The sequence below is a fragment of the Pseudotabrizicola sp. genome (assembly GCF_030684215.1).
Classification (GTDB): domain Bacteria; phylum Pseudomonadota; class Alphaproteobacteria; order Rhodobacterales; family Rhodobacteraceae; genus Pseudotabrizicola.
The window spans coordinates 1-111,110 of the sequence record NZ_JAUXOV010000036.1 but is presented as its reverse complement, the minus strand read 5'-3'; the positions used below and the strand labels follow the sequence as shown (position 1 = coordinate 111,110).

The following is a 111,110-nucleotide window of genomic DNA, read 5'->3' as shown; positions in this document are numbered from 1 at the left end:
CCCAGTGGCCGGGCGCGAAAACATCTGGCCAAAAACCGGGTTCGACAGCGTGCCCAGATGATGCCGCACCCGCGCATCATCGGCGACATCACCTTCACGCTCGGCCTGCTGCAAGGCGGCCAGATAGTCCGGCGTGTGCCACTGCGCCAAAGCGCCCAGTTTTGCGCGCGGGCTGGTGCGATAGCGCGCAGAGGGCAGCCAACCCAAAGCCCGGCACATATCCATCACCGTTGACACGCGCGGCACCCGCAACGGATGCGACGGGCCATAGGATGACCCGCGATAAATCTCTGACCCGATGAACAGAGGCAAGATCAGCGCAACAACGGCTCGATCCGCTTGGTGATCGCGCCTGCGGTCGGCTTGACTGCCGAGCCCCATGTGCCCAACACTTCACCTTGCGCGCCGATCAGCACCTTGTTGAAGTTCCACCCGGGGGTAAAGCCATGCTCGGCAGCCATCCATTTGTAAAACGGATGCGCCTGCTCACCGCGGACATGGGTGATGTCTGTCATCGGCAAGGTCAGGTCAAAATTCACCGCGCAGTATTCCTTGACGGCCTGCGCGTCTGCCAGCTCTTGGTTGAAATCGTCAGAAGGCACCGCAAGCACCAAAAGGCCCCGCGCGCCGTATCGCTCATGCAGCGCCTGTAAATCGTCAAATTGCCCGGCAAAACCGCAGAGTGAGGCCGTGTTGACCACCAGCACCGGTTTGCCGCGCCAATCGGCAAGATCGACAATCCCGCCATCAATCGACGCAAACGAAAATGCCCCTGCACCTGGCAGAGTCGCCGCCTGACCCGTGAAAGCCAAAAGACCAATGCCGATTCCGGCCAGAACCATCCGACGACGCATTCTAAAACCTCCCAGGTTCTGTCAGGCAAGATAGGCCGATGCGGCAAAAGGTCAAAGCCTGACACAAGTGGAGTCGCTCAGCTCGCGCATTTCGTCGCTGCCGGGGGTGACAAATTGTCAACTAAGACCCAATATATAGAGATAACCAAAAGATATGCCCTATTGAAGCCAGCTTTCTGGCTGTAGCTTTAAGGAGTATCCAGCGCAAGACTGTGACAGATCACGGGCAGAAGAAGAAAACAACGACTTGAAACAAACAACGCCTGACCAATTTTCCATCCCCCTGCCAGAAGGGGTTTCCAGCCAGAATGCTGCGCTGTGCTGGCGCATGCACCGTCACCGCGTGCAGGTGCTGTTGATCACCAGCCGTGACACCGGGCGCTGGATCGTGCCGAAAGGTTGGCCAATCAGCGGCAAAACACCGTTCGAGACCGCCGCGATAGAGGCGTGGGAAGAAGCGGGCGTGCAAGGTGCGGTCGATGCCTCGGCCCCGCTCGGGTTTTACAGCTATGACAAGCTGCGCACACCCAAAGATCCGATCCCTTGCCACGTCAGCGTCTTTGCCCTGCGCGTGGCCAGCCTTGCTGACAAGTTTCCCGAACGCAAACAGCGCAGGCGCAAATGGTTTGATGCCCAGAAAGCCGCGCTCAAAGTGATGGAACCCGAATTGCGCAGGCTTCTGGCGCAGCTTGCAGTCGCCGGCCCAAAGCTCGTCTGTACAGCCGAGCGCAAAAAGCGCGCTTGAATTCGCCTGTGCGATGGTTAGCTGTGGGTATGGGCACAGTCCTTCCGTATTGGGCAAAACATGATCCGCTATAGCCTGAAATGTGCGCAAGCGCATGAATTTGAAAGCTGGTTTCAATCCGCGACGGCTTTTGACGCGTTGCGCGCAGCCGGCCATGTGACCTGCGCAATTTGCGGATCTAAAGATGTTGAAAAATTGCTGATGGCCCCCGCTGTGCGTCCCGCCCGCGCCGCTGCCACAGCGCCTGCCGCCCTGTCTCAACCTGAAACCGATGTCGAACAAGCCATTGCCGCCCTTCGCGCTCAGGTCGAGGCCAATTCGGAATATGTCGGCCTGAACTTCGCCGCCGAAGCACGCAAGATGCACGACGGAGTAACCCCTGAACGCGCCATTTACGGCGAGGCAAAGCCGGAGGAGGCGAAAAAGCTGATCGAAGACGGCGTGCCAGTCGCCCCCCTGCCGTTCTTGCCCAAGCGCAAGGCCAACTGAACAAGGTCACTGGCCTGCACCGCTTACAGGTGCCTCCGGCGGGAGTATTTCAGCAAGCAGCAATCCGGCACAGCGCCTGAGATTGCTGCTTTCCAAATACTCATCTTATTTCCCGAACTTACCCTTCAGCGCATCGGCAAACGGATTGGCGCTGGCGCTTTGGGGGCTGGCTTGCATCGGCTGCGGCTTGCCGCGTGGTGCGGGTTTCTCTGCTCGGTCCACCGCGCGCTCGCGGGCAGTTTCGCGCGCGTCGCTGCTGTCTTTGCGCATGGTAAGGGCAATGCGCTTGCGGGGGGCATCGACCTCAACCACGCGGACCTGCACCACATCGCCGGCCTTCACCACTTCATGCGGGTCTTTGACAAAGCGGTCGGCAAGCTGGCTGACATGCACCAACCCATCCTGATGGACGCCCACATCGACAAAGGCACCGAAGGCTGCCACGTTGGTCACGGTGCCTTCCAGCATCATACCGGGTTTCAGGTCGCGGATCTCGTTCACGCCTTCGGTAAAAGTTGCGGTGCGGAAGCTGGGGCGCGGGTCGCGGCCGGGCTTTTCCAACTCGGACAGGATATCTTTCACCGTGGGCAGGCCAAAGCGGTCATCGATAAAGGCACGCGGATCCAGTTTTTGCAACGCCGCCGCGTCTCCCATCAGACTGCGGATATCGCGACCACAGGCGGCAGTGATGCGGCGGGCCACGTCGTAAGCCTCGGGGTGGACTGATGACGCATCCAGCGGTTCTTTGCCGCCCGCGATGCGCAGGAACCCGGCCGCCTGCTCAAACGCCTTTGGCCCCAGCCGCGCGACTTTCAACAACTCGCGCCTTGTGTTGAACGGGCCATTGGCGTCGCGGTGCGCGACAATCGCCTCGGCCAGCCCCGGCCCTACGCCCGACACGCGGGCCAGCAGGGGCGCAGAGGCAGTGTTCAGGTCAACCCCCACCGCGTTCACCGCATCTTCCACCACCGCCTCAAGGCTGCGGCTCAGGCGGTGCTGGTCGACGTCGTGCTGATACTGGCCAACGCCGATGCTTTTGGGCTCGATCTTGACCAGTTCGGCAAGAGGATCTTGCAGGCGGCGCGCGATGCTGACCGCGCCGCGCAAGCTGACGTCCAGATCGGGAAACTCTTTCGACGCCAGCTCCGACGCGGAATAGACCGACGCGCCCGCCTCGGACACGATCACCTTGACTGGCTTTTCCGCGCCCGGAAGCACGGCCAGCAGGTCGGCCACCATCTTTTCCGTCTCGCGGCTGGCGGTGCCGTTGCCAATCGCGATCAGCTGGACCTTATGTTTGCCGATCAGCTGCGCGATGGCCATTTGTGCGCCGCGCAGATCGTTCTTGGGCTGGAACGGATAGACGGTATCCGTCGCCAGAACCTTGCCCGTCGCATCGACCACGGCCACCTTGACCCCGGTTCGGATGCCAGGATCAAGACCCATGGTGGCCTTGCCGCCCGCCGGGGCCGCCAGCAACAAATCCTTGAGATTGCGGGCGAACACGTTGATCGCCTCGGCTTCGGCGCGGTCGCGGATGTCGCCCATCAGATCCAGCGTCAGCGAGGTCTTCAGCTTGATCCGCCACGCCCAGCTTGCCGCGTCACGCAGCCATGCGTCGCCGGGCCCCTTGCTGCCCGCAGACAGGGCCGCACCACAGGCCATTTCGGCCGGGCTCTGACCGCGCGGGGCGTCTGGGTCGATGTCGAGATCAATGGTCAGAAAACCTTCATTCCGGCCGCGCAGCATGGCCAGAACGCGGTGGCTGGGGGCGGTCGCCCAAGCCTCGTTATGGGCGAAATAATCTGAGAATTTCGCGCCTTCGGTCTCTTTGCCCGGCACAGCTTTGGCGGACAGGCGGGCGACCTTTTTCATATGCTCACGCAACCGACCCAAAAGGGTGGCATTTTCAGACAACCCTTCGGCCACGATATCACGCGCGCCTTCAAGTGCGGCTTTGGTATCCGGCACCGCTTCGGTCACAAAGCCCGCCGCCACGGCGACAGGATCGGCAGAGCGGTCAGCCAGAATCGCATCGACCAGCGGTTGCAGGCCGTTTTCGCGCGCGATCATCGCCTTGGTCCGGCGTTTGGGTTTGTAGGGCAGGTAGATGTCTTCCAACTCGGCCTTGGTCACCGCCTTGGCAATCGACTGGGCCAACGGATCGGTCATTTTGCCCTGCTCGGTGATCGAGCCAAAAATCGCCGCGCGCCGCCCCTCCATCTCGCGCAGGTAAACCAGACGTTCGGCCAGCAGACGCAGCTGCGAATCGTCGAGCCCCCCCGTCACCTCTTTGCGGTAGCGCGCGATGAAGGGCACGGTCGCGCCCTCATCCAGTAGCGCCACGGCGGCGGTCACTTGCGGGGTCTGCGCATTGATCTCGGTGGCGATGGTTTGCGCAATGCGGCGGGTGGTGTCTGGCGTCATGGTCTTGTGGTCCCCTCTCGGTCGGAGGGCGACCATAGCCAAGCCCGTCGGCAAGGGGAAGGGTCTGGCCGGGGCCACACCATTCCCAAGCGTCCCGCAAGGGGATCTTGGCTCAGGCGTTTAAGGGGAAAAGATGGATTCGTCGCGTTTTGTGGGGTGCATAGGCAGCGTTATTCAAGCATTTTCAAATTTTTGGATGATTTTACATCGCGATACAGACTGGCAGAACATTGTCGCTGGCAAAGTCTGTCAGCCATGCAACCGCTATAACATAGCCACCCGCGCGCGCCATCGTGTTCCATGGCACAGGGGGGCACTATCGCTATAATTTCCTGTTGACTATGTAATCAAAAAAGCGAGTTCCTGCAAAAGCTGTCAGCAAAACCTTATGGTCACGCTCAAAGATATCTTCAGGTATCCCCTCAAGCATTCTCAAAACAGATGCTTCACTGATCTTGCTTTTTGCACGTTCAATATCTGCCGAAACCCCACATTTTAGCTCAAACTCCTGAAGGGAATTGTGTTAGGCTGTGATTGAAGTTTCATCGAAAACGCGATCCAAAAAGCTGCTCTCAGCAATGCTGTTTTCAGATTTAGCTAAATAACCACCCTTCCTGTTGGTCTTGAAGCTGACTGCGCTGGTATCGTCATTTGCGTGAACCTTGAAAATTCTATAGCTGAACTCTATTTCAGATCTACTGTATCTGTGGAATATCTACCCAAGGCCCTTGTCTTGAAGCTTTGGCATCAACGAGGCAGGTGTGATTTGATGGACAGCATAACCGGTCGGTGTCTTCCTGTGATTTGCGACCGGATCCCGACCTAGGTGCGTTCGCGGGCTTTCTATATTGGCTATCGTGGGCGCATGCGCGCCAAATCCAATATATTCAGAATCGTATCTCACTAAGCTTTTGACATGAGGATTTATGCCAATTTTTCCACTCAATGCCAAAGGTCGTGCAAAAATACTTTCACCTAGAATGTTGATCCACTGGAAAGAGATGCAATCGCAAGTGGCAATATCTTTCATGAAGGTCTGTATCGTACTGGGGAATGGATCCGCCACCCAGAATTCATCAACATCTACAAACATGCAATATTTGGAGCTGGACTCTTTCCGTGCATATTCAAAGAGGTGCGCATAGCAGCCGGATTGCTTGAATGCACTTATGACAGCATTCACATCGATGACAAAGACATTTGGAAAAATGCCGGCTATCTTTTCGATTATTTTTTGAGTGTCATCACTGCAATTGTTCAGGCCAACAAATATACGTTTGAAGCCTAGATATGTATAGTGATGAATAAAATCAGAAATATATGGCGCCTCGTCAGATGCAATACAGATGATGTCTACGTCACTGTCGACCCGATGACGCTGATCACTTGGCTCTTTTTGCAATATAGAAAAATCTCGCAGTCGTCTTGCATAATCTGTCGATTTCATAGGGAATAGAGATACATATCTTTCAAGCTCAGAAAAGTATTCATCATACATCCTCTGACTGAGCAGAAGATTAAGGTGCATTTCTGCCCTTTCAACGCCAGCAGCGGTACGGGCAAGAAGCTCCTGCGCCGCCCCATAGTTGCCACATATCAATAGAATATCAAAGTAAGGCCGATAGAACTGAACAAAATCAGAATGCCTCTCCGCCAATGTTTCACCGCAGGCAACCGCATCCTTTATTCGATCCAAGTGACGATAGGTCTGCAGAGCCGCCAACAGTATCCACTTATCGCTTGGAAATCTGATCAACCCCTCCTCAATGACAGAGACAGCATCGTCAAACTTCTTCAATGAATTGAAATCTTGGGTCAAACGTGCGTAGCTATCAAAGTAATCTGGGTGAACATCCCTAAGCCTGGACGAAAGCACAACCGCAGCGTTCAAGTCTCCGAGCGCGCGACAATTGTTGTGGGCTTGTAGCAAAATCGCCTTGCTGTCGGGGAAACGCTTAATACCATCTTCCAATATTTTTTGCGCGGCCCTGAAATCCTTGGAAATCTTAAAAACTTCCAGACTTTCCAAAACCTTGGATTCGGTGTCAAGTTCCATGGGGCGGTATCCTGCAAATATATTCTCGGCGCAAAATTATACAGATGCCCAACGACCTTCAAGTGTATTATCAGTGGATTTATGAACTGCATTCCGCAAAAAGACATGCCTCCAGGGTCATATGTGTTCTCTGTTCTGCCCAAGCAAAAACAAATAGATCACTGTCACGGCGCGAACGTCAGCGCTAGTGCCGACCCATTCCCGGTCAGGCACCAGAGGCGTTTCTTCCGCCAATATATCTGGAAGAAGCCTGTCCGTCCGACACCGCCCATCACCGAAGACGGACCGCGAGCCCAAAAGAAAAGGCCCCGAAGGGCCAAACTCTGCAACGATATCGAAAGTTTAGATGGTACCAGCTCCCCGGCTCGAACGGGGGACCCCTAGATCCACAATCTAGTGCTCTAACCAACTGAGCTAAGCCGGCACTTGGGGGCGATTTAACGCTCCTTGACTTGGATTGCAAGCAGGCTTTGGCGCAAATCTTGTCACTCGGGCCAGTATCCTGCCGGGGCAGACCGTTCGGTGATAGCGGGTGCGCTTGCAGAAAGTGGCAAAGGACGCTAGGCCGTGAAAAAGACAGCAAGGGGGCCGGAATGGGCATCGACAAGGAAAGCGAGATCGCTGCGAACCTGCAGATCGGGCCGACCTCGGCCGGCATGGTGCGCATCTATATCGAGGCGGATGGTGGTGTAGAATTGCCGTTGGATTTCGAGCCGGAAGAAGCGGAAGAAATCGCCGAAGAACTGCGCGCCGCAGCCGAAGCCGTGCGCGCCATGGGCTCGGTCAAGCCTAAGCCCAAGCGGAAATAATGCCCGCAGGATCGCGCAGCGCCTGCAGGCGCAGCGCGGCGTGGCGGGCAAAGCCCTGCACCACCGCTTTGCGCCGGGCAGGTGCCAGTGGCGTATCGGTGCCCATCCGCATGATTTCTGCGCCGTAGGCATCGGCAAGGATCAGGCCGGTTTCGTCGGGCAAAAGCCCGGTCGGGAAATCGGCATCCACCGCCCAGAAAAAGCGGTCGCACCAATGCAGATAGTTTTGCCACTTCCGGTCGGCCTGATAATCGGCCCGGCAGGATTTGCACTCCACAATCCAGACCTGCCCCTTTGGGCCAAGCGCCATCAGATCGACGCGCAAGCCAGGGGCTGGCACCAGTTCTTCGACCGTAACAAAGCCCATATCGCGCAGGCCGCGCGCAACCCCGCGGGCAAGGCGCTGGCCGGGCATCTGCGGCGATGGGTCTGTGATCCTGTCCATGGCGCCAAATATGAACGAAAGATGAACACCTGACAAGCCTTGCGGGCGAGCTCTTGCGCGCTTATCTATGTGAGTGGCGGGTGCTGCTCTTCGCGTGCTGGGGCTTTTTTCCAGTGGCCGATAAGCAAACGAATGGATGCTGGCTCTGGCAAGATCCTGGTCTTGCTACCTGGTGCCCACCTGAGACCTCTGGCTCTCGGGAAACCATGCCACCCACGGCTGCTGCGGGCCCGCCACCCAAATTTTCGGACGGCAAACATGAAAAAAGGGGCGGATTTCTCCGCCCCTTTCTATTTTGTGTGTGAGCGCTTGATTTAGAAGCCGAACACCAGCGACACACCCAACTTGTTGTCGGTGCGGATCGCGCGGTTGTCGTTATACTCGGTCAGATAGCTGACACGGGTTGACAGGGTGTCGGTCATCTTGACGTTCAGGCCAAGGTCGTTGTTCGCCCGCAGAGCCGTTTTCGACTTCAGAATGTCGGTGTCATTCGTCACGAAGACGTTGTCGTTGATCTTGTAGAAGAATCGCGACGCAGCCAGATAGCCGGTTTCCGTGGTCGAATTGCGCGCGCCATCCTGTAGATAGCTGACGCCGACACCGGCCTGCACACGCCACGTCATGTCTGGCGTGTTTACGATGCGGTAGCCCGGACCAAAGCCAAGGAAGGCATCGCGACGGTTTTCATCGACCGTGCTGGCCAGACCATCGGATTCCAGACGGGCCAGGACAAAGCCATAAAAATTCTGGTCGAAGTAATAGTTCGCGTCATAGACGGCCAGAATGTCTTCTTTGGTCGCAGCGTTGTTCGCTTCGGAAAAGTCGAGCGCTGCGCCTAAGGTCTGAACCAGATTGCCCTGCGCATACCGAAGACGCACCCCAGCAGAGATGTCTTGCGACTCGTTGTTGCCGGTCTTGCCCGAATAGCCCAGCGAAGCCGAGCCGCTCAGACCGGGGCGGAACTCTGGGTTGCCGAAACGCGCTGCATCTTCAGCACGAGCCATATCTTCCGCTACATTTTCGTTGATGTCGTCGATCCGATCATTGACCGATTCAACGCCCGTAATCGCAACCTGCGCCACAGCGGCAGGTGCAAAAGCGACTTGGGCGGCGGCAATAGCCAGCACGCCGGCACCCAAGGTGCGGAGTTTGACTGTCATCATAATATCCTTTCACACACACCGGCCTCTCTCGTGCCGGTCGCGTATGAAACGCGGCAAATATGATCAAAGTTCCGGTGGCTCACAGATCTGTGACGACGCGTGAAGTGACGCCGGGGAAATCAATCAATTGAATCTATGAAACAATATGTCTGACGACACTTTTGCAGAAATGCCTAGCGCCGTGAATCTGGACGGTTGTCAGAGCGGATGCGCGATGTCGCAGCCACCCGCACAGGCACCAAAGGCAGCCGGGCGCGGGTGCCACCCGAGGGCGTGTCATCGGTGTCAGCCATCCGCATCACGGCGATGGCGAATTGCACTCCGGCAAACACGACCCCGTTGAACATGACAAGCATCAGGGCGGCGACCCACCCCATGGGCGCGCCCAGAATAAGTCGTTGCAGCCCTGCGACATCCAGCCAGACCAAAGCCGCCACAAAGACCGCGGAAATGGCAAAACCAATGGCGACGTTGACGATATAAAGGCGGATGAGTTTGGGCATTTGGGCGCTCCTATCCAAGGTACGCAATGTAGCGCAGCTGAGACAAAGCAAAAGGCCCATATTGCCGCAGGGGTTGGCGCGCGCAGCGATTGTCAGTTCATCGGGCGGACAAATTCCATACTGCCGCCCTTTGGCCCGGTCAGCAGCAGTGTCACCGGCCCCGTCACTTCGGCACGGGTCATCTGGCCAAGCGCCGCAAACATCGCCGACTCAGCCGCAAGGTCAGGGCAGGCCATCCGGGTTGCGCCAATCGCACCAAGGCGAAAATCGGGCAGGGTTCCACCATACTCGGCAAAAAAGCGGTTGCACGGCCCCTGCCCTGCGATCTTTCCTGCCGTACTCAGGTCAAGATTTCCGCGCGCAAGAAAGGGCTGGCCGTCGATCGACACCAGCTTCCATTCGATGGCAAGGTATTCAGGTGGCACACCATATGCCACCGCGGGTAGACAGGCGGCAAGTCCAAGGGCGGCGGTAAGCGCGAAGGTAAGGCGGGTCATGATCAGGGTCCTGTGGTTTGAAGGCACTGACACCATAACGCATCAGAACCCTTCGGGCTTGGCCTCATGCGCCATATGATCCAGCACTGCGTTGACAAATTTGGATTCTTTTCCTTCGGGAAAGAACGCCTTTGCCACATCGACAAATTCGGTGATCGCCACTTTGGGCGGGGTCGGCATCTGGGTCAACTCGGCCCCGGCCGCCCGGAACAGAGCGCGCAGCACCGGGTCGATCCGGTCAATCGGCCATTTGGCGACCAAAGCGCGGTCGGTCATCTGGTCGATCAGCGCCTGAAAGTTCACAGCATGGTCCACGAGTGTGCGGAAATGGGTCACGTCGCCTTCGGCAAATTCACCCTCGTCATAGGTAGCGCCAAAGCGGTGCACCTCAAACTCGCGGCAGATCGCCTTGATGGTCTGGCCGGACACCTCCATCTGGAACAGGGCCTGAACAGCATACAGCCGCGCGGCAGAGCGCATCTGCTTTTTCTCGGCGTTGCTGGGTTTGGCGCCTGATTTGGCGGCCGGTGTGTTGTCAGTCATGCGCGGAACCCGATCCCTTTCGTCTGGCCCGCCCATTTGCGCGAAAGTGCGATCAGGTGCAAGGCCGCCGCGGCAGCCCCGCCACCTTTATTCTGCCCCGCAGGGTCGGCGCGCACTTCGGCCTGAACGCGGTTTTCAACTGTCAGAATGCCATTGCCGATACAGGCCCCTTGCAGCCCCATCAGGCTGATGGCGCGGCTGGAATCATTGCACACTGTATCGTAATGCGTGGTTTCCCCCCGGATCACACAGCCAAGTGCTACATACCCATCAAACTTGGCCTGACGTTCGGCCATGGCGATGGCGGTCGGCACCTCCAGCGCACCGGGCACTTCGACCAGGTCCACCTCGGCCCCACAGGCGGCTGCGACCGCGCGCGCGCCCGCAACCATGTTATCAGCGATGTCTTTGTAATACGGGGCCACCACGATCAGCAGTTTCACGGGGTGGTCAAAGACCGGCAGTGGCAGGGTGTAATGGGATTCTGCGGTGGCCATGGTTTACTCCGTGATCTTGCGGGTGCCGGTGATCGACAGGCCATAGGCATCAAGCCCGACAATCTTGGGCTGCGGCGAATTGGTCAGCAGGGTCAGCTCATTCACCCCAAGCGACACAAGGATCTGTGCGCCGATACCGTATTGCTTCAGCGTCTGCGGTGACGCCTCGGAATCCGAGATTAGCTTTCGGTCCAGCTCACGCAGCAGCACCAGCACACCGCGCCCCTCGGCTGCAATCAGCTTCATCGCTTCGGCGAATTCCGCCGTGCGCCCTGCCCCGCCAAGGCCGACCACATCCAACAGCGGATCAAGTGTGTGCATCCGGGTCAGCACCGGGCCGGGTGTGGTGATGTCGCCCTTTATCAGCACCACATGTTCCGCACCTTCGGTCACATCGGTATAAATCCGCATGGTCCAGTCGCCGCCGAACTCTGCGGTGACGTTGCGCTCTTCGCTTAGCTTAACCAAATTGTCGTTGCGGCGGCGATAGGCGATCAGATCGGAAATCGTGCCAATCTTAAGCCCATGCTTTTGCGCAAACACGATCAGGTCGGGCAAACGCGCCATCGACCCGTCATCATTCATCACCTCACAAATCACGCCCGACGGGTTCAGCCCCGCCAGACGCGACACATCGACCGCCGCCTCGGTATGGCCGGCGCGCACCAGAACGCCACCGTCACGCGCGCGCAGCGGAAAGACGTGGCCGGGGGTGGCGATATCCTGCGGGCCTTTGGTCTGGTCGATCGCAACGGAAACCGTGCGCGCCCGGTCAGCTGCCGAAATTCCGGTGGAAATCCCGTCGCGCGCCTCAATCGACAGGGTGAAGGCCGAGGCAAGGCGTGACGAGTTCTTCGGGCTCATGGGTTGCAGGCCCAGTTGGTCCACCCGTTCAGCGGTCAGCGCAAGGCAGATCAGGCCCCGGCCAAACGTCGCCATGAAGTTCACAGCCTGCGGGGTGCACATCTGCGCCGGGATCACCAGATCGCCTTCGTTTTCGCGGTCCTCATGGTCCACCAGAATGAACATGCGACCGTTGCGGGCATCGTCGATGATGTCTTCAACAGAGGAGATGGCGTTGGAATATTCGGTCATGGGCTGCGTTCCTGAACGGGCTTTGGACGTGCTTTGGACGGGTCTACTCTGCCATGCCAGCAAAAGCCAGAGCCGGGCCGTGCAGAGCCACAGTGCAAAATGTCACGCGGGCGCGAAGTAGCGCTCGGCAGGCAGATATCCGGCAAGACGGCCAGCCGCGCACCACTCGGCCTCCAGCCCGTGATCGCCGATCAGCAAAACGGTGTCGGGCGGCGTGCGGCCCAGCACTTCGCGCAAGCAGCTGCGTGTGTCGGGAAAGCTGGCCAAAGCACGCGGCGCGCTGTGACACCTGGCCAGCATGGGTGCGGCGCTGGCAAGGGCTGCCGCCTGCAAAGGCTGGACGGCAAGGCCGATCAGCCCGACTTTGGCGATGCCCGTCAGCTTAACCGCCCGATCCCCCGGAAGCATCTGCCCCGCACGCAACACGCGCAAGGCGTTGGAGGAAAACAGGAACGCCACCAGATCATGCCCAGTGCTGGCGCGGATACCGGCATAGGTCTTGTAGTCCAACCCCAGTTCAGCCGCGCGGCGCACCCGCAGGCGCACCACCTCCAGCGGCAGGGTCGGCACCAGCCGCGCACGCGCTGCACGCCAGCAATGGGTGCGCCACGAAAGCCCTGTCAGCTCTGGTCCACCATTGTGGCCGATGCCGGCGCTCACTCCCATTCGCGCAGCCGAGCGACGTAGCGCGCCATGGTATCCACCTCCAGGTTCACCTTGTCCCCCACTTTCACATCGCCCCATGTGGTGGCTTTTTGGGTGTGCGGAATGAAGTTGATGCCGAAATCTGTGCCATCCACTTCGTTCACGGTCAAAGATGTGCCATTCAGCGCCACCGACCCTTTGGGAGCGATAAATTTTGCCAGATCACGCGGCGCGCGAAAGGTTACGCGCAGGCTGTCGCCCTCGGGGGTGACCCCGACCACCTCGGCCACGCCATCGACATGACCGGACACGATATGGCCGCCCAACTCGTCCCCCACTTTCAGCGCGCGCTCCAGATTAACCCGCGCACCGGGGGTCCAGCTGGTAAGGTTGGTCTTGCTGACAGTTTCGGCGGAGATTTGCACATCATACCAATTGCGCGGCAGGGTGCCGGTGGCAATCACGGTCAGACACACCCCGTCGGACGCAATCGACGCGCCAATGTCGATCCCGGCCACATCATAGCGAGTGCCGATCCTTGCGCGCAGATCGCCCTGCTGGTCCAGCTCCAGCACCTCACCAATATCGCTGACGATCCCTGTGAACATGGCCAATCTCCTTTTGATGCAATGCCTAGCCCGAGGTTTGCCGTGACGCAAGGTCGAGGCAAAATTGGGCGCATTTTGTCTAAAATTGGCCGTGCTTTGACCACAGCCAATTGCTAAAGATTAACGCTATGGGGCCAATGTGCCGCTGTGTAAATTTGACGGGTGCGATGCGTACAACTGGTGACAACCGCAGATTTTTGTTTCTGCAAGGGCCACACGGCCCCTTTTTCCAACGTCTGGGCAAGATGCTTCGGGCGGCGGGGGCGCAGGTCTGGCGTGTCGGGTTCAACCGGGGGGATCGGGCGTTCTGGCCGTCGGGTGACAGTTTCATCCCGTTCCACGACCCGCCAGAGCTGTGGCCCGACCGGATCATGGCGCTTCTGGCTGAACTGTCGATCACCGATCTGGTGCTTTACGGCGACACCCGCCCGATACATGCACAGGCCATTCTGGCCGCCCGCGCCGCTGGCGTGATGGTGCATGTGTTTGAAGAAGGCTATCTTCGCCCGCATTGGGTCACCTATGAACGCGGTGGCGCCAATGGCCACTCGCGCCTGATGCAGATGAGCGTGGCCGATATGCAGGCCGCCCTTGCCAAGGCCGAAATGGACCAGCCCGAAGCAGCAGCGCGCTGGGGTGACATGCGCCAGCATATCTTTTGGGGCGCGCTGTATCATTGGTTTGTAATGACCGGGTTTTGGGATTTCCGCAACTTTCGCCCCCATCGCAAACAGACCGTTTGGCAAGAGTTTATGCTGTATTGCCAACGTCTGCTTTTGCTGCCGTTCCACCGCTGGGAACGGATGATCGCGCAATACCGCATCCGGCACGGCGGCTTCCCTTATCATCTGGTGCTGCTGCAACTGGAACATGACGCCAGTTTTCAGATGCATTCGCCGTTCAAGACCATGGCAGAGTTTCTGGCCGTGGTTGTTGAGGGCTTTGCCAAGGGCGCTGCCTCGCACCATCATCTGGTGTTCAAGGCGCATCCGCTTGAAGATGGCCGCGCCCCGCTGAAAGCCGAAATCCGGCGCCTGTCCCAACTGCATGGGGTACAGGGGCGGGTGCATTTCGTGCGAGGCGGCAAACTGGCACAGCTTTTGAACCACGCCCGCAGCGCGGTGACGGTCAACTCCACCGCCGGACAGCAGGTGCTTTGGCGCGGGATGCCCCTGAAAACCTTTGGCTCTGCAGTCTATTCCAAGCCGGAATTTGTGTCCCATCAGCCGATTGCGCGGTTCTTTGCCCGCCCAAACCGCCCCGATGGCCGCGCCTATCGCGATTTCCGGCACTATTTGCTGGAAACCAGCCAGATCACCGGCGGCTTCTACAGTTCGCGTGGGCGGCAAGAGGTGCTACGACAGGTGGTAGATATGATGCTGTCACCCGAAGACCCCTATGACGCGCTGATATCGGGAAGCGCGGCGCCACGGCAACAGTTGCGGCTGGTGAACTGACCGCGAAACCCCGGACTGGCATTTTCTCAATTCATTCTGTACCCTTGCAGGCAAAACTTGAGGCAAATCCAGTTAAAGGAGCCCGAGCAGTGAAAATGCTTGTATCGAAGGGGGCGAAGGCCCTTTGTCTTGTTGCGTTGGTCGCATCAACTGCGGCGTGTGGCCTGCCCCGATCCGGTCCGAACAAAGCCGAGATATTCAAGGGTTCGGTGATGAAGGACGGCGACGCCTTTATCGTCACCGTTAACCAGCGCGTGACCCGCGCTACGGCTGTGATGCCCGCCTTCGGGTTTTCCTCCGGTTTCCTGAATGCGGGCGTGGTGGGGTCGGATACGATCAACGCCGGCGACACTCTGGGACTGACCATATTTGAAAACGTCCGCGATGACCCGCTTCTGGGCAATACCGGCCAACGCGTCAGTGCGTTGGAGGAAGTACAGGTCGATGGTCAAGGCTATATCTTTGTGCCCTATGCCGGGCGGATAAAAGCCGCAGGGCAAACGCCCGAGGGGCTGCGCCAGGCGATCACCCGCAAGCTGGACACGCAGACACCTGATCCGCAGGTCACTGTGGCACGGCTGGCAGGTGACGGATCGACCGTTTCGGTTCAGGGCACTGTCGGGGCGAATGGTGTTTACCCAATCGAACGCCCGACCAGGAAACTCTCTGCCATGATCGCGCGGGCGGGTGGTGTTTCGATTGAACCCGCCGTCGCGGTCATTCGCGTCACCCGTGGCGGCCACACCGGCAAGGTCTGGTTGCAGGATCTGTATTCCACCCCATCGCTTGATATCGCATTGCGCCCCGGCGACAAGATCGTAGTCGAGCGTGACACACGGGCCTTTGTGGCGCTTGGCGCGACAGGCACTCAAAACCGGGTGCCGTTCGAGACGCAGACGCTCTCCGCGATTGAAGCGATTGCGATTGTCGGCGGTCTGAACACCAACCTTGCCGATCCAACCGGCGTTTTTGTGTTCCGCAACGAACCAGAGGCCATCGCAAACGCCGTTCTGGGCCGCAAGGATCTGCGCGGCGCACAGCGGATGGTCTATGTGCTGGATCTGACCCAGCCCACCGGCATGTTTGAGGCCCGCGATTTCATCGTGCGCGATGGCGACACGGTCTACGTGACCGAAGCGCCGTTCGTGCAGTGGCAAAAAACCTTGTCCGCGATCACCGGCACCGCCGGGGCAGCCACGTCGCTGGCGGATGTGGGCTCGGGCGGCTGAGGCCAGCTTGGCGCCGCAACCAGATGACAGACCGAAAGCCGCCGGGAAAATTCCCCGGCGGCTTTGCTATTACACCGCAGGCTTTCTGCGCGACCGGCATCTTCGGCGCATCCTGACACTGAGCGGTCACGAACTGGCGCTTGGCAAGCCGGGGCCCGATGACGGCGTGGTGGTCTGGGGGCGCAGCCCATATGCCCACCGGGGCGAGGCGGTTGCCGCCAGGCGTGATGTGCCGCTGATCCGGGTTGAGGATGCATTTTTACGCTCGGTACGGCCCGGCAGATTGGGTGGCGGCGGGCTGGGGCTGATGATTGACCCGGTCGGCGTGCATTTCGATTCCTCTGCGCCTTCGAGGCTGGAACAGATTCTGGCCAATGAACACTTGGATGATTCGAACATTTTGATGCGGGCACGTGACGGAATTGAGCGGATAAGATCGCTCAACTTGTCAAAATACAATATGCACGATGCATCCTTGGCCTTGCCGGATCCGGGCTATGTGCTGGTGGTTGATCAGACCCGAGGTGATGCATCGATCCGCTTTGGCGGGGCGCGTGCGCAATCATTTTCCCAAATGCTGGGCGAAGCGATGGACGCCCATCCACAGGCGCGCATCGTGTTGAAGGTGCATCCCGAAACCGCCCTTGGCTTGCGAGCAGGGCATTTTTCGGCTGCGGATGTGTCAGACCGCGTGACGCTTCTGGCCGATCCGGTCTCGCCCCGTGCACTGCTCGATGGGGCGATTGCGGTCTACACCGTGTCGTCACAACTGGGGTTCGAGGCGATTCTGGCTGGCCATCGACCGCATGTCTACGGCCAGCCGTTTTATGCCGGCTGGGGGCTGAGCCATGATGCCACCCCCCTGCCCCGGCGCGGTCGCAACCTGACCCGCGTGCAACTGTTTGCCGCCGCGATGATCCTTGCGCCGGTCTGGTATGACCCGTGCCGGGACCGGCTGTGCAGCTTTGAAGAAGCTGTAGATCAGCTGGAAGCCGAGGTGCGCGCCTTTCGCGAAGACCGTTTTGGCCATATCGCCGTCGGCATGCGGTTGTGGAAACGCGGGCGGTTGCAGGCGGTGTTCGGGGTTGAAAAGCCCTTGATTTTCCGCAACGCGCCGAGAGAGGCGAAGGGCCGGGGCATTTTGGTCTGGGCCGGAAAGGAAACCGACGGGATGGCTCTGCCGGGCGTGCCGTTGCGCCGGGTCGAGGATGGCTTTTTGCGCTCTCGCGGATTGGGCGCCGATCTGGTGCCGCCGCTGTCTTTGGTGACCGATGATCTGGGCATCTACTATGACCCCAGTCGCGAAAGCCGGTTAGAGCGCCTGATCCTGTCCCCGCCGCCCCCCGGCGGGATCGCCCGTGCAACGCGGTTGCGCGAACGGCTGGTGGCCCTGGGGCTGACGAAATACAACCTGTCCGGCGCGCGGCCAGACCTGCCGCGCGGCCACCGCATTCTGGTACCGGGACAGGTCGAGGATGACGCGTCGATCCTGAAAGGTGGTGGCGAGGTGCGGACAAACCTTGCGCTGTTGCAGGCCGCGCGCGCGGCGCATCCGGGCGCCATGGTGATTTACAAACCCCACCCGGATGTTGAAGCAGGCCTACGCGCCGGTGCGCTTTCTACAAGCGATCTGAACGGGTTGGCCGATGTTGTGGCCAGTCAGGCCGAAGCGGTTGCGCTGATTGATGCCTGTGATGAGGTCTGGACGATGACCAGTCTTCTGGGGTTCGAGGCGCTTTTGCGTGGCAAGCCTGTCACCTGTCTGGGCGCGCCGTTTTATGCGGGCTGGGGTCTGACGCACGATCTGGGCCCGGTGCCCACCCGCCGGATGCGGGGCCTTGATGGCGGGCTGCTGCCTCGCCCGACGCTGGATCATCTGGTGCATGCAGCCCTGATCGCCTATCCACGCTACTATGACCCCGCAAGCCGCCGACCCTGCCCAGTTGAGGTTGCCGTGGACCGGCTGGCGACAGGTGTCTTGCCGCATCCGGGATTGGGCAACCGATTTCTGGCCAAGCTGCAGGGGCGGTTTGCCACCTATGCACGGTTCTGGCGGCGTTAATAAATATAGCGGATCTGATCGGTCCAGAACCGTTCCAGCCGCTTGAGCGAATGGTTCATCTGCTCCATCCCGGCGGCATCGATCACGGATTTTTTCAGCAGCACATCGGCATGGCGCGCGAACAGCTCAGTCAACACCGAACGCACCCGCCGCCCCTTTTCCGTCAGCCGCACCCGCACCGACCGGCGGTCGAGTTCCGACCGTTGGTGGTGCATGTAGCCCAGATCGACCAGTTTTTTCAGATTATAGCTGACATTGCTGCCCTGGTAGTACCCGCGGCTTTTCAATTCGCCCGCCGTTACCTCATTGTCGCCAATGTTGAACAGCAACAGGGCCTGAACCGAATTGATCTCAAGAATTGCCAGCCGCTCGAATTCATCCTTGATAACATCGAGCAACAGGCGGTGCAGCCGTTCGAGCAGTGCAAGGCCATCAAGATAGCCAACCGTCAGAACCTTGTGTGAGCCGTCCAGAACGGGGGCTTGATGCGTCATGTGTGATCTCCGCCTTCCAAGAAACACCGGCAGAATCAGCACAAACAGCAAACATTCCGTAAACTATCGCCGGTTTTTGCTCAAACCTTACGCAATCTGTCGCGGGCAAAGGTGGTGATCTTTGCCAACAGGGGTGCAATCAGGGGCGCGGGCTGGGCTTGTTCGAAGATAAAGGACATCAAATCCTGATCATTTTCGGCCAACAAAACCTCATATTCTTCAAGTTCCGCCGCCGACAGCCCGTCCAGATGGGCGTCGGCCCACGGCCCAAGCACCAGATCCATTTCCTTGGTCCCACGCCGCCATGACCGCATTTTCATGCGTTTCAGTCGGGCCTCGGGCGTTTCAATCACAATCGTTGGTGTCGGCGTCATTCTGCATCAACCTCTTCGCGCCGCATCAGATGGTGCAGCCGTGTTTCCATCTGCCCCAGATCCTGCGCCAAAGCCAGTATTTGCGCCCGCATCCGCGCAAGATCTGACAGCGCCTCAATCGTTGCTGCGTCATGGGTGCCGGGGGCCGAGGGCGCGTCAAGACCGTCCCCTTCGCCCGTCAGCAGCCAGCGGATCGATACGTTCAGCATGCCCGCCAGCATCTGCAAACGGTTGGAGCGCGGCTCAGACGCATCATCTTCCCATGCCTGAACCGTGGTCAGCCGGACGCCAAGCCGTTTGGCCAGATCGTGCTGGCTTAACCCTGCCGCTTCGCGCGCGCCGGCCAGCCGGTCACCGAATGTGGCTACTTCCGCCGAGAACCACGTGTTTGCTGTGTCATTTTCCGCCATCTTGCCTCTCCTATAGGTCGATATCGCTTGATCGGGTCAAGGGGCATCCATAAGACCAAAAGCCGGAAATGACAAATCAGGAGCCTGCAATGCCCTTCCTTTCCGACACGCTGGCGCGCGTCAAACCTTCGCCCACCATCGCTGTCACCACCAAGGCCGCACAGTTGAAAGCCGAGGGCAAGGATGTGATCGGCCTTGGCGCGGGCGAGCCGGATTTCGACACGCCGCAGAACATCAAGGACGCGGCCAAGCGCGCGATTGATGCAGGGCGGACCAAATATACCGCCGTTGATGGCATTCCAGAGCTGAAGGCCGCGATCTGCGCCAAGTTCCTGCGTGAAAACGGGCTGACGTACACGCCTGCGCAGGTGACGGTGGGCACAGGCGGCAAGCAGACGTTGTATAACGCCTTGATGGCGACCTGTAATCCGGGCGATGAGGTGATCATTCCCGCGCCATATTGGGTCAGCTACCCCGATATGGTGCTGCTGGCGGGTGGAACCCCGGTGCCTGTGGTGGCGGGGATCGAGACCAACTTCAAGCTGACGCCCGCCCAATTGGAAGCGGCGATCACGCCGAAAACCAAGTGGTTCATCTTCAACAGCCCGTCTAACCCGACAGGTGCGGGCTATACCCGTGCCGAACTCAGGGCGCTGTGCGATGTGCTGCTGCGCCATCCACATGTCTGGATCATGTCGGATGACATGTATGAGCATCTTGTGTTCGGCGATTTTGAATTCTGCACCCCCGCCGCAGTAGAACCCAAACTGTATGACCGCACGCTGACCTGTAACGGCGTGTCGAAATCCTATGCGATGACCGGATGGCGCATTGGCTATGCCGCTGGCCCTGTGGCGCTGATCAAGGCGATGGGGACAATCCAGTCGCAATCCACCTCAAATCCCTGCTCGGTGTCGCAATATGCGGCGCTGGAGGCACTGACCGGGCCGCAGGATTTTCTGGCCGAGAATCGCCGCGTGTTTGAACGCCGCCGCGATCTGGTTGTGTCGATGCTGAACGCGGCCAAAGGCGTCACCTGCCCCACGCCCGAAGGCGCATTCTACGTCTACCCTGACATCTCCGAATGCATCGGCAAGGTTACATCAGGCGGTACTGTCATCAGCAATGACGAGGTGTTCGCGACCGCCCTGCTGGAAGAAACCGGGGTTGCCGTGGTGTTTGGTGCGGCCTTTGGTCTATCGCCGAACTTCCGTGTCAGCTACGCTACTGCAGACGAGACGCTGCGCGAGGCGTGCGGGCGTATCCAAGCCTTTTGCGCTGCACTGACCTGAGGGGTTTTCATGTCGGGCGATTTGCCGGAGTATTATTTCCGCATCCGTGAAAACGGAGCGGCTGTGTTTAAAGTTGATACGGAAAATCGTCAGCGACGGATCGAGATGGAAGAAATCGCCATCGCCAATGTCAGGAACGGCAACATAAGGCCGCATGGTGACCGCAAGCTGACGGCGGAAGAAACCGCCGTCATCACCGATTGGATCGCCCGTCGCAGTGCGATTCTGACGGCGCGCGATGTCGATGATATTCATCGGGCCGTCGATCACCTGAACCTTGTGACACAATGGGCGCAATCCAAGGCAAGTGATGCGCAGCTGGAAGACGTGACCGATGCGCTCCTTTTGGCGATGCATGATCTGCGGTCGGTTCTGGTGCGCAAAAAAGCCGAACGGCTGATGAGCGCCGAGCCAACTGACGACTAGCGGTTACGTCCCGCAAAAGGTGACGTAATCGCCAAAGCCGCTGGGGGCTGGCAGAGAGAAAGCCTCGCGCCCCGGCCTGTCGGTGAACGGGTCGGTGATCTGTGCCAAAAGCGCGGTAAAGGGCGCAAGATCGCCCTGTTCCGCAGCTTGCAGCGCCTGTTCAACCAGATGATTGCGCGGGATAATCAGCGGATTGACGGCGCGCAGGTGGTCAGCCGCATCCTCTCGCAGACGGGCACGCCACAAGGGCAGCCAAAGATCCAGCCGCACAGGGTCGGCAAACAGCGCGCGCAGTGGTGTGACATCGCCCGACGCCGCCTCGGCCAAGCGGCGGAAGGCCAAAGTCCAATCTGCCCCCTGCCCCTCCATTGCGGCCAGAAAGCCCGTGGCCAGATCGGCGTCCCCGTCTTGCGCGCCGTGCAGCGCCAGCTTCTCGCGCATCACCGCCAGCCATTCGGCGTGATACAGGTCTTCCACCCCCGACAAGCGGTCATTCAGCACCTCAACCGCCCGATCTGCATCCTCCATCAGGGGCAGCAGGCTTTCGGCCAGTTTGGCCATGTTCCAACCCAGAATCAGCGGCTGGTTGGCGTAGGAATAGCGCCCCTGATGGTCGATCGAGGAAAAAACCGTACCGGGCGCATAGGCTTCCATAAAGGCGCAGGGGCCATAGTCGATGGTTTCCCCCGACAGCGCCACATTATCGGTGTTCAGCACCCCATGCACAAAGCCAAGGCCCATCCACGCCGCCACCAGCCGCGCCTGACGAGCGATCACCCGGTCGAAAAACGCCAGAACCCGGCCCTCTTGCGCAACCAGATCGGGGTCGTGGCGGGCAATTGCATAGTCGACCACCCGCGCCAGCGTTCCATGGTCGCCGCGCGCGGACCAGAATTGCAGCGTGCCGACCCGCAGATGGCTGCTTGCCACCCGCGCCACAACTGCGCCAGGCAAACGGCCCGCCTCACGCCGGACATCCTCGCCCGTCAGAGCCACGGCAAGACTGCGCGTGGTGGGCACGCCAAGGGCCGCCATCGCCTCAGAGATCAGGTATTCGCGCAGCATTGGCCCAAGCGCTGCCTTGCCGTCGCCTCCGCGCGAAAACGGGGTCCGGCCAGAGCCTTTGAGTTGCAGATCAAAGCGCCGACCGTCAGGTGTAAGATGCTCGCCAATCAGATGTGCCCGCCCGTCGCCAAGCTGCGCCGAGAAGCCGCCAAACTGGTGCCCGGCATAGGCCAAGGCCACGGGGGCCGCCCCCGGCGGCACTTCCCCCCCGGCAAACCAGCCAGGATTCTGTGCCAGCACCGATGACTCCAACCCCAGATTCGCCGCCAAATCGACATTCAGCACCAGAATCTGCGGCGCGGGTGAATAATCAGGGGCTTGCTCTACATAGGTGCGCGGCAAATCCCGCTGCCAGGAGTTGTCAAAGTTGAACCCGCTTTCATGGGCGCCAGTATCGGGCGATGTATCAGGCATATTCCCTCAGACCTTGCGCGCCGAAAGCGCGGCGCTGACTCAACCCATATGGGGCGGGGCCGCGCCTGCACAAGCGCTTAGGGCAGAACATCGATCGTGCTGACCTGCCAGACCGAGCGGGAATAGCTGACCTCGTTCTTGTAGGCGGGGTTCACATCATAGGGATAAACCATCCACAACGGCCCCTTGTCACGCGGCGACAATTCCCGCCCATCCATGTGCATCGCCAGCAGCGGGCCACCTGTGACAGCCTCAGACATCGGGATATCAACAGCGTAATCGTTGAGGGCGGTCAGACGCAGAATGCTGCCATCCGCGCCCAGATGTTCCATCAATTGCGCCAGTTCGACACCTTGAAATTCGCTGGTGCCTTCGGTCCAGATCGTGCCGGTGTGAAAGGTGACCATGCCGATGGATTCGATCATCGCTTTGTCCAGTCTGGCCTCGGCGTTCCCATTGGTTCGCGCAAGGTCGCCCCGCACAGTCAGAATCACCGCTCCGGTCGGGTCAGACAGCACGCCTGCAAGCGGGTCGGCAGATGCCACAGCACTCAGGCCCCAAAACAGACCAAAGCCCCATGCCATTCCCTTTAAGCCGCCATGACTTGCGTTATGCATTGCTCACCCCCACCATGCCCCACACACTGAACATAAGCGTGGAATATCCGATCATTGAAAAATGATCTTCTATCCTTACGCATAGGGCATAGCCCCAGAGTCGGAAAAACCTACCCAGAATGCAGCAATCACACAATTGCAGTGGAAAAACCGGGAATCAACCACGCGTGTCAAAAACACTGGCAGGCTTTGACGCCCCGAAAGAAAGCTGGTTGGACAAGAATGGCAAGTCAGGAAGAATGGCAGGCTGTGCCTGCACCTTTTCAATTTGCGATGCCTGAGGCTGTGCATTTGAAAAGTGGTCGGGGCGGAGGGATTCGAACTCTCGACCTACGGTACCCAAAACCGTCGCGCTACCAGGCTGCGCTACGCCCCGACTGAAAGGGGTATTAGCGAAAGCCGATCGGGAAGAAAAGGCCTATTCGGCACAAGACCATGCAGGATCGACAATTGCCGGATGCCGCAGCTCTGCTCCCGGTGAAATCCCCAGTCGGGCAGCAAGGCCGCCGTTGATTTCAAGCACAAATTTGACACCTTCGCCGCCATCAATGGTGGTCAGATCCTGCGGTTTTGCATTGGCATGCACCTTTTTCACCCGGCCAGACGGATCGGCGAAGATCATGTCGAGGGGAATCAGGGTATTCTTCATCCAGAACGTCGCGCGGCGCGGGCTTTCATAGATGAACAACATACCCACAGATCGTGGCATGCTTTCGCGGAACATCAAACCGCGGCTGCGCGTCGCGTCCGTATCAGCCACATCAACAGAAAACCGCGCTTGCCCGCCAGGCCAGCGCAGTTCTACCTGATCGGCGCGACATTCGGCCAAGGCCGTTCCCGTTGAAAAGATCAACGCCAGTGCCAGTGTCGCAACTGCGCCAGTCAGCATTCGCCGCGTGATGCTGCTTCCCATGATGCCACCTGAACCGCCATGCGTCCGCGCTTGCCTTCGATGATCCGCAAGCAAACCGCTTCGCCTGCTTGTAGATCGGCAAAGCCAGACATGCGCAACACTTCGACGTGAATAAACACATCGTCATTGCGTCCATAGACATTCGCAAAGCCAAAGCCCTTGGCCTTGTCGAACCATTTGACACGGGCTGGTTCCAGCACAAGGGCTGCAACCTGTTCAGCGGTCATAACGCTGCCTTCCTCCGGCAGAGGCACAACTCCCCCCACCGGCGCCTGCACCGTCACAACCTCAACAGCTTGCACACCGCGCGGGCTTTGTTGCACGCGCACGGTTATTGTCGCCCCATCGGCAACGGAGTTCTGGCCATAATTCCGTAATACATTCGCATGCAGCAGAATATCGGTTTCAGCTTCATCGGATACGATAAAGCCAAAGCCCTTGGCCGGATCAAACCACTTCACATGGCCATGCACAATACGCGTGGCCGTATCATCTTCAGTCATAGTAGAGCCGTTCCCCAGATTGACCCCTAGCGTCACTTTGACGCTATTCCCGATCAAGCTTCAAGTATCTACTCGAGACAACTGGTCAAAACTTTTGGCCGCGCGAAGCACGGCTTAGGGATTTAAACGCTGGATTCCCCAAGAGTCCAACAGAGTTTTGCGTGTCCAGCGAAACCGATCATGCAGCCTGAAGTCCCCATCTGCCCAAAGCTCTATCTCAACCGGATGCAAACGGAAACCTCCCCAAAAGGATGGTCTAGGCGGATTTATGCCTTTGGTCACCGCCAGCTTTGCCACCTCGGCCATCAGGTATTCGCGGCTGGACAATGGCTGCGACTGCTGGCTGGCCCAAGCGCCCAAGCGGGATTTCAGACTGCGGCTCGCATAGTATTCATCTGCCTTCGGCCCCTCCTCACGCTCGGTCACACCACGCACCCGAATCTGGCGGCGCAAAGATTTCCAATGCATCACAAAGGCCGCAGTGCCAGACGCCTCGATCTCTTGCGCCTTTTTTGACCCGTAATTGGTGTAGAACACAAAGGCGCCGTCTTCGATTTCTTTCAACAGCACCATGCGCACATTTGGCAGGCCCTCTGCGTCTACCGTGGCCAAAGCAATGGCATTGGGATCATTCGGCTCCGTTGCCTCGGCCTCGGCCAGCCATTGCCGCGCGATGGCAAACGGGTCATCGCCCGCAAAAATTCCGCCCCTGTCCATAGTATCCGCCCCTATCTTGCTTGACACGCCGCCGCAGCCATTGGCTTGAACGGGCAAAGCCTTTCGCCTACACGTCTATCTCAAAGCGAGAAATGTGCGAGGGACAATAGATGTCAACAGGGCTTATGGCGGGCAAGCGCGGGCTGATCATGGGGCTTGCCAATGACAAGTCCATTGCATGGGGCATCGCTAAGACCCTTGCTGACCACGGGGCAGAGCTTGCGTTCTCTTATCAAGGCGAGGCGCTGAAAAAACGGGTCGAGCCGCTGGCCACATCCTTGGGCAAGCCGCGCCTGTATGAATGCGATGTCGCCAGCGAAGACAGCATGGATGCGCTGTTCAGCTGGCTGGAAGCAGAATGGGGCACCATTGATTTTGTGGTTCATGCCATCGGCTTTTCCGACAAGAACGAGCTGCGCGGCCGCTATGTGGAAACCTCGCGCGCCAACTTTCTGATGTCTATGGATATTTCGGTGTATTCCTTCACCGCCATCTGCGCCCGCTCCGCGAAACTGATGCCAAACGGCGGCAGTTTGCTGACCCTGACCTATTACGGTGCCGAAAAGGTCATGCCGCATTACAACGTGATGGGCCTGTGCAAAGCTGCCCTTGAGGCCTCGGTGAAATACATCGCCGAAGACCTTGGCAAAGACGGCATCCGCGTGAATGCCATCTCGGCAGGGCCGATCAAGACGCTCGCAGCCAGCGGTATCGGTGATTTCCGCTACATCATGAAATGGAACGAGCTGAACTCGCCCCTGCGCCGCAATGTCACACAAGAAGAGGTGGGCAAGGCCGCACTTTACCTGATCTCGGACCTTGGCTCGGGCACCACAGGCGAAAACCTGCATGTCGATGCGGGCTATCATGTGGTGGGTATGAAGGCAGTGGATGCGCCCGATATTGATGTGGTCACCGGTCGTAAGGAATAAGAGGCAAGCACAATGACACTGGCGGCGTTTGTTGCAGTTGCTGCGCTTTTGACCATGGGCGCGGTCAGCCCCGGCCCTGCTGTGTTGATGTCGGCACGCACCGGGGTCACCGAGGGGTTGCGCACCGGGTTTTTCCTCGCCATGGGCATCGGGCTTGGCGCGGTGATCTGGGCGGCGCTGGCGCTGTCGGGCCTGGCCGCATTGTTCAAGATCGCGCCTGCGTTGTTGTGGGCGTTCAAGATCGTCGGCGGACTGTACCTGATCTGGATGGCGGTGCAGATGTGGCGCCATGCGGCCGAGCCCTTGCCCGACACAACTGGCCAACCGCCGCGCTCTGCGCTGTCGGCGTTTCGGCTGGGAGTGGTCACGCAATTGTCGAACCCCAAACCAGCCGTGGTGCTGTCTGCCATCTTTATCGGCACGGTGCCGCCGGGCACCCCGCTTTGGGTGCTGGTCAGCCTGCTTGGATTTTTGTTCACGGTCGAAACGCTGTGGAACACCATCGTCGCCCGCGTCTTTTCGCTTCCTGCCACCCGCCGCGCCTATGTCGGGGCCAAATCCGCAATGGACCGCAGCTTTGGCGGTCTTCTCGCCCTGCTCGGCGCCAAGATCGCCGCCACCTGAAGGAGCCTGCCATGAACGACCGCCTGCCGCATGAAAAAGGCTTTCACGTCAGCTGGGACCAGATCCACCGCGACGCCCGCGCTCTGGCCTGGCGGCTGGATGGCAAGGGGCCGGACAACGGCGCCTGGAAGGCGGTGGTCGGCATCACGCGCGGTGGCCTTGTCCCCGCGATGATCGTCAGCCGCGAACTGGACATCCGCGTGGTCGATACCATCAGCGTCAAATCCTACAGTCACCAGTCCCAGACAGAAGCGCGGGTCATCAAGGCACCGCAGCCTGATCTTATGGGCGATGGCACCGGTATTCTGATCGTCGATGATCTGGTCGACAGCGGCAAGACACTGGAACTGGTGCGCAACCTGTATCCACAGGCCCATTTTGCCACCGTCTACGCCAAGCCTTCAGGCCGCCCGCAGGTCGATACCTATATTACCGAGGTCAGCCAGGACACCTGGATCTTCTTTCCATGGGATATGGCGCTGCAATATGTGCAACCCTATCGCGGCACCGACTGAAGCACCAAGCGAAGGGGCATCCTGCCCCCTCCTTCGCCCTGGGGCGATTCACACCCCTGAGAGTATTTTTACCAAGATGAAATGGTTTCCGACTGCATCTTGGAACAAGTACTCTCCGGGGGGGCGGGGGTGAAAAACCCCCGCTCTGTCCTCTCGAGCAAACTTTGTCCTTTCAGGAAAGTGCCCACGATGACCCTGCCGCTCAACCCCGCAATGGCCGCAACTGACGCTCCGCCGGTGATGGAAGCGCGGCGCTGGTTGCAAGGTGTCGTTTTTCCGGCGGATCGACCCTTGATCAATGTCAGTCAGGCCGCCCCGGTAGAACCGCCGCCGCTGGCACTGCGGCAAGCGATTGCCGATGCGGCACTGGGAGATGATGCGGCGCATCTTTACGGGCCGGTTCTGGGGCTGCCAGATTTGCGCGCAGAAATCGCGGCACAATGGTCTGTAGCCTATGGGGGCCAGATTGGCGCGCTTGAGGTGGCCATCACCCAAGGCTGCAATCAGGCGTTCACTGCCGTCATGTCCACCCTTGCCGGTGCGGGGGATGAGGTGATCTTGCCGACCCCATGGTATTTCAACCATAAAATGTGGTTCGATATGCAGGCCGTGTGCACCGTGGCGTTGGACACCGGACCGACGCTGATCCCGGATGCCGAGGCAGCCCGCGCGCTGATCACCTCAAGAACCCGCGCTATCGTTTTGGTTTCGCCGAATAATCCGGGCGGCGTGGAATATCCTGCGGCCACGCTTTCCGCCTTTCGCGATTTGTGTCGCAGCCACGGCCTCGCCCTGATTGTCGATGAAACCTACCGCGATTTTGACAGCCGCCACTCGGTCGAGATGGGCGGGCGGCCGCATGATCTGTTCATCGATCCGGACTGGTCAGATACTCTGGTCCACTTGTACAGCTTTTCCAAAGCCTACCGCCTGACCGGGCACCGGGTGGGGGCGATTGTGGCCAGCGCGCAGCGTCTGGCCGAGGTGGAGAAATTCCTCGACACCGTGGCGATCTGCCCCGGCCAGTTGGGGCAGATCGCAGCGCTTTGGGGGATGCGCAACTTACGCCAATGGGTTGCAGGTGAGCGGGACGAGATCCTAAGCCGCCGCCGCGCCATGGTAGACGGCTTTGCCCAGCTAGAAGGGTGGCAGCTTTTGGGGTGCGGCGCCTATTTCGCCTATGTCGAGCATCCGTTTGACCTGCCCTCAGATCAGTTGTGCAAACGGCTGGTCAGCGAGGCGTCGCTTCTGATGCTGCCCGGCACGATGTTTCAGCCTGCGGGGTCGCAGGCAGGCAAGCGCCAGATCCGCATTGCCTTTGCCAATGTCGATACGGCGGGTATTGCCGAGCTGTTCCGTCGCTTGAAAGCCTTTCATGCCTGACACCTTGCCGCCTCTTGTTCCCCTGTGCCTTAGCGCATAGACAGTCTCAACGCAGGTTCCAAAGGGGCGGATTATGGCCAAAGACAGCGACGATACCCCGCGCAAAAAGGGCAAGGGCAGCCAGATTGTTGTCTGGGCACTGATGGCCATGCTTGTGGTCGGTCTGGGCGGTTTTGGCGTCACCAATTTCGGCGGCGGTCTGACCAGTATCGGCCGGGTGGGTGATCGCGAGATCGACACCAACACCTATGCCCGCGCCCTGCAACAGGAACTGGCGGCGCTTCGGGCGCAGTTTGGCCAGAACATCACCTTGTCACAGGCGCAAAGCCTTGGGATTGACCGGCAGGTTCTGCAATCCTTGGTCGCGCAAACCGCATTGGACAACGAAGCCGTGCGGGTTCGGCTGTCTGTCGGCGACGCCGTGGTGGCACAGCGTATCACCGAAAGCCCTGCGTTTCAGGGCACAGCGGGGCGCTTTGACCGTGACACTTACCGCTTTACGCTGGATCGCAACAACCTGACCGAAAGCGCCTATGAAGCAACTTTGCGCGCCGATGTGGCGCGGCAATTGCTGACCGGGGCGGTTGCTGGCGGCTTTGTGGCCCCAGCACCCCTGACCGACACGCTTTACAACTGGGTGGGCGAGAGGCGCGGCTTTTCAATGCTGCGTCTGACCCAAGACGATCTGACCGCTCCGATTCCGGCGCCTGATGATGCGGCGGTTTTGGCGTTCTATGAGGCCAATATCGCCAGCTTTACCGCGCCCGAAGCCAAACGCATCCGCTTTGCTGCGTTGCTGCCCGATGCGATTGCAGCCGACCAGCCCGTGGATGAAGACGCGCTGCGTCGGATGTACGACGCCCGCCTTGCCGAATTCGTGCAACCAGAGCGGAGGTTGGTTGAGCGGCTGATCTATCCCTCGACCGAGGCCGCATCCGACGCCCGCGCGCGGGTAGATGCGGGCGAGGCATTTGAGACGCTGGTGGCCGAACGTGGGCTGGATCTGGACGATATTGATCTGGGCGACGTGGCCCGCGAAGATCTTGGCAGCGCCGCCGAGGCTGTGTTTGCGCTGGACGCCCCCGGTGTGGTCGGACCGTTTGACACCGATCTTGGCCCGGCACTGTTTCGCATGAATGCCATTCTGGCGGCGCAGGAAGTCAGCTTTGACGAGGCTCGCACAGACCTTGCCATCGAGATGCAGACAGATGCCGCCCGGCGCTTGATCGCAGGCCAAGTGGATGCGATTGATGACATGCTGGCCGGTGGATCCACACTGGACGAAGTGGCGCAAGACCAGGGCATGGTGATCGAGACTGTTGATTATGTGGCCTCGGTTGCCGCCCCGGAAGGGATCGCCGGGTATCCGGCGTTTCGCGCGGCCGCAGATGCTTTGTCCGAGGGCGACTTCCCCGAAGCGGTTTTGCTGGCCGATGGCGGCGTGATTGCGATGGAATACGTTGAACTGGTGCCAGCGGCGCCGATCCCGTTTGAAGACGCGCGCGACGATGTGTTGGCAGCCTTTGTCGCTGACGCTACCACCAAAGCCTTGGGCGACCGCGCCATCGAGGTGAAGTCGGCAGTAGAGGGCGGAGCCTCGCTTGGGGCGTTCGGGATCGTGCAACGCACTGCCAACATCGCCCGCGAAGGTTTTGTCGAGGACGCGCCATCCAGCTTGCTGACGGCTGTGTTCGCAATGGCCCCCGGTGATCTGCAGGTGATTGAAGGGCCGGGCTTTGTCGGCGTTGTGCGTCTGGATGAGGTGCGCCCCGCTGCTCAGGAGGGCGACGATGTGGCCGCGCTCAAAAGCTCCATTGCGGCGCAGGTCGAGCAGGCTTTGGCACAAGACGCGCTGCAACTGTTTTCCAACGCGCTGACCGACGAGGCCGGGATCTTCCTTGATCAGAACGCCATCAACGCCGTTCACGCGCAATTCAACTGACCAGACCGAAGGCCCTGACCGATGATGCTTTCCCCCAGTTTTGAAGAGTTTGAACGCAACTGGAACGCGGGAAAGAATCAGCTGGTCTGGGCCCGGTTGGCCGCCGATCTGGATACGCCCGTCAGCCTGATGCTGAAGCTGGGCGAAGCGCGGCCCGAGACATTTATGCTGGAGTCGGTGACGGGCGGCGAAGTGCGCGGGCGTTACTCCATTGTGGGCATGAAGCCCGATTTGATCTGGCGCTGCAATGGCACCGGATCGCAGATCAACCGCGAGGCCCGCTTCGATGCAGGTGCGTTCCACCCGCTTGAGGGCCACCCGCTGCAAACCCTGCGCGCGCTGATTGCGGAATGCGCCATTGAGATGCCAGACGGTCTGCCTGCGGTATCGGCGGGGCTTTTTGGCTATCTGGGCTATGACATGATCCGGCTGGTGGAAAACCTGCCAAACGTGAACCCCGATCCACTGCAATTGCCCGATGCTATCCTGATGCGCCCCACGGTGATTGCCGTGCTGGACGGGGTGAAAGGTGAGGTGACACTGGTTTCGCCCGCTTGGGTTCAGGGCGGGTTGTCGGCGCGGGCAGCCTATGCCCAAGCCGCCGAGAGGGTAATGGACGCCTTGCGCGATCTGGACCGCGCGCCCCCCGCGCAGCGCGATCTGGGCGAGGTATCCCCGGTGGGTGAGGCGGTGTCAAACTTCACGCATGACGGATATAAGCAGGCGGTTGAACGCGCCAAGGATTACATTCGCGCGGGTGATATCTTTCAGGTCGTGCCAAGCCAACGCTGGGCGCAACGGTTTGAGCTGCCGCCCTTTGCGCTGTATCGGTCCTTGCGGCGCACCAACCCGTCGCCGTTCCTGTTCTTTTTCAACTTCGGCGGCTTTCAGGTCATCGGAGCCAGCCCGGAAATCCTTGTCCGTCTGCGTGATGGTGAGGTGACGATCCGCCCCATCGCCGGCACCCGCAAGCGCGGCGAGACACCCGAGGAAGACCGCGCGCTTGAACTGGACCTGCTGGCCGACAAGAAAGAACTGGCGGAACATCTGATGCTGCTGGATCTGGGCCGCAATGATGTGGGGCGCGTGGCCAAGGTCGGCACCGTGCATCCAACCGAGAAATTCACCATCGAGCGCTATTCCCACGTCATGCACATCGTCAGCAACGTGGTGGGCCAGATCAAGGATGGCGAAGACGCGTTGTCGGCGCTACTGGCGGGCCTGCCAGCGGGCACTGTATCGGGCGCGCCCAAGGTGCGGGCAATGGAAATAATCGACGAGCTGGAGCCGGAAAAGCGTGGAGTCTACGGTGGCGGGGTCGGATATTTCGCCGCCAATGGCGAGATGGATTTCTGCATCGCGCTGCGCACCGCCGTTCTGAAAGACGAAACCCTCTACATTCAAGCCGGGGGGGGCGTGGTCTATGACAGCGACCCGGAATCCGAATTTCAGGAAACTGTCAACAAATCCCGTGCCTTGCGCCGTGCCGCTGAAGATGCTGGGCTGTTTGCCGGGCGTGGAAACCGCTGATGCGGTGTTACCTGTGTCCAGACACGCGCCCATCACAAGGCTTTGAGGCATCGTAACAGGGTTTGCATTGCGTTTCACGACGCTTACTTGATGATACGTAACAGCCTGCTGGCGACCCGGCGCATCATTGCGCCATGGGCCTGCCGTCCTAATCATGAGGAGTTCGGGAGTGCAGTCCAAAGCCATCACCTATTCCAACCAACCGGCCAGTGCCGCGCGGGGGCGTGCCACGCTTCTTGCCATTGGTCTTGGCCTTGCCATGGCGCTGGGTCACGCGCAGGGCGCGTTCGCGCGCGCGCCTGACAGCTTTGCCGATCTGGCACAGCAAATCAGCCCGTCAGTTGTGAACATCACCACGTCTGCCGTGGTATCCGGCCCTGCTTCTGGTGGGCCGATCGTGCCAGAGGGCAGCCCGTTTGAAGATTTCTTCCGCGATTTCATGGACCGCAACAATCGCGGCGGTGAAGGTGCACCCCGCCGGTCCGAGGCGCTTGGCTCAGGCTTCGTGATCTCGGAAGATGGCTTTATCGTTACCAATAACCACGTCATTGAGAACGCCGACGAGATCGAGATCGAGTTCTTTTCCGGCAAGCGGTTGAAGGCCAAACTGGTCGGCACCGATCCGAAAACCGATATCGCGCTGCTGAAAGTGGAAAGCGATGTGCCACTGCCGTTCGTGGCCTTTGGCAACTCTGACGTCAGCCGGGTTGGGGATTGGGTCGTGGCCATGGGCAACCCGTTGGGTCAGGGCTTTTCGGTCAGCGCGGGCATCATTTCGGCCCGCAACCGGGCGCTGTCGGGCACCTATGACGATTACATTCAGACCGATGCCGCGATCAACCGGGGCAACTCGGGCGGGCCTTTGTTCAACATGGACGGTCAGGTGATCGGTGTGAACACCGCGATTCTGTCGCCCAATGGCGGGTCTATCGGGATCGGTTTCTCGATGGCGTCGAATGTGGTGACCAAGGTTGTCGATCAGCTGAAAGAGTTCGGCGAAACCCGCCGTGGCTGGCTTGGCGTGCGGATTCAAGACGTCACCCCCGATGTTGCCGAAGCCATGGGCCTGACCGAAGCCTCGGGGGCGCTGGTGACGGATGTGCCAGACGGGCCGGCCAAGGATTCGGGCATCATTGCGGGCGATGTCATTACCCAGTTTGATGGCAAGCCCGTGCGTGACACCCGCGATCTGACGCGCCGAGTCGCCGACAGCCCCGTGGGTCAGGCCGTTCCTGTAATCGTGCAGCGCGACGGTCGTTCTGAGACGCTGCAAGTGACACTGGGCCGCCGCGAGGAAGCAGAAGCCGCCGAAGTGCGCCCTGCCGCCGACGAAAAACCGGCAGATCCGGTCGAGGCAGAGATTCTGGGCATGACGCTGGCCCCGGTCACCGATGAGATGAAGCAGTCGCTGAACCTGCCCAATGATGCCGAAGGGCTGGTCGTGGGCAAGGTGGACGTGGCATCCGAGGCCTATGCCAAGGGTCTGCGCGATGGCGATATCATCACCGAGGCCGGACAGCAAAAAGTGGTGCGTCTGAAGGACCTGGAAGACCGCATCACCGAGGCACGCGATGCGGGCCGCAAGTCCATTCTACTTCTGGTGCGTCGTGCCGGAGACCCGCGCTTTGTGGCGCTGGCCATCGACTGACGCGCATCGGATCAAGACCCAGAAAGAACAGCGCGCGGCAGGATCCCTGCCGCGCGTTTTGCATATATGGTTAGAAGAACGTCGCAGCGCCACCGATTTCGCGCAACAGACGCGCACGAAAGCTGAACATCCATTCCGCCCGTTCCTCGGCCATCGCCCGCCCTGTCGGGGTCTGCATGGTTTCAGCTATGCGGAACAGCTTCACCTCCAGATGATCCAGCGCATAGGCACGGTCGTTCAGGGGCCTGTGTTGTGCCAAAGGGTCGTCCTGATCAAACAGTGCTCCACCCATGGCCCCGGCCACCGCAAACATCCGCGCAAGGCCGATGGCCCCCAAAGCCTCTAGCCTGTCGGCGTCTTGCAGCACGCGCGCTTCATCGCTGCGCGGGGCAATGGCGGCAGAAAAGCTGTGCGCCTCAATCGCGTGGGTGACGATAGCGATGCGTGGCGCAGGCCAGCCTTGAGTGGTCAGCCAATCGGCAGCAGCACGGGCAGACAGGCTCGAAGCGTCGGCGCGGTTGGGCGCATCTTTGGGCAGGTTGACCGCATCGTGAAAAATCACCGCCATCTGCAGCGCATCCGCGTCCAGCCCCGGCACATCGGCCATGATTTGCTGGCAATTGGCCCAAACCCGGTCGATATGGCCCAGATCATGCGCCGGGTCTTGCGCGCCTGCCCACAGCCGGACCAGTTCTGCCCGCGCGTTCTTAACCAGATGTGTCATCTTTTGCCCAGATCCGTGGTGACAAGCCCAAGCTCACGCGCAGAGGTCAGCGCCAGCCGGTCGCTTTCCAGCCCGCGATCAGCCTGAAACCGGCGTAGGGCGGCACGGGTGGCTGTATCCATCTCGCCGGTCAGCGGCAGCAGATACAGCCCTCGCGCTTTGAGCGCGCGTTGCAGGCTGGCGATGAAATCCACCGTCATCTCTGCCGGACAAGGGCTGCGGAACCAGATTTCCTCACGCTCCTGCACGATTTTTTGCCGCGTCTCTGACCGGAAGACGGCGGGCAAGATCGTCTGCCCCTGTGGGTCTTTGCGGGCATCAGATATCATGACCTGTTCGGTCACCGTCTCGATCACCATTGGGGTCACATCGGAGGCCCAGCACGCGCCTTCGGGGCCGGGTGGTGGGCCGGGTTTCGTCAGACGGACCAGATCCATCGACAAATCGGCGCGACCGGGCGCTTCGGGAACACCCGCCTGCTGGCAGGCGGCAAGCCAGAGGGCTGCTCCGAACAGGGCCAAGGGCGCACTGCGCATCATCGGGTTGATCTATCCTGCCTGCGCCGGTTGACCCGGCTTTCAACGCTAGGGCTATCACATATGGCCCGTGCGGCCTAGCGCCCCGGCCAGATCGTTCCGGTTGCGTTGCACCCCGGCCACCCCTGCCCCAGATGCGGCATCTGCACCCGATGAGACCCGGAATTCCCGCCCCCGCCCCTCTGGCAAAGATCGCGATTGTGGCCTATGTCAAACGAAATGCGCGGATTTGCGAAAAAGGGACAAAGACAGACGATGGCCAAGATCAAATATGTGGAATTCGGCGGCAAGGAACATATCGTGGATGTGGCCAACGGCCTGACCGTGATGGAAGGCGCACGCGACAATGGCATTCCGGGAATCGAGGCCGATTGCGGCGGTGCCTGCGCTTGTTCAACCTGCCATGTCTATGTCTCCCCGGAATGGGTCGAAAAGCTGCCAAAGAAAGACAGCATGGAAGAAGACATGCTGGATTTTGCCTATCAGCCAGACCCGGCCCGGTCGCGCCTGACCTGCCAGATCAAGGTTTCTGACGCGCTGGACGGTCTTGTTGTCCATATGCCCGAAAAGCAGATCTGATGCGCTGCGCTCTTGCGCTGATGGTCGGGCTTTGCAGCCCCGCCGCAGCGCAAGACATTGTGGCGGCACGTCTGGTGGAGCCTACCGACCGGTATGCCCACGCCGTTCTGGGCGATGCATTGGAATGGGCGGGACTGGAGCTTACACTTTCGGATCGCCGTAAACTGCGCTTCACCCTGCCCGACAGCCTTGTCTTTGAAGATGTGACGGCACGGCTGGGGGACTTTGACGGCGACGGTCGGCCCGAGGTCATGGTGGTTGAAACATCGCTGACCCGAGGCGCATCCCTTGCCATCTATGATGCAGCAGGCAGGCGCGCGGCGACGGCCTATGTCGGGCAGACCAATCGCTGGCTGGCACCGGCTGGCTGGGGGGATTTCAACGGCGATGGCCGGATCGAGATCGCCTATGTGGACCGCCCGCATCTGGCACGAGAATTGGTCTTCGTGCGACTAGATGGCGACAACCTTACAGAAATTGCCCGCGCGCCCGGTTTTACCAATCACCGCATTGGCGAAAGCTGGATTTCAGGCGGCGTGCGCCGATGCAATGGGCGGGATGCGCTTATCGTCGCATCCTCCGACTGGTCGCGCGCTTTGGCGGTGAAACTTGAGGGGCAACGCATTGTTGCTCAGGATCTTGGTCCATGGCACGGGGCTGGGCCTGATCTTGCGACCTGCCCCTAAAACCCGATCCAGCGCGCCAGTGCGATAAGTGTCGCGCCGCAGGCAATCGACACAAACCCAACCAAACGCCGGGTTTCCAGCGACAGTCTGGCCATCATCGCCAGCACCTGTTCCACACGCGAAGGGGCCAGTGCAAGCACCAGCCCCTCAGCAATTGCCACCAGCCCGAGGGCCAGGATAACCCAGATCACGGTGCCGTCGCGCCAGCAGGTGCAACCGCAACCGGGCGGTCTGCCGGGGCAATATCACTGCGCAGATAGGTGAAGAACTCACTGTCTGGCTGCATCACGATCGATGAATTCCCCGACTGCAACGACCGCTCGTAAGAGGTGAGCGAGCGCGTGAAGGCAAAGAATTCAGGGTCGCGGCCAAAGGCTTCGGCGTAAATGGCGTTGCGTTCGGCGTCAGCTTCACCGCGAGCCACTTCGGCCATACGGCTTGCATCAGACGTCAGTTCCACCACGGTCCGGTCTGCGGTTGCCCGCACACGTTGCGCTGCTTCGCCACCACGGGCGATTTCATCCGCGGCCTCGCGTTCACGTTCTGCCCGCATCCGGGCAAAGGTGGCAGCAAGGTTTTGCTCTGGCAGGTCGGTGCGGGTCAGACGCACGTCGATCACTTCGATCCCCAAAGCGCCGGATTCGGTCCGTGCCCGGTCGCGGATCTGGTTCATCAGCGACGTCCGGTCCTCAGACAGCACACGGTTGGACGGCACCGAGCCCAACACCTCACGGATGGCGGCGTTCAGGATACGGTCCAACCGGGTCTGTGCGGCATCAACGCCGCCCACACCAACTGCTTCACGGAAATCAACCAGATTGGTGATCCGCCAGCGGGCGAAGGCATCGACCACAAGACGGCGGTCATCCAGCGGGGTCACTTCCATCGGTTGGGTCGGCAGGCCCAGAATACGGCCATCATATTTGACGACCTCTTGGATCAGCGGGATCTTGAAGCCCAGACCGGGGGTTTCCTTGACCTGCTTAACCTGACCAAATTGCAGCACAAGCGCCTTTTCGCGCTCGTCCACGATGAAGATAGACGACAGCACGGCGGCACCAAGAACGGCCACGATTGGCAGAATAAGTTGCGCTTTCATCAGTTGTTACCTCCGGTCGTTGCTGCAGCCGCAGGTGCGGAAGCTGGCGTTTGCCGACCCAGTTCGTTCAGCGGCAGGAAAGGCACGACGCCCTGACCACCGCCATTGCCGCCCTGAACACCGTCAAGGATGACCTTGTTCATGCTGCCCAGCACACGTTCCATGGTTTCCAGATACATCCGTTTGCGCGTGACTTCGGGCGCTTTGACGTATTCTTCGTAGACCGACAGGAAGCGGCTCGCCTCACCCGAGGCGTCGTTGACAACTTGCGCGCGGTAGGCTTCGGCCGCTTCGACGATACGGGCGGCTTCACCACGCGCGCCAGCCGTCACACGGTTGGCATAGGCGTCGGCTTCTTTTTCCAACCGGTCGCGTTCCTGTTGGGCGGCTTGCACCGCACGGAAAGCGTCTATCACTTCACGCGGAGGGTCGGCTTTTTCGAAGTTGACCCGGATCACGTTCAGACCGGCGTTATAGGTATCAAGCGTGCCCTGAACCGCAGCCCGCAGATCGGCTGCAATGGCGCCCCGGTCCCGGTTGAGGATGGGGGAGAGTTCCGACCGCGCGATGATATCGCGCATCGCCGATTCCGATACCGCGCGCATCGTGTCCGCCGGATCGGCAAGGTTGAACAGGTAAGCTGCCGGATCGTTGATGTTCCAGACGACCTGAAACCCGATATCCACAATGTTCTGGTCGCGGGTCAGCATCAGACTGGCGTCTTCGCCGGTGCGCCCAACACCGATATCGGTTGTACGTTCGTTGGTCACCTGAATGATTTCAGCCGTGACCAGCGGCCAAGGCGCAAAGTTGAGACCGGGGCTGCCGATGGTCGAGAACTCACCGAGGAACAATTCGACCGAACGTTCTTCCGGGCGCACGGTGTAGAACGACATGAAGGACCACAGCACAGCGGCCGCCAGAGCGCCCAGCGCGATGCCTTGCTTGGTCACCCGTGGGCCAACGGGCCCACGCGGACCGCCGCCACCGCCGCCATTCGAGCCGCCTTTGCCACGCCCACCCATCAGGACACGCAGCTGTTCCTGACCTTTTTTTACGATCTCGTCGATCTCGGGGATTTGCGGACCCGAGTTTTCCGGCCTGCGGCCGCCAGACTTGCGTTCGTCTTCTCGTCCATTGCCACGATCATCGCCGCCCGATCCGCCACCGCCCCCCCAGGGACCTCCACTTGCCATTCGCTGAAACCCTTCTCTTATCCTGTGTCTTTAACTGGTCATTCTGACGCGAAAATCAAGCAAATCCGGTCACGCCTTGCGTGTCGGTGTCCGCATCGTGACCAGTTCCTCTGCCATTGTCGGATGAACTGCAACCGTACGGTCGAAATCCTCTTTGGTGGCCCCCATTTTGACGGCAATTGCCGCAAGCTGGATCATTTCGCCAGCGTCAGGTGCGACGATGTGACATCCCAGCACCTTGCGCGAAGCCTGACTGACGATCAGTTTCATCAGCACGCGCGCGTCTTCGCCGGCAAATGCACTGCGCATCGGGCGAAAACTGGTGCAGTAAACCTCGATCGGTTCCTGCTCGCGGGCCGCTTCTTCGGTCAGACCCACGGTGCCAAGCTCTGGCTGGGTGAACACGGCGCTGGCGATCAGGTCATGGTCAACCGCTGTCGGCTCGCCCTCAAACACGGTGCGCACAAAGGCCATGCCTTCGCGGATTGCCACCGGGGTCAGGTTCACACGGTTGGTCACATCGCCGATGGCATAGATCGACGGCACAGCGGTCTGGCTGTAATTGTCCACGGTGATTTCACCACGGCGCCCAAGTTTGACGCCCAGATCTTCAAGCTTCATTCCATCGGTATTCGGGCTGCGCCCTGTAGCAAACAGCACCGAGTCAAAACTCTGTTCGGTGCCATTGGTCGCTTTGACCCAGACCGGGCAGCCCCGCTTGCCAGAGTGCGGCAACAGATCCAGCGACGAATCGACCCCCGCTCCCATGTTGGTGCCGTCATCCGCCATGGCTGCTGCTTCGGCCATCTCGACAATGTTGGTGCCCAGGTGCAGGTCGATCCCCTGCGCCTTCATTGCTTCGGCAATCAAGCCGCGTGCTTCGTCATCAAAGCCGCGCAGGATCTGCGCGCCGCGATAGAATTGCGTGACCTTGACCCCAAGCCCAGCAAGGATGCAGGCCATCTCGCAGGCGATAAACCCGCCACCGACGATCAGGATGGATTTGGGCAGGCTGTCCAGCTCGAAGATGTCATCCGACACAAGACCAAGATGGGCATTGGGCAGATCGGGACGCTCTGGCCGGCCACCGGTGGCCACAAGTATATGCTTGGCGGTGACGGTTTGCCCGGTGGACAGCGCCACCGTATGCGCATCGGTCAAATGCGCGCGGGCATCGTGAATAACAACACCAGAGCCATCCAGCAAACGGCGATACACGCCTTCAAGCCGGTCCAACTCTGCGTGCAGCTTGTCGCGAAAGATCGACCAGTCAAACGACCCGTCGGGAATGTCCCAGCCGTAGGCGCGTGCCTGCGTGGGCATTTCGCGAAAGCCGGAAGCAAACACCATCAGCTTTTTGGGCACGCAGCCCCTGATAACACATGTGCCGCCCAAACGGCTGTCTTCTGCCAGGGCAACCTTTGCCCCGGTGGCCGCTGCCATCCGTGCCGCACGAACCCCGCCAGAGCCGCCGCCGATGACAAACAGATCTACGTCAAACGCCATCATTCCATATCCGCAAAGATGTTGGAGGTTGGCATGAATTCGACCCGTTCGTCTTCAACCTCGCCCGAATTGATGTTGCGCACCGTCACACGCCCGTCAGCATGGCCGATCACCACGATGTCACAGATGTCAATGAACAGGCCATTTTCAACCACACCCGGTATCTGGTTTAGCACCAGCGCCAACTGGCGCGGGTTGCCGATGCGCTTGAGGTGAAGATCAAGGATGTAATTCGACTCGTCCGTGACCAGCGGCGCACCACCGTTCATCCGCAGGCTGACATCGCGGTTCAGCACATCAAGGCTGACCAGAGTTTCCTCGACCAGCGCCTTGGTGGTCTGCCAGCCAAAGGGGATCACCTCAATCGGCAGCGGAAAGGCACCAAGCTGGGTCACATCCTTGGCGGCATCGGCAATCACGATCATCTGGTCAGACGCAGTTGCCACGATCTTTTCCTGAAGCAAAGCCGCGCCGCCGCCCTTGATCAGATTCAGCTGACCGTCGAATTCATCGGCCCCGTCAATGGTCATATCCAGCCACTTCGCCTCATCCAATGTGGTGAGCGGGATGCCCAGCTGCGCCGCCAGTTGCGCAGTGCGGCTGGAGGTCGGCACGCCAACCACGCGCAGCCCCTCTTCGCGGATACGCTCGGCCAGACAGCGCACCATCCAGGCAGCAGTTGACCCGGTGCCAAGGCCCAGCTTCATCCCGTCCTCGACAAAGTCGGTGGCACGCTTGGCGGCTAGAAACTTGGCCTTGTCGATGGGCGAAAGTTCGGCAGGCATGGATCGATTCCCCGGCAGTGGAAAAATGCTATGTCGGGGTTATAGGCAAAGCTGCCCCTGCGCGCGAGGGTCAATCGCCCGATCGGGGCGGCCAGATAAGGGAAACGCCCTTCGCAATCGCCCCATTGCATGGCGCTTTTGTGGGACATACCACGCCCCGACCCGCAATACTGCGGACCAGAACGGAGGCCACGATATGTATGTCCTGCACTATGCGCCCGACAATGCGTCGATGATCATCCGGCTGGTGCTGGAGGGGGCTGACCTGCCATACCGCACAGCATTGGTCGACCGCAGCACACGCCAGCAAGACAGCGCGGCCTATCGCGCGCTGAACCCGATGGGCCTGATCCCGACCTTGCAAACGCAGCACGGAGCCATGTCTGAAACCGCCGCGATTCTGTTGTGGCTGGGTGACCAGCATGGTCTGACCCCTGCCCCCCACACAAGCGAACGGCCCGTGATGCTGCAATGGCTGACCTTTACCGCGAACACTGCCCATGCCGATCTGCGCCAGATGTTCTACCCGGACCGCTATGTTCCTGCGTCGGCCAAAGGCGCGCATCACCGCCTTATGGCGGCACGAATGCTGGACCATTTTGACCACCTAAACCGCGAGGCGGAAGCGCATCCGGCGCTGTTTGGCATAAAGGGTATCCTTGCCCCCTATGTCTGCGCCCTGATGCGCTGGTCGGTGCTTTATCCACGAGGGCAAACAGGCTGGTTTACCCTTGGCGATTTTCCCGCCCTGCATGGCATCGCAAGCGCACTTGAAGCCGCGCCACAAAGCGCTCGGGTCGCATTGGCCGAAGGTCTGGGGCGGCACCCGTTTACCGCCCCCGCGTATCCCGTTCCGCCAGAAGGCTCTGCCATATAAGAGCCATGCCGCAGAAACCCGCAGCATGTCGCTTTCATCTGGCGACGCCCGAGGAATCCGGCGCATGGTAGGGCAAATGTTAAAGGAAGCGCCGCATGTTCTTGTCCGTGTTTGATATGTTCAAGGTGGGGATCGGCCCGTCTTCAAGCCATACCATGGGGCCTATGGTGGCCGCAGCGCGGTTTCTGGACACGCTGCGCGGATCTCCGTTTCAAGCCCATGGGCTGCGAGCATCGCTGCACGGGTCGCTGGCCTTCACCGGGGTCGGCCATGCCACAGACCGCGCGACGATCCTTGGCCTCGCAGGGTTTGCGCCCGACACTTATGATGCCGCCAAAGCGGACGAAGCCCTGGACGCGATCCGCCAGTCGCATCAGATCTCAGCGCCGGGTCTGCCCGCGCTGCACTTTGACCCCGAACGCGACCTGAGTTTTGACTACGGTCAGGCCCTGCCCGGCCATGCAAATGGCATGATCCTGCGCGCCACCGATGCGCAGGGCGATGTGATCTTGCAAGAGACCTACTATTCCATCGGTGGCGGGTTTGTTCTGACCGAATCCGAGCTTCAGGCCAGCGCCGCCGACAAAAAGAAATTGCGTGCCGATGTGCCCTATCCGTTTGAGACAGCGGCAGAAATGCTGGCAATGGCGCGCGACAGCGGGCTGTCCATCGCGGCAATGAAGCGCGCCAACGAGTTGCGCTTTCGCAGCGCCGCCGAACTGGATCGCGGCATCATGCGGCTGTGGGAAGTGATGAGCGACTGCATCGACCGTGGCATGTCGGGCAGCGGTATCTTGCCGGGCGGGCTGAAGGTGCGCCGCCGGGCCAAGGGCATCCATGATCAGTTGCTGGCCGAGCGTGGGCTGAACATGCAGGCCCCGCATACGATCAATGACTGGATGAGCCTTTATGCCATGGCCGTGAACGAAGAGAACGCCGCCGGGGGGCAGGTTGTGACTGCACCCACCAACGGGGCTGCGGGCGTGGTGCCTGCGGTCATCCGCTATTGGCTGGACCATGTGCCGGGCGCCGCACCCTCACGGATCGGGGAATTTCTGCTCACCGCATCCGCCATCGGCGGTCTATGCAAGCATAATGCAAGCATTTCTGGCGCTGAATGCGGCTGTCAGGCCGAAGTGGGCAGCGCCGCCGCCATGGCCGCTGCGGGCTTGTGCGCAGTGTTGGGCGGGATACCGGAACAGGTGGAAAACGCCGCAGAGATTGCACTGGAGCATCACCTTGGCATGACCTGCGATCCAGTCAAAGGGCTGGTGCAGGTGCCGTGCATCGAACGCAACGGGCTGGGTGCGATCAAGGCGGTGTCAGCGGCAAGCCTGTCGATGCGGGGCGACGGGCAGCATCTGGTCAGCCTTGACGCCTGCATCGAGACGATGCGTCAGACCGGGCGCGACATGCACGAGAAATACAAGGAAACCTCGCTGGGCGGGCTGGCGGTGAATGTGCCCAACTGCTGACACCTATACGGGTGGCAGGGGGAGGATGCGCTCCGCGCGGGAGTATTTAGAAAGCAGCAATTCAAAGCGCGCCCAGCGGGTTTGCTGCTTTCCAAATACTCAGGCAACTGCGCCGCCGGGTGCTGCCGGAGTATGAAGCAGCCCGCCTTTCCGTACGCGGTCATAAAGCGCAAATTCTGTCGCATGGGCGGAACTGAGCCGTGCAGACAGGGCGTCTGGCAGGATCAGTGTCTGCGCATCGGCGATAGGTGAGGCATTGCGGTGGGGCAGCTCAAGACTGCTGCCAAGACGGGCAGACAGAAACGCCAGCAGCCGGTCAAGGTCAGCATAATCAAAGATGTAGTTGACCGGCGTCCCGCCGTTCAGAAACCCCAGAAACCGGTCTTGCCGCCCGATACGGGCAAAGGGCGGTGGGTCATCCGCTAGCCGCGCCTCGACAAATTCGGCAAAGCTCAGCCCGTGGGTGGAGTTTTCATGCCCGCGCAGGGCATCACGCTGGCGATAGCGATACCAACTTCCCAGATGGTCCATCGGCGCGCGCATCACGGAAAAGGTCTCGACCGGCCCGCCAAGATTTCGGCGGATCCGCGCGGCCCATTTGCGGTGGTAGATCTGAGCGTTGATATGTTTATGGCCAGTGTCTGATGGCGTTGCCTGTGCAAACGGCGCCAGCACCGCGCGCAAGGATTGCGTGGCCGTTTTCGGATTGGCCAGAAACACCAGCCGCGCCTTTTCAAGAACCAGCACCCCTGCCCCCGTGTGTTTGTCTTTGCTGACGAAAGGCTAATGTCTTTTCTGAGCAAGCGGCAAGATGGCGGTGCAAAATCCGCGAGGCTTGTGTCGCTTTTGCGATGGACGGGGTGGAAAACCCACGTTAGCCCAATGGGATGACCCGCCAACCCGACCGTATTCTCCCCGGCGTCGTGCTGATGCTTGCGTTCTGCGTGCTTGCGCCGCTGCTGGATGTGTCGGCCAAGCTTGCCTCGGCCACGATCCCCGTCGGGCAGATCGTGACCGCGCGCTTTGTGGTGCAAGGCGCGCTGATGCTGCCGGTGATCCTGATCATGGGGATCACCTTGCGCCTGAGCCCAAGGGCGTTGGGGCTGATCTGTCTGCGGGCGGTGTTTCTGATCCTGTCCACATTCAGCTTTGTGGCGGCCATTTCGGTCATGCCGGTCGCTGATGCGCTTGCCATCGCCTTTGTCGAGCCGTTCATTCTGTTGCTGCTTGGCCGCCTTTTGTTCAACGACGAGGTCGGGCCGCGCCGGATCATTGCATCCGGGGTGGGCTTTGCGGGTGCGCTGCTAGTGATCCAGCCATCGCTTGCGGCTTTTGGATATGTCGCGCTCTGGCCGTTGGGGACTGCGTTCTTCTTTGCGTTTTACATGCTGTCCACCCGACAAGTGGCAGGGTTCATGCATCCGGTAGCCATGCAGTTTCACACCTCATGGACCGGGCTTTTGATGTGTCTGCCGGTCATGTTGCTGGCCGAGGGCACCGGATGGCGGCATTTTGATCCTGTCATGCCGCAAGGCCATGCTTGGGTATGGTTGTTTGGCGTGGGGTTCTGGGCCGCGCTTAGCCATATGTGCATGACCTATGCGCTGAAATTTGCGCCATCGGCCACGCTGGCCCCGCTTCACTATCTGGAGATCGTGGCCGCGGTAGCGCTTGGCTACTGGATCTTTGGCGATTTCCCCAATGCACTGACATGGGCTGGGATTGCCGTGATCACCGCGTCCGGTCTCTATATCATCTACCGCGAGCGGTTGTCGGCGCGGGCAGCACCCGCCAGCGCGGCCAAAGCCTGATCCAGCCGTGCGCGCGGCAAGATACACAGCATACCCGGCCCCGACAGATCAAGGCTGACCGGCCCGACACTGACCCGGTTTGAGGTGCCGACCCGCGTGTCGGGCGAAAACGCCAGACCGTCAATCGGCCAGTCCAGCCCGGTGCTGCGGCCCGTGACCGAGGCCAGCGGATAAAGACTGAACCTGTCGCCCGGCCGCAAGTTCAGCTGCACCTGGCGCGGCAGATGGAACACCACATCCTGCGGCCCCAACAAAACGCAAGGGCGGGCCTGGCGAACAAGTGTCGTCAGTACCGCAAGCCCGTGGTCCACCCGCGCGCCGATAAAGCCCAGCGCGATGATAAAGGGGCAATCGATAGACCGCAGCGCCTTGTCAAAATCGGTGGTGTCCTGTTCGGGGATGTGGTGCAGCCGGTCCGCGCCCAGCGCCACACGTGCCGCGTCAGAGATTGAGTCCATATCCCCGATCACAGCCTGCGGGTGAACGCCATGCGCCAGACAGCGGTCTGCCCCACCATCCGCCGCCACAACCACGGGCGCCCTTTGCTGCGAAATCCGAAACAATGCGGGGGAAACCGGGGCCCCTCCCACAAGCGTGATCCCGCCTGAGGATTGCACAATGACCTGATTCATGCGGATACTGTCTTTCGAATTGAGGCAAATCACCGGGGGGTGTGCCACAAACAATCCTTTAAATCACCCTGATCTGTCCACGGATTCGAACAGGTGATGGGTGAGAAACATGTATCGAGTTTTGCAGAAAGCGAGCATCCGATGAACGGTGCGAGTAAAATCCTTACGGTCTCTTACGGAACCTTCTCCTGCACGTTGGAGGGGTTTGAAGACCCATTCAACACAATGAAGGCCATTGCGGAGTATTTTCGCGATCTGGCGGCCGAGGATCGGTATTTCGGTGCCGAACCGCCGCAGCCGGATGCGGCGATGCTGCACAAGATAGCCGAGCGCGAGATTCAGCGCAGGGTTGAGGCCAAAGTTCAGGAAAATGGCGTGATTCTGCGCGCCGAAGAACAAGGGGCGATTGCAGCGCCAATTGTGGCGGCCCCCGCCGCAATGCCCGCTGCTGCCGAACCCCAGCCCGTTGTCGAAATGCCCGCCCGTGTCGCCGCGGCACCGGCAAGACCGGCGCCAACAGTGGCACAACCCGCCCCGGACACTGCCGCTTTGGCTGAAGCCGGCGCGGAATCGGTTGCCGAAAAGCTGTCACGCCTGCGTAAAGCCGCCGCTGAAAGTCAGGCAATGGCGGCAACGGCCACTGTTGTGACAACAGTGGCCCCCCTGATGGCGGCAAGCGCCCCCCTTGTGGCTGCGCAAGACGACTTTACCGAAGACCAACACGCAGACGCCGTGCCAGACAGCGTGCAGGCGTCTGAATTGGCAAGTGCCGCGGAAGATGACGCTGACCTGTCTGTGGATATGGCTGCGTTTGATGACCTGTTGCCCGAAGATCTGGCCCCCACCGCTGACGAGATTGTCGCCGGGGATCTGACACCCGAAGCGCAGGCCAGCGCAGATAACCTGTCTGATAATGAGATCGACGCCGAGGATCTGGCCGATCTTGAAGCAATAGACGCAGCGCCGCGCTTTGATGAACCTGAGGCGGATACACCTGACGCCCCAGACCTGACCGCCGCGGCCGAGGAAACTGACGCCGAAGACGAAGCGGTAGAGGTCTTTGAAGAACTGCAGGTTTCAGACACATCATCAGGCGTTGAGGATAGCGACGACTTCGACGACGAAGACGATATGCTGCTGGCAAGTCTGGCCGCAGACCAAACGGCTCCGGCGGCTGAGGTTGAAGTTGAGGCGCTTCCCGCCACAGCAGCGGCGGATGACGCATTGCTCGCCAGCCTCGCATCTTTGGTCGATCCAGAGGAAGATGAGGAAACGGCAGCCCCGGTTGTCACGCAGGCCGCCGAGATTGAGTCCGCGCCAACAGAACTGGAAGCCACAGCGCCAGAGATGGTCGCGGATGACAGTGACGAAGACGACATTGAAGCTGCGCCTGAACCCATCGATGCCGCGTTTCCTACACCGCAGGACGACATCGAATTCGAGGCAGAGACAGAGACACAAGACGACCTGCCAGAATCACAGGCAGATGTCGAAGACACACCGGATACGGCGCAAGCCGATGCCGAACCCGAAGACGTCTTTGCAACAGATCAGGACGACACGACAGACGAAGTGGCCCCAGTGGCACCTGTCCGCCCCGTGCGTCCGGTCCGCACCTTGCGGCCGACCGCCCTTGATCGGCCCTCGGTTCCCGCCGCACTTGTCGAAGAACTCACCTCAGATGTGATGCCTGCCGATGACGACCCGGCGCCACAGGCACCGATCTCTGTTGAAAAGCTTCAGCGTGCCCGTGCCCGTGTCATCAAGATCCGTCGCAACGATATGCAGGCTGTTTCAGACAACGCAGCCCCGGCAACCCTGTCGCAAGAAGCCGAAGCCGCCCTTGCAGCTGAATTGGCAGCCGTGGAACAAGATGGCCCGGCGAAGCCTGAACCGGTGGTTGCACCAGCTGCCCCGGAACAGCCCGCCGCTTCTGTGCCAGAACGTCGCCACACGCAGCCAACCGAAGATATTGCCGTGAATCGGTTGATGGCAGAAGCCAGCAACCAGATGGAGGTGCCCGATACAAAGCGCCGCCAGTCGGCCATTGCCCATCTGAAGGCCGCCGTTGCAGCGACGATCGCAGAACGCCGCGCGACCGGCAGCACCTTGGCTGGCAATGACAACCAGCGTATGGGCGCTTATCGCGATGATCTTGCAAAGGTGGTGCGTCCCTCGGCTGTAACGGCCCCGGCATCGGTCGAACGGCCTGCGCCGTTGGTTCTGGTATCCGAACAGCGCATTGACCGCCCTACAAAACCGACTGCCATGCCCCCCGTCGCTGCTCCCGTGCAGCCGGTCCGCCCGACGCGCCCCATGACATCGGCGGCGCTTGCGGTTGAGCCCGATCTGGACGAGGCGGATGATCTGGACGACGATGCTGGCGGCAATCTCTTTGAAGCCGACAGCGGATTTCCCGATTTTGCCGAACGGCTGGGCGCAAGTGAGCTGCCCGACCTGCTGGAAGCCGCAGCGGCCTATATTGCCTGCGTTGAAGGCCGCGACAGCTTTACCCGCCCACAGTTGATGCGCCACATCGGTGCAGCCGCAGAAGGTCTGTCGCGCGAAGACGGTTTGCGCAGCTTTGGAATCCTGCTACGGGATGGCGTGATAGAGCGGAGCCGTCGCGGACAATTCGCAATTAGCGAAGCCTCGCCACTGCTGGCAGAGGCCCGCAAAATCGCGGGCTGAGCGCCGCAAAACGGAATAGTGGGCCGAGGCTGCCATCAAGGCCCCAAAAGACAGGCGGAATGCAGTGCTGCATTCCGCCTGTTTTCATTGTTGCCTCTCTGAAGCTTCTGGCTTTGGCGTCCCCGCCTCTGGGTCCGGCTGGCCCACCCCCAGAAAAATCGGGCGCAATGGCAAGATCCACGCAATCCCAAGCCCGACATAAATCGCCAGTTCGAACAGTATCGACGGACGGTCGATCCAGTTCACCAGACTGACCGCCACCACGACATAAGCAGGCAATCCTATCAGCAAAACCAGCAACGACAGTCGCCGCCGCGCCTTGTAGCTTAACGCCATGGCATCCTCATCCGGTTTAGGGCCTCCCTATGGGTCAGGGGTGCCAGTCAGTCCGCAAACGGGTCGGTCACCAGAATGGTGTCGTCCCGTTCAGGAGAGGTGGAAAGTAGGGCGACCGGGCATTGGATCAATTCCTCGATCCGTCGCACATATTTGATCGCAGCACCCGGCAGTTGCGCCCAAGACCGCGCGCCGGCGGTCGACTCTGACCAGCCTTCCATTTCCTCATAGATCGGGGTGCAGCGGGCCTGTTGATCGGCAGCCGTTGGCAGATAGTCCAGACGGGTGCCGTCTAGGTCATACCCAATGCAGATTTTCAGCGTCTTGAACCCGTCCAGCACGTCCAGTTTGGTCAGTGCAATGCCCGACACACCGCTGGTGGCACAGGTCTGGCGGACCAAAACCGCATCAAACCAGCCGCAGCGCCGCTTGCGCCCGGTGACGGTGCCAAACTCATGGCCACGCTCGCCCAGACGCTCGCCATCGGCGTCAAACAGTTCCGCCGGGAACGGTCCTTCGCCCACGCGTGTGGTATAGGCCTTGACGATGCCAAGCACAAAATCAATCGCGGTCGGGCCAAGACCCACCCCGGTGGCCGCCTGCCCCGCAATCACGTTGGACGAAGTAACAAAGGGATAGGTGCCAAAGTCGATGTCCAGCAGCGCGCCTTGCGCACCCTCGAACAAGATGCGCTTTCCAGCCCGTCGCGACTCGTTCATCACCTTCCAGACGGGCGAGGCATAAGGCAGCACCTGCGGCGCGATCTCATGCAGCAGCGCCAGAAGTGCTGCGCGGTCCACCGGGTCCATCCCTAGACCCCGGCGCAACGCATCGTGATGCGCAAGCAGACGGTCCACCCGCAATTCCAGCGTGGCGGCATCGGCCAGATCAGCCACCCGAATGGCGCGCCGCCCCACCTTGTCTTCATAGGCCGGGCCAATGCCGCGCCCGGTGGTGCCGATCTTGGCAACACCGACACTGCCTTCGCGTGCCCGGTCCAACTCGCCATGCAGCGGCAGGATCAGCGGTGCATTTTCGGCCACCAGCAGGTTTTCGGGCGAAATATCCACGCCCTGATCGCGCAGCTTGGCGATCTCCATCACCAGATGCCAGGGGTCCAGCACAACGCCATTGCCGATCACAGACAGCTTGCCGCCGCGCACGATTCCGCTCGGCAGCAGCGACAGCTTGTATACCTTGCCGTCAATGACCAGCGTATGGCCCGCGTTGTGCCCGCCCTGAAAGCGCGCGACGATGTCGGCGCGTTCGGACAGCCAGTCCACAATCTTGCCTTTGCCCTCGTCGCCCCATTGGGCGCCCACGACAACCACGTTGGCCATGCTGATCTCCTTGGCTCTAAAACCGTCTGTGCTATAGACGTAAGGCCCGCTCAGGGAAACAGGGAAATGGTCTGTCATCACCGTCTGTGCTGTTTCGCGCCTCACCCCCAGCGCACGTCTGGCATTGCTGCTTTCCAAATTCTCCCGCCGGAGGCGTTCCACAGTTGCACACCTGCGCGCCGTGAAGGGGTTGCGCGTCGCCCCCCATCAGCCTAGATAGGCGCGTCAGCTTCGGGAACGCCCATGGAAAACGTCATCCTTGCCATCCACCTTATCCTCGCCCTCCTTCTGGTCGGCGTGGTTCTCTTGCAAAGGTCCGAAGGCGGCGGCCTTGGCATGGGCGGCGGCGGTGGCGGCGGGGCAATGTCGGGCCGCGCGGCTGCGACTGCACTTGGCAAGGTAACTTGGGTCCTAGCGATCCTGTTCATCTGCACCTCGATCACGCTGACCATTCTGGCGGCGCAAAAAGCGGGCTCGGGTTCGGTGATTGACCAGATCGGCGCACCGTCGCCGTCGCCATCAACACCCGTAACGCCATCGGGGAACGATCTGTTGCCACCTGCGCCCACCAATGCGCCGTTGGCACCACCACGGGCTGAAAACTGATACTATCCCTTGTCGCGGCCCCGCCCTGCAAAACAGCATCTAGCGGTGCTGTTGCAAAGGACTGTTGCCTAGGGTAAGGCTTTGGTCCCGTGGTACTGCGATTCCCACCCATCGAATCGCGTTTGTTACACGGGGGCCTTCACATGGCGCGCTATATCTTTATCACAGGCGGCGTTGTGTCATCGCTGGGCAAGGGGCTTGCCTCTGCCGCACTCGGGGCGTTGTTGCAGGCACGCGGCTACACGGTGCGCCTACGCAAGCTGGACCCCTATCTGAACGTTGATCCCGGCACGATGTCGCCCTTTGAACATGGCGAGGTGTTTGTGACCGACGATGGCGCGGAAACCGATCTTGACCTTGGCCACTATGAGCGGTTCACCGGGGTATCGGCGCGGCAGACCGACTCTATCTCATCAGGCCGGATCTATTCGAACGTGCTTGAGAAAGAACGGCGCGGCGATTATCTGGGCAAGACCATTCAGGTGATTCCGCACGTCACCAACGAAATCAAGGACTTCCTGCGCATCGGCGCTGATGAGGTGGATTTCATGCTGTGCGAAATCGGCGGCACGGTGGGCGATATTGAAGGCTTGCCATTCTTTGAAGCCATCCGTCAGTTCATCCACGAGCGGCCGCGCGGCCAGTCGATTCTGATGCACCTGACGCTGTTGCCTTATCTGGCGGCCAGCGGTGAGCTGAAAACCAAACCCACCCAGCACTCGGTCAAGGAGCTGCAATCCATCGGCCTTGCGCCTGATGTGCTGGTCTGCCGGTCTGAGCATCCGATCCCGGAAAAAGAGCGTGAAAAGATCGCCCTTTTCTGCAATGTGCGCAAAGATCATGTGATCCCGGCCTATGATCTGAAAACCATCTATGAGGCGCCGCTGGCCTATCACCGCGCGGGCCTTGATCAGGCGGTGCTGGATGCGTTCGGCATCTCGCCCGCGCCAAAGCCGAACCTGACCCGCTGGGAAGACGTGATGGACCGGATGACCAATGCCGAAGGCACGGTCCGGGTGGCGATCGTGGGCAAATACACCCAGTTGGAAGACGCCTATAAGTCAATTGCCGAGGCGCTGACCCATGGTGGCATGGCCAACCGCACGCGGGTCAAGGCGGAATGGATCGACGCAGAGATCTTCGAGAACGAAGACCCCGCCGCCTATTTGCAGAACTTCCACGCCATTCTGGTGCCCGGCGGCTTTGGCGAGCGCGGGACCGAAGGCAAGATCAAGGCGGCACAATTCGCGCGTGAGAAAAAGATCCCCTATCTGGGTATCTGTCTGGGCATGCAGATGGCTGTCATCGAATCCGCCCGCAACCTCGCCGGATTGCCCAATGCAGGGTCCGAGGAGTTTGACCACGAATTCGGAGAAAAGCGTTTTACACCCGTGGTTTACCATCTGAAAGAATGGGTGCAGGGCAACCATACCGTGCGCCGCAAGTCAGACGATGCCAAGGGCGGCACCATGCGGCTGGGGGCCTATACCGCCAGTCTCAAAGTCGGCTCACGCGTGGCCGAGGTTTACGGCGGCACCGTGATCGAGGAACGCCACCGCCACCGCTACGAGGTTGACATAAAATATCGCGACCAGCTTGAAGCCTGCGGCCTGATCTTTTCCGGCCTGTCCCCCGATGGCAAATTGCCCGAGATCGTCGAGGTCAAGGATCACCCGTGGTTCATCGGCGTGCAGTTCCACCCCGAACTGAAATCCAAACCCTTCGCCCCCCACCCCCTGTTCGCCGACTTCGTGCGCGCAGCGAAAGAAGTTGAACGGTTGGTGTGATGCTCCCCTGTATGGGGCGCGGGCGCGGTTCCATCATTTCAGATCAAAGGCCGGGCACGTCCCGGCCTTTTGCTTTGGAGTTGAAGGGCAGACCGCCTGAAAATAATTTGCGCAAACGTTTGCGCAGAATCGAAACTGCTGCTAACCTTTCCTCAATCGACAACTGGGAGGGTGTTGGGACATGACCACAATCAAGGATATTGCGCAGCAGTTGGGGCTTTCAGCCGCCACAGTCTCGCGTGCCTTGGCCGGAAATGCCCGCATACCCGAAACCACGCGTGACCGGGTGCAAGCCCTTGCCGATCAGTTGGGGTACGCCCCGAACCGCGCGGCGCAGTCACTTGTGGGCGGGCGCACCTCGGGCTTTGCCGGGCTGGTGCTGACCGACCCCGGCTATGGCCGCGAAGACAGTTATCTGGGCGAATACATATCGGGCCTCGGGCATGGGCTGGCGGAAACCGGGATTGATCTGTTTTTGGCCGCGATCCCGCAAGGGCAGTCTGAACTGTCGGTGATCCGCAATATCGTCACATCACGGCGTGCCGACGGGTTGATTCTAGGCAGGACATCCGAGGTGGACCCCCGCGTTGATTATCTGATTACGGCGGGGTTTCCCTTTGTCACCCACGGGCGGGTGCTGTCGGATGCCCTGCCCTATTCATGGGTGGATACCGATGGCACAGCGGCCTTTGCCGAGGCGTTTGATCTGCTGTATGCCCTTGGCCATCGCCGCTTTGCCCTGCTGACCATCGAGGAGGCGATGACCTTTCGCCATCACCGCACCGAAGGCGTGATGCAGGCGATGGAGCGCTGCGGCGACCCATCGGTAACGCTGACCATTGCCACCTCACCCCGGTATGATCCGGCCCGGCGGGTGCAGGTGGTGCGCGATCTGCTGACAGCAGACCCCCGCCCCACCGCCATTCTGGCAATGTTCGACAGCCTTGCGCTGAATGTTTTGCATGTGGCCGAAAGCCTGTCGCTGTCAGTGCCCCGCGATCTGAGCGTGATCGGCTATGACAACATCACCTCGGCAGCAATGGCGCGCCCCGGATTGACCACCTTTGACACTGATACGTTTTCATCCGCCCGCGACACGGGGCGCATGCTGGTAGAGCGGATCAAATCACCCGACGCGGATCAGCAGTCTCTGCTGATCCGGCCCAAGCTGGTGCTGCGTGCCAGCCATGGGCCAGCACCGGCTTGATGCTGGCCTGACACGGACGACCCAAAGACGACACATAAAGGGAGGACGACAATGAAAACGCTTGTAAAATGGCGACTGACTGCGGCTGCCGTAACGGTATCGATGATCGCAGGCCCGGCCCTAGCCGAGCCGCTGTTCTGGTCCACACAGGCCAAGCCGATCGAGGAAAGCCAGAAGATGCGCGATGAGGTCATGGCAGGCTTTCCCGGCGGCGTGGATTACCAGCCATCGGATGAAGGCCCGTGGCTGACGCGGATGCAGGCCGAATTGCAGGCCGGATCAGGCAGAATTGCGGTTCTGGGCGGATTGCACGGCGATTTGTCATCGCTGGGCGGTGATCTGGTCGATCTATCGGGCATTGATGCCGAAGCCGTAGGACCAGCGATGATGGAACTGGGGGCGCTGGGATCGGGAGAGCAGAAATATATTCCGTGGATGCAGGCCACCTATCTGATGGTTGCCAACCGCAAGGCGCTGGAGTTTCTGCCCGAAGGTGCGGATATTAATGCGCTGTCTTATGACCAGTTGATCGACTGGGCGCGCGCCACCGCCGAGGCCACGGGCGGGCCAAAGTTCGGCTTCCCCGCCGGGCCACAGGGGTTGAAGCATCGGTTTTTTCAGGGTTTCCTGCTGCCAGCCTATACCAAATCGACGGTGACCAACTTCCGCTCGGATGAGGCGGTGGTGGCGTGGGAGACATTCCGCGAGCTGTGGCAGTATACCAACCCGGCGGCGACCAACTATTCGTTCATGCAAGAGCAGTTGGTAACCGAAGAAGTCTGGATCGCCTTTGATCACGTGGCCCGTATCGCCGATGCGTTCAACCAGCGCCCTGATGATTTCGTGGCCTTCCCGGCGCCCGCTGGCCCGATGGGCCGCGCGTTCATGCCGGTGGTGGCAGGAATTGCGGTGCCGCGCACAGCGCCGAACATGGACGAGTCGATGGCGCTGGTCGCCCATATGCTGAAACCGGAAACCCAGATCGCCACCCTGCGGGCGACCAACTTTTTCCCGGTGATCGCAACCGATCTGCCCGAAGACATGCCCGCCTCGGTCAAGGCGTCAGGCCCGGCGATTGCGGCCATGACGGGGGCCGCTGACGCGCTGCCCGCGCTGTTGCCGATGGGGTTGGGCGACAAGGGCGGCCAGTTCAATCAGGTCTATACCGACACGTTTGAACGCATCATTTTGGCGGGGCAGGACATCCGCACCGTGCTGGACAGCCAAGCCGAGGTGCTGCGCGCGCTGATGATCGAGGCGAATGCGCCGTGCTGGGCCCCGGATGCGGCCTCGGATGGTCCTTGCCCGGTGAACTGACAGCTTTGGGGGCGCGGTGATGATCGCGCCCCCGTCTGCACCAGACCGCACCCATTCAATTGCGAAGGACAAGGGCCATGCCGCGTCTGCTTCCATATTTGCTGCTGTTGCCTGCAACGGCCTTTTTGTGCCTGTTTTTCCTTTATCCCTTTGTGCAGGTCGCGCATGACTCTGTCATGCGGGGCGGCGTCTACACGCTGGAGAATTTCACCCGGATGGCCGGGCACTGGAAGTTTTCAACGGCGTTCTGGAATACCATGCTTTTGGCCGCCGTGGTGGTGCCGGTGCAATTGGCGATGGCGCTGACCATGGCCAGCATCGTGACCAAGCTGCAACGCGGGCGGTCGTCGATCCTGTATATTTTCGCGATTCCCTTGGGGATTTCCGATCTGGCGGCGGGGCTGATCTGGCTGTCAGTGTTTGAGCAATCGGGGTTTTTGAACAGTCTGCTGGTGGGGCTTGGGGTTGTGGACCGGCCCATTCTGTTGCTGGGCTATCAGAACACATGGGTCATTTTCATCGCCATCGCTCTGGCCGAAGTCTGGCGCGCGACCGCTATCATGATGGTCATTCTGGTGGCGGGCATGGGGTTGATCCCCAAGGAATATGGCGAGGCGGCGGATGTGTTTGGCGCGTCGCGCTGGCAGAAGTTTCGCCGGGTGACGCTGCCGATGCTGAAACCCAGCCTGCAAACCGCGCTGATCTTGCGGGTAATTCTGGCGTTTGAGGTGTTTGCTGTGGTCGTGGCGCTTGGCGGCACACAGCTGCCGGTGCTGATGAGCGAGACCTATCACTGGCAGTTTGCCATGCAAGAACGCGGGGTCGCGGCGGCCTATGCCATGGTCATTCTGGCGGTGTCGGTCGCGTTTACCATTCTGATCCTGCGTCTTTTGCATGTGCCAAAGGGGGCAAGGGTATGAGCGAACCATCTGTGCGCCGTGCGGGCAACCGCGTTTTCATCGCAGGCGTTGCCCTGCTGATCCTGTGGGTTCTCCTGCCGATCTGGCTGTTGTTCGTCAACGCCCTTTCAGCCCCTGCCGAGGTGACGGGGTTTCCCAAGCGCTTTATCCCGTCGTTTGATCTGGCGTCGCTGTCGTTCTTTTTCGGCTTTTCCGGCGTGATTGATGCGCTGTGGAATTCGGTGAAAGTGGCGGCCTTGACCATGATCCTGTCGATCGGGGTTGGCGCGCCAGCGGGCTATGCGCTGTCGCGGTTTGATTTTCCCGGCAAAGAGACGTTCCGCTTTTTGGTGGTGATGACACGCGCCTTTCCGCTGCCGCTTTTGGCGCTGCCCTTGGCGGTGATGTTCATTCGCACGGGGCTGGATGACACGATTATCGGGCTTGCGCTGGTGCATACCACGCTGGCGCTGCCGTTTGCCGTCCTGATCACCTATTCGCTGTTTTCCGGCATCCCGTTAGAGCTGGAAGAAGCGGCGTGGACGTTGGGCTGCAACCGGGTGCAGGCGTTTACCAAAGTGATCTTGCCGCTTGCTGCCCCCGGCATTGCCGCCAGTGCGGTGTTTGCCTTTGTCATCAGCTGGAACGAGGTCTTTGCCGCCGCTGTGCTGACGGTGGAAAACCGCACGCTGACGGCATTTCTGCTGCAAAGTCTAGATGTTTCCCCCTTGCCTTTGAAATTCGCGGGCGGGGCGGCGCTGGTGCTGCCTGCCCTGTTCTTCATCTTTGCCGTTCGCAAATACCTGTTTGCGATGTGGGGCATCGCCAACCGTTAAGGGGGTCATCATGGCCGTTATCGAAATCAAGCAGGTTGCCAAGAATTTTGGCGCGTTTACTGCCCTGCACTCGGTTGATCTGACGATTGCCGATCAGGAATTCATGGTGCTTCTGGGCGCGTCGGGCTGTGGCAAGACCACGCTTTTGCGCATCATCGCCGGGCTGGAGACGCCGACAGCAGGCGAGGTCTGGATCGGCGGGCGGCGGGTGGATCATCTGCCCCCGCGTGAGCGTGGCATTGCGATGGTGTTCCAGAACTATGCCGTGTTTCCGCATCTGACAGTGTTCGAAAACATCGCATTCGGGTTGCGGATGAAAAAGATGGATCAGGCCGAGGTGACGCGCCGGGTCACGCGCACAGCAGAACTGATGCATATCGAGCAGCTTTTGAAGCGCTATTCGGGCGAGTTGTCGGGCGGTCAGCGGCAACGTGTGGCGGTGGCGCGTGCGTTGGCGATGGAGCCGGACGTGATCTTGATGGACGAACCCCTGTCCAACCTTGACGCGCTGTTGCGCCTTGAGATGCGGGCCGAGCTAAAGGGGGTTCTGGCGGAGTCGAACACGACAACCATCTATGTGACTCATGATCAGGTAGAGGCGATGAGCCTTGCCGACCGCATCTCGGTGATGAACGGCGGGCGCATCGTGCAGGCCGCAAATCCGGTCGAGGTGTATCGCAATCCCGCCGCGCGCTTTGTCGGCAGTTTCATTGGTAACCCGCCGATGAATTTCCTCACCGCCACGCCTGTCGGTCCGGGCAAATGGCAGGTGGCGGGGCAAACCTATGACGGACCCCACGCGCAAGCCGCCGAATTTGCCGTCCGCCCCGAAGACCTGCACCCCGCAGACCACGGCCTGCCCGCCGAGGTGCGCGTGGTGGAACCGCTTGGCCCCCATACGCTGGTCACCACCACCGTTGCGGGTCAACCGTTCCGCGCCGTGCTGGAAAGCACGCTGATGCCGCGTCCCGGTGATGTGATCCACCTTGCCCCGGTGCCGGACCGCATCCGCTGGTTCGACCCCGCCACCCAAACCGCCCTGTGCTGAAAGTGTCTGCCATGACAAGTCTTACCGAAAACGCCATTGAAATCCTGCGCGAAAATGACCGTGGCAGCTATACAGTGCCGACCAAGGGGCTGTATCCGTTCCAATGGAACTGGGATTCGTGCCTGACATCCCTTGGGCAAAGGCACTTTGACGAGGCGCGCGCCTGGACCGAGATTGACACGCTTTTTGCGCATCAATGGCCTTGCGGAATGGTGCCGCATATCGTGTTTCACAAACACGATGACGGCTATTTCCCCGGCCCCGATGTCTGGGCCACAAACCGCCCGGTGCCAACATCTGGCATCACCCAGCCAGCAGTTGCGGGCTTTGCGCTGCGCCGATTGTATGATCTGGCCAGCGACAAGGCGGCGGCAGAGACCCGCGTGCGGGTGCTGTTGCCAAAGGTTGCCGCGTGGCACCGCTGGTTTTACGCGACCCGCGATCCGGCAGGGACAGGTCTGGTCGCGATCCTGCACCCGTGGGAGGCGGGGCGCGATAATTCCATCGATTGGGACACGCCGTTTGACCGGGTGCCGACAGATGGCATCAGCCCCTATACCCGCCGCGATACCCAGCACGCAGACCCCGCACATCGCCCGACCAAAGAGCAATACGACCGCTATCTGTGGCTGGTCGAGCATTTCCGGGGGCTGGGCTGGGACACAACGAAACTGCATGATGCGTCACCGTTTCAGGTGGTTGATCCCGGTTTCAACGCCATCCTGATCCGCGCCAGCGCCGATCTGGCCGATCTGGCCGAGGGGTTGGGGGAAACCGCCCTTGCCGCCGAGAACCGCGCCTTTGCCGCGCGCGGGCTGGCGGCGATGGAAGGCCTGTGGTCGGACGCGCATGGCCAATATCTGTGCCGCGACCGGGTGACGGGGGCGCTGATCGACTCGGCCTCCATCGGGGGTTTGCTGGCGGCGTTTTGTGCCATTCCGTCGGCGCGGGCGCAGGCGATAGCAGCCACCATTGACGCACATGGCACACGGTTTCGCGTGGCCAGCCATCCGCCATCGGACCCGCGTTTTGACGCCAAGCGCTATTGGCGCGGGCCGGTGTGGCTGGTGGTGAATTACATGATCGCGGATGGGCTGGCGCGGGCTGGCGCGCAAGAGGCGGCGGACAAGATCACCGCCTCCAGCCTTGATCTGATCCGCACAAGCGGCTTTGCTGAATATTACGATCCCATGACGGGCGAGCCTTTGGGCGGTGGTCGGTTCACATGGACGGCGGCGATGGTGCTGGAGTTTTTGTCAATGGAGGCGTGAGCGGTGAAGATACTGGCGATCGGCGCGCACCCCGACGATCTGGAGATTTTTGCCTATGGCACGCTTGCCGCATGGGCGGAGATGGGGGCAAATCTGGTGCTGGCTGTGGCCAGCGATGGGGCCAAGGGCGGCACCCATCCGCCGGATGAATTGCGCAAGGTGCGGGCGGTGGAAACGGTCGCGGCACTCGCCCCCTTGGGCCTGCCGCGCCTGATGGGCTTTCCAGATGGCGGCCTGCGGGCCGATGCGCCGCTGGAAGACGCCTTGCGCGGCCTGATTGCCGAGGTGCAGCCCGACCTGTTGCTGACCCATGCGCCGAATGACTATCACGCCGACCACCGCGCGCTGTCGATGGCGGCGTCACAGGCGGCGGGGTTCACGGTGCCAGTCTTGTGGATGGACACGCTGAACGGCACCGGGTTTGTGCCCACGCATTGGGTGGACGTGACCGCGCATTGGGGCGCCAAAGAGACCGCCATCCGCGCGCACGCGAGCCAAGATCCGGAACGCTTTGTGCTGACGGCCATCCGTCAGGCCGGGTTCCGGGCGGGCGAGTGCAATGCCCCGGTGACTGCGCGGGCCGAGGCGTACCGGTTTGAGCCGCGCTTTCCCTTTGCCGATATCCGTGCGCTGCTACCCCCCGCGCCAATGCTGCGCCCTATCGGGCTGCGGGCGGTCACATCTGTCTGAGCCTGCGCGCGGCCAACCAGCTTGCCCCCGCCATCACCCCGGCGGTCACAAGGCAAAGAGTCAAGCCGCCGATCTGATAGCTGAGCCCCGACAAAAGCGTGCCGATCAGCCGCCCTGCCGCATTGGCCATATAGTAAAAGCCCACATCGCGGGTGATGCGTTCTGCCGCGCCAAAGGCAAGGATCAAGTAGGAATGCACTGCGGAATTGATCGCAAAGACAAAGCCAAACGCCAACAGCCCCAGGATAAGGGTGGCGGTCAGCCAAGGCGCGGGTTCGCCCGCGACATAGGCCAGAGCGGCCAGCGCAAAAGGGATCGGGACCAGCAGGCCAGACCAGAAGATCGCCTTGGCGGTGGTTTGCGCCTCTGACTGGGCCTTGCCGCCAAGGATGCGCGGGGCAAACGCCTGCACCGCGCCATAGGCGATGATCCAGACCGCCATGAACCCGCCGACCAGAAAGAACGCCTCGCGCCGGCCCTCGCTGGTGCCATCGGACAGAACGGCCTGAAAATAGATCGGGATGCCGACAACGAACCAGACATCTCGCGCCCCGAACAGGAACATGCGGGCCAGTGACAGCCGGTTGACGCGTGCGTCTTTGGAGCGCCATCCGCCCCAGCCGTCCTCGGACTTCATCCGGCCCGGCAGGCCCGCCGGCAGAAACAGCACCACCGCGGTCAGGATAATGGCAAGAACCGTAGCCATGCCCCAGACCGCCGCATGGAACCCGGCAAGGCCAAGCAGAGCCGCACCAATGAAAAAGCCAAACCCCTTGACCGCGTTCTTTGATCCGGTCAGCGCCGCAACCCAACGGAATAACCCGCCATCGGTCGCGGGGGCCAGCAGTTTGACGGCGGATTTCGACGACATCTTGGCCAGATCCTTGGCCACGCCCGACATCCCCTGCACCGCCATGACAAAGGCGACCGAGGCCACAACGCTCCACCCCGGATCAAGCTGCGCCAGTGCCACAAGTGCGGCGATCTGCAAGGCCAGCCCGGCATAAAGCGTGGCCGCGAGGCCAAAGCGCGCCGCGAGCCAACCCGCACCGAGGTTGGTCGCGATGCCTGCCACCTCGTACAGCAGGAACAGCCACGCCAGTTGCACCGGAGAGAAGCCAAGCGCGTTGAAATGAAGCAGGACCAGCATCCGCAGCGCGCCGTCTGACAGCATGAAGGCCCAATATGCGGCCGTGACCGAGGCATAGGCACGCAGGGGGTTTAAATCGGTCATCGGGTGGTTCCTTGGACCGGTGTCGGACCGGGGGACCAGCCCCCCGGACCCCCCGGGATATTTTCTAACAGAAAATGAGGCGGTCAGAGGGACTTTGCGACCATGCGGGTAATGTCGGCCAGTCGGCAGGCATAGCCCCATTCATTATCATACCATGCGTAGAGTTTGACCTGTGTACCGCCCGTCACCATGGTGGATTGAGCGTCGATGATGGCCGAGCGCGGGTCGTTGGTGAAATCGGAGGAGACCAGCGCGCGGGTCTCGTACCCAAGGATGCCTTTGAGCGGACCATCGGCGGCGGTTTTGAACAGGGCGTTGACCTCGGCTATGGTGGTGGGGCGGTCGACCTCGAACACGCAATCGGTGAGCGAGGCGTTCAGTAGCGGCACGCGGACGGCGTGACCGTTCAGACGGCCGGCGAGTTCGGGATAGATCAGGGCGATGGCAGTGGCCGAGCCGGTGGTGGTCGGGATCAGGTTCAGCAGTGCCGAACGGGCGCGGCGCATATCCTTGGCAGGGCGGTCGACGATGGTTTGGGTATTGGTCACATCATGGATCGTGGTGATCGAACCGTGTTTGATACCGAAAGAGTCGTGGATGACCTTGACCACCGGGGCGAGGCAATTGGTGGTGCAGGACGCTGCGGTAACAAGGGTCTGGGTGCCGTCATAGAGGTGGTGGTTGATGCCATAGACAAGGTTCAGTGCGCCGCCATCCTTGACCGGGGCGCTGACCACGACCTTGTTCACTCCGGCCTTGTAATAGGGCGCGAGTTTGGCGGCAGTTTTGAAGACGCCGGTGCAATCGATCACCAGGTCGACGCCAAGCTCTGCCAGCGGCAGGGCGTCGATGGTTTTCTCATGACTGAGGCGGATGCGTTGGCTGCTGAGGATCAGCGCGCCATCCTCATGGCTGACGAGGGTGGGCCAGCGGCCGTGCACCGAGTCAAATTCCATCAGCAGGGCGTGCTGTTCGGCGTCTCCTGCGGGGTCGTTGATCAGCACGATGTCGCCGCCCGCCCCACAGTCGATCAGGTTGCGCAGGGCGAGTTTGCCAATTCGGCCAAGGCCGTTGAGGGCGATACGGGGCATGGGATCAGCCTTTTGTGTGTGTCAGAGCGTCGGCGTCGATGGCATCGACATGGGTTTGCAGCGCAAGGCGGGTCAGTTGGTCAAAGGGCAGCTCGACAAAGGCCGCGATGCGACGGCGCAGGGCGGCGTAGGTCTGGGAAAAAACCAGCGCCCGTTCGGCGTCGGTGCCGGTGGCGCGTGCAGGGTCGGGCAAGCCCCAATGACCGGTGATCGGTTGGCCGGGCCACGGCGGGCAATCTTCGGCAGCGGCTGTGTCGCAAACGGTGAAGACAAAATTCATCTCGACCGAGCCGGGCTGCTGGAATTCCGAGATATGTTTGGAGCGCAGGCCTGAAACATCATGGCCGTTGCGCCTGAGCACATCGAGCGCAAAAGGGTTGAGTTCGGTATTGGGCCGGGTGCCAGCCGAGAAGGACTGGAATTTACCCCGCCCCAGATCGCGCAGCAGCACTTCGGCAAAGATGGAGCGGGCAGAGTTGCCCGAGCAGATGAAAAGCACATCGAAATCAGTGTTCTGATGGGGCATGATATCCTCAAGGATGGGCTGGAGGGGGCCAAGAAGATCGGGGCGGGCGCGACCGACATCAAGCGCGAGATAGCCTATGAGGCCCTCGGTGGTGCCAAGATCGACCGAATAGAACAGCGACCTGCCCTGTCGGTCGACCTTCGCCAGACCGCAGGCGGTCAGGTCGGCCAGATGGTGAGACAGGGTGTTGGGTCGCAGGTCCAGCGCATCGGCAATCTCAGTCGGGCGCACGCCGCGCGGGGCAAAGCGCATCAAGAGCCGAAACACGGCAAGGCGACCGGGGTGACCGAGGATGGCGAAGGCTTGGGCGGCGCGAATTGATTCCATAATTCAAGAATAATGGAATGGTTTGCGCCGGTCCAGTGAAGGTTTGATGACAGGGCGGGTTGAATGAAAATCAACCGCCCGGGATTGGTCTTTGCTGGCTGTGTCAGGTGTGACGGGCCGATGTTACCTGACCAAAACGACAGGCACTTTACAGGCGCGCAACATTTCTGTGGTGGTCGAGCCGATCACCAGCGAGCGGATGCGCGAATGGCCGTAAGCCCCCATTACCAGCATGTCGAAGCCGTCAGCCTCGACCATCTTGGCAAGTGCGGTTTCGGCCTGCCCCTCTACGATGGCCGTCTGAGCTTGAAGCCCGGCGGCGCGGAGCATGGCGCTTGCGTCATCGAGGCCCTTTTTCACCTCTGCGGATGGTGCGCCGACTGTTGCCACGGTCACTTGCAGCCCAGCGAACAGGGGCGAGCCGGCGATGTGATCGATGGCTTTCATCGCCGAGGCGCCGCCGTCATAAGCCACCAGCACCTTTTGCACCGGCCGGAACGCGCGGGAGGCCACGATAACCGGCTTGTGACTGGCGCGCACGATGCGTTCGAGGTTCGATCCAAGGTGGCCCTTGGCGAAATCCGCCGCCTCTCCGCGCTTGCCGATCAGGATCAGGCTGGCATCAGCTTCGATCTCGGCGACGGTTTCCACGATATCACCATTGCGCAGACGGGTGGTGATTTCGGCCACCCCGGCGCGGGTCAGAATGGCGTGGGCATCCTCAAGGATCGCGCGGCCACGGTGCACCACCAGTTTGGCGCGCTGCGCATCGAGTTCCGCCAGTTCCTCCATCAGCGCGGTGCGGGCACCGAGCTTGATGGTGCCAGACAGATCCTGTTTGTCGACCCCCTCACGGCGGCCCAGAACGTGCAGCACCTCGACAGCAGCGCCGGTGCGTCCCGCGATCCATGCGGCGTGGTCGCAGACCGATGCCGAATAGGTCGAGCCGTCAACCAGTGCGATGATTTTCTGTGTCATATCCACGCCCCTTAATGTGCCATCAGCTTGTCCATCGCGCCCGGCTTGTCATGTATGGCAAGCTTGTCGACGATGGTTTCTGATGCTTCGTTCATGCCCTTGATCTCGACCTCGGCCCCGTCACGGCGGAATTTCAGCACCGCCATGTCGAGCGCCTGCACCGAGGAGATGTCCCAGATATGGGCGTTGGTCACATCGATGATTACCCGGTCGAGCGCCTCCTTGAAGTCGAAAGCGTTCATGAAATCTTCGACCGAGGCGTAGAACATCTGGCCTTCGACCGTATAGGTGCGCGTGCGGCCATCCGGGGTGATGGTCGAAGTCACCCGGAACAGTTGCGAGATTTTGCCGGCAAAGAAGATGCCAGAGAGCAGCACGCCGATCAGCACACCGATGGCAAGGTTGTGGGTGTAAACCACGGCAACCACGGTGGCCAACATGACAATGGAGGACGATTTCGGATGCGTTTTCAGCGCCTTGATTGATGACCATGAGAAGGTGCCGATGCTGACCATGATCATGATGGCAACCAGCGCGGCCATCGGGATCTGGCTGACCCAATCGCCAAGACCGACGCAGAAGATCAGCAGGAAGACCCCTGCAGCAAAGCAGGACAAGCGCCCGCGTCCGCCGGATTTGACGTTGATGATGGATTGGCCGATCATGGCGCAGCCTGCCATGCCGCCGATAAAGCCGGTGGCGGTGTTGGCGATGCCCTGGCCGATACATTCCTGATTGCGGTCGGATTTGGTATCGGTCAAATCATCGACGATGTTCTGCGTCATCAGGCTTTCCAGCAGGCCGACAACGGCCACGGCCAGTGCGTAGGGGAAGATGATCTGCAGGGTTTTCAGGGTCAGCGGGATATCGGGGATCAAGAACACCGGCAGGGTGTCGGGCAGTTCGCCCATATCGCCCACGGTGCGCACATCCCAGCCAAAGAACAGCGCCAGTGCGGTCAGCACGACAATGGTGACCAGCGGCGAGGGTATGGCCTTGGTAACATAGGGAAACAGGTAGATGATGGCCAGACCCGCAGCGACCAGCGCATAGGTGAGCCATGTCACCTTTGTCGGGTCCAGTTCCGGCAATTGCGCCATGAAGATCAGGATAGCGAGCGCGTTGACAAAGCCGGTCATCACCGATTTCGACACATAGCGCATCACAAAGCCCAAGCGCAAAAGGCCCATGCCGATCTGCAACAGCCCCGCCAGAACGGTGGCGGCCAGCAGATATTGCAGCCCGTGATCGCGCACCAGCGTGACCATCAGCACCGCCGTCGCGGCTGTGGCAGCCGAAATCATGCCGGGCCGCCCGCCGACAAAAGCGATCAGCACGGCGATGGAAAAGCTGGCGTAAAGCCCCACCTTGGGGTCCACCCCCGCGATGATGGAAAAGGCAATTGCCTCGGGGATCAGGGCAAGGGCCACAACAAGGCCCGACAACAGATCGGCCCTGACATTGCCGAACCACTGATCGCGGTATGCATCAATAGAAATCATGTTTGTTTTGTTCCGTTCCAGACCGATACGACATAGGCCGCCATGCCGATGATCAGTCAGGGTCTGTAAGACGTGGTCCGGCGGATCGGCGGCCGGAAGAGCCAGCCAGGAATTGCACCCGGCTCCATGTTCGCTGTGATTGCCTTAGCGGCATTTGCGCGGGTTGCCAACCCGCAAGCAGTGCGCGTCAACCGTGGTAAGGTGCCTTGCCAGAGGGCGCGACATAGGGGCGGGTCACGTCTTCCAGTCGCAGGCTGACCGCCTCGACCTCGATCGCGATGGCCCCGTCACCTGCCAGCGTAAGGGTCAGGGTGCCCATACCGTCAACGCCCGGTGTGAAATCAAGCGTCAGGACTGACAGCACCGTGTCACGGTCCGTGCGGTCAATGCCGTTGCTGCGCAGGCGCAGCACGTCTTCGATCACCAACAAACTGCGCACCCGTTCATAGGGGCGCTTTGCCGCCTGGGCTGCGGGTTGATCTTCCCAGCGGAAGCGGTTCAGTAGAATGGCAAAGCGGCGGGCCTTTGCATCATGGCGCATTTCAGTAATCGGAAACACCGCATCCTGCACCAGCGCGGCCATGACCGGGATGTCGTCCGCCTCTTGCGCAATCAGGCGCAGGGGGCGTTCATCACCATCTTCAAACCGAGCATCTGTCATACCCGGTCACTGATCCGTTCAATTTTTGCGCCGCACGCGCTCAGCTTTTCCTCGACCTTTTCATAGCCGCGGTCCAGATGATACACGCGACTGACCACGGTTTCGCCTTCGGCAGCAAGACCCGCAAGGATCAGGCTGACCGATGCGCGCAGGTCGGTCGCCATGACCGGCGCACCTCTGAGCTTATCCACCCCGGTCACCGTGGCCGTTCCGCCGTGAACGTCGATCTTTGCGCCCATGCGGATCAGTTCCGGCGCGTGCATAAAGCGGTTCTCGAAAATCTTTTCTTCCAGCACGCTGACACCATCAGCAGTGCACAACAGCGCCATCATCTGCGCTTGCAGATCAGTCGGGAAACCGGGGAAGGGTTCGGTTGTCACATTGACAGCCGACACCCGGCCATTTTTGCGGCTGACCTTCAGACCGCGCGGCGTTTCAGTCACGGACACCCCGGCCTGATCAAGCTTTTCGGCAAAAGCGCCGACCAGTTCCAGCGTGCCGCCCAGACATTCCACCTCGCCGCCGCAGATCGCAGGGACCAGCATATAGGTGCCAAGCTCGATCCGGTCAGTCACCACCGGGTGGGTGGCCCCGCCCAGACGGTCCACACCTTGAATGGTGATCGTGTTGGTGCCCTCACCGTCAATCTGCGCGCCCATCTTGCGCAAACACCGCGCCAGATCGACGATTTCCGGCTCACGCGCGGCGTTTTTCAAGACTGTGGTTCCTTTGGCAAGAGTCGCCGCCAGCAGCGCGTTTTCCGTGGCCCCAACCGAGACGAAGGGGAATTCGAACACCGCGCCGCGCAGCCGTCCGCCAGTGGCTTTCGCATGAACATAGCCGTCTCGCAGATCAAGGGCTGCCCCCATCGCCTCGAGCACCTGAAGGTGCAGGTCCACGGGGCGCGCGCCAATAGCACAACCGCCGGGCAGCGACACAATGGCATGCCCGTCGCGCGCCAGCATCGGCCCCAGCACGAGGATAGAGGCGCGCATCTTGCGCACGATGTCATAGTCGGCGGTATGGTTGTCGATCGTGTGGCTGGACATGGCAAGCACCTGTCCGTCAGCCAGGCTGGCCACCTCGGCCCCCAACGATTCCAGCAACTGCGTCATAGTGCGGATGTCGGACAGGCGCGGCGCGTTGGTCAGCGTCAGCGGCTCTTCCGACAGCAGTGTGGCCGGCATCAGCGTCAGACACGCATTCTTTGCCCCCGCAATCGGGATCACCCCGTTCAGCGCGCCGTTTCCCTTGACCAGAATCGAATCCATGCCCTGCCCTACTCTTTGTGTGTGCCGGAACGATTGTCCGACTCTGCCCCGAAGTCTGGCTCCGGCAATTTTTTCTCGGTCCCACGCTGCTTTGCCTGCGACTTACGCCGCGCCATATTGGCCTTCAACGCCACCTTGAGCCGCGCTTCACGCACTTCGGCGGCGGTCAAAGGGGCTTTGCTGCCTTGGGTTTTTCCGATTTTCGCTGTCATCGCAGCCGCTATACCCCAGCCCGCAGAATTGGTCCAGAGAGGCCCAGAAAAGGGGCTTGCACCCCGTAGCGTTTGCGTCTAATCACCCGCCACGCACCGACGAAACCCGTCGGACAGTGCCGATGCTGTGGTAGCTCAGTGGTAGAGCACTCCCTTGGTAAGGGAGAGGTCGAGAGTTCAATCCTCTCTCACAGCACCATTTAACCACATGACTTTCTGATGAAAATCCGGGGCCAGACTGTCATTCAGCCCGCTTTGTGAAGTGTGCGACGGTGCAAGTGCGCTGTGGTGCGCCATTGACCTGCTGGACCGCGACCGGCATCGCCGGGGACAGGGGATAGGAATGCGGATCACCTCAAGACGGCGCTACATCGCCGCCGCTGCGGGCGGCGTCAGCGTGGCAGGTCGTTGCGCGAGGGCAAGGTCACAACCCGTGGATGCACCGCAAAGCTGCCGTTGGTTCTTTGGTGATGCATCCACCACGCATAGGGCGCATCGATCAGCGGCGGCTCGGCTCTTTCGTCAAAGCCAAAGCCATATTGGAACGCAGGGCTGCCCCCCACGGCCGCATAGCCCCCCGCCCATTGCGTGTGAAACGCTTGATGCACATGTCCACACAGCAGGCGCACTGGGGCGGGACATGCCTGCACAATCTGGCCCAGCCGCTCCCTCCCTTTTTGCAAGGCGCTGGCATCCCAATGGGCGTTGCCGGTTGGAAACGGTGGATGGTGCAGCATCAAAAACACAGGTGCCGTTCCAGTTGCCAGACGATGCTCCAGCCAGTCCAGCTGCGCAGTGTCCAGAACGCCTTCGACACGACCCGGCACCAGACTGTCCAGCCCGATGATGCGCGCGCCCGCGACATGGGCCTCGAAATGCAGCGTGCCCGCAGACAGGGCGTCTGGCGAAGCATAGGGGACCATGCCGCCAAAGGCCTCCCGCATCGGCCCGCGCCTGTCGTGATTGCCCGGCACCACCATCACCGGCATTGACAGCGGCGCAAGGATCCTGCGCACCAGATCATAATCGGCCACCGATCCGCCGTCCGCCACATCACCGGTGATCAGCACGGCATCGGGGCGCTGGGGCAGCGCCATCAGATCGGCCACGATTAGCCGGGCCATGTCCGGGGCATCGCGCCGCACAGGTGCGGTTTCGGGGGGGCCTGCCGAGATGTGCAGGTCGGACAGATGCGCGATCAGCATGCCCGTCACCTCCCGATCCGCGACAGCACATCGGCCTTGAGGAACCGTTCAATCACCAACATGAAGCCGATGGACGGCACCAGAAGGACCAGCGCGGTGATCGAGGCGATCTGGTAATTACCACCCATAGAGGCGTTGAACATCAAGATTGGCAGCGTCGAGATGTCGGGGGTGCCGACAAAGAATGTGCCGGTGAATTCGTCGATGCTGTCCAGAAAGACAAAGATTGATGCGGCGATCAGACCGGGAAACGCCTGTGGCAGCGTGATATCCCGGAATGTGCGCAGTGGTCCGGCGCCAAGGTTGCGGGCGGCTTCCTCCATCGTGCGATCAACGGCACCGAAGGCCGCAGTGGCGATCCAGACCGCATAGACCAGCCCCGGCAACGAATGGACCAGAACCACGCCCAAATAGGTGCCGTTCAGACCAAATCCATAAAACATCCTCGCGATGTTCACAAAGATCGGCAAGCTGGGAAACGCCTGTGGCAAAAGGAAAATCAGCATGATGAACGCTCGCGCGGGCAAGGCCAGCCGCGCCAGCGCATAACCCGCCGGGACCGCCAGCGCCATCGACAGCGCCACCGTAGCCAGCGCGATCCAGACCGATGAGAACAGCGAGGTCCAGGCACCCGCACGCGGACGGAACACCCGTTGCCAGAAGTCGAACCCGTATTCCGTCGGATAGCGCGCGGGAAAGAACCACTTTTCCGCAAAAGCCCACATAAAAAGGTTGGTCAGCGGGCCAAACACAACAAAGGCGCAGATCCCGATCATCAGGGCGGGTAACAGGTTTGCGGCCCCGCGCCGTGCGATGCTTGCCATGGTCATGATCAGCGCGCCCCTTCGTTATGCTGGTTCAGGGTCATCCGCAGATAGGCATAGGCCGCGACGGCCGTGATCAGGTAGGAGAACAGCCCCAACGCATTGGCCACCGCATAATCACCGTAATAAGTCACGCGGTGCGCCATCATCGAGGTCATCATGGTGGGGTTTCCGGCTATCACCATCATCGGCACTGACAGCACCGACATGATCGTGACCAGCGACAGGATCAGCCCGACCAGCAGCGTTCCGCGCACCTGTGGCAGCAAAATCTCGATTAGGCAGCGCAGGCGCCCTGCCCCCATATTGCGCGCAGCCTCAACCGTGGAGCGGTCAACAGAGGCCATTGCTCCGGCCAGCAGCAGCGTCACAAACGGCACTTGTTTCCATGCGAATGTCAGCACCAGCCCGCGCCAGTCGAGCAGACTTTGCGCGGTGGCTTGGTCCATCAGGCCAGAGTCGATCAGCAAGCTGTTCATCAGACCATTGCGCGCCAGAAAGCTGCGCGCAGTCTGGCCGGCGACAATAAAGGGGATGAACAACGGCCAGCGATACAGCCAGCGCAGCGCCGTCACCGCCCAAGGGGTGGCCCCCAGCGTCAGATAGCCCGCAATCGCAATCGATACGACAGAGATCAGTGCCAGCGAAGCCAGCGCCACAAGCACCGTAAAGACTATATCGCGGCCATAAAGCTCGATTGCGGTGCGCAGATGCGCCGTTGTCAGCCCGCCATCCTGATCAAGAAAGGCAAAGATCACCGATCTGGCCAGCGGCACCACATATAAAAGCGCAATCGCCAAAAGCGCGGGGGCGATCAGCAAAAGACCGGGAAGCTTCCCGCGCAATGGCGATGGGGTGGCGTCAGCTGTGGGCATCAGGCGCAGCCTTTCTGAAACGTCCAATTCGAAAGAGCCGGGGCGCGGGCAGTGCCGCGCCCCGGCATCGGCATCAGTTGGCGACCTGCCGTTCATAGCTTTCGAGGATCGTGCGGAAGTAATCGGCCTGCGGCATCGACAGACCGCGTTCGGCAAGCACTTCGGGTGAGACATCAGTGAACAGCACGCCCCATTCCTCGACCGTCAGGTTTTCCTTGACTGCATTGGCATCGATGCCCGGCAGCCAGTTGAACCGGCGCACGATGCCTTCGGCCTGCACTTCGGGCGAGGTGGCCAGTTCGATAAACTTGACCGCCAGATCCGTCTGTGCGGCCTTATCCGGCACCACGTAATACATTGGCTGGCCCGGCATGCCCGGCGCGGGGATCAACAGCTTGAGATCCGGATTCAGGCGGCCATCGGCAACCCATGTATAGAACATATCCATCCAGACCGGGCCCATCGCGATTTCGCCCCGGTTCATCGCATCCAGCGTGCCGGCGTTGCCCGGCGTGATGGTAGCGACCGTGTTGAACTGCTTCAGCCCCTCCAGCGCTGGGGTCCAGTTGGCGGCGGCGGCGGCGTCAAACGGGCCGTTGCGCAGAGTCTCGGACATGTCGGAAAACGCATACATCCAGCCAAAGACAAAGCCCACGCCCGCCATGCCGCCAGTGATACCGTTATAGCCAAACTGGCCAGGGTTCGCCGCTGCCCAATCCGCCAGCTCGGCATAGCTTTGCGGCGGGGCGCTGACCAGCGCCGGGTTGTAGGCAATGGCGATCTGGCTTTGGAACATTGGCATCACATAGCCACCCACATCAACACCCAGCGCGTTTTCTGCGCTGTCTGCAGTGACCAGAGAGCCGGTTGCGGCGCGGTCGCGGTAGGATTGTAGCAGGCCTTCAGACACCATCTGCCCGGCCATGCGCTGATGCACGACGCCGACATCGACATCCCAGACGTCATTTCCCTTTTGCGCCGACAGCTTTTCATACAACGCCTGACTGCCGCCATCACCGGGACCGGTGCCCAGTGCGCGCACGGTCACGCCGGGGTTTTGCTCCTCGAACAAGGGGCCGAGGTAATCATTGATGTAATCCACCATGTTGGTGTCGCCTGCTGTGACCACATTCAGGGTCTGGGCGGCAACGGGAAGGCTTAGGACGGCGGTGAAGGCCGCTCCCAGAACAATTGATCGTTTCATTGGCAAGTCTCCGCTGTGGGTGGGGTTCAGTTCGGCAGCAACATCTGGTTGGCCCCGAACGCCATAAGCGATGCGGTCGGCACAGCGACACGCACCTGCGTCCCCGGCGCGACTGGCACGCCGGAAACCGCTGAAATCACCTCAGCTCCGCTCTCAAGCTGAAGGTGATAGCCCCCGCCGGTATAGGCACAGTCCAGAACCGTGCCATTCCGGACAAGGGCATTTTCGGGGGCTGCGTCATGGATGCGGGCGTCCATACTGCGAAACCCCAGCGTGGCAGCCGCCACCGGATCACCCGGACGACCGGCAATCATATTGTCCACGCCCAGAAACCGTCCGGCATCCAAATCGGCGGGACGAGCGTAAAGATCTTGCGGGGCGGCGACCTGCACCACGCGGCCCGCGCGCATCAGCACGATAGTATCGGCCATGGCGAGGGCTTCTTCCTGATCATGGGTCACCATGATGGTGGTGATGCCCAGCCGCTGCTGCAGGCGGCGTAATTCGCCGCGCAGGTTACGGCGGATGGCGGCGTCAAGGTTCGACAACGGCTCGTCCAGCAACAGGATCGGCGGATCAATGATCAGCGCCCGACCCAGTGCGACGCGTTGGCGCTGGCCGCCCGACAAGCTGCCCACCTTGCGCGGGCCAAAGCCCGACAGGCCCAACATGTCGAGCAGTGCCTCGGCCCGTGTGTCCCGCTCGGCCCGGCCAATGCCGCGCAGCTTCAGCGGATAGGTCAGGTTGCCCGCCACCGTCATGTGCGGCCAAAGCGCATAGGACTGGAATACCATAGCCGTGCCGCGTTTTTCCGGCGGCAGATCGGCAATAGACCGCGCGCCCAGACGGATATCGCCCGACGCTGGCGGGGCAAAACCGGCGATCGACCGCAAAAGTGTGGTCTTGCCACAGCCCGACGGACCCAGCAGGCAGGTGAAGCTGCCAGCCGGCACATTCAGCGTCACATCATGCAGGATCTGCACGCCCCCCAAACGAATGGAAAGCCCGCACAATGCCAGCGCCTCGACTCCCATATCGCCCCCTCCCGACGCGGTTTTGAAAGCCTGTGCAATCATGGTTTCCTGCTTTTGCTCTATGTGTTAAGGCTGATTATCCTTGATGTGTAACAAGCATGTGTCTATCTTGAAATCGTGTTCATTTTTTCCGGGCGCAGGGAGCAGCATGCGGGTGACGGCGGATGATGTGGCGGCAAGGGCCGGGGTTTCCCGGTCTGCCGTGTCGCGGGCCTTTACCGAAGGGGCCAGTATCCAGCCCGACAAACGCGCCCATATCCGCGCCGTAGCCGATGATCTGGGGTATCGGCCCAACCTGATGGCGCGCAGCCTGACCGGGGGTGCCACCGGGCTGATCGCGGTTGTAGTTGGGTCGCTTTCAAACCCTTATGAAAGCTGGTTTCTTGATATTCTGTCGCAAGGTATCCGCAGCCGGGGCCTGTGGCCGCTGCTGGTGCCAGTCTCGCCGGGGCAAGAGATTGAACCGGCGCTGGATCACGCGCTGGCCTACCAGGTTGATGGCGCGGTGATCGCCGCCGGGTCGGTCAACCGCAAACTGGCCGAACGCTGCACTGCCAATGGTGCGCCGATTGTTGTGGTGGGCCGGGTGTTGGACGGCGGCGGCGCCGACTCGGTGTGCTGCGACAACCGCGCCGGCATGAGCATGATTGCCGAACGGCTGGTCACCACGGGACGCCGCAAGATCGCCTGGATCGGCGGACGCGCAGACACCTTTTCCAATGTGGAGCGGCTCGAGGGGCTGACAGCAGCTTTGGCTGGTTATGGAATGTCCCTGTGCGAGACGCGCCGGGGGGATTACACGACCGACAGCGGCATGGTGCAGGCGCTGGCCCTGCTGACCGGCCCGGATCGCCCCGATGCGATTGCCTGCGGCAATGATGCCATGGCGATCGGGGCCATCGCGGCGGCGCACCGTCTTGGGCTGCGCGTGCCCGAAGATGTGGGCATCTGCGGGTTTGACGACATTCCGGCGGCGGCGTGGGAGCCGTTCTGCCTGACAACGGTGGCCAATCCGGTGAGTGAAACCGTTCACGCTGCGCTGGATCTTTTGACTCGGCGCATTGCAGGCGAAACCGGCGCCCCTTCGACGATCCGCCTGCCCCCTGCCCTCAGAATCCGCCAAAGCCTTTGATCCGACGCAAACATTCCAAGAACCGCTGTTCTGGTCCATTTCAGATCTTGCGCGGCTCAACTCTCCATCAGGGCTGCACGGTCGATCTTTGACGCGTGGCGCTTGTCCATTGGCATTTTTGCGATGGGGATCACGCGTTCTATCCCCAAAGCTGCTGCCTGCTGGCCCCACAGCGACGCCTCGTGCGTGTCGCCCTCGATAAATAGCGACACCTGCTGCCCATTGGCAATCAAGGCACAGCTGCGCACACCCGGCCATTTCCGAACGGCAACCTCAACCGAGAAAGGGTGAACCCTTTGCCCCGCGATTTGCACCTCTGCGCCGATCCGCCCCAGCAGCCAAAGCCGCCCCTTCGCGTCAAGGTGCCCCGCATCACCCGTGCGGTGCCAGACGGTATCGCCCTCATGGATCTTGTTTTCACGGTCATGTGCAGGGTCAAGATAGCCAGAGTTCACATGATCGCCTGCGACCTGAATCTCATCGTCTTTGATCCGCAACCGGATGTCATCAACGGGGCGGCCAACCAGCAGGCCGTGACCTTGCTCCATCGCCGCCTGATCCGTTGCATCGATATCAACGGTGTTCAAATGCGCGATCGGTTCAGCTTCAGTTGAGCCGTAAACGCAGGTCAGGCCCACAGAGGGTGCAACTGTTTTCAGCCGCTCGATCAAATCGGGAAACACCGGGCCACCGCCCGTGAAAACGGTGTGAAGCAACGGCGGAGCGCCAGATCGCGCCAACCTTTCGCAAAGAGCAGGCGGGATAAGCGCGCGCGTCACCTGTTGGCGTTCCATCCAGCCGTGCAGCTTTTCCGGGCGCAGCGCATCGATCCGGGACATTTTCCAGTTCGGCAGAACCGAGGTTTGCCCGTTGGCAATGTTGATCAGCACAAAGACCGGAAAGGCGACCAGATCACGTTCTGTCCGGTCGCTGTGCAGCAGGGGAGCGATGGCCCTGTGCTGGGCGCTCAGAAAATCATGGCTGCGCGGAATGGCTTTGGGCGCACCGCTGGTGCCCGATGTGAAAGAGATCAGCGCAATATCCGAGCCAGAAAGACGGGGCAAAATGGGTGCCGGTGCTGCTTTCGCTGCGGGCCACAGGTGAATGATCGGCCAAAGCTCGGGCAGCAGCCATTTCAGCAACCCAAAGGCACCTGAACTGCAAAACGCCTGCGGTCGCGTTACCCGTGCCGCATGCCGAAGCCCGGCAAGCCCCATCGCGGGTTCCGGCAAAACGGCGGTGGCCCCGAGCGACCAAAGCGCCGCCAATGCTGCGTAAAGATCCGCGCCAACCGACATGGCCAGCAAGACCTTGTCACCAGGACGAATACCTTTGCGATGCCACGCGCCCGCAAACGCATCGGCCCGCGACTGCAGGGCCGCAAAGCTGACCTCATGGCCTGCGCCATCCACCAAAGCCAGCCGCTGCGGATGGCGCAAGACCGCTGCCGCGAATGCGTCCAGCAGATCAGCCATTCAATTGGCGGCCCAAAAGCGCGTAGCGGCGAAAGATCTGCGCGCCCTCGCGCTGGCTGCGTTCGGCCGACACATTGTCATCGTGGATCAGCGCATGGATGACGGTTTCAAAGCCAAGACCCAGCGCGGCGCTGTGGCAGGCATGCACAAGATGCCGCCCTGCCCCGCGTTCGCGGCTGGCATAGGTTTTCAGGATCACGGACTTTGGTTCTGATCCTTCGGCATAATTGGGCATAGCGAAAAGGTAACCCGCCAATGCCCCATCACGACGGCGCGCAAAGAAGATCAGGTCACGCTTCATCAGCGGCATCACAGGTTGATACATCGCGAGAAAGGCATCTTGCGTGATCGGGGTGTAAAAGGCGTTGCTGGAAAAAGCCTGTGAAGACAGGGTAAACACCTCGCGCAGCAGACGGTCGGGATCGGTGCCGTCCCATGTTTCAATGGTAAAGGCATCCGTTTGCGGTGGGGGTGTCAGATCGACCTTTGCCAGCGGCATCCTGGCCGAGAAATAGCGCGCCACGGGGGCAAACCCTGCCGCTGCAAAAATCTCCGGTTCTTCGGGGCGGTTTGTGGGTTCAAGCAAAAACGGGGGCGATCCATCGGTTTCGGACACAAACCGATAACTATGCCATGTGTCGCCCGCCATCGGCCCCAGAACCCGGTCGCGCCCTGCGTCCCCTATCTGCCTGAGGGCCTGATCCAGCAACTGCGCCCCGGCCCCGGCGTTCTTGAACGAGACGTTACCGATTGTGGCGGCGGGCATACCGTTCCAGTGTGGCCCGCCCAGATGAATGGTCAGACTGGCGCCATCGGTCTTCAATGTCTGTTGCGTCATAGTCCCGCCCCCGAGGCTGCACGAACACCGCCCTGTTGCATCACCGCAATTGCGTAGTAGCCTACTGGCAATATCATCGACAAGAAGGTCAGCTTCAGCACGCGATCGCGCCCAAACAGATGCGGAACCGCGATTGCCGCGGCGGCGGAAACCACCAGACATGCCGATGCCAAAAGCCAAAGCGGCTCCGCCCAGAGCGTGGTCGTCACATTCAGGCTGGTTGCAACACCTCTGACAGCCAACAAACCTGCGGCAATCACCGGCACCCAGATCAATTGCCGCCCAAGTGCAAGGGTGCAAAGCCCCATCACCAATCCCATCGCCGTCAGGCCGTAGAACTGCACGGCGTTCCAGCCCGTTGCGTTGCCCACCGCAAGCCAGCCAAAGCTGAACAGCGCAAGTGCGGCCACCACATCAAGATCGCCGTAGCTGTCCTTTCCGGGCGCACGGATCGAACACCAAGCATGGGCCAGCAACACCAGTCCGGGCAAGATCGCATTCTGCACTTCGACAACCGCAAGGATCATGAAAACGGCCACGACATAGACCCGCGCCGCATGTTTGGTCAGCCCAAAGCGTGGGCCAATGATGCGAAAGCCGACAATCGACACGATGAACAGTCCGGCAAGCCCCAAAAGGACCGACAAACTGCTTTGGCTGTGAACGGACAAAAACACCAACAGCCCAAGCGGCAGGAACAGATTGTCAAACCCCCGCCAGCTTTGCGCTTCGACCAAAGCACCAAAGGCCGCCACCATGATCGCCAAAGCCAGAATGTTCGGTGGTGGCAGATCTGACAGGAACATCAGACAGATCAGTGACACCAGCAAGGTGACGACGAAGAAAACAACGGTTCCCTCTACACTTTTGTGCCCGTCTTCAACCTTGAACCTGCGGGTTCCGTAAGCGGTTCCGGCCAGTGCGGCGGCGGCATCTGCAAGGGTCAGAACTGCAATCGGCAGCACATAGTAAAGCGTGACGCCCTCGGCGAGGAAAAAGCAAAGCCCCACCGAAATGGCCAACAGAAAATCGCCATAGGATCGCCGCTCGACGCTGTGCAACGTCTGCCCAAGGCTGCCGGATAGGCGCGGAATGCGCAGGACAATCATCGCCACCAAAGTAACGCCGATCAGCATGTAAACCGGCCAACGGTCCGGGAAAATCCATGGCAGGCTCAGCGCATAAAGCCCGGTTCCCACATGCACGAGCTTGCGCTGCACCTCGGGGCCGATCCGGGCGCGGCCCGCAAGGATGCGCACAAGAGCCATAAGCGCCAAAAGAACCCCCACCGACCCAAAGGCCAGCACGATCTGAAGGATGATGTTCACCCGTTCACCGCTTCAACCACGAAATCGGAATAGAAAAACGCATTGTCCTGTGCCTTCAGCCGATCCTCGATCCCGCGTTGCCGGGTGACCTGCGCCGCAAAGGCCGGGGGCACACGCCGCGGGGCCATCATATTCCAATAGACCAGCCGCGCCTTTGGGGCCGCGGCGGCAAGGATGCTGCCATACACCTGCGCAAAGACCGCAGGCGACATGTATTCAAAGATGTCGGACAGATTGAATCCGTCCGCCCGCTCGCCAGTCGAGACAAACGCCTCCAGCGATCCGGGGCGGATGTCGATGCGCTCAAGTCGGCTGCGGATGGTGTCAAAATGCTCGGCCCGCCATGTCATCGGCAAGGCGGCACCATGCGTGCCATGCAAGATCCAGTGCAGATAGGGGTTCTGTGCGGGGTCAGTCTCGACTGCCGCATGATGGATGCGCCGGGCGACGTGCTGGGCCGGGCTGCCGTCGACATGGTCAAAAAACGCCTTGTCCCGCCCCATGCGCCCCATCACGAAACGCGAGAAAAACAGGTTCAGCAGGATGCGCCACCGAAAGGTGTTGAACCGCGTGTCGTAGAACGTCTGCCGGTCAGCTTTTCCGCGCGGCACAAAAACATCGTCCAGCGTCTTGCCAGAGTGGACGAGGGGCAGCAGGCGGGTGCGGAAAATGCGGAAATACCGTTCAAATTTGCCGACACCGCCCGCGCCGTACAGGGCCACATCCTCGGCAAGCCCGGCCCAGAACGCCTGTGTTTGCGCATCCAGCCCCGCCAGCGCACGCGCCAAAAGCGCCTTGCGCCGGTTTGAGGCGCGCGCGCCCATCAGTTCCAGAAACTCGGGGTGCGACAGCGCAGAAAACGCCCCCATGCGCAGGCGCAGACAGGCAATCTGGGCTGGCGACAGATCAACCACCACCACCTTTGCCGGATCAAGCGTCAGCATGGCGAGCGCATTGTCCCCGGCAGCGCAGATGGAAACCAGCGTGCCGCCTGCACAATCCCCAAACGCTTGCGTCAGAATATCCGCGTCCTCCCACAACTGGGCATAGCGAATGTGGTCAAAGCTGGCTTTGGTTTCGATCTCAGAGGCTGTCATTTCTTTCCACCTCACCTGTTGCGCCATCTACGGTGATGGTTTCGCCGTCAGAAATCCACTGCGTCGCACCTTTCAACCCGACCACGCAAGGAATGCCAAGTTCCCGCGCGACGATGGCGGAATGGGACAGCAGCGATCCCCGTTCGACGACGATCGCGGACGCGTTGGAAAACACGGCAATCCAACCGGGGTCTGTGTGCCGCGCGACCAGAATGTCGCCCGCGGCCAGCGACTGGTTTCGCGGGTCTCGGATCACCCGTGCGGTGCCACACACCCGGCCCGCCGAACAGCCGGTCGCAACGCGCCGCGACGAGGCGTCTTTCACGCCAGCGGTGTGAACCCATACCGGGGCAATCGCCGGACCGCGCAATTCGATCCGTTCCGGCGGATCTTGACGGGTCATGGCGGCTAGGTCTTCTGCCTTGCGAAGCGCCACCAGCGATTTCAGATCCCCCGACAGCCCGAAACCTTCAACCGCGCCCAAGACCTCGGCCGTGGTCAGATAGAACACGTCGCGCGGGTCGTCGAGCAAGCCGCGCGCTGCAAATTCTCGGCCAATCGCCAGAAACACACGGCGGGCGTAGCCGAAAATCCGGGTCCGTTCAAAGCGGAGGTTTTCGCGATCTCGCACGCGGTTTTTTGTCCAGCCGATCACGGCCTTTGCAACCGCCCGCTTGACCGGATTTGGGAAATGCGCCCGCCAGTCCGGGGCCTTGGCAACATGCCGGACCCCGGTCGAGCGCTGTGCGCTTGCGGCAATCGCGGCAAGAAGGCTGGTCGGGTCATCCCGCAGGGTCAGGCTTTCCAGCTTCAGCTCTTCGGTGCAACGATCCCCGAACTTTGCAAGATAGTCAGCAATCGCGTGTGCCAACGCCGGATGAGTCTCAAGCGAGGTCCTGTCACCAGCGGCCAAAGCCGCATCCAGCCCGGCCGCTTTTGCCATTTGCCCCATCTGTGCGATGCGCCGGGCTGGTTCGGCAGATACGATATCACCCTGCCCGATCATCACGTCATTGTGCAGCAGCAGCCCGTCCTGCCCCAACCATTTCTGCAAAAGGTTGCGCGATGCCCCAAAAGCCAGCATGCACAGGAAATCATTGACCAAAGGCGCATCCCAGCGATCCAGCAAGGTGCTTTCAATCTTGCGGTATTCAGCGGCCAGAGCCGTGGGGCCGGCGTGATCCACGTCAAAGCCGCTGTTGAGCGCCGCGTTCAGCCGATTGTAAAACAGCCGCCTTGTGCGCGGCAACACCATGGCCTGCCAGACAAGGCCAAACCCGGCCTTTGTCAGTCTGGTGTATTCCCGCAGTCGCCCAAATCCTCTGACAGATGCCGGGCCGATCGTATCGGTCACCTCGGACGGCATCGGGGTATCAACGCCCATCATGGTTTCCATATACGCCCGGTTCAGCGAAAACCCCGGCAGCAACGACAGCGCCCGATACCAGTTGACCAGATTGTAGTAGACCCGGCCATCCACCCGCCCCAGCATATTGCCAAACACAGCCGCATTCGCGTCGATGGTGGTTTGTGGCACGCCCAGCAGGGCCACAAACGCGCGGTAGACACGGGCATAGACATGGACCGCAAAGGAATAGGTCAACGGGCTGACCATGCCGGGATAGCTTTCAACGATGTTGGAATTATCAAAGATCGTCAGAGCCGTATCTGGATTGGCAAGCGGCAGCAGTGCAGTGGTGATGGGGCGCGATTGCAGGATGTGCAGGCCCTGCGCATCTATCGCCCATTCGATATCCTGCGGCGCGCCAAAGACCGTTTCGGCCCGTCGCGCAAGCGCGGCAATGTCCTGCGCCTGTGCTTGGGTCAGAACAACCGGGGGCACGGCGCAGACCGCATTGGTGCCCACAGTCCAGTCTTCGCCATCCGCCTCGCCCGATACCAGTTGATCGCCCAAGCCCACGATTGCCGATAGAACCACCCTATCGCGGCGGCCCGTGACGGGATCGGCGGAAAATGCCACACCTGCCACGCGCGCATCAACCATGCGCTGCACCACAACGGCGGGGCCTTCGGCTTTGCCCTTTGACTTCAGGGCGCGGTAGGTGGCGACCGTTTCGGAAAATCCCGATTGCCAGACCTTGCGCGCAGCGGCCTCGACCCCGTCAGCGGGCACGTTCAGGAAAGTGTCGAACTGCCCGGCGTGGCTGTGGTCTGCCCCGTCTTCCTGTCGCGCGGAACTGCGCACCGCGAAGGGGCCTGCGCCAAGCGCATTGGTCGCCTCCTTCAGCCCGATAACGGGGCCGGTGGTTTCAAAGGCTTCGGCGCGAATGACAAAGAATTCGGGGGGCGCAAAGCCCGCAAGGGCCAGACGGCACAAGGCGGCAGCTTTGCCGCCAACATCCTCTGCCTGCGTGGCATCTTGCTGTCTTATGATGAATGACATCAGACCACCCTTGTCAGAAGTGGCGCGAACCCGGCCAGCCCGTAACACAGGAAAACCCAAAGCCCGGCCAGCAGGTCAAGACGTTTTTCAGCCGCAACGGTGGGGGCTCGGGCATAGCGCACAGCCGCCCATGCACAAAGGGCCGCGCCCGCACTGCCCGGCAAAAGCGTGATCCAGAACACCCCGGTAAGTCCCGCCACACCCAGCAGAAGGCACCAAGACACAGCGACGCACAGCACCCAAATGAGCGCTGCTCTGCGCGGTCCCCAAAGGCGGGAATAGGTCTCAACCCCCGAAATCTCACTCTCGGGCGCCCATAATTTGCGCCCGATTTCCAACACGCAGCCGTTTACAAAAGACAGCACCAGAAAGACCGCCAAGCCAGCAGCAGGCACGCCATTTGGCAACCACTCAAACCCGGTCAGCAACAGGTCAATCAGCGGCATGATCGCCATGTGACTGACCAGATACAGCACAGGCCGCGTCTTGAGCCAGCGCGGCGCGCCGAATTCGGCCGTCATCGCGGCAAGCCACAGCCACACCAGACCCAACAGCCACAAAAGCGGCGGATGCCACGCCCAGACAGCAAATGCAGTGATCGGCAGTGACACAAACCCAAGCCCCAGCACCGTCCGCAAGGAGATCAGCCCGCGCGGGATCGGGCGGCTGGGGCGATACCGCCTGTCATCTTCCAGATCCTTGTATTCGTCACAGACCCGCATCTGAAAGAACAGCAGCATCGCAACGACAAAACCCGCAGCAAAGCCCCCCCACGTGGGCAAGGGGCGGCCCGCAAGCTCAGCCGATACGCTGATGCTGGCGGCAGAAAAGATCGCCAGTAAGGGGGCGGTCTTGGCCAGCGGGAACCGTTCTTTCTGATAGGTCCAGAGGGGGGCCAGATTCATCTGTGCCGCGCCAGATTTTCATGGGCGCGCGAGAAATGCCCTGCGGCAATCGCCGCCACGATTGAAATTTCACCGCACAGGCAGGTTGCGGCAACCACCTCTGCAAGGGCCGCGCCGTTGCCCGTGCCTTTCAGACCAAGGATGTTCAGCCCGGCAGACTGGCTGGGCAAGGATGTGCCGCCGCCAACGGACCCCACCAGAATATTGGGCATGGTCACGCTGCAAAACAGATCATCGCCGCGCGCTTCCATCCGGGTGACACCCATCGCACTTTCAGCGACACAGGCAGCGTCTTGCCCGGTGGCGATATACACAGCGGCCAACCCGTTCGCAAAATGCGCCTGCGCGCCCAATTGCCCGGACAGAAGCGAACCCAGATTGGCCACCTGCCCATAGGCCAGCATCGCCTTTACCGATGTTCCAAGCGTCTTTTCCACCACCTCAGCCCTGAGGATCACGGACGCGCTGACCTTGCGCCCGCGCCCGGTGACCATGCCAAGAAACGACGCCTTCTTGTCGCCGGAGAAGTTTCCCTCGATATACCAGGCGCGCAGCGTGACCGGGCAGCGCGCCGCAATGTCTTCGCACATCGCATTCGTGGCGATGGTCACCATGTTCTGGCCGGCAGCATCGCCCGTGGTAAACCGGCAGATCAGAAAAACGATGTTGTTGTCGATCACAGGTTCGACCGAGATCAGCTTGCCATACCGCGTTGTCGCCTCGGCCCTGGCTTTAAGCGGCTCAATCTCCCTGACAACCCATTCGACGAACAGCCCTGCATCCAGCAAACTGTCCAGCACAAAGGCCGGGGTGCGGATGACACCTTCATACAAGATCGCGGTGTTGATGCCGCCGGACTTTGTGGCCGCATAGGCCCCGCGCGCATAGGATGCGACCAGCGCCGCTTCGGTCGTGGCCATGGGCACATGATAATCACCATGCGCGTTAAGGCCGTTGATCCGCAGTGGCCCGATGATCCCTACGGGCAGCTTTACCGTTCCGATGAAATTCTCAATGTTGGCGTTGAACTGATCCAGCCCTGCCATCGTCAGCGGATCGGCCAGCGCATCACGATCCGCGGCAGTGGCTTTGCCCAAAAGGCGTTCCCAATACTTGGAAACCGAAGACACCGTGGCCTTGCGCACCGGGCGCAATGTGGTGAATTGGGCATCACTGGGCAACATGCGTTGTTGAAGCGGCGCGGTCTGAAATCGCGCCCGAATTCTGTGCAGCATGTCTTTGACATGAGAGGGGACAGGCATTCAGAGTTTTTCCGACATGTTCTGGCGCTTTCCAGTCTAATCGCTACGATGGCAGGTGGAACCCGAATTCGACGATGGAGCCATATGCCTTCCCCCCTTAAACATCGTTGGAGCATTGGCCACAACTATCTGACGGGCATCACATTTGGAAAGTGGTGTCGTCTGCTTATGCAAAACGACTTTCAGATTTCTCCGGCCTATCTGCACCGTGCCGCTGTCATCACCATGGCAAGCCTGTCCAACTCGGCGTTAGCTGTGGCAGAAGACCTTCGCTATGGCCGCGAGATCGCCAAGACCCAGATCACCCAAGCCCCGCTTTTCATTCTTGGCCATTGGCGCAGCGGAACAACGTTGTTGCACGAGTTGCTTGCGCAGGACCACGCCCACTTTCAGACGCCCAACACCTATCAAGTCGTGAACCCCTATACGTTTCTGACCACAGAAAGCTTTACCACCAAGGCTTTTCCGTGGCTGGTGCCACCCAAACGCCCGATGGACAACATGGCCCTGTCTTTCACCTCGCCGCAGGAAGATGAATTTGCGCCGCTTCTGATGACGCTTACCTCTTTGTATCTTGGCATCAGCTTTCCGCGCCGTGCCGTGCATTACGACCGCTATATGACCTTTCGCGATGTGGACCGTGCCGAGGTTGAAGCCTGGAAAGCCGCCTTCCTTTTGTTTTGCAAGAAGATCACCCTGCAAAACCCGCGCGCGCTGCTTTTGAAATCGCCGCCGCATACGGCACGCATCAGAACAATCCTTGAAATGTTTCCGGATGCCCGTTTTGTGCATATTCACCGAAATCCCTACGATGTCTTTCAATCGCAACGGCATTTCTTTGATACGGCTGGCTGGTATACCTATTTGCAAAAGCCTGATTTGGCCGCTTTGGACAATGCAATTCTGACCCGACATGAAGTCATGTATGACGCCTTTTACGAAGACCTGTCATTGATCCCCAAGGGCCATTTCCATGAGGTCAGGTTTGATAGGCTGGAGTCTGATCCGGTCGCGCAGATCGAGCAAATCTACAGCGCCCTGTCGCTTGGCGGATATGACGCGTTCGAGCCACAGTTGCGGGCCTATACCGACAGCCTGAAAGATTATCAGAAAAACACCTTTGCCGGGCTTGATGCGGCAACCAGGGCGGTGGTGGCAAAGCGATGGTCGCGCAGCTTTGAAAAAGGCAACTATCCGATATGACGCGCGCGCCGGGGCCAAAGGGAGGGCTTTTTCTGGGGTCTTTGCCAGCGTTCAAGGCTGACCCCATCGGCTTTTTGGGTCAGGCGGTGCGCGAACACGGGCCTGTCGTGCGCCTGCGATTTGGCCCGGTTACTGCGCATCTGCTCAACGCGCCGGATCATATCGAACATGTTCTGTCCCGCAATGCCAAGAACTATGACAAAGCCACGCGCAGCGCGGACCGGATCGCCGCTGCCACCGGACAAAGCCTGTTGTCTGCAAACTCAGACATGTGGGCGCGGCACAGGCGGTTGATCCAGCCAGCCTTCCAACCAAGGTGCTTTGAAGCCATCAGCGGACCGGCCATCGACAGCCTGTTGTTGCCAGCAATCGAGCGCTGGAGACGCCAGGGGCAGATCGATATCGTGAATGAGATGATGCAGCTCGTCATCGCCGCCGCAATCAGGATCCTGTTTTCCGCCGACATCAAGCCTGCATCTATAAGCGCCCCGCTTGAGGCGCTTTTGGCAGACACGTGGCGCCGGATCGAAGCCCCGTTTGATCTGTCGATGGTGTCCCGGCACCTGCACCGACGCAGGTTTTCCTCTGCGCTTAAGCAGATTGATGCCATTGTCTACGGCCTTATCGCGCACCGCAAAAGACAGGATGACCGGCCGGATGACGTTCTGACCCGCCTGATTGACGCCCACGAGGCCGAGGGCGAGACAGGCCTGAACAACAAGGAACTCCGCGACGCCGCTATCACCCTTTTGCTTGCCGGTCATGAAACCACTGCCAACGCCTTGGCCTGGGCCTTCATTCATGCCGCGAAGGGACATGAAGACGCTGAACCCCGCCATATCTTTGCCGAGGCGCTTCGGCTGCACCCGTCAATCTGGGTGATCGAGCGCCGCGCAATTGGACCCGATGCGATCGGCGGCTACCACATCCCCAAGGGCAGCTCTGTGCTGATCTCACCGCTCCTGCTTCACCGCAATGCAGCGCTCTGGCCCGAGCCTGAACACTTTGAGCCCCAGCGATGGGCAGACGCGCCAACGCATCAACGGCATGCCTATCTGCCCTTCGGGCTTGGCCAGCACCGCTGCATTGGCCTTTATCTGGCGCACGCGATGGCCGGCCACATTCTGGCGACCGTCCTGTCCAAAGTCCGGCTCCAGCTTTTGCCCGGCCAATATCCGGCACATAGCGCCGGCATCACCTTGCAACACGCAACAGCTGTACAACTGTCGGTGTCACCACGGCCATAAGGGCGGATGCCGCCCGATGGTCTGGGCCGCCAGATCCTTTGGGTCGCGGCTGATCTGGGACATCGAAGACAGGCCTTCCAGAACAAAATCATCCTGCCCTTCGACCACAAGCGACAGGTCCGCCTTGCGAACATCATCAAGCGTGAAATCTGCGTCAAGCCGCCGGATGAACGGGCCGATGCAAACTTCCAGATACTGGCTCTACAGCCCTTCTGTGATCAGCGCGGGCATGGATCGCATCGGCACGGTCTGAACATAGCCCGCCAGATCATCCATTACGCAGATATCGCGGAGCCAGACGCTTGATCTGCGGGATAGAGGCGGCACGCAACATTCATATGACAGCCAGAAAACACCGTCGGGCGCGACGCCGATGCCTTGGGGCAGCGTCTATGGGACGTGCCGTTTCATGGATCCGTGATGCCGATTTCATTAAAATGTTACGCCAACCCCCTATCGAAGAGCTGAACACGCTAAAAAAGGAAGATTGTCATGAAGTCTCTGCTCCTGTCCGCAGCAGCGCTAGTTGTTGCCACTGCTGCCCATGCCGAGTTCACGCTGGATGCCCGTTATATCGACGCCGACGGCGACATGATCGCTGACATTCCGACTGATCCTGCCGCTTTGGTCGATCCTGACACGCTGATCTTTGCTTATACGCCCGTGGAAGATCCGGCGGTTTATGCCGAAGCCTGGGCCGATTTCATCAGCCATATGGAAGCCACCACCGGCAAAAAAGTGCAGTTCTTCCCGATCAACAGCAACGCCGCCCAGATCGAAGCCATGCGTGCAGGCCGTCTGCATATCTCGGGTTTCAACACCGGGTCAAACCCTCTGGCCGTAGCCTGCGCCGGGTTCCGCCCGTTTGCCATGATGGCCGCAGCCGATGGCAGCTTTGGCTATGAGATGGAATTCATCACCTATCCGGGCTCAGGCATTGAAAAGGTGGAAGACATCAAGGGCCGCACGATGGCCTTTACGGCCGAGACCTCAAATTCGGGGTTCAAGGCACCGTCGGCCTTGCTGGCATCGACCTATAACATGGCCGCTGGCGCCGATTTCACCCCGGCGTTTTCGGGCGCGCATGACAACTCGATCCTGGGCGTGGCGAACAAGGACTATGATGCCGCAGCCATCGCCAATTCGGTGATGACCCGGATGATCGAGCGCGATGTGATCAAAGCCGATCAGGTGGTCAGCATTTACAAATCCGACACCTTCCCGACCACCGGATACGGCGTCGCCCACAACCTGACACCAGAGTTGCAAGACAAGATCCGCGACGGGTTCTTCAGCTTTGACTGGGCCGGAACCAGCCTTGAGGCCGAGTTTGGCAAGTCGGGCGAGTCGCAGTTCATCCCGATCACGTTCAAGGACAACTGGACCGTGGTGCGCGAGATCGACGCTGCGATGGGCGTGCAATACACCTGCCAGTAACCTAAAGAAAACAACCACATGCGGGCGGCGATTCCGCCCGCATGTGGCTTTTTGCCGACAGGATGCATGATGCTTGAACTTGCTGCACTGACCAAAACCTACAAGACCGGCGACAAGGCGTTGTCCGACGTCAGCCTGACCGTGCCCAAGGGACAGGTTGTCGGGCTGATCGGGCCGTCGGGGGCGGGCAAATCGACGCTGATCCGCTGCATCAACCGACTGGTGGAACCCAGCAGCGGCAAGATCATTCTGTCGGGCCGCGAATTGTCTGGTCTTGGCCCCCGCACGCTGCGGCGGGAACGGAGGCGGATTGGCATGATATTTCAGGAATATGCGCTGGTAGAGCGTTTGACGGTGATGGAAAACGTGCTGTCGGGGCGACTGGGCTACGTGTCGTTCTGGCAAAGCTTTACGCGCCGCTTTCCGGCCGGCGATATCGAGCGGGCGTATCGCCTGCTGGACCGTGTGGGCCTGATGGAACACGCCGACAAACGCGCCGATGCGTTGTCGGGCGGCCAGCGGCAAAGGGTGGGCATTGCGCGCGCGCTGTCACAAGAACCCGAACTGCTGTTGGTGGACGAACCCACCGCCAGCCTTGACCCCAAGACCAGCCGCCAGATCATGCGCCTGTTGATCGAGATTTGTGCCGAACGCGGCCTGCCTGCCATTGTGAACATTCACGATGTGCCGCTGGCCCAGCAATTCATGCAGCGGATCATTGGCTTGCGGGCTGGGAGTGTGGTGTTTGACGGCCCGCCCGAGGATTTGACCGAAACCGTGCTAACGACGATTTACGGCGCTGAAGACTGGACTGCGATGCGCAAGGATGGCGAGGCCGATCAGGTGGCCGAAGCCGAAGCTGTGGCGAGTCTGGCGATGATCAGCGCATGACCAGTTACCCCACCACTTGGCGGCGTCCGCCGCAGATCGTGACCGACCGGCGCTGGCGCATTGTGCTGACCGTGGCGGTGATTGCCTATCTGGTGATCGGCGTGGGCAGCGTCGATCTGAACTGGCAGCGGATCATGGAAGGCGGCGCGCGCGGCCTGCGGTTCATCAACGGGTTTTTGCAACCTGATTTCACCTCGCGCTGGAAAGACATCTCGAACGGGCTGATCGAGAGCCTGACCATGACCCTGACCTCAACGGTGGTGGGCGTGGCGATTTCGGTGCCCATCGGCATTGGGGCTGCGCGCAATCTTGCCCCGGCTTGGGTCTATTACATCTGTCGCAGCATCATCGCGGTCAGCCGGTCGTTGCAAGAGATCATCATCGCGATCTTTCTGGTGGCCATGTTTGGTTTTGGCCCCTTTGCCGGGTTCCTGACGCTGAGCTTTGCGACCATCGGCTTTATCGCCAAGCTGTTGGCCGAAGACATTGAAGATATTGATGAGGCACAGGCCGAAGCAATCCGCGCGACGGGGGCAAGCTGGTTGCAGTTGGTGCATTATGCGGTGCAGCCACAGGTGATGCCGCGCCTGATCGGGTTGTCGCTGTACCGGCTGGATATCAACTTTCGCGAAAGTGCCGTGATCGGGATCGTTGGGGCGGGCGGCATTGGTGCCACGCTGAACACCGCAATTGACCGCTATGAATATGACAGTGCGGGGGCAATCCTGCTGGTGATCATCGCCATCGTGATGGTGGCGGAGTATTCCTCATCTTACCTGCGGAAGTTCCTGCAATGACTGATTTTCCGCATACATGGGCGCATCGCAGCCCGCGCGCGCGCCTTGCCCTGTGGTTTGGCTGGCTTTGCCTTGTGGCGCTGTTTGTCTATTGCTGGCAGGTGATGACGGCCAACACGATCTGGATGTTCATCTGGGACGCGCCGCGACAGGCCGCCGATATTGGCAACCGAATGTTTCCGCCGCGCCTGTCCTATCTGCCCGAACTGATGAAGCCGCTTTGGGACACGCTGAACATGGCGACGCTGGGCACGCTGCTGGGGGTGATTTTGGCGGTGCCGGTGGCGTTTCTGGCGGCGCGCAACACCTCGCCTTCGGTGCTGATCCTGCGACCCATCGCGCTGTTCATCATCGTGGCGTCGCGGTCTATCAACTCGCTGATCTGGGCGCTTTTGCTGGTGGCGATCCTTGGACCCGGGCTGCTGGCCGGGATCATCGCCATTGGCCTGCGGTCCATCGGGTTTATCGGCAAGCTGCTGTATGAGGCGATCGAAGAAACCGATATCCGCCAGATCGAGGCAGTGACGGCCACCGGAGCCAGCCCGACGCAAGTGCTGAACTACGCCATCGTGCCGCAGATCATGCCCGCGTTCTGGGGCATCACGGTGTTTCGCTGGGACATCAACATCCGCGAAAGCGCCATCCTTGGGCTGGTGGGCGCAGGCGGGTTGGGGTTGAAGCTGCAAGCATCGCTCAACACGCTGGCCTGGCCGCAGGTGACAATGATTTTGCTTGTGATCCTTGCCACTGTGGTGCTGTCAGAATGGGTGTCGGCAAAGGTGCGCGGCGCGATCATTTGACCCCGCAAAACCGGGGGCCAAGAAGCGTTAGCCGCGACAGATCCTCCGCAGAACGGCTTGAGCAGGCGGGTCATCCATGCGGCAATCGACGCGGCGCTGGGGTGGCGGTTTTCTTGTATCAGCGCGGCACCGCTGCCTTTTACTGACCCAGCATCCAAGTGCCCGTGGGAAAGAAGGCGTGGAACGCAAAGGCAAAGGGAATGTCATGCACCAAATCGCGCCCGGCGGCGTCGCGGACCCGGATATTGCCAACTTCGGCCCCGTCGCCGATGCGCGCGGTATCCAGCGCCGATGCCTGCCCTTTGACCCAGGACAGCGTGACGCCCGCTTCGGTCAGTGTGCCTGCTGCGCGCAGCCGGTCCAGCGGCCAAGCCCGGTCGCCCACGCGCACGACCCGCATCAGCGGCGCAATATCATGCGGTGGCATATCGCCCTCAAACAGAAACGGCCGGATAGAACTGTCATAGCTGACATAGGGGTTGGCCCCATAGTTGCGGCGCCAGTCCGGCTCGTCCATCACCAGCCCGTTCGGATTGCGGTCGCGAAACGCCGACCAGCTTTCCATCCAGCCGGGAAGCTGTGTCAGGGTCGCTCCGGTATGCTGGCCGACAATCCCATCGCCCAGCGCCTGTTGCCACCAGCTTTGGGTCTGGCGATCATACATGATCATGTCGGAAAACCGCAGCTTGCCCGAGACGCCAAAGCTGTGCGCCACACCCTCGATCCTTGCGTCAAAGATAATGCCGGTGTTGCACAAGGGGCAGAAGGTGACAACGATCGGCACGCCGCCAACCTGATCATTCACGATCTCATGCCACATCAGATAGCGGATCGGCCAAGCGCGCGGAGCCTCGCCCGGATGTTCGTAGGTCATGACCGGCTCACGGTCGTCAAGCCGGGTTTCGGCTGCAACGGGGATGAACGACGCGCCATCCAGCGCCGGAATGCCATCCTTGGGCGGCCCGCCCGAGATGACTTCGGCAAAATTGATGGTGCTGCGGCTGAAATCGGTGTCGGGCCATTCAGCACGCCACTGAGCGGGGTCTGAATGGACGGCGCCAGACGACAGCGCGCATATTATCACAAAGGCGGCCAAGGGACGAAAATGAAACACCGCAGCCACCTTTCAGCGAAAAACAATGAGGGGCACTGAACCCAAACCCCGATTTAAAACTTAGCATGTCAAAGATCCGCGATCAAAACACGGCTGCGTCAGGCGTCGCGCAGTGCCGTGCCGTGCCGTGCCGTGCCGTGCCGAAATGCTGTTCAAAAAAGTCTTTGTCTGCGTCCACCGGGCTTTCCGACAAGGCTGACACCCCCAACCGCACTGTGGGTATTGAATGCCACGCGGATCGGTTCCGCATCGCATCCCTGAGCTTTCGCAGCATATGCGCTTCATCGCTTTCTGCCCGCGTGCCCGAATTCATGGCAAACAGCCCACGGACCATCCAAAACGTTGTTGCGGCACAACGATGGCCCTTGAGCAGCAGGATAGATTTCGGGAAACGACCTGCCCTTGAAAGGAAACATCATGCTGACCAGACGCGCTGCACTTATGGGGGCCGCACTGGTTGCCGCCTCGCCCTATGTCCTCAAAACGTCCGTCGCGGCGGAGGAGGTAATGGACACCTCTGGCGCCGCCCCGGTCGATCTGTCGGCCATGACTCGCCGCAAGGTTAAGCTGGTCGCCCCGCCCTTCGTGCATCCACATGAACAGGTGGCAACGGTTGGCCCACAGATCGTCGAATTCGAGATGAAGATCATCGAGAAGGAAATGCAGGTGGACGAAGACGCCTGGATACAGGCGATGACCTTCAATGGCTCGGTTCCCGGCCCGCTGATGGTGGTGCATGAGGGCGACTATGTTGAACTGACGCTGTTCAACCCGCCCGAAAACATGATGCAGCACAACATCGATTTCCACGCCGCCACCGGCGCGCTTGGGGGTGGGTCGCTGACACTGGTGAACCCCGGCGAAAAGGCGGTGCTGCGGTTCAAGGCCACACGACCGGGGGTGTTTGTCTACCACTGCGCTCCAGGTGGCCCGATGATCCCTTGGCATGTGGTGTCGGGCATGTCGGGTGCCATCATGGTGCTGCCGCGCGACGGGCTGAAAGACCATCTTGGCCAGCCGGTATCCTACGACCGGGTTTACTACATTGGCGAGAACGATTTCTACATTCCGCGCGGGGAAGACGGGGACTACATGCGCTTTGCCGACGCTGGGGAGAGCTATTCCGATACGCTTGCGGTGATGAATGGTCTGATCCCGTCGCATGTGGTCTTCAACGGCCGTGTGGGCGCGCTGACTGGTGACAAAGCCCTGACGGCGGAACAGGGGGAGGCTGTGCTGTTCATCCACAGCCAGGCCAACCGCGACACCCGCCCGCATCTGATCGGCGGGCATGGCGATCTGGTCTGGGAAACCGGCAAGTTCAACAACGCACCGGAACGCGATCTGGAAACATGGTTCATCCGGGGCGGATCGGCAGGGGCGGCACTGTATACCTTCTTGCAGCCGGGTGTTTACGCATACGTCAATCACAACCTGATCGAGGCGGTCAATCTGGGGGCCACGGCGCATGTGATTGTCGGCGGCGACTGGAACAATGACCTGATGGAACAGGTGGTGGCCCCGGTCGAATACGACGTGGCACACGAAGGCCGCTCTGCCCTGCCATAACAGAGACATCGCAGACTTGTGGGCGGCCCCGGCATCGGGGCCGCCCTTTTTGATCGGAGGGCAGTCGTGAAACGTCGGATAGCAATTGCGTCACTCGTCGTGGTCGCTTTGGGCGCTGCCGCAGGGCTTTGGCCGGATCAGAGCCTTTCAATCGAAGGGCCGGAAATCATACACCTCGCCGCCGCGCGCCAGACTTACAGGCCAGCGGGCGAATTCCGGCAAGGAACACGGATCGTCGATGCGCCAAAGAAACCACAGGACGCCACCGCCCTGCAAATTATGAAACATCACGTCAGCGAGGCAGATTATGCGCTTTGCGCGACTGACGATGCCTGCCCAACCGTGCCATCCGCAGGGCGGACAGATTATGCCCAGACCGGGATCAACCACAGCGATGCCACGGCCTATGCTGCGTGGCTCTCGGCACGCACCGGGCAGAACTGGCGTCTGCCTACCGATGCCGAATGGCTGCGTGCGGCAGCAGAACGGGGCAGTGAGGACGGGTTTTCTGACGCTGCCAACGGCGCTGATCCCTCACGTCGCTGGATCGCAAGCTATCAGCGCGAGGTGTCGTTGCGCGGCGAAGCAGACCTTGTGGCGCATCCTCTTGGGCATTTCGGTGTCAATACGGTCGGGCTGGCCGACGTGGCTGGCAACATCTGGGAATGGACAGGAACCTGCTTTCGGAATGGGACGCTGACGCCGGACGGTGCCGCGATCCTGACCCAATCAGACTATTGCGGGGTGAGGGCTGTTCAGGGCAAACACCGGGCCTTTGTGATCGACTTCATCCGTGATGCGCGGTCAGGGGGGTGCGCAGCCGGGGTGCCGCCCGACTATCTGGGCTTTCGGCTGGTGCGGGATGGCGCGGACTGACGGAACAGGCTGAACATGGCCCAAAGAAGAAAGGGCGGTCCCATCACCGGGGCCGCCCTTTTTGCCATGTGCGATTGATTGCCGGGCGACTTATTCGGCGACCTGCGCAAACAACGGCTCAAACCGGGTCTTGGCCTTGCCCTTCAGCACCACAGCCGTCGCCGTAGCCTGATTGACCGGGGCTCCGGCCTGAATCAGCGCAACCATGCCCATGCTGTAATGCGGGGTGCATTTCACGCCATAGAGCCCCTCCGCGGTCAGGGTCAGGACGTAATCCTCACCCATCTTGCTTTTGAATGCCTCAACCCCTTCGGGCAGCATGCCCTTGATGTCTTCGGCGTTATGGCCCTTGTCGGTGGAAATAAAGGTGATGGTGTCGCCGACAGCGGCCTTCACAAAGGCAGGCTCATAGACCATTGCGCCTTCGGCACCCTTGTTAAGCATCAGCACGTCAAAGTTTTCCGCTCGGGCAGCGGGGGCCAGCAGCAGAGCGGCAAGGCTGGCGGCGATCAGTTTCGGGAACATCGGGTGTCCTTTCTGAGAACGGAAGCGATTGGTCTTGCTCCGGTTCTAGGCTAACCTTCGCTGCGGCTCGTTGTGCTGTCACAACATCGGAGGCTTTGTTTTGAAGAAACTGGACGAAAGCCTGCTGACCAACCTGCCGCCATTTCGTCGACTGTCCCGTCCGCAAATCCGCGAGATTCTGGATGCAGCAACGCCTTTGCGCTTCGATCCGGGGATTGCAGTGTTCAGTGAAGGCATGGCGGTAGAACGGTTTTTTCTACTGATGGATGGCCATATCCGGGTGATCCGAACCACACCAGGGGGTGATCAGATCATCGCCCTGCACATTGCGCCCGGCCAGTTGTTCGGGATCGGCGCGGCGCTGGGCCGCACGACCTATCCCGCGACGGCCATGACGGCGGATGATTGCCTTACGCTGGCCTGGCCCAACCGAATGTGGGCACAGTTTACCAAACGATATGAAGGCTTTGCGACTGAAACCTACAAGGTTGTTGGCGAACGCGTGGGCGAGATGAACAACCGGATTGTCGAGCTGGCAACTCAGCAGGTGGAACAGCGGGTGGCCTGCGCGATCTTGCGGCTGATCACCCAAACCGGCCACAAGGTAGAGAGCGGGATCGAGATTGGCCTGCCAATCACCCGGCAAAACCTGTCCGATATGACCGGCACCACGCTTCACACCGTCAGCCGCCTGCTGTCAGGCTGGGAGCGCGACGGCATCGTCGCATCAGAGCGGCGCAAGATCACGGTCACCGCACCGCATCGTCTGGTCGAACTCAGCGGGGCTGTATCTTAGGCGCATCCTTGCGGCTGTAATCAGCGGTCGAGGTGGTCAGGATGGCCCCTGTTGCATCCACCACCAGCCTTAACCGCCGGGTCGGTGAGAAAAACGTCAGCCGGAACCTGCCCTCGTCTTCAGCCTCGCCCTTTTCGCACAGGCTGGTCACGGTGCCGCTGCGCAGATGGTCGCGCAGCGCCTCGGCATCGAGGCGCAACCCCTTTGCCACGATCGCAGGATCAATGTTGATGGTGCCGTGTTCAAACGTGATGCTGGCCAAGGGGTTACTCTGTGCTGGGCGCGGTTGAAGGTGGTGCCGTCGTGGGTTTGCGGCGGGCAGGGTTGGGCTGCGCAAGGATCGGTGCAAAGTGCCACAGGAACAGCGCAAAGCCAAACGTCCAGAACGCCGCCGCGATCCACACCCCGATAGTGGCAGGCACCAGCACCCGAACCAACGCCGCCAATGCCACAGCGCCAAAGGCCAGAGACACCGCCACCCCGGCCTTTGTCGCGCGCCCCGTGTGGCCCAGTGACGCCCGCATCATCACCGCAAGCGTCATCCCCCCGACACCGCCGATACCCAGAAGATGCAACCCGGTCGCGGCTGGCAGAATACCAACTGATGTCAGCCCTATGGCGAACAGTCCGACGGACACAAAGGCAAAGGCCAGATGCAGCATCCCCAACAGCGGCTCTGACCAGACCCGCCACCCACGCCACCGCACCAGACGACTGAGTTGCAGCGCCCCGGTCAGCATCAGGCAGCCACCGACTATCACGGTTTGGGGCCAGATCACCCAACTGATCAACACCACAGCCGACAGCCCCAGACTGCCCGCATCAAACCACCCGAACGGCTCTGGCAACGCCCCCGGCCCGCGCTTGGCCAACCAGTTGCGGGTGAAGCTGGGAATGATCCTCCCACCGATCAGCAAGATCAGCAGTGCGACCATGGCAAACCCCAGTCTGCGGCCCAAATCGGCCTGGCCCGCCGCCATCGCTTCAAGATGAAAGGTGATATTGGCGGCCAAATATAGCAGCACCGGCACGACGATTTTAAGATTGCTCCAGTTCCGCCCCGCCACGATCTGAGTCGTGACCATCGCACCGATCGCCACCATAAAGGCGCTGTCGACCACCATCACCCCGACCGGTCCCAGCGCAATCAGCCCGGCCACCGCCAGCCGTCCGGCAAGCCACAGTGCTGTCAGCCCCATCAAGGGCCAGCCGCGCGTTGGCATCCGCCCTGTCCAGTTCGGGATGGCTGTGAACAAGAACCCGGCGATCACGGCAGAGGTGTAGCCAAACAGCATCTCATGGATGTGCCAGTCGAGCGTGGAAAACGGGCCGTCAAGCACAACGTTGCCTGACCAGACCCCCATCCAAAGCGGCACCACCAATGCCGCGAAAGCACCCGCCAAAAGGAAAAGCGGCCGAAAGCCATAGCTGAAAAGGGCAAGGCCCGTATAGGGCGGCAGGATTGGATCAGACATCACTCAGGCCTTTGTATTTGCTTGATAGGCCCGACAGGGCCACCTGCACCGCACGGCCGCGCAAAGCACGGACCCTGTCACCCGCCAACAGCCGCACGCAATTCGGCGCGGAATGTCGCCTCATTCAGCCCGTATTCCGCACAGGCGTCGATCACCGTGTGAAACGGTGCAATCGGACAGCCAAAGCAGACCATCCGATGCGACAGAAAAACGCTCGCAGCTGCAGGCCAATGGGAAAACAGCAGGCCCAGCGGCAGATCGGGATCGTCCATCCTTGGGCCGCACATGGTGCCTCCGCTTCGGCTGGAGTGCCGTTCCCTTAACCTGCCCGCGCCAACAGCTTGCGTCGTTGTGCTGGAACAACGTCCACCAGTGCTTGTCTGCGTAAGACAAGCTGATCCGCAACAATCGCCAGGACCGACCCAATGTCAGAGATCCTTACGAAATCACGGGCGAGGAACATCTTTTACGGTGGATCGCTGTTTTTCATCATCGTGTTCATTGTCATGACCATCCATTCCCACCGCTATGTGGTGAACGTCTCGACCGCCGGAATGCCACTGTCGCCCGAGGTGATCCTTGGCAAACATGTCTGGGAGCGCCACAGCTGCATCAACTGCCACACCCTGCATGGCGAAGGTGCGTATTTCGCGCCCGAGTTGGGTAATGTGATGACCCGCTGGGGCGTGATGGACGACCGAGAAGATGCGTTTCAGACGTTGGATGGCTGGATGTCTGCTCAACCCAGCGGCATCGAGGGGCGGCGTCAGATGCCGCTGTTCAAGATCACCCCTGAAGAGATGCGCGCCTTGGCAGAGTTCCTGCGCTGGGCCGATCAAACAGACACCCAAGGCTGGCCGCCCACGGATGCGGGCTAGGAGAAAACCATGAAATATCAAACACAAAAAGTGGCTTACGCCTATTTCCTAGTCGCTATGGGCCTGTTCGGCATTCAGGTGCTGGGCGGATTGCTGGCGGGGTGGATCTATATCTCGCCCAACACGCTGTCAGAGCTGCTTCCCTTCAACATTATCCGCATGATTCACACCAATGCGCTGATCGTCTGGCTGCTGCTGGGGTTCTTTGGAGCGGCCTATTTTCTTGTGCCAGAGGAATCCGAGCGCGAAATCTGGTCGGTCAAGCTGGCCTATCTGCAACTGATCATCCTTGTCGTCGGCACCCTTGGGGCGGTCGGCAGCTACCTTGTCGGTATCCACGGCGGGCGTGAGTTTCTTGAACAACCGCTGTGGGTCAAGTTCGGCATCCTTGTCGCGGCAGTGATCTTCCTTTTGAACATCTCGATGACAGTGCTGGCGGGGCGCAAGACAGCAATCACCGGCGTTTTGCTGACCGGGTTGTGGCTGTTGTCGCTGCTGTGGATCTTTGCCTTTATCAACCCCGACAACCTTAGCCTCGACAAGATGTATTGGTGGTTCGTAGTCCATCTGTGGGTTGAGGGCACATGGGAATTGGTGATGGCCGCGATCCTCGCCTTTCTGATGCTGAAGCTGACCGGCGTTGACCGCGAGGTGGTGGAAAAGTGGCTTTATGTCATCGTGGCCACTGCACTGTTCTCGGGCATCCTTGGCACCGGTCACCACTTTTACTGGATCGGCCTGCCGGAATACTGGCAGTGGACGGGTTCAATCTTCTCGGCGTTTGAAGTGGTGCCGTTCTTTGCAATGATGTCATTTGCCTTCATCATGGTCTGGAAGGGGCGGCGCACCCATCCGAACAAAGCGGCGCTGCTTTGGGCGCTGGGTTCTGCCACGGTGGCCTTCTTTGGCGCAGGTGTCTGGGGCTTTTTGCATACCTTTCACGGCGTGAACTTCTATACCCACGGCACCCAGATCACGGCGGCTCACGGGCATCTTGCGTTCTTTGGTGCCTATGTCGCGATGAACCTTGCGATCATCACCTATGCAATGCCACTGCTGCGTGGGCGTGCGCCTTATAATCAGGTGATGAATATGGTGTCGTTCTGGCTGATGACGGGTGGCATGGCGTTCATGACCTTTGTGCTAACCTTTGCCGGCACGATCCAGACCCATATGCAGCGCATCGTCGGCGATTATTACATGGATGTGCAGGACCAGCTGGGCCTGTTCTATGTGATGCGCTTTGGTGCGGGCATTGCGGTGGTTATGGGGGCAATCCTGTTCATTTACAGCCAGCTTGTTGTCCGGCGTGAGGTGATTGCGCAAAACAGCACCGCAACAGGAGAGGCCGCATGAACGCGCTTTCCCCCAATCTGACAGTGCCGTTCTACCGCGCTGTTGCACATGAGGTGGCCTTGTTCGAGGCCGCCCATGCCAACGGTCTGCCCCTTCTTCTGAAGGGGCCTACGGGGTGCGGCAAGACACGGTTTGTGGAACATATGGCGGCCCGGTTGGGCCGCCCGCTCTACACCGTTGCCTGCCATGACGACCTGTCGGCGGCCGACCTGATCGGTCGCTATCTGTTGCGCGGTGGGGCGACAGAATGGGTCGATGGCCCGCTGACCCGCGCGGTACGGGAGGGGGCTATCTGCTATCTGGATGAGGTGATCGAGGCGCGCAAGGATGTGACGGTGGTGCTGCACCCGCTGACCGACAACCGCCGCACCCTGATGATCGACCGCACGGGCGAAGAACTGGTGGCCCCTGCGGGCTTCTTGCTGGTTGCCAGCTACAATCCCGGCTATCAGAACATCCTGAAACGGCTGAAGCCATCGACCCGGCAGCGGTTCCTGTCGATCACCTTTGGCTTTCCCGATCCCGCCACCGAAACCGCCGTCGTGGCGCGCGAAAGCGGGCTGGATGCGGGCCGGGTGGCCCCGTTGGTGCGGCTGGCCGGGCATATCCGCACGCTGTCGGGCATGGATCTGGAGGAAGGCGTATCCACCCGCCTGCTGATCTATGCCGCCAGCCTGATCGCCGGAGGAATGCCGATCGAACGCGCACTGCAAGCGGCAGTGGTGGAACCCCTGACAGATGAGCCTGATGTCGCCCAAGCCCTGCGTGACGTCATCGCATCGGTGTATGGCTAAGCCGATGGCCCTGCACCCGATGGACCTGATGGAGCCGGAAGAAACGGTTGGTAACCTGTGGCACGGGGTCGCTCAAAGACTTGCGCCTGTGGCAGGCTACGCCGAACATGCCGTGGCGCTGGACGCGGTTCGCCCCAGCGTCACGCTGCTGTTCCGCGCGCTTGGCGGCAAACCGGGGGTGGAAATTGCGGCAAGCCCCGCCACCGCCTCGCGCCACCGCAGGGGCATGGCTGCGCAACTGGCCGAAGCACAGGTGCTGGAACATGTCGCAAGCTTTGATGGTGACACCCTGCGCCTGCCACCTGTGATAGATGCCTTTCCAACCGCCGCCCTGAACCGCACCGCCTTTCTGTGGCTGGCGGCTTTGGCCGCAGGCGCAGAAACCTACGGGGCGCCATTGGATGCTTATGCGGGTGATCTGTGCCACCTTGCCGCGACGGCCAAGGCAACCATGTGCGCGCTGCACCTGTGCCCCGGCCTGCGCACGCCCTACGCCACCCTATGCGCGCATCTGCTGACTGTCATGCCAGACCACGCCACATCATCCGCCGAGCGCACGGTATTGGATCACGCCCGCGCCATGCTGACGGGCGATTTGCGGCCGGTCCACACACAGGGCCTTGCCCCACGCGGCTATACCCCGCTTGCCCCGCTGCCGGTCTGGTTGCGGCTGGACCGGTTGGCCCGCAGTCAGGCAGCCACCCCTGCCGAAGACGGCATCAGCGCGCCGCCCGGTCTTGCCACCGCCACCCGCAAACAGGGCAAGCGCGAAGATAACGAACAGGCCAACCGCACCGACAGCTTTATCATGCACCGGTTCGAGTCGATCTTCTCATGGGTTGAAAGCATGGGACTGAACCGAGTAACCGACGATGACGACCTTGAAAATGCTCAGAAAGCGGCCGAGGATCAGGACCATATCACCCTGACCAAGCACCACAAACGCGCCGCCACCCGCCTGCGTCTGCATCTGGATCTCGCGCCGCAGGATGCCGACCATGAGCGGCTGTCCGACACCTTCACCTACCCCGAATGGAACCACCGCGCCCGCAGCTACATGCCCGACCATGTCCGCGTGCTGGAGGCGGACGCGGTCCCCGGCGAAACCTTTGCTCCCGATCCGCGCCTGATTGCCCGCGTGCGTTACCAGTTTGGGGCGCTGCACCCCCGCCGCATCCTTCTGCCCCGGCAGGTGGACGGAAACGAGCTTGATCTTGATGCGCTGATCGCGGCTCAGGTCGCCATTCGTGCCACCGGGCAGGGAAGCGACCGCATTTTTCGCGCCCTGCGCACTGTAGAACGAGATCTGTCGGTGGCGATCCTGATGGATTGCTCACGATCCACCGAATCCGTGGTGGGCAGCCGCAGCATCATCGACACCACGCGCGAAGCACTTGCCGCTTTGGCGGGCGGCATTGATGCGGCGGGCGACAGGCTGGCGATCTGGGGGTTTTCTTCGCTGCGCCGAGACCGGGTGTTCCTGACCCGCTGCAAACGCTTTGACGAGCGCTTGACGCCCGACGTCACCGCCCGTATCGGCGGCCTGCGACCGGGCCATTACACCCGGCTTGGCGCGGCGATCCGCCATGCTTCGGCCCAGCTTGCCACAGAGCCTTCGGCCCGAAAGCTCTTGCTGGTCCTGACGGACGGCAAGCCCAATGATCTGGACCACTATGAGGGCACTCATGGCATCGAAGACAGCCACAAAGCCGTGCGTGAGGCCCGCCGCACAGGTCAGGCCGTGCATGGTGTGATCGTCGATGCCGACGGGCAGGATTGGTTCGCCCGCATCTTTGGGCGCGCAGGCTTTACCCTTTTGCCCGACCCCGCGCGGCTTGGCCGTGCCTTGCCTGATATTTACCGCTCACTGACCCAGGAGACCTGATATGCCCTTGCCCTATATTATTCTCGCCGTCCTGATGCCCGCCACAGCGTTGGCGGAGGCCTTTCAACGCCCGATCCCGCAGCCCCAGACCGCGCAGGCAGAGATCAGCTACTTTGCCGCCTCGGTCCTCTTGCTGGCGGCGCTGATCGCAGTGCAATGGTTGATCAGCCGCAGATGATATCGCGGGCCAGAATGGGGCGTCTGTTCCTCATCCTTTATCCATTCGGGGCGGGGGCGATGGCGGTTAATGTGTTCTTCGCGTCCCTGATCTGGTCCTGGATCGGTTGGCCGGTGCTGACGCCCGTGCAGTCGGTGCTGGCTGGCGCGGTGCTGGGTGTTCCGGCGACTTGGGCATTTGCTTGCCATATCCAGCGCTTGATGGAAAAGGCCGATCAATGAGCGCTGCGGGATGGCTGGAGTTAGGATTGGCATCTTTTGCTTTTGCAACGCCCCTGCTGCCATCGCAAAGGGTCTTTGATCCAGCTTGCTGCAAGTCAATCATCACCCCTTGGCATCGCGCATTGGGATTGCGGCGGTGATCTGGGCCGGGGCACTTTTCCTGCATGAATTGGTGATCGGTGTATCGCCCTATCGGTAAAAGCTGCTGTCGGTCTGATTGCCGTCTTGCAAAGTGTAGAATTGTTCAAGGCAAACGGAACAGCCCTTGGGCAGGATCTGCGTTGCACTGCTCAGTTGTGAAAAACCTGCCGCCCCTCTTCGCGCCATTCCGGCAGGCCCCCGTCCAGTCGTCGAGCGTTGAATCCCATCTTGCGCAGAGCAGCAACCGCTTGATGGGCATAGATGCAATAAGGACCGCGGCAATAGGCGACAATCTCGGAGCCGGGGATGAGCGTCAGCGCGATGCGGTCAAGATCGGCAAGTGTGACATTCCGCGCGCCGGGGATGTGGGCAAACGCAAACTCATCTGCGGGCCTGACATCAAAGATCGTTACAGACCCCTCGGCCAGCCGATCGGCAAGATCATCCCTGCTGACCGGTTCGGGCGCGTCTTGGCCATCTGACAACCCACGCAGGATACGTTCGACCTGCGCAAGGTTTCGTTCGGCCACAACCCGCAACAGGTCCATCAGTGCCAGCGTCTTGGCGTCACTCAGCCGATAGATCACAGACTTGCCATCGCGGCGGCTGTCGACCAACCCCGCGCGGCGCAAGTGCTGAAGATGCTGCGAGGCGTTGGCGATGCTTAGGCCGGTCTTTTCGGCCAGTGCCTCCACCCCGCGTTCGCCCTGCGCGATCTGCTCCAGCAGCATCAACCGCGCCGGCGCCGAGATCGCGCGCGCAACAAGCGCGTATTCCTCCAGCAATGCGGCCTTGGGGCTGATTGACATTATGCGGCTCCAGTTATTAGATCACTCAAGCGAATACTTTAATAAATAGAGTCTCGCCGCAACCTCAAGTCCAAATACTGCATATCCAAAGGCTGGACCGTTATGATGGACATCATCCTCGCTCAGGAGCCGACGCTGCGCCTTGCCGTGTTTCTTGGCGTGTTGGTGGGAATGGCGGGATGGGAACTGGCAGCCCCGCGCAGACGGCAAGAGATCCCGCGCGTTATCCGCTGGACCAACAATCTTGCACTGGTCGTGGTTGATACCATCATCCTGCGTCTGACCTTTCCGATCCTTGCCGTCGGTCTGGCACTGATGGCCGAAGCGCGCGGCTGGGGCCTGTTCAATGCGCTGGATGTGCCATTTTGGCTGGCTGCTGTGCTGTCGGTCCTGCTGCTGGATCTGGCGATCTACCTCCAGCATGTGCTATTCCACTCGGTACCCGGGTTGTGGCGGCTGCACCGGATGCATCATGCCGATCTTGAATTCGACGTGACAACCGGTCTTCGGTTCCACCCGGTCGAGATTGTCTTGTCGATGGTGATCAAGCTGGCAATCGTAGCCGCGCTCGGAGCGCCGGCAGTCGCGGTTCTGATTTTCGAAGTGCTGCTGAATGCGACAGCCCTGTTCAACCACGCCAATGTTCGCCTGCCCGCAGGGCTTGACCGGGTGCTGCGCTGGATTGTTGTCACACCCGACATGCACCGCGTGCACCATTCGGTGATCCCGGCCGAGACCAACAGCAATTTCGGCTTCAATCTGCCTTGGTGGGACCGACTTTTGGGCACCTACCGGGCGCAGCCAAAGGCCGGTCACGAGGGCATGACCATCGGGATCGAGCAGTTCCGCACGCAGCGCGATCTGTGGCTGGACCGTATGCTGATGCAGCCGCTGCGCGGTCCGGCCAGTGGCGGGGCATTGGACCCGCGGGAAGACGATGCGCGCTGACGCCTGCCCCGGCAGACAGCCCCCCCGGTCTGCGTAAGGGTTCAGGCCAAACCAACAAGGTGCAAGGCAAGCCCCAGCACTCCTGCCCCAGCCAAAACCGTTGCCATGCCAAGCTTGGCTCGAAACACCGCCAGCAGCGCAATCACTGACAGGGCTGCTGCGGCCCAGTCCACAGATGCCAGAACAGGCAGTTCCAAGGACAAAGCCCCTGCCTCTAGCCGAACCACCTCACGCCAGATGACATGAACCGCGAACCACAGCGCAAGGTTCAGGATCACGCCCACAACTGCCGCAGTCACTGCCGTCAGGGCGGCCGACAGTTCTTGGTTTGCCCGCAGCCGCTCCATAAACGGTGCGCCAAGGAAAATCCATGCAAAGCAGGGCGCAAAAGTGACCCACGTGGCAAGCAGACCGCCAAGACTGCCCGCAATCAGGGGCGCGGCCCAGCCCGCCTCACGCAATGCCCCCATGAAGCCCACGAACTGCAACACCATGATCAGGGGGCCGGGTGTTGTTTCAGCCATGCCCAGACCGTCGAGCATCTCGCCCGGCGCGAGCCAGCCATAGGTGCCGACCGCCTCTTGCGCGACCCATGCCAGCACCGCATAGGCCCCGCCAAAGGTGAGCACTGCCAGTTTTGAGAAGAACGTCGCGATATCGGCAAAGACGCTGCCCGGGGCAAACAGCAGCATTGCGGCCACTGGCACCAGCCAAAGAACCAGCGCTGCAGCCCCGGCTCGAAAGGCCCCTGATCGTTTTGTGCCTGTCAGATCACCATGTTCTTCGCCCAGCAGCGAGGCCGCGTCATCAAAGTGGGTTTTTCCGACCGCACCATGCCCGCCACCGCCTTTGAACCCCGCAATCCCGGCCTTGGCCCCAGCCCAGCCAATCAGCGCAGCAACGGCAACGATCAGCGGAAAGGGCGCGCCAAAGGCAAAGATCGCAAGGAACGAAGCGGCAGCAATGGCCTGCATTGCACGGTTCTTAAGCGCCCGCTTGCCCACCCGCACCACGGCCTGCAACACGATCGCCAGCACTGCCGCCTTTAGGCCGAAGAACAGCGCCGAGACCATGCCCACCTCGCCCCAGATCGCATAGACCCAACTGAGCACCATGATCGCCACGACACCCGGCAGGATAAACAGCAGCCCCGCAATCAGCGCGCCGCGCACCCCGTGCATCAGCCAGCCGATATAGGTGGCAAGCTGCTGCGCCTCTGGCCCCGGCAATAGCATGCAGAAGTTCAGCGCATGCAGGAAACGCCCGTCGCCGATCCAGCGCTTTTCCTCTACCAGAATGCGGTGCATGACCGCGATTTGTCCCGCCGGACCGCCAAAGGACAGGGCAGCGATCCGCGCCCATACCTTTGTGGCCTCTGCCAAGGTGGGGTAGTCTTTGCCCGTGCTCATTTTGATTTTCCGGTGTTGATCGGTTTCCCGGTGTTGGTCGGCCAGTTGTGCGTCTCGTCGGTCGCATCCCGCGCCCAGCGATAGAATGCATCATACAGCGCGATCCCGGCTTCCAGCTGCGCCAAATCATCGGAATACATCCGCGACAATCCCAACGACGCTGCCAACAGGCCCGCACATTCTGGAGCAAGGTCCAGCCGCGCCGTGTCAGCCCCGCGCACGATCAACGCGAGCTTGTCCAGCGCCGGAGTGGACAGGCCAAACTCGGACAAGAGAACATCAAAGGTGCACAGACCATTGCGGTGGCTCCAGAACACATTCTCGATGTCAAAGGGCATCGCGCCGAAACGCTCGGCCACTCCCTGAACTTCGGCGGGTGCCACGAACAGGAATACGGCTTGAGGGTCGATAAAGCGGCGGATCAGCCAAGGGCAAGCGATGCGGTCAATCTTGGGCCGCGACCGCGTGACCCAAACCGACCTCCCCTGCGTATCGCGTGCTGTGATCTTGGCAGGATCAATCAGCGGCAAATTTGCAGCCACCCATGCGGCCTGCCCGCCCAGCAGATACTCTGCCTGTACCCCCATATGCCGCAGCATTGCTGCCGTGCCCTGACTAAGCCGGTGGCCTTCGGCGCAGACAACGACAACCGGACCGTCCATCCGGGCGGCAAGCGTGGTGAGGCTCTGCGCAGACAGAGCCGCCTCGGGCAACGCGGTCGCACCGGGCAAAAAGCGCAGATCTGTGGCGCGAACAGCTTCGCGGCGCACATCAAGAACGATAGGGGATTTTGGTGTGCCCAGAAGACGGGCCAGTTGGTCGCAGGAAATTGCGTCAGGCGCAGGCATGTGCGTTCCTCCTCGGAATCGATTGGCAGGATTGGAACGCGATCTTCAGCTGGCGCCTCGTGGGGAGGTCGCGCATCCCCATGCTTTGGTTTTCCCGATTAAGAGATTGCTTGTCAAGACGCAGAGGAAGCCAGTGCTTGCTGCAACAAAGCCCAGAGCGCCGCAATATGGACAAAGCGGCCAAACGGCGGAGACTGTTGCGCAGCGCCACGGTCTTAAACGGCTGCCCCTTCAGTTGCCGAAAGCCCGTGCCAACAGTAAGGAAACAGGGTTTGCGGCATCTGGTGTGGCGCGGAGGGGATAGATCACTTCGCCGTCTTCTTCGCCGCGCGGCCAGTGGCCGTCACGGCGCAAGCGGACCTGATCCTGCTACCGGCATCACAGGGCGCCGCGATGCGATGAACCCGGTGGAGTTGCTTTTGTCAGCGTTGGCAGCCTGCATCCTCAAAGGCATAGAACGGGTAACGCCGATGCTGGCGTTCCAGATGGACGGCGCCGAGGCCGCGCTGGAGGCCATCCGTCAGGACGCGCCACCCAAGCTGACCCTGATCCGGTATCCGATCAGCGTGGACAGTGCCGAGATGGATCAGCGTCTGAACCTTTTGCATCGCAATATACTGAAAAATGGCACAATTTCCAACACGCTCTCAGCGGCCGTGCCGTTGGAAGGAACCCTGATCCGAAAGGTCTGACCCTGTGGCAAGAGAAAGCGCGTTGATTGCTACGGCATCGACGTGCCCAGGAACGATCCGCGCTCTATCCGACAGGACGCCGCTTTGACAGTTCCCGGTACAGCGCCTCGCGTGTTACGCCGAGGGCATCAGCCAGGGTCTGCCATTGGCCCTTGGGCGGCAGGGCTTTGCCCCCGGCAAGCCAGGCATCCAACCGTTCATCCACGGTGCGCATCGTGCGGATTGCCGCATTCATGCGCGCGCCTTGCAGCCCATGCGCCAACCGCGCGGCCCATGCACTGGCCAAGCCTGCACTGGCATCGAGTCGGGTGCGAAACGACGCCACTGAGACGAATCGAACCTGCGCCGGACCAACTGCGACGCCATCACAATGATAGACATCCGAATAGGCAGACGCCTCTGCCAGAACCGACCCGGTGCTTGCCCGAAACAGCAGGACGCGCAGGCCCGAGGGCGTATGGCGGATCAGATCGACCTCACCCTGAAGCACAAGGAACATCGAACGCACCGGCTCGCCAGTGTGAAACAGCGTTTTGTCCTTGCCCAAAGATCGGGTCCGACCGCCGTCAAAAAGGGGGAAAAGCTCTACCGACATGATAGGGATCATATACATCGTTGGGGCCATATGCCATGGATTTGAGCGGTCCGCACGACAGACCGGCACAGCGGCGGGGGCAGTTTAAATGGCAATGTTCACTTTACTGCGCGGCACAGGGCGCAAAACGATTGCCGCTCTTGGGCTGGTTTCGGTTTTGGCAGTGGGCGCATTGGTCTATCTTCGCGCGCCCGCGCTGGCGCAGATGGCGGGCCACATGCATGGCGGTATGCATGGGCATGGCATGGGCGGATCCGGTCATGACGAAGCCAACATGCCCGGTTTGCGGGGCGAAAATGCATCCCCCGAAGAAAGCGCCGAACTGGCTGTGATGTTCCGCAACTTCAACACCTTCACCCGTGAGGTGACCAATCTGCCCAACGGGATCCGCAGCGTCACCCGATCCTCGGACCCGGAGGTGATGGCGGCGCTGGTCAGCCATGTGGCTGGCATGATCAGCCGGGTTCAAAGCGGGGATGATCCAAAGATTTTCATCCAAAGCCCAACTCTGGATATCTTCTTTGAGCGCGGCGAAGGGATAACATCTGACATCACGGTCACAGACGAAGGCATTGTAGTGGTGCGAACCTCGACCGACCCGGAGGTTGTGGCAGCCTTGCAACTCCATGCCGCCGAGGTGTCCGATATGGCCGCTCGTGGAATGCAGGCGGTGCATGAGATGATGATGCAGGGCGGGAACTGACTGGCGTCAGGTTGCCGCCGACTGGTTCACACGTTTCATCAGCGCGTCCGCCGTTTCCTTGCGCTCGGAATAGCGGTCCACCAGATAATCGGCCCGGTCGCGGGTCAGAAGAGTGAACTTCATCAACTCCTCCACCACGTCTACGACCCGGTCAAAAAGCGGCGACGGGCGCATGCGTCCCGCGTCATCAAATTCCTGAAATGCCTTGGGGATCGAGGATTGGTTGGGGATTGTGATCAGCCGCATCCAGCGCCCCAGAATACGCATCTGGTTGACCGCGTTAAAGCTTTGCGATCCGCCTGACACCTGCATCACCGCCAGCGTTTTGCCTTGGGTCGGGCGCACCGCGCCTTCTGACAGAGGTATCCAGTCGATTTGCGTTTTCATCAGCCCAGTCATCGCGCCGTGACGTTCCGGGGATGACCAGACCATGCCCTCGCTCCACACCACCAGATCACGCAATTCCCGGACCTTCGGATGGGTGGCGTCCACGCCGTCATCGACCAAGGGCAACCCCGACGGGTTGAAGATGCGCACCTCGGCCCCCAGACGGGTCAGGATGCGCCCGGCTTCCTCGCCCGACAGGCGGCTGAAGCTGCGCGGACGCAGCGAGCCGTAAAGGATCAAGATACGCGCAGGATGGGTTTTGTGTGGCGGGGTCAGCAAGGCAGCCGCGTCAATGCCGGGAAGCAGAGAGTCGTCGATGTTGGGCGTATCTGTCATTGCGGAAAACTCCCCCGCGTCCGGTTGGCAAAGGCGACAAGCGACAGCATCACCGGCACTTCGACCAGCACCCCCACCACGGTCACCAGCGCCGCGCCCGAGTTTAAACCAAACAGACCGATGGCCACCGCCACCGCCAGCTCAAAGAAGTTCGACGTGCCAATGAGCGCGCAGGGCGCGGCGATCTTGTGGGGCAGACGCCAAAGATATGCCGCACCATAACCAAGCGCAAAAATGCTGTAAGACTGGATGATGATCGGCACCGCCAACAGCGCGATCAGGCCCGGTTGTGCCAGAATGACAGGCCCCTGAAACCCGAACAGCAGCACAACGGTCAGCAGCAGACCCAATACCGACGCGGGCTTGATCCGGGCGGTAAAGGCCGTCACGGAAGCCTCGCCACCCTGACGGATCAGGACAGACCGCGTCAAAGCCCCGGCCACCAGCGGGATCACCACATACAGCACGGTTGACAGGATCAGCGTCTCCCATGGCACGGCAATGTCGGTGACGCCCAGCAGAAAGGCGACGATGGGCGCAAATGCCACCACCATGATCAGGTCATTCAGGCTGACTTGAACCAGCGTGTAATTCGGATCCCCCTTTGTCATCTGCGACCAGACGAACACCATCGCCGTGCAAGGTGCCGCGCCCAAAAGGATCAGCCCGGCGATGTATTCAGAGGCTTTGTTGCCGTCGATCAGCCCGGCGAACAGGTGCTGGAAGAACAGCACCCCCAACGCCGCCATGGTGAAGGGTTTGATCAGCCAGTTGATGATCAGCGTGATGATCAGCCCCTTGGGCCGCTGCCCGACCGACTTTAGCGAGCCAAGATCGACGGCCACCATCATCGGATAGACCATCGCCCAGATCAGCACTGCAACGATCAGGTTGACCGAGGCGTATTCAAGGCTTGCCAATGTGGCGAAGACGCCGGGCAGCAGGTTGCCAAGAACAAGCCCGACCACGATGCCCAGCGCGACCCAAAGGGTCAGATAGCGTTCAAACAGGCTCATGGGGTTTCCTTTGCATCAGGCTGGCAGCAGGCTTTGCTGTCCGGTGAAGCAAGACCCGCAATAAGTGTGGACAACGGTTGCAGGGCCGCAGGGTCCAGCGCATAGCAAATGCGAGGCCCGTCAATCTCTCCGGTGATGACGCCCGCCGCTTTCAGGATGCGCAGGTGTTCGGACACTGTGGATTGTGCAAGCCCTACTGCCTCGACAATGGCGCCACCAATGCAGCCGGGTGTCGCCTGCAACAGGCGCACAATACGAATGCGCGCAGGATGAGCCAGAGCCTTGGCCAGATGTGCAACCGTCTCTTCGTTTGACATGAGGGAATCGCTTCACAAAAGATATGCTGTTCGCTTATCGTCGATTTACGATTTAACGGATCGTCGGGCAAGCCCCAATCTGACGGGGTGCAACGTATCGCGGCTTCACGGGAGGATGACATGTTCACGCGAAGGCGCGCTCTCCTGACCGGGGCTGCCCGGTGTGCTGCGCTGTGGGTGCAAGCCCAGGCCGCGCCCTTTCGTTTTGCCCTGACGCCGGTGTTTCTGGACAATGATGCCGCCGTGATTTCCGCACTGCGGACAGTGCTCGCCTCGGAAATGGGGCAAGACGTTGAGCTTGTCCAAAGGCGTACCTGTCAAGAGATTACCGGGGCACTTCTGGATGGATAGGTCGATGCAGCCTGGACTTGCGGCTATCCATTCCTGCAATATCGGGCCGAGTTGTCGTTGCTGGGCGTGCCGGTATGGCGGGGCGCGGCAGTTTATCAATCCTGTCTGATCGCGGCAGCGGATGATCCGGCAACCAGCCTTGCCAATCCGCGCGGCGGTGCGCATGCCTTTTCCGACCCTGACAGCAACTCGGGCTATCAGGTGACCGCCTCGGATCTGGCAGGTATGGCTGAGACGCCGGATCGGCTCTTTTCGCGGGCGATCTTCACCTATGGCCACCGAAATGTGGTCCGCACAGTTGCAGGGGGGGTGAACCGGTAGGGCAGTGTCGATGGCTATGTCTGGGAGGATATGAACAGCGTCCAGCCTGCGCTGACGGCCCAAACCCGCGTGATTCCACGGTCCGAAAGCCTTGGTTTTCCGCCGTTTGTGGTCGGCAGCGATCGCAGGGCCGAGACCGGAGTCACCGCCTGTGCATCAACACTTCAGGGCCTTGGTCAAACCGAACCGGGCCGCGCAATGTTGAAGCTTTTGTATCTCGACAGCGTCTCCGCTGGCAACGCGTCGCTGTTTGATGGCATCTTCGCGCGCATGGCGGTTCGGGGGGGTGGATGAAACCATTTTCCCGCTTTCGCAACCTGCCCGTCACCTTGCGCGTGCCTCTGATCACAGCGGCGCTTATGATCCTCTTGGGTCTTCTGGCCAGCCAAAGCGTGCTTTCTGCCCTTGGCCGGTTGCAGGATGCCCGGCTGTCTGGGCACTGGCCAAACCAAAGGTCTTTGCACCCTACATCGGGCTGTCACTGACAGGTGCTTTTGCCTCAGGTCTGAAGTTTCAGTGTTGGACCGTGGCATGACGGGCAACGACAGTTTCTAGGCGCAATCGACACCAAGAAACGCAGCCTTCGTGCGGCGGAACCTTGAAACGCTCGGTCAAGACCCGCTCTCAAACCTTGGGACGACAAGCAAGATCAGGTTTATGTTTGTGGTTTAGGGAATTGCGATCTGAGCGTTGTAACAACAGCGCGCCGTCGTCGGCAGACATGCATGCCGGGACGCGATTGTCTGAGCATTCGCAGCCAATCCTTCTGCCAACACCCGGCCTCGTTGAAAATCCACAGCTCTGCGAGCCCAGGCTCAGTCGACAATCGTGGCCTCTGTGGCGGCGCGCAGGTCGGCTTCGGTCACGCCATCAGCCAGTTCGACGAGTCTCAGGCCGCCGGGGACGACATCGAGCACGCCGAGGTTGGTGATGATGCGGTCCACGACCGCGCG

At 60.7% G+C, this 111,110-nt stretch carries 117 protein-coding genes, 3 tRNA genes, 2 pseudogenes and 1 other annotated feature (1 of these 123 running past the window's edge); of the genes and pseudogenes, 55 read left to right on the top strand and 67 right to left on the bottom strand.

Annotated elements, in window-relative coordinates:
- Positions 1–381, bottom strand: partial view of an acetoin utilization protein AcuC gene (locus Q8K08_RS05860; RefSeq protein WP_305249467.1) — the beginning only. The gene continues 798 nt to the left of window position 1, outside the view; the window shows 381 of its 1,179 coding nt (coding positions 1–381); the start codon lies at positions 379–381; its stop codon lies beyond the left edge, outside the window.
- On the bottom strand, positions 315–854 hold the full coding sequence (locus tag Q8K08_RS05855; protein ID WP_305249466.1) for a glutathione peroxidase: 540 nt from the start codon (positions 852–854) through the stop codon (positions 315–317). The genes Q8K08_RS05860 and Q8K08_RS05855 overlap by 67 nt, the downstream gene beginning before the upstream one ends.
- Positions 855–1,101: 247 nt before the next feature.
- Between Q8K08_RS05855 and Q8K08_RS05850 the strand changes: the two genes are divergently transcribed.
- Together Q8K08_RS05850 and Q8K08_RS05845 are read left to right on the top strand one after the other, a co-directional pair.
- Positions 1,102–1,599, top strand: coding sequence for an NUDIX hydrolase (locus Q8K08_RS05850; RefSeq protein ID WP_305249465.1), 498 nt, complete (start codon positions 1,102–1,104; stop codon positions 1,597–1,599).
- A 60-nt stretch (positions 1,600–1,659) separates the two neighbouring features.
- Complete coding sequence (locus Q8K08_RS05845; RefSeq protein WP_304804217.1) at positions 1,660–2,088, top strand: DUF1178 family protein; 429 nt, start codon at positions 1,660–1,662, stop codon at positions 2,086–2,088.
- A gap of 105 nt (positions 2,089–2,193) precedes the next feature.
- Here the strand turns inward: Q8K08_RS05845 and Q8K08_RS05840 are convergent, their stop codons facing one another.
- The 3 genes from Q8K08_RS05840 to Q8K08_RS05830 all read right to left on the bottom strand — a co-directional run bounded on the left by Q8K08_RS05840 (position 2,194) and on the right by Q8K08_RS05830 (position 6,995).
- On the bottom strand, positions 2,194–4,515 hold the full coding sequence (locus Q8K08_RS05840) for a Tex family protein (protein ID WP_305249464.1): 2,322 nt from the start codon (positions 4,513–4,515) through the stop codon (positions 2,194–2,196).
- A 715-nt stretch (positions 4,516–5,230) separates the two neighbouring features.
- On the bottom strand, positions 5,231–6,571 hold the full coding sequence (locus Q8K08_RS05835; RefSeq protein WP_305249463.1) for a glycosyltransferase family 2 protein: 1,341 nt from the start codon (positions 6,569–6,571) through the stop codon (positions 5,231–5,233).
- A 347-nt stretch (positions 6,572–6,918) separates the two neighbouring features.
- A tRNA-His gene (locus Q8K08_RS05830) sits at positions 6,919–6,995 on the bottom strand.
- 169 nt (positions 6,996–7,164) lie between these two features.
- Here Q8K08_RS05830 and Q8K08_RS05825 point away from each other — a divergent pair.
- On the top strand, positions 7,165–7,380 hold the full coding sequence (locus Q8K08_RS05825) for a DUF6324 family protein (RefSeq protein ID WP_304798379.1): 216 nt from the start codon (positions 7,165–7,167) through the stop codon (positions 7,378–7,380).
- Here the strand turns inward: Q8K08_RS05825 and Q8K08_RS05820 are convergent.
- The 9 genes from Q8K08_RS05820 to Q8K08_RS05780 form a co-directional block, all read right to left on the bottom strand.
- Positions 7,361–7,825, bottom strand: a complete 465-nt coding sequence (locus tag Q8K08_RS05820; RefSeq protein WP_304798381.1) for an MmcB family DNA repair protein — start codon at positions 7,823–7,825, stop codon at positions 7,361–7,363. The genes Q8K08_RS05825 and Q8K08_RS05820 overlap by 20 nt on opposite strands.
- A 314-nt stretch (positions 7,826–8,139) precedes the next feature.
- Positions 8,140–8,985, bottom strand: coding sequence for a YdiY family protein (locus Q8K08_RS05815; RefSeq protein WP_304798384.1), 846 nt, complete (start codon positions 8,983–8,985; stop codon positions 8,140–8,142).
- A 176-nt stretch (positions 8,986–9,161) separates the two neighbouring features.
- On the bottom strand, positions 9,162–9,491 hold the full coding sequence (locus tag Q8K08_RS05810; RefSeq protein ID WP_304798387.1) for a hypothetical protein: 330 nt from the start codon (positions 9,489–9,491) through the stop codon (positions 9,162–9,164).
- Positions 9,492–9,583: 92 nt separating this feature from the next.
- A complete protein-coding gene (locus tag Q8K08_RS05805) occupies positions 9,584–9,988 on the bottom strand; it encodes an META domain-containing protein (protein WP_305249462.1) in 405 nt (134 codons plus the stop codon).
- Between the two features lie 42 nt (positions 9,989–10,030).
- The gene (gene nusB / locus Q8K08_RS05800) at positions 10,031–10,531 is read right to left on the bottom strand and encodes a transcription antitermination factor NusB (RefSeq protein ID WP_304798393.1); all 501 of its coding nucleotides are present in this window, start codon (positions 10,529–10,531) and stop codon (positions 10,031–10,033) included.
- The gene (locus Q8K08_RS05795) at positions 10,528–11,028 is read right to left on the bottom strand and encodes a 6,7-dimethyl-8-ribityllumazine synthase (RefSeq protein WP_304798396.1); all 501 of its coding nucleotides are present in this window, start codon (positions 11,026–11,028) and stop codon (positions 10,528–10,530) included. The genes nusB and Q8K08_RS05795 overlap by 4 nt, the downstream gene beginning before the upstream one ends.
- 3 nt (positions 11,029–11,031) lie before the next feature.
- Entirely contained in the window at positions 11,032–12,123 is a 1,092-nt protein-coding gene (gene ribB, locus Q8K08_RS05790; RefSeq protein WP_304798398.1) for a 3,4-dihydroxy-2-butanone-4-phosphate synthase, read from the bottom strand.
- A gap of 102 nt (positions 12,124–12,225) precedes the next feature.
- Positions 12,226–12,789, bottom strand: a complete 564-nt coding sequence (locus Q8K08_RS05785) for a hypothetical protein (protein WP_305249461.1) — start codon at positions 12,787–12,789, stop codon at positions 12,226–12,228.
- Positions 12,780–13,376, bottom strand: a complete 597-nt coding sequence (locus tag Q8K08_RS05780; protein ID WP_305249460.1) for a riboflavin synthase — start codon at positions 13,374–13,376, stop codon at positions 12,780–12,782. Before Q8K08_RS05780 ends, Q8K08_RS05785 begins: the two co-directional genes overlap by 10 nt.
- A 167-nt stretch (positions 13,377–13,543) precedes the next feature.
- Here Q8K08_RS05780 and Q8K08_RS05775 point away from each other — a divergent pair, with 167 nt between their 5' ends.
- The 3 genes from Q8K08_RS05775 (at position 13,544) to Q8K08_RS05765 (ending at position 18,124) form a co-directional block, all read left to right on the top strand.
- The gene (locus Q8K08_RS05775) at positions 13,544–14,833 is read left to right on the top strand and encodes a capsule biosynthesis protein (protein ID WP_305249458.1); all 1,290 of its coding nucleotides are present in this window, start codon (positions 13,544–13,546) and stop codon (positions 14,831–14,833) included.
- 95 nt (positions 14,834–14,928) lie between these two features.
- Positions 14,929–16,062 (top strand): polysaccharide biosynthesis/export family protein, encoded by a 1,134-nt coding sequence (locus Q8K08_RS05770; protein ID WP_305249519.1) that lies wholly within the window; start codon positions 14,929–14,931, stop codon positions 16,060–16,062.
- A gap of 7 nt (positions 16,063–16,069) precedes the next feature.
- Positions 16,070–18,124 carry a capsular polysaccharide biosynthesis protein gene (locus tag Q8K08_RS05765; RefSeq protein ID WP_304799797.1) on the top strand — a complete coding sequence of 685 codons (2,055 nt, stop codon included), beginning with the start codon at positions 16,070–16,072 and terminating at the stop codon, positions 18,122–18,124.
- Here the strand turns inward: Q8K08_RS05765 and Q8K08_RS05760 are convergent.
- The 3 genes from Q8K08_RS05760 to Q8K08_RS05750 all read right to left on the bottom strand — a co-directional run bounded on the left by Q8K08_RS05760 (position 18,121) and on the right by Q8K08_RS05750 (position 19,402).
- Complete coding sequence (locus Q8K08_RS05760) at positions 18,121–18,618, bottom strand: MarR family winged helix-turn-helix transcriptional regulator (protein WP_304799795.1); 498 nt, start codon at positions 18,616–18,618, stop codon at positions 18,121–18,123. The genes Q8K08_RS05765 and Q8K08_RS05760 overlap by 4 nt on opposite strands.
- Positions 18,619–18,698: 80 nt before the next feature.
- Positions 18,699–18,971 (bottom strand): succinate dehydrogenase assembly factor 2, encoded by a 273-nt coding sequence (locus Q8K08_RS05755; protein WP_305249518.1) that lies wholly within the window; start codon positions 18,969–18,971, stop codon positions 18,699–18,701.
- Positions 18,972–18,988: 17 nt separating this feature from the next.
- Complete coding sequence (locus tag Q8K08_RS05750) at positions 18,989–19,402, bottom strand: helix-turn-helix domain-containing protein (protein ID WP_305249456.1); 414 nt, start codon at positions 19,400–19,402, stop codon at positions 18,989–18,991.
- 89 nt (positions 19,403–19,491) lie between these two features.
- On the opposite strand from Q8K08_RS05750, the gene Q8K08_RS05745 reads away from it, so the two are divergent.
- Entirely contained in the window at positions 19,492–20,694 is a 1,203-nt protein-coding gene (locus Q8K08_RS05745) for a pyridoxal phosphate-dependent aminotransferase (protein ID WP_305249455.1), read from the top strand.
- Positions 20,695–20,703: 9 nt separating this feature from the next.
- On the top strand, positions 20,704–21,120 hold the full coding sequence (locus Q8K08_RS05740; RefSeq protein ID WP_305249454.1) for a hypothetical protein: 417 nt from the start codon (positions 20,704–20,706) through the stop codon (positions 21,118–21,120).
- Between the two features lie 3 nt (positions 21,121–21,123).
- Here the strand turns inward: Q8K08_RS05740 and Q8K08_RS05735 are convergent, their stop codons facing one another.
- The 6 genes from Q8K08_RS05735 to pdxH form a co-directional block, all read right to left on the bottom strand.
- Entirely contained in the window at positions 21,124–22,599 is a 1,476-nt protein-coding gene (locus Q8K08_RS05735) for a YdiU family protein (protein ID WP_305249453.1), read from the bottom strand.
- A gap of 77 nt (positions 22,600–22,676) precedes the next feature.
- A complete protein-coding gene (locus tag Q8K08_RS05730) occupies positions 22,677–23,216 on the bottom strand; it encodes a molybdopterin-dependent oxidoreductase (RefSeq protein WP_304803925.1) in 540 nt (179 codons plus the stop codon).
- Between the two features lie 299 nt (positions 23,217–23,515).
- Positions 23,516–23,592, bottom strand: a tRNA-Pro gene (locus tag Q8K08_RS05725).
- A 42-nt stretch (positions 23,593–23,634) separates the two neighbouring features.
- Entirely contained in the window at positions 23,635–24,129 is a 495-nt protein-coding gene (locus tag Q8K08_RS05720; protein WP_305249452.1) for a DUF192 domain-containing protein, read from the bottom strand.
- Positions 24,099–24,632 (bottom strand): cold-shock protein, encoded by a 534-nt coding sequence (locus tag Q8K08_RS05715; protein WP_305249451.1) that lies wholly within the window; start codon positions 24,630–24,632, stop codon positions 24,099–24,101. Before Q8K08_RS05715 ends, Q8K08_RS05720 begins: the two co-directional genes overlap by 31 nt.
- 114 nt (positions 24,633–24,746) lie before the next feature.
- Positions 24,747–25,349: a pyridoxamine 5'-phosphate oxidase gene (pdxH, locus tag Q8K08_RS05710; RefSeq protein WP_304803919.1), complete on the bottom strand. Its 603-nt coding sequence runs from the start codon at positions 25,347–25,349 to the stop codon at positions 24,747–24,749.
- A 110-nt stretch (positions 25,350–25,459) separates the two neighbouring features.
- Between pdxH and fabI the strand changes: the two genes are divergently transcribed.
- The 7 genes from fabI to Q8K08_RS05675 all read left to right on the top strand — a co-directional run bounded on the left by fabI (position 25,460) and on the right by Q8K08_RS05675 (position 33,923).
- Positions 25,460–26,281, top strand: a complete 822-nt coding sequence (gene fabI / locus Q8K08_RS05705; RefSeq protein ID WP_305249450.1) for an enoyl-ACP reductase FabI — start codon at positions 25,460–25,462, stop codon at positions 26,279–26,281.
- 12 nt (positions 26,282–26,293) lie between these two features.
- Complete coding sequence (locus Q8K08_RS05700) at positions 26,294–26,905, top strand: LysE family translocator (RefSeq protein WP_304803915.1); 612 nt, start codon at positions 26,294–26,296, stop codon at positions 26,903–26,905.
- Positions 26,906–26,916: 11 nt separating this feature from the next.
- A complete protein-coding gene (gene gpt / locus Q8K08_RS05695) occupies positions 26,917–27,420 on the top strand; it encodes a xanthine phosphoribosyltransferase (RefSeq protein WP_304803913.1) in 504 nt (167 codons plus the stop codon).
- A gap of 189 nt (positions 27,421–27,609) precedes the next feature.
- A complete protein-coding gene (locus tag Q8K08_RS05690; protein ID WP_304803911.1) occupies positions 27,610–28,803 on the top strand; it encodes an aminotransferase in 1,194 nt (397 codons plus the stop codon).
- A gap of 73 nt (positions 28,804–28,876) precedes the next feature.
- The gene (locus tag Q8K08_RS05685) at positions 28,877–30,745 is read left to right on the top strand and encodes a peptidylprolyl isomerase (protein WP_305249448.1); all 1,869 of its coding nucleotides are present in this window, start codon (positions 28,877–28,879) and stop codon (positions 30,743–30,745) included.
- A 21-nt stretch (positions 30,746–30,766) separates the two neighbouring features.
- A complete protein-coding gene (gene trpE / locus Q8K08_RS05680) occupies positions 30,767–32,275 on the top strand; it encodes an anthranilate synthase component I (protein ID WP_305249447.1) in 1,509 nt (502 codons plus the stop codon).
- A 169-nt stretch (positions 32,276–32,444) separates the two neighbouring features.
- Positions 32,445–33,923: a Do family serine endopeptidase gene (locus Q8K08_RS05675; protein ID WP_304797237.1), complete on the top strand. Its 1,479-nt coding sequence runs from the start codon at positions 32,445–32,447 to the stop codon at positions 33,921–33,923.
- Between the two features lie 70 nt (positions 33,924–33,993).
- Here Q8K08_RS05675 and Q8K08_RS05670 read toward each other — a convergent pair whose 3' ends face one another.
- Both Q8K08_RS05670 and Q8K08_RS05665 read right to left on the bottom strand, forming a co-directional pair.
- A complete protein-coding gene (locus Q8K08_RS05670; protein ID WP_304797238.1) occupies positions 33,994–34,647 on the bottom strand; it encodes an HD domain-containing protein in 654 nt (217 codons plus the stop codon).
- Complete coding sequence (locus Q8K08_RS05665; RefSeq protein WP_304797240.1) at positions 34,644–35,186, bottom strand: peptidoglycan-binding protein; 543 nt, start codon at positions 35,184–35,186, stop codon at positions 34,644–34,646. The genes Q8K08_RS05670 and Q8K08_RS05665 overlap by 4 nt, the downstream gene beginning before the upstream one ends.
- A 252-nt stretch (positions 35,187–35,438) precedes the next feature.
- Here Q8K08_RS05665 and Q8K08_RS05660 point away from each other — a divergent pair, with 252 nt between their 5' ends.
- Both Q8K08_RS05660 and Q8K08_RS05655 read left to right on the top strand, forming a co-directional pair.
- Positions 35,439–35,762 (top strand): 2Fe-2S iron-sulfur cluster-binding protein, encoded by a 324-nt coding sequence (locus tag Q8K08_RS05660; protein WP_305249446.1) that lies wholly within the window; start codon positions 35,439–35,441, stop codon positions 35,760–35,762.
- Positions 35,762–36,448, top strand: coding sequence for a VCBS repeat-containing protein (locus Q8K08_RS05655; RefSeq protein ID WP_305249445.1), 687 nt, complete (start codon positions 35,762–35,764; stop codon positions 36,446–36,448). Before Q8K08_RS05660 ends, Q8K08_RS05655 begins: the two co-directional genes overlap by 1 nt.
- Here Q8K08_RS05655 and Q8K08_RS05650 read toward each other — a convergent pair.
- From Q8K08_RS05650 to rpiA, 5 genes are all read right to left on the bottom strand, one after another.
- The gene (locus tag Q8K08_RS05650; RefSeq protein ID WP_304797245.1) at positions 36,445–36,639 is read right to left on the bottom strand and encodes a DUF2065 domain-containing protein; all 195 of its coding nucleotides are present in this window, start codon (positions 36,637–36,639) and stop codon (positions 36,445–36,447) included. The genes Q8K08_RS05655 and Q8K08_RS05650 overlap by 4 nt on opposite strands.
- Entirely contained in the window at positions 36,636–37,547 is a 912-nt protein-coding gene (hflC, locus tag Q8K08_RS05645; protein ID WP_370870519.1) for a protease modulator HflC, read from the bottom strand. Before hflC ends, Q8K08_RS05650 begins: the two co-directional genes overlap by 4 nt.
- Positions 37,547–38,743 (bottom strand): FtsH protease activity modulator HflK, encoded by a 1,197-nt coding sequence (gene hflK, locus Q8K08_RS05640; RefSeq protein WP_305249444.1) that lies wholly within the window; start codon positions 38,741–38,743, stop codon positions 37,547–37,549. The genes hflC and hflK overlap by 1 nt, the downstream gene beginning before the upstream one ends.
- A 69-nt stretch (positions 38,744–38,812) precedes the next feature.
- Complete coding sequence (locus tag Q8K08_RS05635; protein WP_305249443.1) at positions 38,813–40,252, bottom strand: FAD-dependent oxidoreductase; 1,440 nt, start codon at positions 40,250–40,252, stop codon at positions 38,813–38,815.
- Positions 40,249–41,034 (bottom strand): ribose-5-phosphate isomerase RpiA, encoded by a 786-nt coding sequence (gene rpiA, locus Q8K08_RS05630; RefSeq protein WP_305249442.1) that lies wholly within the window; start codon positions 41,032–41,034, stop codon positions 40,249–40,251. Before rpiA ends, Q8K08_RS05635 begins: the two co-directional genes overlap by 4 nt.
- Before the next feature lie 196 nt (positions 41,035–41,230).
- On the opposite strand from rpiA, the gene Q8K08_RS05625 reads away from it, so the two are divergent.
- Positions 41,231–41,911 (top strand): glutathione S-transferase family protein, encoded by a 681-nt coding sequence (locus Q8K08_RS05625; protein ID WP_304797251.1) that lies wholly within the window; start codon positions 41,231–41,233, stop codon positions 41,909–41,911.
- Positions 41,912–42,006: 95 nt separating this feature from the next.
- The gene (locus Q8K08_RS05620) at positions 42,007–43,386 is read left to right on the top strand and encodes an L-serine ammonia-lyase (protein ID WP_304797253.1); all 1,380 of its coding nucleotides are present in this window, start codon (positions 42,007–42,009) and stop codon (positions 43,384–43,386) included.
- Positions 43,387–43,485: 99 nt separating this feature from the next.
- Here Q8K08_RS05620 and Q8K08_RS05615 read toward each other — a convergent pair whose 3' ends face one another.
- Positions 43,486–44,133, bottom strand: a complete 648-nt coding sequence (locus tag Q8K08_RS05615; protein ID WP_304797254.1) for a gamma-glutamyl kinase — start codon at positions 44,131–44,133, stop codon at positions 43,486–43,488.
- A 140-nt stretch (positions 44,134–44,273) separates the two neighbouring features.
- On the opposite strand from Q8K08_RS05615, the gene Q8K08_RS05610 reads away from it, so the two are divergent.
- Positions 44,274–45,197, top strand: coding sequence for a DMT family transporter (locus Q8K08_RS05610; protein WP_304797256.1), 924 nt, complete (start codon positions 44,274–44,276; stop codon positions 45,195–45,197).
- On the opposite strand, the gene Q8K08_RS05605 is transcribed toward Q8K08_RS05610, so the two are convergent.
- Positions 45,143–45,829 carry a thiamine diphosphokinase gene (locus Q8K08_RS05605; RefSeq protein ID WP_304797257.1) on the bottom strand — a complete coding sequence of 229 codons (687 nt, stop codon included), beginning with the start codon at positions 45,827–45,829 and terminating at the stop codon, positions 45,143–45,145. The genes Q8K08_RS05610 and Q8K08_RS05605 overlap by 55 nt on opposite strands.
- Before the next feature lie 225 nt (positions 45,830–46,054).
- Between Q8K08_RS05605 and Q8K08_RS05600 the strand changes: the two genes are divergently transcribed.
- On the top strand, positions 46,055–48,520 hold the full coding sequence (locus Q8K08_RS05600) for a hypothetical protein (protein ID WP_305249441.1): 2,466 nt from the start codon (positions 46,055–46,057) through the stop codon (positions 48,518–48,520).
- Between the two features lie 84 nt (positions 48,521–48,604).
- Here Q8K08_RS05600 and Q8K08_RS05595 read toward each other — a convergent pair whose 3' ends face one another.
- Complete coding sequence (locus Q8K08_RS05595) at positions 48,605–48,856, bottom strand: DUF2842 domain-containing protein (protein ID WP_305249440.1); 252 nt, start codon at positions 48,854–48,856, stop codon at positions 48,605–48,607.
- Positions 48,857–48,903: 47 nt separating this feature from the next.
- Positions 48,904–50,196: an adenylosuccinate synthase gene (locus Q8K08_RS05590; protein ID WP_305249439.1), complete on the bottom strand. Its 1,293-nt coding sequence runs from the start codon at positions 50,194–50,196 to the stop codon at positions 48,904–48,906.
- A 243-nt stretch (positions 50,197–50,439) separates the two neighbouring features.
- On the opposite strand from Q8K08_RS05590, the gene secG reads away from it, so the two are divergent.
- From secG to Q8K08_RS05545, 9 genes are all read left to right on the top strand, one after another.
- Positions 50,440–50,802, top strand: coding sequence for a preprotein translocase subunit SecG (gene secG, locus Q8K08_RS05585; protein WP_304796979.1), 363 nt, complete (start codon positions 50,440–50,442; stop codon positions 50,800–50,802).
- A 143-nt stretch (positions 50,803–50,945) separates the two neighbouring features.
- Positions 50,946–52,589: a CTP synthase gene (locus tag Q8K08_RS05580; RefSeq protein ID WP_304796980.1), complete on the top strand. Its 1,644-nt coding sequence runs from the start codon at positions 50,946–50,948 to the stop codon at positions 52,587–52,589.
- 181 nt (positions 52,590–52,770) lie between these two features.
- A complete protein-coding gene (locus Q8K08_RS05575; RefSeq protein ID WP_305249438.1) occupies positions 52,771–53,796 on the top strand; it encodes a LacI family DNA-binding transcriptional regulator in 1,026 nt (341 codons plus the stop codon).
- Between the two features lie 51 nt (positions 53,797–53,847).
- Positions 53,848–55,113, top strand: coding sequence for an ABC transporter substrate-binding protein (locus tag Q8K08_RS05570; RefSeq protein WP_305249437.1), 1,266 nt, complete (start codon positions 53,848–53,850; stop codon positions 55,111–55,113).
- Positions 55,114–55,190: 77 nt separating this feature from the next.
- On the top strand, positions 55,191–56,033 hold the full coding sequence (locus Q8K08_RS05565) for a carbohydrate ABC transporter permease (RefSeq protein ID WP_305249436.1): 843 nt from the start codon (positions 55,191–55,193) through the stop codon (positions 56,031–56,033).
- The gene (locus Q8K08_RS05560; protein WP_304796988.1) at positions 56,030–56,848 is read left to right on the top strand and encodes a carbohydrate ABC transporter permease; all 819 of its coding nucleotides are present in this window, start codon (positions 56,030–56,032) and stop codon (positions 56,846–56,848) included. Before Q8K08_RS05565 ends, Q8K08_RS05560 begins: the two co-directional genes overlap by 4 nt.
- Before the next feature lie 10 nt (positions 56,849–56,858).
- Positions 56,859–57,896 (top strand): ABC transporter ATP-binding protein, encoded by a 1,038-nt coding sequence (locus Q8K08_RS05555; protein WP_305249435.1) that lies wholly within the window; start codon positions 56,859–56,861, stop codon positions 57,894–57,896.
- A gap of 11 nt (positions 57,897–57,907) precedes the next feature.
- A complete protein-coding gene (locus tag Q8K08_RS05550) occupies positions 57,908–59,167 on the top strand; it encodes an amylo-alpha-1,6-glucosidase (RefSeq protein WP_305249434.1) in 1,260 nt (419 codons plus the stop codon).
- A 3-nt stretch (positions 59,168–59,170) separates the two neighbouring features.
- Entirely contained in the window at positions 59,171–59,857 is a 687-nt protein-coding gene (locus tag Q8K08_RS05545; protein WP_304803740.1) for a PIG-L deacetylase family protein, read from the top strand.
- Here Q8K08_RS05545 and arsJ read toward each other — a convergent pair.
- From arsJ to Q8K08_RS05505, 8 genes are all read right to left on the bottom strand, one after another.
- Positions 59,844–61,091, bottom strand: coding sequence for an organoarsenical effux MFS transporter ArsJ (arsJ, locus tag Q8K08_RS05540; RefSeq protein WP_305249433.1), 1,248 nt, complete (start codon positions 61,089–61,091; stop codon positions 59,844–59,846). The genes Q8K08_RS05545 and arsJ overlap by 14 nt on opposite strands.
- An 83-nt stretch (positions 61,092–61,174) precedes the next feature.
- The gene (locus tag Q8K08_RS05535) at positions 61,175–62,182 is read right to left on the bottom strand and encodes an ArsJ-associated glyceraldehyde-3-phosphate dehydrogenase (protein WP_305249432.1); all 1,008 of its coding nucleotides are present in this window, start codon (positions 62,180–62,182) and stop codon (positions 61,175–61,177) included.
- A 4-nt stretch (positions 62,183–62,186) separates the two neighbouring features.
- The gene (locus Q8K08_RS05530; RefSeq protein ID WP_304799488.1) at positions 62,187–63,035 is read right to left on the bottom strand and encodes a metalloregulator ArsR/SmtB family transcription factor; all 849 of its coding nucleotides are present in this window, start codon (positions 63,033–63,035) and stop codon (positions 62,187–62,189) included.
- 123 nt (positions 63,036–63,158) lie between these two features.
- Positions 63,159–64,013 carry a universal stress protein gene (locus Q8K08_RS05525; protein ID WP_305249431.1) on the bottom strand — a complete coding sequence of 285 codons (855 nt, stop codon included), beginning with the start codon at positions 64,011–64,013 and terminating at the stop codon, positions 63,159–63,161.
- An 11-nt stretch (positions 64,014–64,024) separates the two neighbouring features.
- The gene (locus Q8K08_RS05520; protein ID WP_305249430.1) at positions 64,025–65,515 is read right to left on the bottom strand and encodes a SulP family inorganic anion transporter; all 1,491 of its coding nucleotides are present in this window, start codon (positions 65,513–65,515) and stop codon (positions 64,025–64,027) included.
- Positions 65,516–65,586: 71 nt separating this feature from the next.
- Positions 65,587–65,644, bottom strand: a sequence feature (sul1 is cis-regulatory element that is thought to sense ions involved in sulfur or methionine metabolism; They are found in Alphaproteobacteria).
- 58 nt (positions 65,645–65,702) lie between these two features.
- Positions 65,703–66,176 carry a DUF2948 family protein gene (locus tag Q8K08_RS05515; protein WP_304799494.1) on the bottom strand — a complete coding sequence of 158 codons (474 nt, stop codon included), beginning with the start codon at positions 66,174–66,176 and terminating at the stop codon, positions 65,703–65,705.
- Positions 66,173–67,447, bottom strand: coding sequence for a UDP-N-acetylglucosamine 1-carboxyvinyltransferase (gene murA, locus Q8K08_RS05510; protein WP_304799497.1), 1,275 nt, complete (start codon positions 67,445–67,447; stop codon positions 66,173–66,175). The genes Q8K08_RS05515 and murA overlap by 4 nt, the downstream gene beginning before the upstream one ends.
- An 8-nt stretch (positions 67,448–67,455) precedes the next feature.
- A complete protein-coding gene (locus Q8K08_RS05505) occupies positions 67,456–67,659 on the bottom strand; it encodes a hypothetical protein (protein ID WP_305249428.1) in 204 nt (67 codons plus the stop codon).
- Positions 67,660–67,783: 124 nt separating this feature from the next.
- On the opposite strand from Q8K08_RS05505, the gene Q8K08_RS05500 reads away from it, so the two are divergent.
- Positions 67,784–67,858: transfer RNA gene (locus tag Q8K08_RS05500), tRNA-Thr, on the top strand.
- A gap of 193 nt (positions 67,859–68,051) precedes the next feature.
- Here Q8K08_RS05500 and Q8K08_RS05495 read toward each other — a convergent pair.
- From Q8K08_RS05495 to Q8K08_RS05475, 5 genes are all read right to left on the bottom strand, one after another.
- Positions 68,052–68,864, bottom strand: a complete 813-nt coding sequence (locus tag Q8K08_RS05495) for a metallophosphoesterase (RefSeq protein WP_305249426.1) — start codon at positions 68,862–68,864, stop codon at positions 68,052–68,054.
- A 5-nt stretch (positions 68,865–68,869) separates the two neighbouring features.
- Positions 68,870–69,694 (bottom strand): ABC transporter permease, encoded by an 825-nt coding sequence (locus Q8K08_RS05490; RefSeq protein WP_305249425.1) that lies wholly within the window; start codon positions 69,692–69,694, stop codon positions 68,870–68,872.
- A 2-nt stretch (positions 69,695–69,696) separates the two neighbouring features.
- The gene (locus Q8K08_RS05485; RefSeq protein ID WP_304799253.1) at positions 69,697–70,563 is read right to left on the bottom strand and encodes an ABC transporter permease; all 867 of its coding nucleotides are present in this window, start codon (positions 70,561–70,563) and stop codon (positions 69,697–69,699) included.
- A 73-nt stretch (positions 70,564–70,636) separates the two neighbouring features.
- Positions 70,637–71,767, bottom strand: coding sequence for an extracellular solute-binding protein (locus tag Q8K08_RS05480; protein ID WP_305249424.1), 1,131 nt, complete (start codon positions 71,765–71,767; stop codon positions 70,637–70,639).
- A gap of 26 nt (positions 71,768–71,793) precedes the next feature.
- Positions 71,794–72,843 (bottom strand): ABC transporter ATP-binding protein, encoded by a 1,050-nt coding sequence (locus Q8K08_RS05475; RefSeq protein WP_305249423.1) that lies wholly within the window; start codon positions 72,841–72,843, stop codon positions 71,794–71,796.
- Between the two features lie 106 nt (positions 72,844–72,949).
- Here Q8K08_RS05475 and Q8K08_RS05470 point away from each other — a divergent pair, with 106 nt between their 5' ends.
- Complete coding sequence (locus tag Q8K08_RS05470) at positions 72,950–73,933, top strand: LacI family DNA-binding transcriptional regulator (protein ID WP_305249422.1); 984 nt, start codon at positions 72,950–72,952, stop codon at positions 73,931–73,933.
- A 56-nt stretch (positions 73,934–73,989) separates the two neighbouring features.
- On the opposite strand, the gene Q8K08_RS05465 is transcribed toward Q8K08_RS05470, so the two are convergent.
- Genes Q8K08_RS05465 through Q8K08_RS05435 form a run of 7 tightly spaced genes read right to left on the bottom strand, consistent with a single transcriptional unit; the run spans position 73,990 to position 83,215 of the window.
- On the bottom strand, positions 73,990–75,408 hold the full coding sequence (locus Q8K08_RS05465; protein WP_305249421.1) for an AMP-binding protein: 1,419 nt from the start codon (positions 75,406–75,408) through the stop codon (positions 73,990–73,992).
- Entirely contained in the window at positions 75,401–76,246 is an 846-nt protein-coding gene (locus Q8K08_RS05460; protein ID WP_304799675.1) for a hypothetical protein, read from the bottom strand. The genes Q8K08_RS05465 and Q8K08_RS05460 overlap by 8 nt, the downstream gene beginning before the upstream one ends.
- Complete coding sequence (locus Q8K08_RS05455; RefSeq protein ID WP_305249420.1) at positions 76,243–77,574, bottom strand: hypothetical protein; 1,332 nt, start codon at positions 77,572–77,574, stop codon at positions 76,243–76,245. Before Q8K08_RS05455 ends, Q8K08_RS05460 begins: the two co-directional genes overlap by 4 nt.
- On the bottom strand, positions 77,571–78,671 hold the full coding sequence (locus Q8K08_RS05450; protein ID WP_305249419.1) for a DUF3419 family protein: 1,101 nt from the start codon (positions 78,669–78,671) through the stop codon (positions 77,571–77,573). The genes Q8K08_RS05455 and Q8K08_RS05450 overlap by 4 nt, the downstream gene beginning before the upstream one ends.
- Entirely contained in the window at positions 78,658–81,075 is a 2,418-nt protein-coding gene (locus Q8K08_RS05445) for a PEP/pyruvate-binding domain-containing protein (protein ID WP_305249418.1), read from the bottom strand. Before Q8K08_RS05445 ends, Q8K08_RS05450 begins: the two co-directional genes overlap by 14 nt.
- Positions 81,075–81,980, bottom strand: a complete 906-nt coding sequence (locus Q8K08_RS05440; protein ID WP_305249417.1) for a UbiA family prenyltransferase — start codon at positions 81,978–81,980, stop codon at positions 81,075–81,077. Before Q8K08_RS05440 ends, Q8K08_RS05445 begins: the two co-directional genes overlap by 1 nt.
- Positions 81,977–83,215: a hydroxymethylglutaryl-CoA reductase gene (locus Q8K08_RS05435; RefSeq protein WP_305249416.1), complete on the bottom strand. Its 1,239-nt coding sequence runs from the start codon at positions 83,213–83,215 to the stop codon at positions 81,977–81,979. The genes Q8K08_RS05440 and Q8K08_RS05435 overlap by 4 nt, the downstream gene beginning before the upstream one ends.
- 195 nt (positions 83,216–83,410) lie before the next feature.
- Here Q8K08_RS05435 and Q8K08_RS05430 point away from each other — a divergent pair, with 195 nt between their 5' ends.
- The 7 genes from Q8K08_RS05430 (at position 83,411) to phnE (Q8K08_RS05400) (ending at position 89,617) form a co-directional block, all read left to right on the top strand.
- Positions 83,411–84,445 (top strand): sulfotransferase, encoded by a 1,035-nt coding sequence (locus Q8K08_RS05430; protein WP_305249415.1) that lies wholly within the window; start codon positions 83,411–83,413, stop codon positions 84,443–84,445.
- Positions 84,442–85,692 carry a cytochrome P450 gene (locus Q8K08_RS05425; protein ID WP_305249414.1) on the top strand — a complete coding sequence of 417 codons (1,251 nt, stop codon included), beginning with the start codon at positions 84,442–84,444 and terminating at the stop codon, positions 85,690–85,692. Before Q8K08_RS05430 ends, Q8K08_RS05425 begins: the two co-directional genes overlap by 4 nt.
- Positions 85,693–85,698: 6 nt before the next feature.
- Positions 85,699–85,998, top strand: a complete 300-nt coding sequence (locus Q8K08_RS21945; protein ID WP_322573339.1) for a hypothetical protein — start codon at positions 85,699–85,701, stop codon at positions 85,996–85,998.
- 186 nt (positions 85,999–86,184) lie between these two features.
- On the top strand, positions 86,185–87,129 hold the full coding sequence (phnD, locus tag Q8K08_RS05415; protein WP_305249413.1) for a phosphate/phosphite/phosphonate ABC transporter substrate-binding protein: 945 nt from the start codon (positions 86,185–86,187) through the stop codon (positions 87,127–87,129).
- Between the two features lie 69 nt (positions 87,130–87,198).
- The gene (gene phnC / locus Q8K08_RS05410) at positions 87,199–88,020 is read left to right on the top strand and encodes a phosphonate ABC transporter ATP-binding protein (RefSeq protein ID WP_304797571.1); all 822 of its coding nucleotides are present in this window, start codon (positions 87,199–87,201) and stop codon (positions 88,018–88,020) included.
- The gene (gene phnE, locus Q8K08_RS05405) at positions 88,017–88,817 is read left to right on the top strand and encodes a phosphonate ABC transporter, permease protein PhnE (RefSeq protein ID WP_304797569.1); all 801 of its coding nucleotides are present in this window, start codon (positions 88,017–88,019) and stop codon (positions 88,815–88,817) included. The genes phnC and phnE (Q8K08_RS05405) overlap by 4 nt, the downstream gene beginning before the upstream one ends.
- The gene (phnE, locus tag Q8K08_RS05400; RefSeq protein WP_304797567.1) at positions 88,814–89,617 is read left to right on the top strand and encodes a phosphonate ABC transporter, permease protein PhnE; all 804 of its coding nucleotides are present in this window, start codon (positions 88,814–88,816) and stop codon (positions 89,615–89,617) included. The genes phnE (Q8K08_RS05405) and phnE (Q8K08_RS05400) overlap by 4 nt, the downstream gene beginning before the upstream one ends.
- Positions 89,618–89,756: 139 nt before the next feature.
- Here phnE (Q8K08_RS05400) and Q8K08_RS05395 read toward each other — a convergent pair whose 3' ends face one another.
- Entirely contained in the window at positions 89,757–90,731 is a 975-nt protein-coding gene (locus Q8K08_RS05395; protein ID WP_305249412.1) for a DUF3179 domain-containing protein, read from the bottom strand.
- Between the two features lie 417 nt (positions 90,732–91,148).
- Here Q8K08_RS05395 and nirK point away from each other — a divergent pair, with 417 nt between their 5' ends.
- Positions 91,149–92,300: a copper-containing nitrite reductase gene (gene nirK, locus Q8K08_RS05390; protein WP_305249411.1), complete on the top strand. Its 1,152-nt coding sequence runs from the start codon at positions 91,149–91,151 to the stop codon at positions 92,298–92,300.
- A 66-nt stretch (positions 92,301–92,366) separates the two neighbouring features.
- The gene (locus Q8K08_RS05385; RefSeq protein WP_305249410.1) at positions 92,367–93,176 is read left to right on the top strand and encodes an SUMF1/EgtB/PvdO family nonheme iron enzyme; all 810 of its coding nucleotides are present in this window, start codon (positions 92,367–92,369) and stop codon (positions 93,174–93,176) included.
- Between the two features lie 90 nt (positions 93,177–93,266).
- Here the strand turns inward: Q8K08_RS05385 and Q8K08_RS05380 are convergent, their stop codons facing one another.
- On the bottom strand, positions 93,267–93,701 hold the full coding sequence (locus tag Q8K08_RS05380; RefSeq protein WP_304800198.1) for a pseudoazurin: 435 nt from the start codon (positions 93,699–93,701) through the stop codon (positions 93,267–93,269).
- A 100-nt stretch (positions 93,702–93,801) separates the two neighbouring features.
- Between Q8K08_RS05380 and Q8K08_RS05375 the strand changes: the two genes are divergently transcribed.
- A complete protein-coding gene (locus Q8K08_RS05375) occupies positions 93,802–94,497 on the top strand; it encodes a Crp/Fnr family transcriptional regulator (RefSeq protein WP_305249409.1) in 696 nt (231 codons plus the stop codon).
- Here Q8K08_RS05375 and Q8K08_RS05370 read toward each other — a convergent pair.
- The 3 genes from Q8K08_RS05370 to Q8K08_RS05360 all read right to left on the bottom strand — a co-directional run bounded on the left by Q8K08_RS05370 (position 94,478) and on the right by Q8K08_RS05360 (position 96,259).
- Positions 94,478–94,759 carry a DUF6522 family protein gene (locus Q8K08_RS05370; RefSeq protein WP_305249408.1) on the bottom strand — a complete coding sequence of 94 codons (282 nt, stop codon included), beginning with the start codon at positions 94,757–94,759 and terminating at the stop codon, positions 94,478–94,480. The genes Q8K08_RS05375 and Q8K08_RS05370 overlap by 20 nt on opposite strands.
- Positions 94,760–94,763: 4 nt before the next feature.
- Positions 94,764–95,972 (bottom strand): NnrS family protein, encoded by a 1,209-nt coding sequence (locus Q8K08_RS05365; protein ID WP_305249407.1) that lies wholly within the window; start codon positions 95,970–95,972, stop codon positions 94,764–94,766.
- A gap of 77 nt (positions 95,973–96,049) precedes the next feature.
- The gene (locus tag Q8K08_RS05360) at positions 96,050–96,259 is read right to left on the bottom strand and encodes a DUF1858 domain-containing protein (protein WP_305249406.1); all 210 of its coding nucleotides are present in this window, start codon (positions 96,257–96,259) and stop codon (positions 96,050–96,052) included.
- Between the two features lie 138 nt (positions 96,260–96,397).
- Here Q8K08_RS05360 and Q8K08_RS05355 point away from each other — a divergent pair, with 138 nt between their 5' ends.
- The 6 genes from Q8K08_RS05355 to Q8K08_RS05330 are packed head-to-tail and all read left to right on the top strand — an operon-like array spanning position 96,398 to position 101,284.
- Positions 96,398–96,850, top strand: coding sequence for a cytochrome c (locus tag Q8K08_RS05355; RefSeq protein ID WP_305249405.1), 453 nt, complete (start codon positions 96,398–96,400; stop codon positions 96,848–96,850).
- 9 nt (positions 96,851–96,859) lie between these two features.
- Positions 96,860–98,206 carry a cbb3-type cytochrome c oxidase subunit I gene (locus tag Q8K08_RS05350; RefSeq protein ID WP_305249404.1) on the top strand — a complete coding sequence of 449 codons (1,347 nt, stop codon included), beginning with the start codon at positions 96,860–96,862 and terminating at the stop codon, positions 98,204–98,206.
- On the top strand, positions 98,203–99,000 hold the full coding sequence (locus Q8K08_RS05345; RefSeq protein ID WP_305249403.1) for a CbbQ/NirQ/NorQ/GpvN family protein: 798 nt from the start codon (positions 98,203–98,205) through the stop codon (positions 98,998–99,000). Before Q8K08_RS05350 ends, Q8K08_RS05345 begins: the two co-directional genes overlap by 4 nt.
- Before the next feature lie 4 nt (positions 99,001–99,004).
- Positions 99,005–100,885: a nitric oxide reductase activation protein NorD gene (locus Q8K08_RS05340; RefSeq protein ID WP_305249516.1), complete on the top strand. Its 1,881-nt coding sequence runs from the start codon at positions 99,005–99,007 to the stop codon at positions 100,883–100,885.
- Between the two features lies 1 nt (position 100,886).
- Positions 100,887–101,063: a hypothetical protein gene (locus tag Q8K08_RS05335; RefSeq protein ID WP_304797785.1), complete on the top strand. Its 177-nt coding sequence runs from the start codon at positions 100,887–100,889 to the stop codon at positions 101,061–101,063.
- 14 nt (positions 101,064–101,077) lie between these two features.
- Positions 101,078–101,284 (top strand): NnrT protein, encoded by a 207-nt coding sequence (locus Q8K08_RS05330; protein ID WP_304797786.1) that lies wholly within the window; start codon positions 101,078–101,080, stop codon positions 101,282–101,284.
- A gap of 290 nt (positions 101,285–101,574) precedes the next feature.
- Here Q8K08_RS05330 and Q8K08_RS05325 read toward each other — a convergent pair whose 3' ends face one another.
- The gene (locus Q8K08_RS05325; protein WP_304797788.1) at positions 101,575–102,234 is read right to left on the bottom strand and encodes a metalloregulator ArsR/SmtB family transcription factor; all 660 of its coding nucleotides are present in this window, start codon (positions 102,232–102,234) and stop codon (positions 101,575–101,577) included.
- Between the two features lie 105 nt (positions 102,235–102,339).
- Here Q8K08_RS05325 and Q8K08_RS05320 point away from each other — a divergent pair, with 105 nt between their 5' ends.
- Positions 102,340–103,182: a sterol desaturase family protein gene (locus tag Q8K08_RS05320; protein WP_370870522.1), complete on the top strand. Its 843-nt coding sequence runs from the start codon at positions 102,340–102,342 to the stop codon at positions 103,180–103,182.
- 41 nt (positions 103,183–103,223) lie between these two features.
- Here the strand turns inward: Q8K08_RS05320 and chrA are convergent, their stop codons facing one another.
- Positions 103,224–104,591 (bottom strand): chromate efflux transporter, encoded by a 1,368-nt coding sequence (gene chrA, locus Q8K08_RS05315; RefSeq protein ID WP_305249401.1) that lies wholly within the window; start codon positions 104,589–104,591, stop codon positions 103,224–103,226.
- A complete protein-coding gene (locus Q8K08_RS05310) occupies positions 104,588–105,439 on the bottom strand; it encodes a sulfurtransferase/chromate resistance protein (RefSeq protein WP_305249400.1) in 852 nt (283 codons plus the stop codon). Before Q8K08_RS05310 ends, chrA begins: the two co-directional genes overlap by 4 nt.
- Positions 105,440–105,837: 398 nt before the next feature.
- On the opposite strand from Q8K08_RS05310, the gene Q8K08_RS05305 reads away from it, so the two are divergent.
- Positions 105,838–106,131 (top strand): OsmC family protein, encoded by a 294-nt coding sequence (locus tag Q8K08_RS05305; protein WP_304801229.1) that lies wholly within the window; start codon positions 105,838–105,840, stop codon positions 106,129–106,131.
- Positions 106,132–106,195: 64 nt separating this feature from the next.
- On the opposite strand, the gene Q8K08_RS05300 is transcribed toward Q8K08_RS05305, so the two are convergent.
- Entirely contained in the window at positions 106,196–106,744 is a 549-nt protein-coding gene (locus tag Q8K08_RS05300) for a Crp/Fnr family transcriptional regulator (RefSeq protein WP_304801227.1), read from the bottom strand.
- 70 nt (positions 106,745–106,814) lie between these two features.
- Here Q8K08_RS05300 and Q8K08_RS05295 point away from each other — a divergent pair, with 70 nt between their 5' ends.
- Positions 106,815–107,429 carry a hypothetical protein gene (locus Q8K08_RS05295; protein WP_305249399.1) on the top strand — a complete coding sequence of 205 codons (615 nt, stop codon included), beginning with the start codon at positions 106,815–106,817 and terminating at the stop codon, positions 107,427–107,429.
- A 6-nt stretch (positions 107,430–107,435) separates the two neighbouring features.
- On the opposite strand, the gene arsH is transcribed toward Q8K08_RS05295, so the two are convergent.
- From arsH to Q8K08_RS05280, 3 genes are read right to left on the bottom strand one after another with little or no spacing between them, the layout of a single operon-like run.
- A complete protein-coding gene (arsH, locus tag Q8K08_RS05290; protein WP_305249398.1) occupies positions 107,436–108,152 on the bottom strand; it encodes an arsenical resistance protein ArsH in 717 nt (238 codons plus the stop codon).
- Entirely contained in the window at positions 108,149–109,168 is a 1,020-nt protein-coding gene (gene arsB / locus Q8K08_RS05285; RefSeq protein ID WP_304801220.1) for an ACR3 family arsenite efflux transporter, read from the bottom strand. The genes arsH and arsB overlap by 4 nt, the downstream gene beginning before the upstream one ends.
- Entirely contained in the window at positions 109,165–109,485 is a 321-nt protein-coding gene (locus tag Q8K08_RS05280; protein WP_304801218.1) for a helix-turn-helix transcriptional regulator, read from the bottom strand. The genes arsB and Q8K08_RS05280 overlap by 4 nt, the downstream gene beginning before the upstream one ends.
- 120 nt (positions 109,486–109,605) lie before the next feature.
- Here Q8K08_RS05280 and Q8K08_RS05275 point away from each other — a divergent pair, with 120 nt between their 5' ends.
- The 4 genes and pseudogenes from Q8K08_RS05275 to Q8K08_RS21940 all read left to right on the top strand — a co-directional run bounded on the left by Q8K08_RS05275 (position 109,606) and on the right by Q8K08_RS21940 (position 110,642).
- On the top strand, positions 109,606–109,836 hold the full coding sequence (locus Q8K08_RS05275) for a hypothetical protein (RefSeq protein WP_305249397.1): 231 nt from the start codon (positions 109,606–109,608) through the stop codon (positions 109,834–109,836).
- 12 nt (positions 109,837–109,848) lie between these two features.
- Positions 109,849–110,157, top strand: a pseudogene (locus tag Q8K08_RS05270) (PhnD/SsuA/transferrin family substrate-binding protein); the annotation flags it as partial.
- Positions 110,158–110,187: 30 nt separating this feature from the next.
- Positions 110,188–110,451 carry a hypothetical protein gene (locus tag Q8K08_RS05265; RefSeq protein ID WP_304801214.1) on the top strand — a complete coding sequence of 88 codons (264 nt, stop codon included), beginning with the start codon at positions 110,188–110,190 and terminating at the stop codon, positions 110,449–110,451.
- On the top strand, positions 110,448–110,642 hold the full coding sequence (locus tag Q8K08_RS21940) for a hypothetical protein (protein ID WP_370870517.1): 195 nt from the start codon (positions 110,448–110,450) through the stop codon (positions 110,640–110,642). Before Q8K08_RS05265 ends, Q8K08_RS21940 begins: the two co-directional genes overlap by 4 nt.
- Positions 110,643–110,972: 330 nt before the next feature.
- On the opposite strand, the pseudogene Q8K08_RS05255 reads toward Q8K08_RS21940, so the two are convergent.
- Positions 110,973–111,110: pseudogene (locus tag Q8K08_RS05255) on the bottom strand (succinyl-CoA--3-ketoacid-CoA transferase); the annotation flags it as partial.

Coding starts and splice junctions, on each gene's coding strand:
- Q8K08_RS05855 (WP_305249466.1), bottom strand. CDS start 854: ATGCGTCGTCGGATGGTTCTGGCCGGAATCGGCATTGGTCTTTTGGCT.
- Q8K08_RS05845 (WP_304804217.1), top strand. CDS start 1,660: ATGATCCGCTATAGCCTGAAATGTGCGCAAGCGCATGAATTTGAAAGC.
- Q8K08_RS05840 (WP_305249464.1), bottom strand. CDS start 4,515: ATGACGCCAGACACCACCCGCCGCATTGCGCAAACCATCGCCACCGAG.
- Q8K08_RS05835 (WP_305249463.1), bottom strand. CDS start 6,571: ATGGAACTTGACACCGAATCCAAGGTTTTGGAAAGTCTGGAAGTTTTT.
- Q8K08_RS05825 (WP_304798379.1), top strand. CDS start 7,165: ATGGGCATCGACAAGGAAAGCGAGATCGCTGCGAACCTGCAGATCGGG.
- Q8K08_RS05820 (WP_304798381.1), bottom strand. CDS start 7,825: ATGGACAGGATCACAGACCCATCGCCGCAGATGCCCGGCCAGCGCCTT.
- Q8K08_RS05815 (WP_304798384.1), bottom strand. CDS start 8,985: ATGACAGTCAAACTCCGCACCTTGGGTGCCGGCGTGCTGGCTATTGCC.
- Q8K08_RS05810 (WP_304798387.1), bottom strand. CDS start 9,491: ATGCCCAAACTCATCCGCCTTTATATCGTCAACGTCGCCATTGGTTTT.
- Q8K08_RS05805 (WP_305249462.1), bottom strand. CDS start 9,988: ATGACCCGCCTTACCTTCGCGCTTACCGCCGCCCTTGGACTTGCCGCC.
- nusB (WP_304798393.1), bottom strand. CDS start 10,531: ATGACTGACAACACACCGGCCGCCAAATCAGGCGCCAAACCCAGCAAC.
- Q8K08_RS05795 (WP_304798396.1), bottom strand. CDS start 11,028: ATGGCCACCGCAGAATCCCATTACACCCTGCCACTGCCGGTCTTTGAC.
- ribB (WP_304798398.1), bottom strand. CDS start 12,123: ATGACCGAATATTCCAACGCCATCTCCTCTGTTGAAGACATCATCGAC.
- Q8K08_RS05785 (WP_305249461.1), bottom strand. CDS start 12,789: ATGGGAGTGAGCGCCGGCATCGGCCACAATGGTGGACCAGAGCTGACA.
- Q8K08_RS05780 (WP_305249460.1), bottom strand. CDS start 13,376: ATGTTCACAGGGATCGTCAGCGATATTGGTGAGGTGCTGGAGCTGGAC.
- Q8K08_RS05775 (WP_305249458.1), top strand. CDS start 13,544: ATGCGTACAACTGGTGACAACCGCAGATTTTTGTTTCTGCAAGGGCCA.
- Q8K08_RS05770 (WP_305249519.1), top strand. CDS start 14,929: ATGCTTGTATCGAAGGGGGCGAAGGCCCTTTGTCTTGTTGCGTTGGTC.
- Q8K08_RS05760 (WP_304799795.1), bottom strand. CDS start 18,618: ATGACGCATCAAGCCCCCGTTCTGGACGGCTCACACAAGGTTCTGACG.
- Q8K08_RS05750 (WP_305249456.1), bottom strand. CDS start 19,402: ATGGCGGAAAATGACACAGCAAACACGTGGTTCTCGGCGGAAGTAGCC.
- Q8K08_RS05745 (WP_305249455.1), top strand. CDS start 19,492: ATGCCCTTCCTTTCCGACACGCTGGCGCGCGTCAAACCTTCGCCCACC.
- Q8K08_RS05740 (WP_305249454.1), top strand. CDS start 20,704: ATGTCGGGCGATTTGCCGGAGTATTATTTCCGCATCCGTGAAAACGGA.
- Q8K08_RS05735 (WP_305249453.1), bottom strand. CDS start 22,599: ATGCCTGATACATCGCCCGATACTGGCGCCCATGAAAGCGGGTTCAAC.
- Q8K08_RS05730 (WP_304803925.1), bottom strand. CDS start 23,216: ATGCATAACGCAAGTCATGGCGGCTTAAAGGGAATGGCATGGGGCTTT.
- Q8K08_RS05720 (WP_305249452.1), bottom strand. CDS start 24,129: ATGGGAAGCAGCATCACGCGGCGAATGCTGACTGGCGCAGTTGCGACA.
- Q8K08_RS05715 (WP_305249451.1), bottom strand. CDS start 24,632: ATGACTGAAGATGATACGGCCACGCGTATTGTGCATGGCCATGTGAAG.
- pdxH (WP_304803919.1), bottom strand. CDS start 25,349: ATGGACAGGGGCGGAATTTTTGCGGGCGATGACCCGTTTGCCATCGCG.
- fabI (WP_305249450.1), top strand. CDS start 25,460: ATGTCAACAGGGCTTATGGCGGGCAAGCGCGGGCTGATCATGGGGCTT.
- Q8K08_RS05700 (WP_304803915.1), top strand. CDS start 26,294: ATGACACTGGCGGCGTTTGTTGCAGTTGCTGCGCTTTTGACCATGGGC.
- gpt (WP_304803913.1), top strand. CDS start 26,917: ATGAACGACCGCCTGCCGCATGAAAAAGGCTTTCACGTCAGCTGGGAC.
- Q8K08_RS05690 (WP_304803911.1), top strand. CDS start 27,610: ATGACCCTGCCGCTCAACCCCGCAATGGCCGCAACTGACGCTCCGCCG.
- Q8K08_RS05685 (WP_305249448.1), top strand. CDS start 28,877: ATGGCCAAAGACAGCGACGATACCCCGCGCAAAAAGGGCAAGGGCAGC.
- trpE (WP_305249447.1), top strand. CDS start 30,767: ATGATGCTTTCCCCCAGTTTTGAAGAGTTTGAACGCAACTGGAACGCG.
- Q8K08_RS05670 (WP_304797238.1), bottom strand. CDS start 34,647: ATGACACATCTGGTTAAGAACGCGCGGGCAGAACTGGTCCGGCTGTGG.
- Q8K08_RS05665 (WP_304797240.1), bottom strand. CDS start 35,186: ATGATGCGCAGTGCGCCCTTGGCCCTGTTCGGAGCAGCCCTCTGGCTT.
- Q8K08_RS05660 (WP_305249446.1), top strand. CDS start 35,439: ATGGCCAAGATCAAATATGTGGAATTCGGCGGCAAGGAACATATCGTG.
- Q8K08_RS05655 (WP_305249445.1), top strand. CDS start 35,762: ATGCGCTGCGCTCTTGCGCTGATGGTCGGGCTTTGCAGCCCCGCCGCA.
- hflC (WP_370870519.1), bottom strand. CDS start 37,547: ATGAAAGCGCAACTTATTCTGCCAATCGTGGCCGTTCTTGGTGCCGCC.
- hflK (WP_305249444.1), bottom strand. CDS start 38,743: ATGGCAAGTGGAGGTCCCTGGGGGGGCGGTGGCGGATCGGGCGGCGAT.
- Q8K08_RS05635 (WP_305249443.1), bottom strand. CDS start 40,252: ATGATGGCGTTTGACGTAGATCTGTTTGTCATCGGCGGCGGCTCTGGC.
- rpiA (WP_305249442.1), bottom strand. CDS start 41,034: ATGCCTGCCGAACTTTCGCCCATCGACAAGGCCAAGTTTCTAGCCGCC.
- Q8K08_RS05625 (WP_304797251.1), top strand. CDS start 41,231: ATGTATGTCCTGCACTATGCGCCCGACAATGCGTCGATGATCATCCGG.
- Q8K08_RS05620 (WP_304797253.1), top strand. CDS start 42,007: ATGTTCTTGTCCGTGTTTGATATGTTCAAGGTGGGGATCGGCCCGTCT.
- Q8K08_RS05610 (WP_304797256.1), top strand. CDS start 44,274: ATGACCCGCCAACCCGACCGTATTCTCCCCGGCGTCGTGCTGATGCTT.
- Q8K08_RS05605 (WP_304797257.1), bottom strand. CDS start 45,829: ATGAATCAGGTCATTGTGCAATCCTCAGGCGGGATCACGCTTGTGGGA.
- Q8K08_RS05600 (WP_305249441.1), top strand. CDS start 46,055: ATGAAGGCCATTGCGGAGTATTTTCGCGATCTGGCGGCCGAGGATCGG.
- Q8K08_RS05595 (WP_305249440.1), bottom strand. CDS start 48,856: ATGGCGTTAAGCTACAAGGCGCGGCGGCGACTGTCGTTGCTGGTTTTG.
- Q8K08_RS05590 (WP_305249439.1), bottom strand. CDS start 50,196: ATGGCCAACGTGGTTGTCGTGGGCGCCCAATGGGGCGACGAGGGCAAA.
- secG (WP_304796979.1), top strand. CDS start 50,440: ATGGAAAACGTCATCCTTGCCATCCACCTTATCCTCGCCCTCCTTCTG.
- Q8K08_RS05580 (WP_304796980.1), top strand. CDS start 50,946: ATGGCGCGCTATATCTTTATCACAGGCGGCGTTGTGTCATCGCTGGGC.
- Q8K08_RS05575 (WP_305249438.1), top strand. CDS start 52,771: ATGACCACAATCAAGGATATTGCGCAGCAGTTGGGGCTTTCAGCCGCC.
- Q8K08_RS05570 (WP_305249437.1), top strand. CDS start 53,848: ATGAAAACGCTTGTAAAATGGCGACTGACTGCGGCTGCCGTAACGGTA.
- Q8K08_RS05565 (WP_305249436.1), top strand. CDS start 55,191: ATGCCGCGTCTGCTTCCATATTTGCTGCTGTTGCCTGCAACGGCCTTT.
- Q8K08_RS05560 (WP_304796988.1), top strand. CDS start 56,030: ATGAGCGAACCATCTGTGCGCCGTGCGGGCAACCGCGTTTTCATCGCA.
- Q8K08_RS05555 (WP_305249435.1), top strand. CDS start 56,859: ATGGCCGTTATCGAAATCAAGCAGGTTGCCAAGAATTTTGGCGCGTTT.
- Q8K08_RS05550 (WP_305249434.1), top strand. CDS start 57,908: ATGACAAGTCTTACCGAAAACGCCATTGAAATCCTGCGCGAAAATGAC.
- arsJ (WP_305249433.1), bottom strand. CDS start 61,091: ATGACCGATTTAAACCCCCTGCGTGCCTATGCCTCGGTCACGGCCGCA.
- Q8K08_RS05535 (WP_305249432.1), bottom strand. CDS start 62,182: ATGCCCCGTATCGCCCTCAACGGCCTTGGCCGAATTGGCAAACTCGCC.
- Q8K08_RS05530 (WP_304799488.1), bottom strand. CDS start 63,035: ATGGAATCAATTCGCGCCGCCCAAGCCTTCGCCATCCTCGGTCACCCC.
- Q8K08_RS05525 (WP_305249431.1), bottom strand. CDS start 64,013: ATGACACAGAAAATCATCGCACTGGTTGACGGCTCGACCTATTCGGCA.
- Q8K08_RS05520 (WP_305249430.1), bottom strand. CDS start 65,515: ATGATTTCTATTGATGCATACCGCGATCAGTGGTTCGGCAATGTCAGG.
- Q8K08_RS05515 (WP_304799494.1), bottom strand. CDS start 66,176: ATGACAGATGCTCGGTTTGAAGATGGTGATGAACGCCCCCTGCGCCTG.
- murA (WP_304799497.1), bottom strand. CDS start 67,447: ATGGATTCGATTCTGGTCAAGGGAAACGGCGCGCTGAACGGGGTGATC.
- Q8K08_RS05505 (WP_305249428.1), bottom strand. CDS start 67,659: ATGACAGCGAAAATCGGAAAAACCCAAGGCAGCAAAGCCCCTTTGACC.
- Q8K08_RS05495 (WP_305249426.1), bottom strand. CDS start 68,864: ATGCTGATCGCGCATCTGTCCGACCTGCACATCTCGGCAGGCCCCCCC.
- Q8K08_RS05490 (WP_305249425.1), bottom strand. CDS start 69,694: ATGACCATGGCAAGCATCGCACGGCGCGGGGCCGCAAACCTGTTACCC.
- Q8K08_RS05485 (WP_304799253.1), bottom strand. CDS start 70,563: ATGCCCACAGCTGACGCCACCCCATCGCCATTGCGCGGGAAGCTTCCC.
- Q8K08_RS05480 (WP_305249424.1), bottom strand. CDS start 71,767: ATGAAACGATCAATTGTTCTGGGAGCGGCCTTCACCGCCGTCCTAAGC.
- Q8K08_RS05475 (WP_305249423.1), bottom strand. CDS start 72,843: ATGATTGCACAGGCTTTCAAAACCGCGTCGGGAGGGGGCGATATGGGA.
- Q8K08_RS05470 (WP_305249422.1), top strand. CDS start 72,950: ATGCGGGTGACGGCGGATGATGTGGCGGCAAGGGCCGGGGTTTCCCGG.
- Q8K08_RS05465 (WP_305249421.1), bottom strand. CDS start 75,408: ATGGCTGATCTGCTGGACGCATTCGCGGCAGCGGTCTTGCGCCATCCG.
- Q8K08_RS05460 (WP_304799675.1), bottom strand. CDS start 76,246: ATGACGCAACAGACATTGAAGACCGATGGCGCCAGTCTGACCATTCAT.
- Q8K08_RS05450 (WP_305249419.1), bottom strand. CDS start 78,671: ATGACAGCCTCTGAGATCGAAACCAAAGCCAGCTTTGACCACATTCGC.
- Q8K08_RS05445 (WP_305249418.1), bottom strand. CDS start 81,075: ATGTCATTCATCATAAGACAGCAAGATGCCACGCAGGCAGAGGATGTT.
- Q8K08_RS05440 (WP_305249417.1), bottom strand. CDS start 81,980: ATGAATCTGGCCCCCCTCTGGACCTATCAGAAAGAACGGTTCCCGCTG.
- Q8K08_RS05435 (WP_305249416.1), bottom strand. CDS start 83,215: ATGCTGCACAGAATTCGGGCGCGATTTCAGACCGCGCCGCTTCAACAA.
- Q8K08_RS05430 (WP_305249415.1), top strand. CDS start 83,411: ATGCAAAACGACTTTCAGATTTCTCCGGCCTATCTGCACCGTGCCGCT.
- Q8K08_RS05425 (WP_305249414.1), top strand. CDS start 84,442: ATGACGCGCGCGCCGGGGCCAAAGGGAGGGCTTTTTCTGGGGTCTTTG.
- Q8K08_RS21945 (WP_322573339.1), top strand. CDS start 85,699: ATGCCGCCCGATGGTCTGGGCCGCCAGATCCTTTGGGTCGCGGCTGAT.
- phnD (WP_305249413.1), top strand. CDS start 86,185: ATGAAGTCTCTGCTCCTGTCCGCAGCAGCGCTAGTTGTTGCCACTGCT.
- phnC (WP_304797571.1), top strand. CDS start 87,199: ATGCTTGAACTTGCTGCACTGACCAAAACCTACAAGACCGGCGACAAG.
- phnE (WP_304797569.1), top strand. CDS start 88,017: ATGACCAGTTACCCCACCACTTGGCGGCGTCCGCCGCAGATCGTGACC.
- phnE (WP_304797567.1), top strand. CDS start 88,814: ATGACTGATTTTCCGCATACATGGGCGCATCGCAGCCCGCGCGCGCGC.
- nirK (WP_305249411.1), top strand. CDS start 91,149: ATGCTGACCAGACGCGCTGCACTTATGGGGGCCGCACTGGTTGCCGCC.
- Q8K08_RS05380 (WP_304800198.1), bottom strand. CDS start 93,701: ATGTTCCCGAAACTGATCGCCGCCAGCCTTGCCGCTCTGCTGCTGGCC.
- Q8K08_RS05365 (WP_305249407.1), bottom strand. CDS start 95,972: ATGTCTGATCCAATCCTGCCGCCCTATACGGGCCTTGCCCTTTTCAGC.
- Q8K08_RS05360 (WP_305249406.1), bottom strand. CDS start 96,259: ATGTGCGGCCCAAGGATGGACGATCCCGATCTGCCGCTGGGCCTGCTG.
- Q8K08_RS05355 (WP_305249405.1), top strand. CDS start 96,398: ATGTCAGAGATCCTTACGAAATCACGGGCGAGGAACATCTTTTACGGT.
- Q8K08_RS05350 (WP_305249404.1), top strand. CDS start 96,860: ATGAAATATCAAACACAAAAAGTGGCTTACGCCTATTTCCTAGTCGCT.
- Q8K08_RS05345 (WP_305249403.1), top strand. CDS start 98,203: ATGAACGCGCTTTCCCCCAATCTGACAGTGCCGTTCTACCGCGCTGTT.
- Q8K08_RS05340 (WP_305249516.1), top strand. CDS start 99,005: ATGGCCCTGCACCCGATGGACCTGATGGAGCCGGAAGAAACGGTTGGT.
- Q8K08_RS05335 (WP_304797785.1), top strand. CDS start 100,887: ATGCCCTTGCCCTATATTATTCTCGCCGTCCTGATGCCCGCCACAGCG.
- Q8K08_RS05330 (WP_304797786.1), top strand. CDS start 101,078: ATGGGGCGTCTGTTCCTCATCCTTTATCCATTCGGGGCGGGGGCGATG.
- Q8K08_RS05325 (WP_304797788.1), bottom strand. CDS start 102,234: ATGTCAATCAGCCCCAAGGCCGCATTGCTGGAGGAATACGCGCTTGTT.
- Q8K08_RS05320 (WP_370870522.1), top strand. CDS start 102,340: ATGGACATCATCCTCGCTCAGGAGCCGACGCTGCGCCTTGCCGTGTTT.
- chrA (WP_305249401.1), bottom strand. CDS start 104,591: ATGAGCACGGGCAAAGACTACCCCACCTTGGCAGAGGCCACAAAGGTA.
- Q8K08_RS05310 (WP_305249400.1), bottom strand. CDS start 105,439: ATGCCTGCGCCTGACGCAATTTCCTGCGACCAACTGGCCCGTCTTCTG.
- Q8K08_RS05305 (WP_304801229.1), top strand. CDS start 105,838: ATGAACCCGGTGGAGTTGCTTTTGTCAGCGTTGGCAGCCTGCATCCTC.
- Q8K08_RS05300 (WP_304801227.1), bottom strand. CDS start 106,744: ATGTATATGATCCCTATCATGTCGGTAGAGCTTTTCCCCCTTTTTGAC.
- Q8K08_RS05295 (WP_305249399.1), top strand. CDS start 106,815: ATGGCAATGTTCACTTTACTGCGCGGCACAGGGCGCAAAACGATTGCC.
- arsH (WP_305249398.1), bottom strand. CDS start 108,152: ATGACAGATACGCCCAACATCGACGACTCTCTGCTTCCCGGCATTGAC.
- arsB (WP_304801220.1), bottom strand. CDS start 109,168: ATGAGCCTGTTTGAACGCTATCTGACCCTTTGGGTCGCGCTGGGCATC.
- Q8K08_RS05280 (WP_304801218.1), bottom strand. CDS start 109,485: ATGTCAAACGAAGAGACGGTTGCACATCTGGCCAAGGCTCTGGCTCAT.
- Q8K08_RS05275 (WP_305249397.1), top strand. CDS start 109,606: ATGTTCACGCGAAGGCGCGCTCTCCTGACCGGGGCTGCCCGGTGTGCT.
- Q8K08_RS05265 (WP_304801214.1), top strand. CDS start 110,188: ATGAACAGCGTCCAGCCTGCGCTGACGGCCCAAACCCGCGTGATTCCA.
- Q8K08_RS21940 (WP_370870517.1), top strand. CDS start 110,448: ATGAAACCATTTTCCCGCTTTCGCAACCTGCCCGTCACCTTGCGCGTG.